This window comes from Nocardia jejuensis NBRC 103114, assembly GCF_001613145.1.
Lineage (GTDB): Bacteria > Actinomycetota > Actinomycetes > Mycobacteriales > Mycobacteriaceae > Nocardia > Nocardia jejuensis.
Genome location: NZ_BDBU01000045.1, coordinates 1 through 115,030, shown reverse-complemented (window position 1 = coordinate 115,030; position 115,030 = coordinate 1). Strand labels below are relative to the sequence as shown.

The following is a 115,030-nucleotide window of genomic DNA, read 5'->3' as shown; positions in this document are numbered from 1 at the left end:
TGATTCCTGCGCGGCCGATGCGCGGCCCGCCTTCCCCAACAGACTCAATGCCACCCTCGGAACCTATCGTGCACCGACCGGTACTTCCAGCAAGAGAACACCGGCGGGCCGGTTTTTCACACACAGTTTGCATGCGACTCACCAGTCCCTACCTGCCCCGCAGCGAGTCTATTCCCGACGCGCCCGTGAGGATTGTTACGCAAGCTAACGATTTGATCACCGTTCGCGGTGTCGTCGGTAGGATCGCCGCATCGTGGGCGAACACTCCGTATCCGACCCGCAGGGTTCGCCACGCTCGCGAATCCTGGCGTCCGGCCGTACCCGGATCAGCTCGGTCCTGAAGTCTCGGAGCGTGCTGGACCTGGTCCGGATCGGGCTGCTCGTGGCCGGGCTGCTGTGTGTGGCGACCGGATTGCTCCCACGGGAGCAGGCCGCGGACAACATGCGCCGCATCGCGCCGCTGTTGCTGTTCCTGGCCAGCGTGATCGTGCTGGCCGAATTGGCGCGACGGGCCAGGGTGTTCGACGTGATCGCGCATCGCATGGCGATCCTGGCCGGCGGTCGCTATCCGGCGCTGTTCGGGCTGTGTGTGCTTTTCGCGGCCACCACGACCACCGTGCTGAATCTCGACACCACCGCGGTGCTGCTCACACCGGTGCTGCTGGCCATGGCCGGGCCCGCCCGGATCCCGCCGCTGCCGCTGGCCATGACCACGCTGTGGCTGGCCAATACCGCGAGCCTGCTGCTGCCGGTCTCCAACCTCACCAACCTGCTCGCCGCGGATCGGGTGGGGCTGGACGCGAGCGGCTTCGCGGCGAGAATGTGGCTGCCGCAGCTGGTTTCGGTGCTCGCGACCATGGTGTTCCTGTGGTGGTGGTACTGGCGGCGCGCGCATCGCACGGCCGACCGCTATGTGGTGCCCGAACCCGTCCGCCCGGCCGACACCCGGGAACGGGTGCTGCTGTACACGACCGCGTTCGCGGTGCTGGCGTTCGTGGCCGCCATTCCGTTCGTGGGTGATTCCATCGGGATCGCCGCCGCAGGCGCCGCCGCGCTGGCGGTGATCGCGTTCGCCGCGCTGGACCGGCGGGCACTGCGCTGGTCGCTGTTCCCCTGGCAGCTGCTGGTTTTCGTGGCGGGACTCTTCCTGGTGGTGCCGACGCTGAGCCGATTCGGGCTCTCGGACCTGATGCACGCGCTGATCGGTGACGACGCCGGTGCGTGGGGCGCGATCCGGGCCGCGGGCGCGGGGGCGGGGCTGTCCAACGTGGTGAACAATCTGCCCGCCTACACCGCGGGTGAGGCGGTGATCCCGACCGGCGAGCGGAATCAGTTGCTGGCCTTGCTGATCGGCACCAATGTCGGGCCGATCGTGACGCCGTGGGGATCGCTGGCCACGCTGCTGTGCCTGGAATTCTGCCGCACCCACGCGGTCCGGGTGCCGATGCGCCGGTTCGTGCTGACCGGTCTGGCGCTCGCGGTGGTCGCGACCTCGGGCGCGGTCGCCGCGCTGCTGCTCATGGGTTAGCCGAGAACGCGGCCCTCGGGTCCGGGCCCCCGCTGGATCGATCGGGCGGGCGAATGCGGCGTAGCATGACCGGCGGCAACAGGGCAGAAAGCCGGGCAATCCGTGCAATGAGTAAGGAGCACATGGTGGGACAGGTCAGCGCCTCCAGTTCGATCGTCGTGACGGCAGATCCGAAGCGGACCCTCGACGCGATCGCGGACTACGACGCGGTGCGTCCTCGCATCCTTTCCTCGCACTACCGCGACTACAAGGTCGTGGAGGGCGGCAAGGGCGCGGGCACCGTGGCGGAGTGGACGCTGCAGGCCACCGAGAAGCGCTCGCGCAATGTGCGCGCCGCGATCTCGGTCTCGGATTCCATGGTGACGGAACGGGATTCGAATTCCTCCATGGTCACCACCTGGACGGTCACCCCGTCCGGCACCGGCTCGCTGGTCACCGTGCGCACCAGCTGGAAGGGCGCCGGCGGTATCGGCGGCATCTTCGAGGGCATCTTCGCACCGCTCGGCCTGAAGAAGATCCAGGCCGAGGTGCTCGAGAACCTGAAGCGCGAGCTCGCCTAACCCGCGATATCGAAGAGGTTGCCCTCGGGGTCGGCCAGCGTCGCCCACTTCAAGCCGTACTCGTCGAAGTCGCCGATGTGCTTGGCGCCGAGGGACACCGCGCGATCGATCTGAGCGGGCAGATCTGTCCCGTGCAGATCCAGGTGCACCACATTCTTGCCGGGCGTCTTGTCCTCGACCTCGATGAACATCAGGGTGGGCGAGACGCCCGTGGTCTGTCCGATGGTGGCGAAGTGCCGGTTGGCGTCCGGATCGACGGTGCGATCCAGCAGCCGTGCCCAGAAACCGGCCAGTTCGGCGGCGTCGGAGCAGTCGAAGGTGATGTTGGCGATCTGAAGTGCCATGACTGTGCTTCCTTTCAGAGCCGGCCGATGGGCCAGCAGATTTCGGTGACGTAGTCGGCCGGTTCGGCGGTGTCCGGCCCGGTCAGATACAGCTCGCGAATGGGTTCCGCGAGCGCGGAGTCGTGTTCGGCGACATGGCTGCCCAGGGCGCCGTAGGTGCGATCGAATTCGGTGAAGGGGCCGGTGTGCACGGCCACCGCGAACCGGCGGGCCGGCAGGTCCACCACCGAGCCGATCGCGGCGCAGCGCTCCCGATCGGCCGGGTCGATCGGGACGAACGCCAGTACCTCGCCCTTCTCGTCCTCGAAGAATTCGTTGGCGTAGGTGGCGCCGCCCGGTCCGGCGGGAACCGCGCCGATGCTCTCCAGCGCCGTGTACAGCGCCGGGAAACTCGCCTCGCACCAGACGTCGATCGCGTCCCGGGCCACCACCTCCGCGACGGCGAAGGCGGGAAAGCCGGGGACGGAACGATATTCGACCTCGAGCGCGATACCGCTCGGCGGCAGCAGCAGCGTGCGCAACGAGGCCACCACATCGCGGGTGCGCAGCAATTCCGCCTCCATGCGCTCCAGATGAGCGCGCAGCGCGGCATCGCGGGACTCGCGATCGGGGGCCGAGAGCATCTCCTTGATCTCGGGCACCGGCATGTTCAGCGCGCGCAGGCGGCGGATGAGATGGGCCCGTTCCACTTGATCGGTGGAGTAGAACCGGTAGCCGGTGCTCGCGTCCACCGACGCCGGTTCCAGCAGTTCGATCTCGTGGTAGTACCGCAGGGCCTTCACGCTGAGGTAGGTGAGGCGAGAGAACTCCCCGATCGGGACGGTCGCTGTCATGCCCTCAGCGAACACCCTCCAGCGAGGGGAGAGTCAAGAACCGCCGCATCGCGCGGCGGCTAGGCTGGTGCCCATCACTTCCCCGCAGAGAGGAAACACCGTGCAGCCCGGTGGAGAGTTCGATATCCAGCAGTTGATGTCCCAGGCCCAGCAGATGCAGGCGGCGGTCATGGCCGCACAGCAGGAGATCGCGGAGTCCGAGGTCACCGGCGAGGCGGGTGGCGGCCTGGTGCGCGCCAAGATCCGCGCGACCGGCGAGGTGCTCGAGCTGGCCATCGATCCGAAGATCGTGGATCCCGAGGACGTGGACACCCTCCAGGATCTGATCATCGGCGCGCTCAACAACGCCATGGACAATGCCCAGCAGGTGGCCGCGGATCGCCTCGGACCGCTCGCGGGCGGTCTCGGCGGCGGCGCGCTCCCCGGCTTCTGACGGGCCGGCGCAGGTGTACGAAGGTCCCGTTCAGGATCTCATCGACGAGCTGGGCAAGCTGCCCGGTGTCGGTCCGAAGAGCGCGCAACGCATCGCTTTTCACTTCCTCACGGTGGAACCGCCGGAGATCGACCGCCTGCAGGCGGCATTGCAGAAGGTGCGCGACGGCGTGCGGTTCTGCAGTGTCTGCGGCACGGTCTCCGACGGTGAACTCTGCCGCATCTGCGCCGATCCACGCCGCGACCGCACCATGATCTGCGTGGTCGAGGAACCCAAAGACGTCCAGGCCATCGAGCGCACCCGGGAGTTCCGCGGCCGCTACCACGTCCTGGGCGGCGCGCTCGATCCGCTGTCCGGGATCGGCCCCGATCAACTCCGCATTCGGGAACTGTTGACCCGCATCGGAAATCAGGACGACGGCGTCGATGTCAGCGAGGTCATCATCGCCACCGATCCCAACACCGAGGGCGAGGCCACAGCCACCTACCTCGTGCGCATGCTCCGCGACTTCCCCGGCCTCAGCGTCACCCGCCTGGCCTCCGGCCTGCCCATGGGCGGCGACCTGGAATTCGCCGACGAACTCACCCTCGGCCGAGCTTTGTCCGGCCGCCGCGCGTTGTAGAACGCTGCGGCGTCCGACGGGGACGCCGGGAGCCCGGCTCGGAGTTCGGGACAGCCGGGAGCTTGGTTCGGAGTTCGGGACAGCCGGGAGCTTTGGTCCGGGGTCCGGGGCGGAGCCCCGAAAGCTCCGGGGGTTTCAGGGGCGAAGCCCCTGAGAGCCCATGAGAGTTATCTAAGTCCAGGTCGGCGGCGCGGGGAGCGCTGCCGGCTGGGGGCAGGGAATGTGGTCGTTGTTCCGAGGTACATCGGCACCCGCACCGGTGGCGTGCAGTGCGATCGCGACGGCGAAGGTCGCGGCGAGCCCCGCTACAACCGCCAAACCTTTGCGCAGTTTGGGAGAGCTTTTCTGACGCACCTTCATGTACCGCTCCTCGCCTCGGGAGTGATTCCGCGAACAAGCCTGGACACACGATCTGGAATTAGCGAAATGCTAGCGTTCCTGCATCGGTGCAGTGTGCATTGCGGACTCGGTGCCCGAATTGAAACACGCCCGATCACATATTGAGACCGACCAGTCGGCTCTCAGGGGCTATAACCACCCCGATTCCGCAGCTCAGAGCGTCAATTGCCGCCATTCCAGCGCGTCGAAGCGCGACCGATCACCCACGGTCCAGTCCCAGATCAGGTCTGCGACCTGCGCGGAATCCGCCGGTGCGGCGGTGAAGTGGCGGTCCGCCGACCCGTCCCGGTACTCGAGGTCGTAGTGCCCGTCCTCGTGCCGATAGGTCTGGATGTAGACCTGCTCTCCGCGATCCACGATCAGATACGGACCCGGGGCCGCCAGCGCCGGAACCCACAGATGGGCGAGTTCACGCGTGAGATAGGGGAAATCGCCCGCCCCGCCGTGCGTGACCGCGACCGGGATCTGCCCGGCCGGATCGATCAGCCAGGACAGCTGGGGGTCGAAAACGGCATAGCCGCGCGGCGTGGCCAGCTCGAACAGCAGGGCCCGCACGTGCCCGATGGCGTCGTACGGGCTCGGCACGTGCAGCACCGAGCCGGGGCCGGGGTCCAGCGGGTCGACGCTCAGAAAGCTGTCGGACTCGGGCAGTTCCGCGTTGCGGCGATTCAGTTCGGCGGCGATCTCGGCCACGGCCTCGGGGACCGGCTGCCCGTCCTGTGCGGTCAGGTACGCGTCCACCTCGAGCGGTGTCGCCGCGGCTCCGGAGGGCAGTAGAACGTGGTCGTAGCTCACCCGGCCAGGCTAGTGCCTAGCCGGTCAGGCGCTGCCGCCCGGTCCGAGCGGTCTCGGAGCGCGCGCACTCGCAGCCGCCCGCCAGACTGCCGCAGTCGATGACGAAGGCGTGCCGGACGTGATCGAAATCGGGGCAGTCGGAGTCGGTGCACGCGGTGCCGCCGTCGGCATGCTCGATCAGCGTGCCGTGACAGTGATCCAGGGCAGCATCGCACGGCGCGCAGGGTGTCCGTTCGTGGTGGGAGCGCATCGGTTTCCCGGAGTTCTGGCTCATGCAACCTCCTTCGACGGTCACTACGGTCCTATCACTCGAGTGCGACATACGCGGGAGATCACCGCGTGTCGCGATGACTGTCGGGATACGGCCGACCTTCCGGGCTCCGGCGTGGTGCACTTGTGCGATGGGAATCAAGGTTTCCCTCGAACATCGCACGACATACTCCTTCGATCGCCCGGTGCGGATCCACCCACACGTGGTCCGGCTGCGGCCCGCGCCGCATACGCGGACCGCCATCGAGGCTTATTCCATGCGGGTGGAGCCCGCTGAGCACTTCGTGAACTGGCAGCAGGACGCCTTCGGCAATTTCCTTGCGCGCCTTGTCTTTCCGGAGCCCGCTCAGGAGTTGTCGGTGGTCGTGGGGCTGGTCGCAGACCTGGACGTGGTCAATCCGTTCGACTTCTTCGTCGAGGAGCTCGCGGAGTACTTTCCGTTCGCCTACTCGCCGCAGCTGACGGCCGATCTGGAGCCGTATCTGCGGCCGGTCGGCGAATCCGGTTCCGGGCCGGGTGAACTGGTGCGCGACTGGGTGCGCGCGCATCCGCCGCAGGGTGATCCGCGCACGATCGACTTCCTGGTCACCCTCAATTCGGCGCTGCGCCGAGACGTCGGATACACCGTGCGCCTGGAGCCCGGCGTGCAGACGCCGGACCACACCTTGCGGACCGGGCTCGGGTCGTGCCGCGATTCGGCCTGGCTGCTGGTGTCCATCCTGCGCGAATTCGGTATGGCCGCACGGTTCGTCTCCGGGTACCTGATCCAGCTGTCGCAGGACGTGCCGTCATTGGACGGCCCCTCCGGTCCGCCCGCCGACTTCACCGACCTGCACGCCTGGACCGAGGTCTACCTGCCCGGCGCGGGCTGGATCGGTCTGGATCCCACCTCCGGACTCTTCGCGGGCGAGGGGCACATCCCGCTCGCGGCCACCCCGCATCCGGTGTCCTCGGCCCCGATCACCGGCGCGACCGACCCGGTGCGGGCCACTCTCGACTTCTCCAACGCGGTGCGCCGCATCCACGAGGATCCGCGAATCACGCTGCCCTATACCGATACCCAGTGGACGCGCATCACCGCCGTCGGCGCGCTCGTTGACGATCGCACGCGCGCGGCCGACATCGGCCTCACGGTCGGCGGCGAACCCACCTTCGTCTCCATCGACGATCAGACCGCCCCGGAGTGGACGACCGCCGCCGACGGCGCACACAAGCGCGAACGTGCCGCCGACCTGGCCCGGCGCCTCCGCCGCATCTACGCTCCGCAGGGCCTGGTCCAGTACCGCCAGGGCAAGTGGTATCCCGGAGAACCCCTGCCCCGCTGGGAAATCGCCCTCCTGTGGCGCGAGGACGGCGAGCCCCTCTGGACACGCCCCGATCTCCTCACGGACCCTTGGCTCCCGGCGGACCACCATCCTGTCGCCGCACCGGCGGCCGACATCCGCGCCCTCGCCTCACGCGACGGCCGGGACCCCGCCGGAGCCGGACCGGACCGATCCGCGCGCGCCGAACGCCGCGCGAACTCCGGCGACGCGAACTCCGCGGGCCCGGCCTCCGGCGATGGGGGTTCGGCGGGCGCGCGTTTCACCGGTGTGGACTCGATGGGCGCGACCTCCGAAGACGCGGCCACCGGTGCTGCCGAATCTACGAAAACACCTGCCGGGAAACCGGTTCCGCGATCAGATGGTCCGGGCATCGACATGGCGCGCGCGATCGTGGAGCACGTCTCGGACGGTCTCGGCCTGCCCCGGACGCAAGTTCGGGCCGCTTACGAGGACGCTCTGCTGCGCACGGCCGCCAAAGCTCGCTCCCCACAGGGGGATCCGCCGGGGCACACGGACGACCTCGGGCCGGGAGCGGATTCGGCGCAGGCGCGCGCGGACCTTCTGGCCCGGCTGGACGCCACCGTCGATCAGCCCACCGCCTTCGTCCTGCCCCTGCACCGCCGCGACGACGAAGCGGGATGGGCCAGCGCGGACTGGCAACTGCGCCGCGGCCGCATCGTCCTCACCGAAGGCGATTCGCCTGCGGGCCTGCGCCTCCCGCTGGGAGCCATCTCGTGGAGCGCACCCCGCAGCCGCCCGGAGTCCGATCCGTTCACCGCGCACCAGCTCCCCGGACCACGCAGTTCACCGCGCGGTTCGAATTCGCCTGTGGACGAGTCGATATCGAGCTCGCGACCGACAGGCGGGCGGGCGCGTTCCGGAACGGACCACGCTACGGCCGGTGCCGGAGGGCAGCACAGCGTCGACTCGGAGCAGACCGCGACAGCGGCCGGAAACCGCACTCCGGCGACGAACACCGCGCCGAGTCGGCCGGAGGCGGATGTCGGTGGATCGCAGTCGGAACCGGTCGAGAGTTCTCGTCCGTCAGTCGAGGTTTCCGGGCGAAACGGCGCTGAACAGCCCGGCGGTTCCGGCGGGGATCGGGCATCGGCGGCAGGTCGAATCCCTGATGCCGAATGGCCGGATTCGGCGGATCGAGACGACCCGGCAGCGGCTGCGAGCGGACCGATAGACCTGAAAGATATTGCTGCGCCGTTGTTCTCGGCGTCCGATGAGCCGCTTGCCGTGGTGGAACCCGCTGCCGGAGCGCCGACCACCGCGCTGGTCGCCGAGGTGCGCCACGGGCGGCTGTACCTGTTCCTGCCGCCGGTGGAACGGATCGAAGCCTTCTACGACCTGATCTGGCGGGTGGAGGCGGCCGTGGCGGCGGTCGGGCAGCCGGTGGTGCTGGAAGGGTATGGGCCGCCGGTGGATACGCGATTGTCGAGTCTGTCGGTGACCCCGGATCCGGGCGTGATCGAGGTGAACGTGCAGCCGAGCGTGAGCTTCGCCGATCAGGCTCGGCTGCTGGACACCCTGTACGAGCAGGCGCGGCTGGCCCGGTTGAGCACCGAATCCTTCGATATCGACGGGACGCACAGCGGGACCGGGGGCGGGAATCACATCACGCTGGGCGGGCGCACTCCCGCGCGGTCACCGATGCTGCGACGGCCGGATGTGCTGGTCTCCATGCTCACCTGCTGGCAGCGCCATCCGGCACTGTCGTATCTGTTCTCGGGCCGGTTCGTCGGGCCGACTTCGCAGGCCCCGCGAGTGGACGAGGGGCGCTCGGACACGCTGTACGAGTTGGAGATCGCGTTCGCCGAGATCGCGCGGCTGGCGGGCGGACGCGGCGAGAAGGGGTCCGCGCCGTGGGAGGTGGATCGGGCGCTGCGGCATCTGCTCACCGATCTGACCGGAAACACCCATCGCGCCGAGTTCTGCATCGACAAGCTGTACTCCCCGGATTCCGCGCGTGGGCGGCTCGGACTGGTGGAGTTGCGCGGGTTCGAGATGCCGCCGCACTTCCGCATGGCAATGGTGCAGTCGCTGCTGGTGCGGGCGCTGGTGCTGCGATTCTGGGAGCAGCCGTACACCGCGCCGCTGATCAGGCACGGTGCGAATCTGCACGGCCGGTACCTGCTGCCGCACTTCCTGCTGGCCGATATCGCCGATGTCGCGGCCGATCTGCGTGCGCACGGAATCGATTTCGACATCAGCTGGCTCGAACCGTTCGCCGAATTCCGTTTTCCCCGCATCGGCACGGTGGTACTCGGAGGTATGGAGGTCGAACTGCGCGGCGCGATCGAACCGTGGAACACCCTGGGCGAGCAGACCGCGGCCACCGGCACCGCGCGCTACGTGGACTCCTCGGTGGAGCGGTTGCAGGTGCGGGTGGTCGGCGCGGATCGCGGCCGGTTCGCGCTGACCTGCAACGGTTTCCCGGTGCCGCTGCTGGCCACCGAGAAGGAGGACGTTCAGGTCGCGGGCGTGCGCTATCGCGCCTGGCAGCCGCCCAATTCGCTGCATCCGTCGCTGTCTCCGGACGCCCCGCTGGTTTTCGATCTGATCGATCTGGACGCGGGCATCTCGCGCGGCGGGTGCACGTATCACGTGTCCCATCCGGGCGGAATGTACTTCGCCGAACCACCGGTGAATGCCGTTGTCGCGCAATCGCGGCGCAATCGGCGCTTCGAACCGCTCGGGCACACCTCCGGACCCGTCGACATCGCGGATCTGCGTGCCACAATGGCAAGACAGGCCACCGACGTCGGTGCACCCGGAATACTCGATCTGCGCCGGGCGCGGACCGTGTGGGCGCCGACCGGCGGCCGGTAGGCAAACCCGGGGAAGTGGTAGCGGTGACCGCCTTCGACACGACGCCACCCGAGGACATCGGCCCTGCTCGCTGGGCCACGCTCGCCGCCCGGCGCGAGGTGATCGCGGAATTCGCGAAATACCGTGCCGCGGCGGCTGATACGGGAGCGATCGACGCGTGCGGCCTGCCCACCGGTGGCTTCTACGACGAACTCGTGGACGGGCGCGGGCGGCTCCGCGGCATGTGGGCGGATCTGTCCGCGGACTTCCTGGACCAGGGACGGGACGGTCTGCGCCGGATCGACGAACGGGTGCGGCGGCTCATCGAGGACGACGCCATCACCTACACCGAGCTGACCACCGGCGAGGAACCCGCCAGCGCGGCTCCGTGGCGGCTCGATCCGATTCCGCTGCTCGTCTCCGACGCGGACTGGTCCGCTCTCGAAGCCGGGGTGGTGCAGCGATCCCGGCTGCTGGACGCCGTCCTCGCCGATGTGTACGGGGAGCGTCGCACCCTCACCTCGGGGGTGCTCCCGCCGCAGGTGGTCTTCGCGCACAGTGGGTATGTGCGTGCGGCGCACGGGATCTCGCTGCCGGGAAAGCATCAGCTGTTCCTGCACGCCTGCGATATCAGCCGGTGGAGCGACGGGGAGTTCCGGGTGCTCGCGGATTGGGCGCAGGCCCCGTCCGGGGCCGGCTACGCGCTGGCGGATCGGCGGGTGGTGTCCGCGGCGATCCCGGAGCTGTTCGAACTGGCCAGCCCGATGCCGTTGACGCCGTTCGTGCGCGCCATGCGGCTGATGCTGATCGAGGCCGCGCCGCGCGCCGCCGACGAGGAACCCGTGGTGGTGGTGCTGAGCCCGGGCGTGCATTCCGAAACCGCTTTCGATCAGGCATATCTCGCATCGGTGCTGGGCTTCCCGCTGGTGGAGAGCGCCGATCTGGTGGTGCGCGACGGGCGACTGTGGATGCGCTCGCTCGGCACGCTGAAACCGGTGGACGTGGTGTTGCGCCGCGTCGACGCCGAATTCTCCGATCCGCTGGATCTGCGGCCGGATTCCCGCCTGGGCGTGGTCGGCCTGGTGGAGGTGCTGCGGCGTGGGGCGGTCACCGTGGTGAATACGCTCGGCAGCGGGTTGCTGGAGAGCCCCGCGCTGGACGCCTTCCTGCCGCGCCTGTCCCGGCTGCTGCTCGATGAGGACCTGAAACTGCCCGGAGTCCAGTCCTATTGGGGCGGTGACGATTCCGAGCGGACTTATCTGTGCGCCAATCTGCACCGGCTGATCCTGCGCTCCGCGGTGGACGATACGACCGTCTTCGGCCCGGTGCTCTCACCGGCGCAGCGGGCCGAATGGCGCGCGCGGATCGAGGCCGAGGGCTGGAAATGGGTGGGCCGCGAACCCGACCGGTTCTCCGTCGCGCCCGCCGTCGCGGGCTCGGGCGGGCTGGCCGCCGCGCCGGTCGCCTTCCGGCTGTTCTCCCTGGCCGGGCGCGTCGGATATCGCGTGATGGCAGGCGGTCTCGGGCAACTGCACCAGCGCACCGGTCCCGACGGGATGGTCGGCGAGGCCGCCGCCAAGGACGTCTGGGTGCGCGCCGCTCCCGCCACCGTGCCCGCCGTGGATGTGCAGGAGGAGCGCGAACGCCCGGCTCCCGCACTGGCCACGCTCGAGGTCGTCAGTTCGCCCCGCGTCCTGAACGACCTGTTCTGGATGGGCCGCTACGTCGAGCGCGCCGAGAACACCGTGCGCCTGCTCGACGCCATCCACGACCGCCACCAGGATTACCGCTACCGCCCCTGGATGGAAGGCGCGGACGCCATGCCCATCCTGATGGCCACCCTCGGCACCATGACCGGCACCGTCCCGCCGGTCGCCAAACACGCTGCCACCCAACCTGATACGGCAGGTACCGGGAGCGCAGTTCACGACCCCGATCGCGGGACCGGCGAGCCGTCGGCACGTGATCAGGCGCGAGCGAGCGCACCGCCCTCGCCGAGTGACGCCGATTCACCCCCGGACGGCACCGACCGGCACCGAAGCGGTGCACCCCGATCACCGGACGCGGGCTCTGAATTCCCTGAGGCGCCAGGGCACCAGCCCGGGCCGGGAGCGTCATCGGCGGGCGGCTCGACCCGAAGCGGCGGGAGCGTATACCCGGGAACGATGTCGCAGAGCGGGGGCTCGCAGTCGCAGTGGCAGGACGGACAGTCGCAGGGGCAGGGCGGGCAGTCCCAGTCGCAAGGTCAGGGCGGGCAGTCCCAGTCGCAAGGGCAGGGTGGACAGTCGCAGTCGCAGGGACAGGGTGGGCAGGCTCGGTCGCAGGGGCAGAGCGGTCAGTCCCAGTCTCACGGGCGCAGCGGGCAATCGCAGTCGCAGTCGCAGAGCGGACAGTCCCAGTCGCAGGGACGAAGCGGGCAATCGCAGTCTCGCGGGACGGGGGGACAGTTCCACACCACCGGTGGGGCAACGCAATCGCAGGGCTCGGGGCGACGGCGGGAGTTCTCGGACGAGCCGACGGTGCCCATTGCGCTTCCCGGGGCTTCGCGGCGGGACCACGACTATCTCGTCACGCTGACCGTGAATCGGGAGGTGCTTGGGTCGCTGGCGTACGCGGTGGAGCGGTACGGGGAGGCGGCGCGGGCGGTGCGCGATCAGTTGTCGCCCGATACCTGGATGGTGCTCGGGTCGATCGACCGGGCGCTGTCGGAATATCTCGGGGCGCGCGGGGACCGGGTCGCGGCGCTGTCCGCGGTCCATTCGCGGACGCTGGCGGCGCTGCTGTCGCTGACCGGGATCGACTCGGAATCGACTGTGCGCGACACCGGTTGGCGGGTGATGGACATCGGCCGGCGGATCGAGCGCGGGCTGGCGCTGACCTCGCTGCTGCGAGCCGCACTCACCGACAGCTACCCGCCGCAGATCGGCCGGGTGGTGACGGACGCCGTGTTGCAGGCCACCGTCTCGGCGGTGAGTTACCGTCGCCGCCATCGGGATTCGGTGCGGATCGCCGCCGTCGCGGGTCTGCTGCTGTTCGACGCGAGTAACCCGCGTTCGCTGATCTATCAGCTGGAACGGTTGCAGGACAGCTTCCAGGCACTGCCCGCGGCGTCGGGATCCTCACGCCCGCAACGCCTGCTGGCCGACACCCAGCGCATGCTGCGCCGCCTGGACCCGGCCGACCTGGAGGCCGTTGACGCCGAAAGGCGCCGAACGGACCTGGCGGAACTGCTCGACGGAGTGCACCTGCGGCTGCGCAAGATCGCCGAATCCTTCGAGGCCACCCGGCTTTCGGTGCCGCGCGAGACGCAACCGCTGTGGGGCTCCACCCGGGTGGTGGGGTAATCGCATGGGAGCGTGCAGGTATCGGGTGCTGCACAGCACCCTCTACGTCTATTCCGACACGGTGTCCAGCTCGTACGGCCGCGCCTACCTGACGCCCCGGGAATTCCCCGGTCAGCGGCTGCTCGACCACGAGGTGCACATCGATCCGGTGCCGTCGGACCGCTCGGTGGGCATGGACGTGTACGGAAACACCACCCTGTATTTCCACGTCACGGCCGAACACCTGCGGCTCGAGGTGACCGGCGAGTCCGTGGTCGAGGTGGAGCCGGCGCCCCTGCCGGACACCTCACCCCCGTGGGAGAAGGCAAGACCCGCAATGGCTTTCGATAAGAACGGCCCGCTCGCGGTGGAGTTCGCCCTGGACCTGAACCCACCCGAGATCATCCCGGAGGTCGCCGCCTATGCCGCCGAATCCTTCCCGCCGGGTCGCCCGGTGCTCGAGGCGGTGGCCGAATTGACCACGCGCATCTACACCGACTTCACCTACAAATCCGGTTCCACCACCGTCAGCACCCGGGTGGCCGACGTGTTCAAGGCCCGCACCGGCGTCTGTCAGGATTTCGCCCGGCTCGGCCTGGCCTGCCTGCGCTCGCAGGGCTTGGCGGCCCGCTACGTCTCCGGCTATCTCGCGACCACCCCGCCCCCGGGGAAGAAACGGCTGGTCGGTGCGGATGCCACCCATGCCTGGGCCGCCGTGTGGCTGCCCGGCGGATCCGGCGGCGATCGCTGGATCGACTTCGACCCCACCAACAACAAGTTCGCCGACGAGCGGTACGTCACCCTGGCGTGGGGCCGGGATTACGCCGACGTGCCGCCGCTGCGCGGAATCATCTACACCGACGCGAAAAAGAGCACCATCACGGTGTCCGTCGATGTCGCACCCCTCGAGGATGATCCGAATGCGTGATTTCACCTGTTCCGAATGCGGCCAGCGACTGGTCTTCGAGAACACGCTGTGCCTGAGTTGTGGCAGCTCACTGGGATTCAGCCTCAGTGACCGCAACCTGCTGGTACTGCCCAAGGATCCCGAATCCGGGCAGCGCCTGCGCAAATGCGCCAACCAGTTCGTGGCGCAATGCAACTGGATGATTCCGGAGGACGGCCCCGCCCTGTGCGAATCCTGTCGCCTGACCCGCACCCGCCCGGCCGACAACGACGACAAGTGGCTCGCCGCGTTCGGTGAGGCGGAGTCCGCCAAGCGCCGCCTCATCCTCGAGCTCACCGAACTCGGCCTGCCGCTGGTCGGCCGGGACGCGGATCCCGAGTTCGGCCTCGCGTTCGACCTGCTCTCCAGTGCCGCGGAACACGTCGTCACCGGGCACGAGAACGGCGTCATCACCCTCGACCTCGCCGAGGGTGACGTGGTGCACCGCGAACAGGTCCGCGTCGAACTCGACGAGGCGTATCGCACCCTGCTCGGCCACTTCCGGCACGAGATCGGGCACTACTACTTCCCGGTCCTGGTCACCGCCGAGGACGACCTGGCCCGCTTCCGCGACCTCTTCGGCGATCCCTACGAGGACTATCAGGAGGCCTTGAACCGGCACTATTCCGAGGGCAAGCCGCCGGGCTGGGAATCGGCGCACGTCTCGGCCTACGCCACCATGCACCCGGCCGAGGACTGGGCCGAGACCTTCGCGCACTATCTGCACATTCGCGACACCCTCGACACCGCCGCGGCTTTCGGATTCGCCCCGGCCGGGGCCACGCTGGACCGCCCGCAACCGGGCAACGCGGGTTTCGACCGCATCATCGAACTGTGGCTGCCACTGGCCTGGGCGCTCAATATGATGAACCGCTCGATGGGTCATCGGGAGCTCTACCCCTTCGTCCTGGCCGACCGGGTGCTCGAGAAGATGCGGTTCATTCACGAGTTGTGCGCGACAGCGCAGGGGTGAGTGTGCGGCGGTGAGATCGCCTCCCCGGCTTCCAGTGAGCTATCGCGGGCCTGTAAACTCGTGATCATCATGCAGCGGGAACTACTTCTCCTCGGCCGCCGCGACGGGTTCTGATACGGACCGGCTCCCGTCGCGGGTGTTCGTCGTGCCGGTCTACCCCACCACTGGGATCCAGTCACACTCTCGGAGATAATCGCCATGTCACCTGCTGATGCGTTCGTATCCGGCTCGCGCACCATCACCGTGCCGTCCAAACCCGCTCCGGCCGACCAGCCCGCCTGGAATACGCAGAAGAACTCCTCGATGCCGACCTTCCGGTATCGCCCGTTCGCCGAGGAGGTCGAGGCCGTCGAGCTGCCCGACCGCACCTGGCCGGGAAAGACCATCGACCGCGCGCCCGGCTGGTGCGCCGTGGATCTGCGCGACGGCAATCAGGCCCTCATCGATCCGATGAGCCCGGCCCGCAAGCGCCGCATGTTCGATCTGCTGGTTCGGATGGGCTACAAGGAGATCGAGGTCGGCTTCCCGTCCGCCTCGCAGACCGACTTCGACTTCGTCCGAGAGATCATCGAGGACAACGCGATTCCGGACGGGGTCACCATTCAGGTGCTGACCCAGGCCCGCGCGGAACTGATCGAGCGCACCTTCGAGGCGTGCAACGGCGCCTCGAACGTGATCGTGCACTTCTACAACTCGACCTCGATCCTGCAGCGCCGCGTGGTTTTCCGCGCCGATCGCGACGCCGTCAAGAAGATCGCCACCGACGCCGCGTCGCTGTGCCTGGAGATCGAGAAGAAGTACCCGGACACCGCGTGGCGCTACGAGTACAGCCCGGAGTCCTACACCGGCACCGAACTGGGCTACGCCAAGGAGGTGTGCGACGCGGTCTCGGAGATCATCGCGCCCACCCCCGAGAAGCCGCTGATCATCAACCTGCCGGCGACCGTCGAGATGGCGACCCCGAACGTCTACGCCGACTCGATCGAGTGGATGAGCCGCAATCTGGCTCGCCGCGAGTCCATCGTGCTGTCGCTGCACCCGCACAACGACCGCGGCACCGCCGTGGCCGCCGCCGAGCTGGGCTACCTGGCCGGTGCGGATCGCATCGAGGGCTGCCTGTTCGGCAATGGTGAGCGCACCGGCAACGTCTGCCTGGTCACGCTGGGGATGAACATGTTCTCCCGCGGCGTGGATCCGCAGATCGACTTCTCCAATATCGACGAGATCCGCCGCACGGTCGAATACTGCAACCAGCTGCCCGTCGCCGAGCGGCACCCGTACGGCGGCGATCTGGTCTACACCGCGTTCTCCGGTTCGCATCAGGACGCCATCAACAAGGGCCTGGACGCGATGAAGTCCGCCGCCGACGCCGCGGGCGCGGATGTCGACGACATCACCTGGGAGGTCCCGTACCTGCCCATCGACCCGAAGGATGTCGGCCGCACCTACGAGGCCGTGATCCGGGTGAACTCGCAGTCCGGCAAGGGCGGCGTGGCCTACATCATGAAGACCGACCACGGGCTGGTGCTGCCGCGCCGCCTGCAGATCGAGTTCTCGCAGGCCATCCAGAAGATCACCGACGGTGAGGGCGGCGAGGTGAGCCCCAAGGTGATGTGGGACGTCTTCGCCGAGGAGTACCTGAACCCGATCCTGCCGCTGGAGCGCATCCGCCAGAAGGTCTCCGCCTCGGAGATCGACGGCGGCGTTGACCACATCGAAGCCGTCGTGAAGGTGGACGGTGTCGAACAGGAGATCTCGGGCGAGGGCAACGGCCCGCTCGCGGCCTTCGTGGACGCGCTGTCCACCATCGGCTACGAGGTGCGCATCCTGGACTACAGCGAGCACGCCATGTCCGCCGGTGACGACGCACAGGCCGCCTCCTATGTCGAGGTGGCCGTGGGCGACAAGGTGACCTGGGGCGTCGGCATCGCGACCTCCATCACCACCGCCTCGCTGCGCGCCGTGGTGTCGGCCGTCAACCGCGCGGCACGGAACAGCTGAGAAATCGTTTGCCGGTGAGCCCGCTTCCACTACCCGGAGCGGGCTCGCGGGCTTTCACGAGCAGGCGACCCGAAAGGGTTGGGCGCGATGAACTCTCGATTGCGGCCGGGTTGCCAGGGGGTACGAAGCGCCACCGGACCCGGGTGAGCGCGGTTCAGTAATGCTAGCGTTGGAGCGCATTAGCGCCGAGCTCTCTGTTCGAGCTGTCGAGCAGATGGGGGACACGTGACCACGAAAGATCAGAATTCGACTTCGCAGCCCGCCACGGGCGAGCAGGGAGACGCCGACGACGCCGCGCAGGCGAAACGGGTCTCCGAGGCGGCCGACCGGGCCGCGGCTCCGGAGGATCTCGCCGAGGTCGATGACGCTGCCGCAGACGCCGAGGAGCAGCCTGCCGGGTTCTTCCCGCCGGTGCCGGATTCGATCGAGCAGACCGTGTTCGCGCCGGATGGCACGCCGTTCGGCGCCGGTCCCGGCCCGCACGGCGCCGGTCCGGGGCAACCCGACGGCCTTCCGCCTGCCGGCCCGTTCGGTGGTCCGGGCGGTGAGGCTCCGTTCGCGGCCGGTCCCTACGGTGCGCCCGACGGGCAGCACCCTTTCGCTCCCGGGCAGGGTGGACAGCCCAATCCCTTTGCGCCGCAGGGCCCGAACGGTCCCGGTCCATACGGGGGCGGTACGCCGTATCCCGGTGGTCCGTTCCAGAACGGTCCGCAATCGAACTTCCCGCCGTCCGGCGGTTACCCCATGCCCGATGCCGGGCAGTTCGCGCCGCCGCCGAATCCCGGTGCGCCGGGCGGTTTTCCGCCCGCTCAGTACGGTGAGGTGCGCGAGGAGACGCCGTACGGCGAGATCCGGCAGGAGATCGGCAGCGACGGCATGGTCCGCCGCGTGTTCTCCGACCAGCCCGGTCAGGGTGAGCATCCGGAGCAGGGTGGTCCGCAGGGGCAGTTCGGCGGGCCTCCCGGGCAGTTCGCTCCGGCCGGGGATCAGCCGGGCGCGCCCATCTACAGCTGGTCGCCGCCGCCCGTGCAACAGCAGCCGATGCAGCAGCCCGGCTACCAGCAGGGCTGGAACGGTCAACCGCAGCAGGGCTTTCCGCAGCAGGGCTATCAGCAGCAGCCGATGCCGCAGCCGGGACATTCGGTCAACGATCTGAACCTGCTCAAGCGGGCCCGCCGTGCGCCGCGCGGCGGGTGGCGGCGCACCGTGCACAAGGCGTCCGGCGGCATGATCAACCCGGGTGAGTCGCCCGCGGACATCGTGTACGGCCAGCTGGTCGACCGGGTGAACCAGCCGGTGCGCGGCGACTACCGGATCGCGATCCTGTCGCTCAAGGGCGGCGTCGGAAAGACCACCACCACAGTGGGTCTCGGCTCCACCTTCGCCTCCCAGCGCGGTGACCGCGTCATCGCCATCGATGCCAATCCCGACCTCGGCACGCTCGCGCACCGGGTGCCCCGGCAGACTCGCTCCACGGTGCGAAACCTGCTCGAGGATCAGCACATCTCCCGGTACTCCGACGTGCGAGCACACACTTCGCAGGCTCCCAGTCGTCTGGAAGTGCTTGCGAGCGAACAGGATCCGGCGGTATCGGAGGCCTTCAGCGAGGCCGACTACCGCAAGGCGATCGGCATCCTGCAGCAGTTCTACAACATCATCCTGACCGACTGCGGTACCGGTCTGATGCACTCGGCCATGGCCGGCGTCCTGGATATGGCCAGCTCCCTGGTGCTGGTCACCTCCCCGGCGATCGACGGCGCGCGCAGCGCCTCGGCCACCCTGGACTGGCTCGACCACCACGGCTATCACAAGCTGGTGGAGCGGACCGTGGTGGTGGTCAACGCCTCTCGCAAGGGTTCCTCCACGGTGGACCTGGATCAGTTGCGCAAACTGTTCCTGGACCGCACGCGTGCCGTGCAGGTCGTACCCTTCGACGACCACCTCGCCGAGGGCGCGGAGATCGACCTCGAACTGGTCGGCAAACCCACCCGCCGCGCCCTGCTCGAATTGGCGGCCATGGTCGCCGACGACTTCGGTTACCACGCCGCCCAGCAGGGCATGCACCCGCAACAGGGTCGCTAGAACTGTTCGAACACCAAGCCCCGCAGCACCTGTGCTGCGGGGCTTGGTGTGTGTCGAGCATGGTCGCCGTTCGCCCGATGGTGGGCAGAGCGGGGTGTGTCAGGTGTGGACCAGCGGGGCGAGGGCGCGACCCGCGAGTTCGACCTGGCCGGGCTCGTGGCCGTTGGTGACCAGGTTGACGATGAGGCCGTCGATGCCGTGGTCCAGGACGCGGGCCTGGAGCTGTTCGGCGACCTCGTCGGGGGTGCCGACGAACTGGCGGTCGGCCGGGGTCTGGGCGAGTTCCGCGGGGGAGAGGGCCGACGGGTCGTCGATTCCCATGCCGCGCAACATGTCCGCCTGCACCTTGCGGGCATGATCGCCGTCCTCGTCGACGATGACGAAGGCCAGGAAACTGGTTTCCAGGCTCGTGCGGTCGCGTCCGGCCTCGTCCAGGCGGGCGTGCAGGGCATCGAGCTTGCGCGGGAGCTCCGAGGCATTGCAGATGATGTTCAGGTGGTCGGCGAAGCGGGCCGCCAGCGCGAAGGTCTTCTTCTCTCCGCCGCCGCCGAGCATGATCGGCAGGTCGTCGCGCACGCGCGGCTCGTTCATGGCGTCCTGCGTGCGGTACCACTTGCCGTCGAAGGTGGAGTGTGCGCCGCGCAGCATCGGCGTGATGATCTCCAGCGCTTCCTCGAGCCGTTCGAAACGTTCGGTGAAGGTGCCGAATTCGAAGCCGTACGCCTGGTGCTCGAGTTCGAACCAGCCCGCGCCGATGCCGAGCACGGCGCGCCCGCTGCTCACCACGTCCAGGGTGGTGACCGTCTTCGCGGTCAGCGCCGGATTGCGGTAGGTATTGCCGGTCACCAAGGCGGACAACTGGATTCGCTCGGTGACGGCCGCCAGCCCGGACAGCGTGCTGTAGGCCTCCAGCATCGGCTCGCTCGGCGCGCCCAGCAGCGGCAACTGATAGAAGTGATCCATGACGAACGCGGCGTCGAACCCCGCCGCCTCCGCTTCACGCGCCTGCGCGGCGACCGCCGCGAACAGATCCTTCGGCGCAACCCCGTAGCTGAAGTTCGGCATCTGGTACCCGAGACGAATGCTCATGCCGCAACGCTAAGACTTGGAGCGCACTCCAAGTCAAGGTCCCCGAAGGATCGCCGGTCGCGCTGGCGGTTCGCGCGGCGGCGAGACGCCCGCCGGCGCGGAACCCGGCGGAGCCGCTCGCGCGAACCCGCCGGGCGCCGCGGCTGTGCGCGCCGACCGTGCGGACGCGTCGGCCGATCGGGATCCGGCCCGGCGGGCGCGCTACTTCTCCTGCGGGGCAGGAGGATTGGTGCTCAGACGGGCAGCGGCCTGGAAGGCCGCGAGCACCGCCGCCACGGCCGGTCGCTTCTCCGCGTGCGGGCGGGTGGCCAGGTCGTAGAGGCGGGCGGCGCGGACTCCGGCGAGGCGGAGCATGACCAGGTCGGGGTGGCGCACGGCGTAGCGGGGCATCAGCGCGATGCCGTAGCCGGAGGCGACCAGGGCCTCGATGACGGTGAAATCGTTGAGCCGCTGCGCGATCCGGGGTTGCACGCCGGTGACGGTGGCGATCGAGCGCAGCACGTCGTCGACGGGGAAGCCGCCGCGCACGCTGAGCCAGGTCTCGTCGGTCAGTTCGGCGGGCACCACCGCGCCGTGCCGGGCCAGCCGGTGCCCGGGACCGACCACCACGTCGATGGGTTCGCGCATGAGCACTCGCGAGGACACCCGGGCACCGCTCATCGCCGACCCGCGCTCGTCTCGATGCGTCAGCACCACGTCGTAGTCGGCAAGCAGTCGCGGCACCTCGATCGGCGGCACGTCCTCATCGCGCGCCACCATGTCCACTCCGCTGTCCTTCAGCGTCGAAAGCACATGCGGCAGCAGCAATGCCGCTCCGGACGGAAACAGCGCCACTCGCACCTGCCCGCGTGGCGACCCCCGGTACGAGGCCATCTCGTGCACGGCCCGGTCCATCGCCGCCAGCACCTCGTCGGCCCGCACCACCAGCGCCCGCCCCGCGTCGGTCAATCGCACCCGCCGCCCGTCGGGCTCGAGCAGCGCCACCCCGGCCTCCCTGGCCAGCACCTTCAACTGCTGCGACACCGCCGACGGCGTCATCGACAATGCCTCCGCCACGGCCGCGACCGTTCCCCGATCGGCCAACTCCCGCAACACCCGCAACCGGTCGATCGACATCACCGGCCCGGTTGCCCGTGCGGCACCGGTGGGTTCCGCGTCGCTCCCGGGAACACGAACTCCGCCTGGAGGATTCGCATCGCGATCGCCCGTGGCGTCGTGCCCGCTCGCGCCGCCGGGCGGCACCATTCCCGTGTCGTCCCGGCGTGGGCCGTCGACGTCCTGGCCGCGACCGTGCGTGCGGTTCAACCCGATGTTCGTCATCGGCTGGACGCGGCGTGGTCCCGGCGACCGGGCCGGATCGGCCGAATGCGTCTCCGCTGTCGCGTCATCGGCGCCCGGGTGCGCAGACCGGGTGCCGAAATCGCCTGCGGTGGGAGTCATGGTGCCCCGCAGTGGTTTCGGAGTGTCGTGCCTCGTCGGTCCGGTGCCGGTGCCGGTTCCGGTAGGAGCGGGATTCGGGCCCGAGGCCGGTGACTTCACGCGGCGGGGCTGAGGTGCCCGGGGGCCGATGGGGAGTTCGGCGGTGTGCCGGGCGTGCTCGAACGGGAGGGTTCCGGGTGGTGTAGCCGAGGTGTCCGGACGGGGAACCGCTGTCGCACGGGGAGCGGGATCACGGTCGCCGGGCGAGACTGATTCCCGATCGGAGTGAGCGGTGCGAGCCTCGTCGGTGGGTTCGGGGTGATCGGCTGCGGAACTGCCGCCGGGCGCGCCGATGCGCCGGTCCGGTCGGGAAGCTCCGGCGAGGGGCTCACGCCCGGCATGGCTGACTCCGGTGGCATCGGCCGCACTGCCCCCGGAGTGGGTCGCGCCGCCTCCTGCAGCGGCCGCTCCGCCCCCGGCGTCGCTGGGCGGAGTGCCGCCGCGCGCTCCCGACGGGGGCAGCGATCCGGTGGGATCCACGGCCGCGCTCGCACGGGTGGCGGTGCCGGGGATGCGCCGCGGTGGGCGGGCGGTGCGGGGTGGGACCGGGTGGTCGTCCGCGGCGGGGGTGGGGTCTGGCGGCTGCGGCATAGGTAAGTTGTACTACATCGTCCGTGCAGAATTATTCGATTGTTCTTACCTATCGGTGAACGCAAGATTTCTGGCATGACGAATCGGGATCGGGCGCTCGGGCTCACGGTGGTGGTGCTGTGGGGGCTGAACTTTCTGGCCATCCGGGTCGGGCTCGACCACTTCCCGCCGTTCTTCTTCGCGGCCCTGCGGTTCGCGGTGATCGCGGTGCCGGTGCTGATCTTCGTGCCGCGCCCCCGGGTGCCGTGGCGGTGGCTGCTGCTCTACGGGGTGGGATTCGGGATCCTGCAGTTCGCGTTCCTGTTCACCGCGATGCGCACGGGTATGCCGACCGGGCTGTCCTCGCTGGTGCTGCAGTCCTCCGCGCCGTTCACGGTGCTGCTGGGCGCGGTGCTGCTGCGCGAGAGACTGCGGGCTGTGCAGCTGGGCGGGATCGCGATCGCCATGGCCGGCATGGCGGTGATCGGCTGGGATCGGATGCAGCACGCCGCGCTGCTCCCGGTGCTGCTCACCCTGGCGGGCGGGCTGGGCTGGGCGTTCGGCAATATCGGATCCCGCATGGCCGCAGCCGAATCCGGCGCCGAGAAGATCAACCCGCTGCACCTGACCCTGTGGATGACGGTCATCCCGCCGCTGCCGCTCTTCGCGCTCTCAGCGCTCACCGAGGGCCCGGGGGCCGGCTGGCACGATCTGACCGCGTCCTTCACCGCCGACGGATGGCCCGCGTTCGTGGCTCTGGCCTACATCGTCCTGCTCGGCACCATCGCGGGCTCGGGTCTGTGGACCTACCTGATGAGCCGCTACCCGGCCGGCACGGTCGCCCCGCTGTCCCTGCTGGTTCCCGTGGTCGGCATCGCCGCCTCCTGGGCGTTCCTGAGCGAGCGGCCCTCGGGCATCTCGCTGCTGGGAGCGGTCATCGTCATCGCGGGCGCGTTCACGGCCACGTCGGCGGGCCGCAAGTCTCCCGCGATCGCGGAGACCGCCGTCCTCGCCGAGACCGTCCCACCCGCGGAGACCATCCCCGCTCCCCGGCTCGTCGGAGCGTGATGCTCCGGATCATGCGCGACTCGGGGCCGGCATTCGGCGAACCTGTCCGATTCCTGGTCCTCGGTTCTGGCAAATGCACCCCAACCGACCACGCGGTTGCGAGAGATCCCTAGGATTCCTCTCAGGCGTGGGAGGTTGGGAATGTCGGGACAGCGTGTGTCCGTCACGAGACGGACGGTGCTGCGCGGTGCGGTCGCCGCAGGGGCGTTGACATCGGGCGCGCTGGCGTCCGGAACCATTCGGGCAACTCCCGCGCACGCGGAGCCCGGTCGGCGGGTGGCGGTGCTCGGTGGCGGGCCGGCGGGTCTGACCGCCGCGCACGAACTGGCCGAGCGCGGTTTCGACGTCACCGTGTACGAGCGGCGGGCCCTGGGCGGCAAGGCCCGCAGCATCCCGGTGCCGGGCAGCGGGCGGGACGGCCGCCCGGAACTACCCGGGGAGCACGGCTTTCGCTTCTTCCCGGGCTTCTACCGCCACATTCCCGACACCATGCGCCGAATTCCGTTCGCGGGCAACAGCAATGGCGTGTGGGACAACCTGGTCGCCGCTCCCGAGGCGCGCTTCTCCCGCCGTGACGCCGACGACACCCTCATTCCGATGGGCAAGGCGGGCGGGATCTGGGCCACCCCCGACGACTTCCGGGAAACCGTCGGCTCGGCCATCGCGACCACCACCAAGATGCCGCAGAACGACGCCCTGTTCTTCGCCAATCGCCTGCTGGTCTTCAATTCCAGCTGCGATGCCCGCCGCTACGGTCAGTGGGACAAGATCTCCTGGAAGGAATACGTGGGTGCGGGCCGCCGCTCCAACGAGTTCCGCATGCTGCTCTCGCGCACGCTGACCACCCTGCTGGTCGCGGCGAAGGACGATCTGGCCAGCACCCGCACCATCGGCAATATGGGTGAGCAGTTCCTCGGCAATCCCCTCGAGGTCGGCAACGACGGTGCGCTGGATCGGCTGCTGAACGGCTCCACCAACGAGGCGTGGATCACCCCGTGGACCGATCGGCTGCGCGAGCTCGGCGTCAAGTTCGTCAGCGCGGAGGTGCGCGGCCTCGAACTGTCCGATCGGCGCATCTCCGGGGCTCGCATCGTCGAGGCGTCCGGCGCGGCGCGGACCGTCGAGGCCGACTACTTCGTGTCCGCGGTGCCGGTGGAGGTCGCGCGCACCCTGTGGACGCCCGAAATCCTCGGTCTGCGACCGGAATTGGCGGGCATGAACCAGTTGCACGTGGACTGGATGAGCGGCATCCAGTTCTATCTGCGGAGCCCGTCCGCCATCGCGCGCGGTCACGCCGCCTATGTGGATTCCCCGTGGTCGCTGACCTCCATCTCGCAGAACCAGTTCTGGAATCGCACCCCGCTGTCCGGCTTCGGCGACGGCACCGTGCAGGACTGCCTCTCGGTGGACATCTCCGATTGGCACACCCCCGGAATCCTCTACGGCAAACCGGCCGTCGAATGCACCCACGACGAGATCGCCCGTGAGGTGTGGGCGCAGCTCAAGGCGCACCTCAACGACAAGCACGATCTGCTCGAGGATCAGGATCTGCACTCCTGGTTCCTGGACACCGGTATCGCCTGGGACGCGGCGACCAAGCGCAACACCAATGCCGATCCGCTGCTGATCAATACTGCGGGCTCCTGGGCCTTGCGCCCGGACTCGCACAGCGCCGAGCTGGAAAACCTTTTCCTGGCAGGCGATTACGTGCGCACCGGCGTGGACCTCGCGACCATGGAGGGCGCGTCCGAGGCCGCGCGGACCGCGGTCAACAAGATTCTCGATGTATCGGGTTCGACCGCGCCGCACTGCAAGGTGTATCCGCTCTATCGCGCCGTGGAGCTGGAACCGTTCCGGCAGATGGACATCGCGCGGTACGCGGCCGGTCAGCCGAATCTGTTCGACGCTCCGCTGTAGTCGGTGCGCGTCGACGGGGATGAGTGCGGCGCAACTCACCTCGCGGCTCCCCGATGCCGCCTGCGCGCCGCACGCGTCATCCCCATAAGCTTCGTGGCGTGGCAGACATCTCGATTCGAGGACAGCTGGCGCTGCGGGCGGCAAGGGCCGCGTCCTGGGCCTCCCAGAAGGCCGGGCGTGGCAAGGGATCGATGATCGGCGGTCTGATCGCGCTCAAGATCGATCCGACGCTGATGACCCAGCTGGGCCGTGGCCGGCGCACGGTGCTGGTGACCGGCACCAACGGCAAGTCCACCACCACGCGCATGACCACCGCCGCACTACAGACCCTCGGTGAGGTCGCCACCCAGGCCGACGGCGCGAACATGGACGCCGGCATCGTGGCCGCGCTGGCCGCCGATCGCACCGCGACGCTGGCCGCCATCGAGGTCGACGAGCTGCACCTGCCGCACGTGGCCGACGCGCTGAATCCGGCCGCGGTGGTGCTGCTCAACCTGTCCCGGGACCAGCTGGACCGGGTCGGTGAGATCAATATGATCGAGCGCCGCCTGCGCGCCGGAATGGCCCGGCACCCCGACGCCGTGCTGATCGCCAATTGCGACGACGTGCTGGTGACCTCCATCGCGTACGACCACCCGAACGTGGTGTGGGTCTCGGCCGGCAGCGGCTGGTCGGCGGACGCCACCAGTTGCCCGCGCAGCGGCGAGCCGATCCTGTGGGAGGGCGAGCACTGGTACAGCACCGGTGCGGACTTCAAGCGCCCCGAGCCGCAGTGGCGGGTCGACGAGCACAACGTGTACGGCCCCGACGGCCTGGAAATTCCGCTGGCCCTTGCGCTTCCGGGTCGCGCCAACCGCGGCAACGCGGCACAGGCGGTGGCCGCGGCCGTTGCCATGGGCGCGGACGCCCTCGACGCCGCGGCCGCGGCCGCGACCGTGAACGAGATCGCGGGCCGCTACCGCACCGTCGAGGTCGGCGATCACAGCGCCCGGCTGCTGCTGGCCAAGAATCCGGCCGGCTGGCAGGAGGCGCTGTCCATGATCGACCCGGAGGCAACGGGTCTGGTGATCGCGGTCAACGGCCAGGTGCCCGACGGCGAGGATCTGTCCTGGCTGTGGGACGTGCGCTTCGAGCACTTCGAGGGCACCCAGGTGGTGGCCGCCGGTGAGCGCGCCACCGACCTCGCCGTGCGCCTCACCTACGCGGGGGTCGAGCACATCACTGTCGCGGATCCCTTGCACGCCATCGCATCGTGCCCGCCCGGCCGGGTAGAGGTGCTCGCCAACTACACCGCGTTCCGCGACCTGAATCGCGATCTGGAGCACAAGCAAGGGGTGCGAGCATGAGCGACTCGACAGTGCGCATCGGCCTGGTGCTGCCCGACGTCATGGGCACCTACGGCGACGGCGGCAACGCGCTGGTGCTGCGCCAGCGCCTGCGCATGCGCGGCCACGACGCCGAGATCGTCAATATCTCACTGGCGGAACCGGTTCCGAACTCGCTGGACCTGTACACGCTGGGCGGCGCGGAGGACTCCGCGCAGCGACTGGCCACTCGTCATCTGCAGCGGTACCCGGGGCTGCAGGAGGCCGCCGAGCGCGGCGCTCCCGTTCTGGCCATCTGCGCCGCCATCCAGGTGCTCGGCCACTGGTACGAGACCTCCTCGGGGGAGCGGGTGGACGGCGTCGGGCTCTTCGACGTGACCACTTCGCCGCAGGACAAGCGCGCCATCGGCGAGGTCTCCACCATTCCGCTGATCCCGGGCCTGTCCCAGCCGCTCACCGGTTTCGAGAATCACCGCGGCGGAACGAAACTCGGCGGCGACGCCACCGCCCTGGCCCGGGTCACCCGCGGTGTGGGCAACGGTGTGGGTGATCAGCTCGAGGGCGTGGTGCAGGGGTCGGTGTTCGGCACCTATATGCACGGCCCCGCCCTGGCCCGCAATCCCGAGTTCGCCGACTACCTGCTCGCGCGTGCGCTCGGCGTGGATTCCCTTCCGCCACTGGATCTTCCGGAGGTCACCCAGCTGCGCCGTGAGCGCCTTCGCGCCTGAGCGGCGCGGTAGGAGCCTTCCCGAGACCCCCTGATGCCTTGCGGCTCAGGGGGTTTCGTGCGTCCGCCTCACTTTCGCGATATCGCCGGAATGCCGGAGGACGGTCTCCCGGTGTCGAATCGTCGGTTCGCACGGACTGCTCCCGTCGGCGATTCCACCCGGAATTCCCCCGCGTGACCGGGTGATCCATAGCCGACACGCATGGATGTAAGGGATGCCTCACCGAAGGTGTTGAGGGCTCGGCGAGGTACCGGTACTCTCGCGCGCGGCCATACGTGTGATGAGTGGAGGTGGCCGGTTGCGCAGGCGTGCCGTATTGAAGGCTGCCGTTTCGGCGGCCCTGCTGGCGGGCATGGGCTCGGGGGCGGCCGTGCGCGGGTCCGGGACGGCCTCGGCCAATCCGCTGTGGAACGCGATATTCGAGAAGTGGGTGCCGGAGATCTTCGCACCGCTTCCGGACCCGCCGGAGCACACCGAGGCGATCGTCATCGGATCCGGTTTCGGCGCGGCGGTCACCGCCCTGCGCCTGGCCCAGGCGGGCGTGCGCAATACGGTGCTCGAGCGCGGTTCGCGCTGGCCCAACGATCCCTGGCGGGAGATCTTCACCGGCGACGACCTGCCCGACGGCCGTGGGTTCTGGCATCGGACCAGCTTCACCGGCGTCACCAAGGTGCCCATGCCGTTCGCGGATTTCGGCGGCGTCCTGGACGTCACCGAGTACTCCGGTATCGACGTGTGGCGGGCCGCGGCAGTCGGCGGCGGCTCGATCGTCTTCTCCGGCGCCATGGTCGCGCCGCCCCGGCACCTGTTCGACGCGCTGTACGGCGGGATCGCCGACTTCGACGAGCTCGATCGGGTCTACTACCCCCGCGTGCGGGACATGCTGCGACTGAGCACGATGCCGCCGGACGTGTACGCCTCGCAGCCGTTCGCGCACTCGCGGATGTGGGATCAGCAGGTCCGGGCCGCGGGATACACGCCGCTGCCCAATGATTCGATCTTCAACTGGGACGTCGTTCGCGCCGAACTGGCCGGCAACTCCCGCCCGTCGGCGACCGCGTCGCGCAGCAATCTCGGCAATTCCAACGGGGCCAAGTTCGATCTGAACCAGAACTACCTGCGCTACGCCGAGGACACCGGCCGCACCGGCATCTACCCCGGGCATCGGGTCGACACCATCGGCCAGGACGGCAGCGGTAGGTACGTCGTCACGGTGACCAAGCTCAGCCCGGCCGGTCAGGTGCTCTCGACCCGCACCCTGACCTGCGATCGACTGTTCCTCGGCGCGGGCTCGATCGGCACCTCGGAGCTGCTGGTGCGCGCCCAGGCCACCGGCACCCTGCCCCGGCTGAACGAGCACATCGGCGACGGCTTCGGCACCAATGGTGATGTGGTGCTTGCGCGTTCGGTCAGCGAGCTGGCCGGCACCGGCGGCGGCGTGCCGAGCGCCAGCCGGATCTTCGACGACACCGGTCTGCCGCTGACTCTCGAAAACTGGTATGTCCCAGGCATTCCCGTGGAGACCGGGGCGATCGCCTCGCTCGGCATGGTGATGGATCCGACCCGCGCCCGGTTCGGCTTCGACCGCGCCGGGAATTCGGTCGGCCTGTCCTGGCCGAAGTCGGCGCAGGACCGGGTGCTGGCGGCGTGCAAGGCGGTCGACAGCCGGATCGCATCCAAAGGTGGTTCCAGCGTGGACTATTCGCCGATCGGCTACGACGCGAACGCGGTCTTCACCGCGCATCCGCTCGGCGGTGCGGTGCTCGGCCGGGCCGCGGATGCCAACGGGCGGGTGCACGGGCATCCCGGCCTGTACGTCATGGACGGCGCGGGACTGCCCGGCAGCACGGCGACGGTGAACCCGTCGCTCACCATCACCGCGCTGGCCGAACGCAATATCGAGGCGATCCTGCGCGCGGGTAGTTAGGCACGCCGGATAGGTTTCGGCGGCCTCGGGATGCCGGAGGATCGTTCATCCACAGGGTTGTCCACTCTCCACAGTTGTCGACACGACTGTGGACAACCTCGCCGACATGACTGTGGAGAAATTCTCCGACACGGCTGTGGACAACTCCACGGTGTACAACTTCGCGGCGGATTTCGCGTACGACTCGGCAAGTCCGACTCGGCTCGGCAAGTCCAACTACTCTGGCGGGACCGTTCGATGAGGAAGGGGATGTGGTGAACCAGGCCGGAGCATCGGAGGCATACCGAGCGGTCGAGAGCGCCGAGGATCCGGAGTTTCCGCGCAAGCCACCCGCCCTGTGGACGGATTTCCTCATGCTCGGGCTGGCCGTCGTCTCGGTGGTCCTGGTCGCGTGGGTGAGTTTCTTCTCGGTCTCGGACGGCACGTATCGGGCGATCCGCTACGCGGACTACGCGATCTGCGCGGTGTTCGCGGCCGAGTTCCTGTGGCGCTGGCGGCGCGAGGGCTGGAGCTGGACCTTCCCGTTCATCTATTGGTACGAGGTGCTGGGCATGATCCCGGTGACCAGTCCCTTCTTCCGCGGTTTCCGGCTGCTGCGGATCGTGGTGATCGTGGTCCGGCTGGGCCGGGTGGCGGACCGCGCGTTCGGCGACCGCGTCACCGCGGCGATCGTGAACCGGGCGGTCGGCACCATCGTGGACGCGGTCAAGCGTCCGGTAACCATGGCGGTGCTGGACGAGGTCGCCGACGTGCTGCGGACGGGCCACTTCACACAGAACATCGCGGCGGCACTGCGGGAGAACCAGGGTGAGATGGATCAGATGATTCTCGAACTCATCCGCGAGGATCCCCAGTTGGGTCGGGTGCGCTATCTTCCGTTCCACGAGGACATCATTCGCGGTATCGCGGATGCCAGCTTTCGGATCGTATTCCAGGTGCTGGCCGATCCGCGCACCGACGAGCTGGTAGCCGATGTGTTGCGAGAGAACGTGAATCAGATGCGGGACGCGGTTCGAGAGGGCGTGCGCGTACCCGAATCCGTGAACCACACCCTCCTGGAGTGAGTGCTTGTGCCGCGCGCGGTGATCGGCGCGGAGATCGGCCGGGTCCGATCAGCCCGGCTCGGTCACGCGGACTGCCCGTGCCGGATCTCGTCGCGTGGCTGCGCGTGCATGAGGGTCTCCCAGGCGATGAGCACCGCGCACACCGCGCACACCAGGCCGAGCGCGGCCAGCGCGGGCAGGTTGGTGGCGAGCGGGATGAGCGCGACCAGCACCACCGCGGCGGCCACCCGCTGAGTACTGACGGTTCGGGTCGCGTAGTGCTTGAAGCCGACGAGGGCGATCAGGTAGATGGCCACGCCACCCATCAGCGCGAAGAGGGGAATCCCGTGCAGTTCGTCGCGCAGTGAATGACCGTCGGCCCCGCCGACATAGTTGAGCACCTTCTTCATGCCCAGCGACACCCCGATGATGCCGACGATCATCGGGAAGTGCCAGTAGGTGTAGCAGTTGCGCGCGATCTGAATGCGCCGCTCGCCCTTGGCATGTGCCATTTCGTGTTCCACCACGATGGCGGCGATGTCGAAGTACGCCCACCACAGCAGGCCCGAGATCGCCAGTCCGAGCATCGATCCCACCGCGATCGGCCAGGAGATCGGCAGTCCGGCCACGCCGACGCCGATCGAGACGATGGATTCGCCCAGCGCGATGATGATGATCAGCCCGTACCGCTCGGCGAAGTGCTTGGCGGAGTTGAGCCGCCAGTCGTTGCCGGAGAAGAACGTCCAGCCCATATCCCAGACCAGCGCCGCGAACCACAGGGCGATCTGCCAGTTGGAATCGGTGACCGCGCCGGCCAGCAGCAGTACGCCGCCGACGGTGAGCGATCCGGCCGCCCACCGCACCACCTGTCCGCGCAGTTGCGGATCCTGGGCGCTGGCGAGCCAGAACATGCTCAGATGCAGGAGTCGTGCGGTGAGATAGGCGATCACGAAGACCAGGGGGCCGTACCAGCCGCCGGGAAGATCGTGGAAGGCCTCGGGAATGGTGAGGGCGATCATGAACGCCGCGCCCATGGCCACGAACATGACCACCCGGGTGATGCCCTCGTCGGCCTTGACCACATTGGCCAGCCAGGAGTAGCCGATCCACATCCACCACAGCATGGCGATGATGACGACCGCGCGCAGCAGCCCGATCGCGGTGGGATCGTGGGCCGCGAAGTCGGTGACCATCGTGAAGGCGAAGACGATCACGAGATCGAAGAACAGTTCCAGCTGGGTGACGGAGGAGCTCTCGTCGACCGTCATGACGCGTTTGCGTTGCGCACCGGGCATAGAGGACATCTTGCAGGGCGCGGAGCGTAAAGGCAGTGTAAAAAGCGCGGGTTTCGCCTAGAGCGTCAGGCGGTGCCCAGTCTGGGTTCGAAGTTGCCGTTGTAGCGCAGCGGGGGATAGGGGAGCGGTTCGTAGGCGGCGGGAGCCTCCGGCGCGGCCGGTTCGGCATAGGTCACCTCGTCGACCTCGGCCAATCCTCCGATGCCCGTGACCGACTCGACGAAGGCGATGAAGTTCTCGACCAGCGCGTCGCCCTCGCGTCGCGCGGTCCGCTTGAGCAGCATGCCGGGCGCGGGAATCGGCAGGTAGAGCTCGGTGTGGTACCAGATCTCGGTGGCGCCGTCCTCGAGTTCGGTGAGCTCGAACCAGCCCTGGCCGCCGGCTCCGGCGCTGCTCTCGGCGACCTTCCAGGACACCCGGTCCTCGGTGCAGGTGTACTCGACGACCTGCCGATCGGGCCGGCCCATCAGGTTGGCCGAGACGTAGACCCGCTTGGGGCGTCCGAAGTTGTCGCGGCTCGCGACCCGAACGTCCTGGTGCGAGGGTGACCAATCCGGTAGCTGCTCGACCATGAGCAACGCTTCCATCACCTGTTCGGGATCGATGTCGATGACGAATCGGTGATCAGTTTTCGTTCGCATGCAAAGCCTCCAGTCCGGGCACCGATTGTGACCAGCGTCGCTCGACGAGTCAACTACGTGGATCCGGTGCTCAGGTTGCTGGATCTGGCGGTTACATGAATATCGCTGCCCGCCAATGGAATCGGAACAATCGACAGGATTGCGGCGAATCCCGCAGTTCGGCCGCCGCGAAGCCTCGAATCGTCCCGCTCGATCCGATCATGATCATCCCCGCCGCGCCGGGCATTCGAAGCCGCACGGGACGTCCGAATGTTTGCCGGGCACCGCGTCCCGGCGATGTTCGAGGCTCGTCAAATCCACTCTTGAAACCACTTTGTATGTAGTACTACGTCATAATCACTACAAGTAGAGTGAAACGCATGGGGCGGTAAAAAATGTGAAAGCTTGCTTACTGCGTGGCGACCTCCCTCGACGGCATCATCGCAGGTCCGGGCGTCGAGTACGACTTCTGTCCGGTGCCCGGGAAGTTGTTCGGTGGCGAATTCGACCCGACTCCCTTCACGGTCACCGACCGTCGCACCTTCGACAGCGGCACCGAGGTCACCTTGGCCACCCGCTCCTGATTCGACCGGTCATGCGGCGTAGGCGCGGTGGTGAAGCGCGGCCGCCGCCGCGGCCGTTTCAACACGAAGGTGAATGTGTACGTCGCGGTCCGGCGGGGCGGCGAGTGGAGCTTCGCCGCCTTCCACAACACGAAGTTCAGCTGGCTGTTCAATACCCTTACCGGCAGCGAGGATTCGCCCGGTGAGGCGTCTGTCGCGGAGGTCCCCGGGAGGTAGGACGCAAATCGATGGACCTGAGCCGGTAGCCTTGGGGGCTGGTAGCAGCAGTTTGTCGATCTTGGAGGATTTCCGACGTGGCTCTCGTCGTCCAGAAGTACGGAGGATCCTCGGTCGCCACCGCCGAGCGGATCCGCAGGGTCGCCGAGCGAATCGTCGAGACGAAGAAGCAGGGACACGACGTCGTCGTGGTCTGCTCGGCCATGGGTGACACCACCGATGAGCTCCTCGATCTCGCTCAGCAGGTCGCCCCCGCCCCACCCGCGCGCGAAATGGACATGCTCCTCACCTCCGGTGAGCGCATCTCCAACGCACTGGTGGCCATGGCAATTCATTCCCTCGGCGCCGAGGCTCGGTCCTTCACCGGCTCACAAGCCGGTGTCATCACGACCGGAACGCACGGCAACGCGAAGATCATCGATGTGGCTCCCGGCCGGGTGCAGAACGCTCTGGCCGAGGGAACCATCGTGCTGGTCGCGGGCTTCCAGGGCGTGTCCCAGGACAGCAAGGACGTGACCACGCTGGGACGTGGCGGTTCCGACACCACCGCGGTGGCCCTGGCCGCCGCGCTCAATGCCGACGTGTGCGAGATCTACACCGACGTGGACGGCGTTTTCTCCGCCGACCCGCGCATCGTCACCGACGCCCAGAAGCTGGACACCGTCTCCTACGAGGAAATGCTGGAGATGGCCGCCTGCGGCTCGAAAGTTCTGATGCTGCGCTGCGTCGAGTACGCGCGCCGCTACAACGTGCCGGTCCATGTGCGCTCGTCGTACACGGACAAGACCGGCACACTGATTTCCGGATCGATGGAGGACATCCCGTTGGAGCAAGCAATCCTCACGGGCGTCGCGCACGACCGCAGCGAGGCCAAGGTGACAGTCGTCGGTATCCCCGACAAGCCGGGCTACGCCGCCAAGGTGTTCCGCTCGGTCGCCGATGCCGAGATCAATATCGACATGGTGCTGCAGAACGTCTCGAAGGTGGAGACGGGCAAGACCGACATCACCTTCACCCTGCCCAAGCTCGATGGCCCCCGTGCGGTGGAGATGCTCACCAAGCAGCAGGGCGAGATCGGCTTCTCCCAGGTCGTGTACGACGATCACGTCGGCAAGGTCTCCCTGGTCGGCGCGGGCATGAAGTCGCATCCGGGCGTGACCGCCACCTTCTGTGAGTCGCTGGCGGACGCGGGGATCAACATCGATCTGATCTCCACCTCCGAGATCCGCATCTCGGTGCTGGTCCGGGACAACGATCTGGACGAGGCCGTGAAGGTGCTGCACACGGCCTTCGAGCTGGGTGGCGACGAGGTAGCCGTGGTGCACGGCGGGACGGGGCGCTGACATGTTCGGGTCAGGCGCGGAGATGGCAGCGCAGCGTAACCGCGTAGCGCTCCCGAACATGTTGAAAGGACACTGATTCATGGGTGTGCGTGTAGGTGTGGTGGGCGCGACCGGTCAGGTCGGCGCTGTCATGCGAAAGCTGTTGGAGGAGCGCAACTTCCCGGCGGACGAGGTGCGGTTCTTCGCGTCCGCGCGCTCGGCCGGTAAGAAGCTGTCCTTCCGCGGCCAGGAGATCGAGGTCGAGGACACCGAGACCGCCGATCCCAGTGGCCTCGATATCGCGCTGTTCTCCGCCGGGGCCACCATGTCCCGGGTGCAGGCTCCGCGCTTCGCGGCGGCAGGCGTCACCGTCATCGACAATTCGTCGGCCTGGCGCAAGGATCCCGAGGTTCCGCTGGTCGTCTCCGAGGTGAACCCGGAGGCCACGCGCAACCTGGTCAAGGGCATCATCGCGAACCCGAACTGCACCACCATGGCCGCCATGCCGGTGCTCAAGGTGCTGCACGACGAGGCCGGCCTGCAGCGGCTGATCATCTCCAGCTACCAGGCGGTGTCCGGCAGCGGCCTGGCCGGCGTCGAGGAACTGGTCTCGCAGGTGCGCGCGGTTATCGGCGATGCCGAGAAGCTCGTGCACAGCGGTTCGGCGGTCGAGTTCCCCGCGCCGAACAAGTACGTCGCGCCGATTGCCTTCGACGTGATCCCGCTCGCCGGTGCGCTGGTGGACGACGGCTCCTTCGAGACCGACGAGGATCAGAAGCTGCGCAACGAGTCCCGCAAGATCCTGGGTCTGCCGGGTCTGTTGGTCAGCGGCACCTGTGTGCGCGTTCCGGTGCTGACCGGACACTCGCTGTCGATCAATGCCGAATTCGCCGAACCGCTTTCGGTCGCTCGCGCCACCGAACTGCTGTCCAAGGCCCCCGGCGTCAAGCTGACCGATGTCCCGACACCACTGGCCGCCGCCGGTATCGACGAGTCCCTCGTGGGCCGAATTCGCCAGGATCCGGGCGTCCCGGACGGACGCGGACTCGCGTTGTTCGTCTCCGGCGACAATCTGCGCAAGGGCGCGGCACTGAACACGATTCAGATCGCCGAGGTTCTGCTCGCGGACCGCTGATCGAAGAATGAAGAAGCGGGCTGTTTCGATCCTTCGGGATCGAAACAGCCCGTTTTCTTATTTCGGGGGAGAAGGGCGCTCGGCTGTCCATTGATGGTCACTTCGATACTGTGCGGTCTCAAATGCGCCGCCGGTCGTTCCGCAATTGCGTGACCGGTTCGGTAATCGAGCGGCATGCCGCTCGGAAAGCGCAGGCACACATGAACTTCGCCGGTTTTCGGGGTGGTCGTCCGCTGCCGGTTCGGTGGGTGTGGGCTGGGCTTTTCTGTGCCGATGAGTCACGGAATCCTTGGTGCGCGGGACGGATGTCGATGCTGCGGGTGGTGTGTTCACAACCGGTGCTGGAATACTCACCGGCGGAGGCCTGTTTGCCGCGAACCACATTGCCGCACCGCCGATTCCGACATCGGGTCGGAAGAAGTAAAGTGCGCCGGGCATGATTACCTCTTGTTGCCCGATTGGTTCGGCGGGTCCTCTTCGCACGGTGAACACAGAAAAATTGCGGTGCAATAAGAAAAATACATGTTCCATACTGTGCGCCGTAAGCTCCCCGGGTCTGGAATCCTTGTCCGAAGATCCAATCGGAAGGAGAAGGGCATGTCGGACATCGACGAAACAAGCGGGCGGTGACGGCCGGGAAAGCCGATCAGGCAGAAGGAGTTTGACCCGGTGGCCGAAAGTACCCTTGGGGCACGGGTAGCGGAGTTACGCCGGCGGCGGGGACTATCGCAGAAAGAGTTGGGCGCGGCGATCAGGCGCTCGGAAAGCTGGGTTTCCCAGGTCGAACGGGACGTACTGCCGGTCGAAAGACTGTCGGTCCTGCAACGGCTTGCGGATGTACTCGGTGTGGCAGTGCGGGATCTGCGGCCGGAAGCGGCCGAACCGTTGGCCGCGGACCGCGGCGACGGGCACAGACCCGGCTCGGCTGTATTCGAGCAATTGCGTCTGCTGCTCACCGGACATCCGGCGCTGGAGCAACTGTTCGGTGACGAGGACGATCGCACTCTCGCGAGGAGTGCGGACGACGAGTTATCGGAACTGCGACAGCGAGTGGAACTGGCATGGCAGCTGGCTCACGAGTCGAGACTCGTGGAGGTCGGCGGCATTCTGCTGGAACTGATTCCGGATCTCGAGCATGCGGCTCGATCCCCGTCGGCGAAGCGGCCGGAGGTGCTGGCACTACTGTCACGCGCCTACCAGGTGGCCGCGACCGCCTTCACCCGTCAAGAAGAAGTGGATGCGGCCTGGGTGGCCGCGGACAGAGCGTTGTCCGCTGCCGAGGAATCCGGGGACGCGCTCAGCGTCGTCGCCGGGACCTACCGAATGGCGCAGGCATTCCTACGATTGCAAAGGCTCGAGCAGGCCGAACGAGCGGCTCGGGTATCGGTGGCGGCTCTGACGGCGCAGGTGGCCGACGAGTCCCGCTCACGTCCGGAAGTGTTGTCGCTCTACGGATCTCTCCAGCTGATGCTGGCCGTGATCGCGGCGACCGACGGAAATCGGGTCGCGGCCCGCGCGGGCTTGACCGCCGCGCGCACCGTCGCCGAGCGACTCGGCGAGGGCCGCAACGATTTCGACACCGAATTCGGCCCGACCAGTGTCGCGGTGCACGCGGTGGCGGTGGCCGTCGAATTGGGCGATGCCGGAGAAGCGCTCGACACCGCGCGCACGGTGAACGCCTCGGTGCTCTCACCGGAGCGCCAAGCCCGATTCCTGGTCGACGTCGCCCGCGCACACGCCCAGCGGCGGCAGGCACAGGAGGCTCTGGACGCGTTGCTCAATGCCGAGCGGCTGACACCGGAGCTGGTTCACAACGATCATCGCGCGCGTGAAGTGGTGCGGGATCTCTTACAGTTCGCGGGCCGCCGTCCCGCGGACGAACTGCGCGAGCTGGCCGGGCGCGCGGCCGTCACACCCTGAGAGCCCGCACTCGCTGCGGCCAGCCCGCGACGAGTGCGGGTCGGTCAGCGAATGCCCGGGGTGCGTGGGTCGGTGCCCACGCATGCCAGTAGCACGCATCCCGGCGGCGCGTCGGTGAACGGCGACGCCAGCGGAATGTTCAAGCAGGACAGCACATTGCAGCCCGGAAAGGCAGCCGGGCCGGCGCCGAACACCGCGAGCGCGATATCGGTGTCGAAGTAGGCGCTCGCGTCGAAAGTCTGTGGAACCTCCACGTAGGGGCCCGGTTCGGGGACCGGGCTGTCGTGGAACGCGGCGAAAAGGCGGCGGAAGAACTCGTGCGCGGGTTCCCGTCCGTACTGCAGGATTCCGGTGGGGCCCCGGCCGGTGTGCACGCCGAACAGCCCGGTCCACACCACCATGAGATCCAGGCTCGGCACGATGTACACGTGCTGAAGGCCGAAGCCGGACATGGAATACGCGTCGGCCGGCAGGAAGTCGGGGTTCTCCGCGCAGCCGGGCCCGAGCCAGAAGAGGTATCCGTAGCAGTCGCTGGTCGCGGAGTGCGCCCTCGCGCGCCGCAGATAGTCCGCCGAGACGATCCGCTGCCCGTTCCACTCGCCGTCGTTCGCGGTCACCATGCCGAGCCGGGCGAGGTCCAGCGGCGGAATCGTCAGGTGCGCGTAACCGTAGGTGTGCCCCGAGCGGTCCCTGGCCCAGTAGTAGTCACCGCGTTCGATTCCGATGGGGCCGAACAGTTCTCGCTGCGCGAAGTCCTGCAGCGACTCGCCGACGGCCAGTTCGATGACGTAGGAGAGCAGGTCGACATTGCGCTGGCTGTAGGAGAACGCGCTGCCCGGGGGAGTGGCGAACGGGACGGCCAGCGCCTGCACCGCGCTGAACGGGTCGACCGGCACCACGCCGGTGACGCCCTCGGTGACCACGCCGATGCGCAGCCCGGAGGTCTCCGTCAGCAGGTTCTCGACCGTGATCGCCCGGTGTGCGGCATCGCCCAGTCCGGGCGGGAGGTAGCGGTCGATGGGCGCCGCGATATCGAGTTCACCACGGTCCCAGGCGATTCCGGCCAGCAGTGAGACGACGCTCTTGGTGACGCTCCAGACGTTCCAGGGAACGCGGCCGGTCTCGGCATTGGTGGGGCCCTCGCCGATCAGGCAGTTGTGCCGGAAGATCTGCACGTTCAAGCGATTCCGGTCCGCCGCGAACGTCAGCGCCTCGGCCAGCCGCTGTGTGTCCAGGCCCTGCTGCTCGGGGGTGGCCCGCTCGAACTCGCGTCCGATGGGTGCGGCGCACCGCGATTCATCGGGTGCCGCTCGTGCGCTCGGGTGGCCGATGCCGCCCCCGAGAAGCACGATGCTCGCCGTCAACACCACCGCGACCGCGCGGGCCGACCCCAGGCGCATCATGTGTTTCAGGCTAACGGCCCGGTGGTGCGTATCGCGGGAGCTCCGCGCAATGTTCGCCCGATCGCGATCCGGTGTTCGTCCCGCAGGCCGCGGTGTTCGCGTGATGGTGTGCGCTCGCCCACCTGACGGCCGCGGACGGTGCGATCGCCGACCCGCGAACGCGCGGTGTCGTCGAACGCACAGGGTCGTCGAACGGGCGGATTCGCCGAACGCACAGGGTCGTCGAACGGGCGGTGCCGCCGAACGCACGATGCCGCCAGGCGGGGGGAGTCCTGGCGGCATATGCCCGCAGCGAAAGCTGCGAAGTGAGCGCCGACGCCCAACAAGCGCCTCTCGGCGAGTGGTCGCTCGTAGCGACGAAGGGTGAGGCCCGGGGCTGTTCCGACGCCGGCAATGGTGATCAACCGGGAGCCTCGCGAATCTATTCCGGGTCCGGGGCTGTGACCTGCGCAACCCGAATCACGTGGTGCGTTGTCGCCCCGACCGTTTAGCATTCGGCGCAAGAGGTTGGATTTCCATGGGGGAGCGCGTGACCGAAGATCCGGTGATCACCGAACTGTTGACCGTGCTCGAGAGCAACCCGGACCTGCTCCCGCTTCGCGTTCGGGTGATCGAACTGCTTGCGGACCGCGGCCGCTACGCCGAGGCGCTCACCCACTGCGCCACCGCCCTGGCGCAGGATCGCACGCACGGCCCGGCGATGGCGCTGCTGCAGCGCTGCACCGCCGCGCTGGCCGGTGGGCCGCCGCCGGTCCCGGCCACCGCACCGCCGGAGGACATCGAGAAGCGGCCCGCCGACTCGCGCGGTCCCGCGGAGCCCGCCGCGGCTCCCGGATTCGACTGGCACGCCGCCGAACAGGAGGTCGGTGACATCATCGCGCCCGCCTTCGTGACCGGTGATCCCGCGCTGTACGCCGAGGGCGATGTCGGCATGTTCGATCGCCCGGCCCTCACGCTCGCCGACGTCGGCGGCATGGATCACGTCAAGGATCAGCTGGAGCTGTCCCTGCTCGGCCCCATGCGAAATCCGGAATTCGCCAGGGCCTTCCGCACCAGTGCGCGCGGGGGTCTGCTGCTGTACGGCCCGCCCGGCTGCGGCAAGACCTTCATCGCCTCGGCGGTGGCGGGCGAGCTCGGCGCCGATTTCGTCTCGATCGAGATCGCCGACGTGCTGGACATGTACATCGGCCAGAGCGAGCGCAATCTGCATCAGATCTTCGAGACGGCTCGTCGCAAGGCCCCGTGCGTCCTGTTCTTCGACGAGATCGATGCGCTGGGGCACAAGCGAAGTCAGCTCTCGCATTCGGCGAACATGCGCGCGGTGATCAACCAGCTCCTCAACGAGATGGACTCGATGGCGGGCAACAACGAGGGCGTCTACGTGATCGGCGCGACCAACCACCCGTGGGATGTGGACGTGGCGCTGCGCCGCCCCGGCCGTTTCGATCGGATGATCCTGGTGGCGCTGCCCGATGCCGCGGCCCGCGTCTCGATCCTGCGGCACCACCTGAAGGACCGTCCCGTCACGGGCATCGATCTGGAAGCACTGGCGGCCCGCACCGAGAACTTCTCGGGTGCGGACCTCGCCCATATCTGTAATTCCGCCACCCAGTTCGCCATGGCCGACTCGATTCGGAGCGGCACCGTGCGCCCGGTCGGCATGGCCGATCTCGACCGCGCCCTCGCCCAGGTCCGGCCCAGCACCACGGCCTGGTTCGAATCCGCCCGCAACGTAGTCGAATTCGCCAATAACGACGGCACCTACGACGACCTGGCGACCTACATGAAGGACAAGAAGTTCCTCCGGTGAACGACCGGATCGCCAAGGCGTGGGTTCTGGCGGATCTGGGCAGGCTCGAGCGCGCGCGGGAACTGCTGGCCGAGGTGCTGGCCGGCGATCCGGACAATCCGTTGGCCCTGGTGCACCTGGCGGATGTGGCGTTGCGACTGGGCGAGAACGATCGCGCGCTCGAGCACACCTCGGCGGCACTGCGGGTGTCACCGGAATTCACCGCCGCGTGGCGGGTCCGGGCGGTGGCGCTGGTGCGTTCCTCCCGTGCGCCGCACCATGATCGGCCGGATCGGCACCGGCGGATGGCCGACGCCGAGTCGGCCGCGCGCCGCGCGCTGGAGCTCGACACCGAGGACACCGACAGTCTGCGGGTGCTGGCCACGGTGCTGCAGTACTCCGATCCCGAAGCCGCCGTGCGCTATCTGGACCACGCCCTCGAGGTCGCGCCGGACGGGGTCCGGCTGCACGTCCTGCGGGGTGCGGTGCTGCGGCGGATGAAGAATCACGATCCGCGGTACACGGAGCTGGCCGAGGCCGCCTTCCGCGAGGCGCTGCGCCTGGACCCGTCGAACGCAGAGGCCGTGTATCGACTGGCCCGAATCGAGCGGGGTCGCGGAAATTTCGACACGGCCGCCGAATTGTTCAGGCGCACCGCGCTTCTGGATCCCGAGTACGCCGACGAGGCGCGCCGCAACCTGGCCGCCCTCACTCACCTGCGGGTTCCGAACCAGCCTGCGGAATAAGCGAATTCGCCGTATATCGGCGCCATCCCGACCCCGCGCCACTCGCGGGACGAATATCCGGCAGCCCCGGACGAGAGAAAGGGCGATCGCGCCGAGCGGTCGTCACCGGAGAGGTACACGCGTGAACAACCCCATCGATTCGACCGGCGTTCTGGATCGGTTGCGGCGGTTCGACCCCGAGCGGTGGCGTCAGGGCGGCCCGGCGGAGATCGAACGCGGTGAGGCGGCGGTGCGCGAGGTGCTGCGCGCCGATCCCGAAAACGTCGACGCCGTACACGAGTTGGCCATGGTGGACTGGCTGGCCGGCCGCCGGCGTGCCGCCATCGTGCGATTGCGCAAGGTGGCCAAGCTCGACCCGGCCCGCGCCCGCGAAGTGGACGAGCAGATCGCGAGCATCGAGGCCGAGGAGAGCCGGATCCTCTCGGCCAAGTACACCCGTGAGCTGGAACAGGAGGAGGCCGAGGCAGCCCGGGCGGCCGAGGTCGCCGAGCGGCGCGCGGCGGTGCGCGCCGAGGCGGGCGAGCGATCGCTGCGGCGCGCGGAGCGGTCCGTGGCGAAGCAGCGCCCGGATCTGGATCAGGCGGTGCGCTTCTGGAAGCCGACGGCCGGAGTCGGTGTCGCGGTGGCCTTCTTCGTCTTCAAGCTGGTGGTGGGTTGCTCCGCCGAGGCCGACGACGATTCGCAACCGGTACGGCCGGACGCCCCGATCACCCAGACCACCCAGACGGCCCTGGACCGGCAGCGGCAACAACAGCAGCTGCTGCGTGACATCGAGCAGTATGCGTCGCGAACGCCGATCCCACCGGTCCCGGCGCCACGCTGAACCCGCTGTACGGCAACGGTTCCGGCTGACGAGCCGACCTCTGTCGCGGCACAGGGCGCAACCGGACGCGCGATGCCGACGAGCCGTCCCGGGAGGTAGGTGACGATGGACAGCAAGATCGACAAGGCGTGGGTCCTGATGGACCTGGGCCGGCTCGAGGGCGCTCGGGAGATGCTGGGCGAGGTCCTGGCAGGCGACCCCGAGAATGCCCTCGCGCTGGCCGTCATGGCCGAGGTGGCCCTGCGCATGCGCGAGCCCGAGCGTGCCCTCGAGTACAGCGCCACCGCGCTGCGGCTGATGCCCGACAGTACGTTCGTGTGGCGGATCCGGGCGCTGGCCGAGGGGCAAGTGGCCTCGGGCACCGAAGATCCGGTGCTCGTGCGGGAATGCCGAGGCCGGGCGCTGGACGCGGCGCAGCGGGCCGTGGACCTGGATCCCGATGATGTCGACAATCTGCGAATTCTTGCTGCCACACAGCGGCATTCGGATCCCGATGCCGCGCTGCGCACACTCGCGCGGGCGCTCGAGATCGATCCGGACAACGTGCGATTGCACGTGCTGCGCGGTGCCGTTCTGCGCCTGAATCTCCCGCGCAATCTGCGTGACCCGAGCTCGCTCGCCAACGCGGAGAAGGCGTTTCACCGGGCGCTGGAACTGGAACCCGAGAATATCGAGGCCCTTTTCGAACTGGGTCGCATCGATCTGATGCGCGGGGACAACGAGGCGGCGAAGGACAGGTTCCGCCTGGTCGCCAGGCTCGACACCAGCGCCGCGGGCGCGGTCCGCGAGATGCTCGAATGGATCGCCGAGGAGGAGCAGCGGCTCGCCCAGGCCGAATTCGAGGCTGTCGCCGAGGCAGAGGCGTGGTCGCACCTGCGGGCCGCGGCCCAGCCGCCGCCGGGCCCGTTCGCCGCGTACGAGCCGGCGAATCGTCCGCGCAGCTGGTGGGTCAAGCTCGTCGCGGGGCTGATCGGCCTGGTGATCCTGAATGTGGTGATCGCCGGTACCTCCGATACCGCACCGCGCCGCACCCCCACGCGGACGGCGGTTCCGACCTATCTGCCCGCCCCTAGCTTTCGCCGGTTTCCGGCCACTCTGGAACCTCCGTTCCGTGACTGGCCGTCGAATTTCCCGCGCCCCACCTACCGGACCCCGCCCCCGTCCGCGCGGACGCCACCTCCGACCACCCCTGGTCCGGCGGTGCCGCCCGGGTGAATCCCTTCCGAAGAGCGTCGGACACCCCGGCTCGGATAGGCGAAAGGGGCAGGTCTCGCCGGTAGGGTTCGATCTCGATGGGCACCGACGAGGCGGTTCAGGGGTACCTGTCCCGGGTGCTGTCCGATGACACCTCGGACCTGGCGGCCATGCTCTTCGAGCGATTCCGGCGAGAAGTGCCCTCCTACGACGCACTCGATGCCGACGCGGTCACGCCCTCCATCGCCGACGCCTTCCAGCGATTGACCACGGCGTTGCGCGAGGCCCGCGAATTCACCCCGGCCGAGCTGGCCGAGTACCGGGCATACGGCGGTCTGCGCGCCGAGCAGGGAATTCCGCTGGAGGCGATGCTGCGCACCTGGCAGATTGCGATTCACGAGATCTTCCAGCAGATCAGCGGCTCGCCGCTGTGGCGCGAGGTGACCAGCGCGACGGCCGGGCGGATCCTGGGAGCCCTGCTGTCGGTGAGCGATCAGGCCACCGTGGCGTTCAGCGCCGGGCATCGCGACGCCGAGGCCCGGATGAGCCGCAGGCTCGACAGCAGGCGCGACGATCTGGTGCGCGCTCTGTTCGGTGGCCGGTTGAGTGTGGACGAATTGCGAAGGCAGGTGCAGCACTTCGGGTTACGGCTCGACGAGCGCTATGCCGCGTTTCGAGTGATCGTGGTGGATGCCGCCGTGGTCGAGCAGACGGAGTGGGAGTTCCGGCAGCTGGCGGCCTGCCGTCCACCGCACGGGCTGGCCGCCATGCTGGACGGTGATGTGGTGGGTGTCTGCTCCGCGGAGCCGGGCTCGTTGAGCGTGGCCGGCGCGTACGTGGGGGTCGGTCCGCTCGCGGATATCGATCAGCTGTCCCGGTCCTTCGACATCGCCTCGCGGGTGGCCGAGGCGGCCCGGCTGTTCGATCGGCTCGGCGAGCACACGCTCACCGATATGGGAATCCTGACGGCGGTGGTCGGAAACAGCGACGTCGGGGCCGCCATGTGCGAACGATTCATCGTGCCCGTCGAGAACGCCGATCCCTCGATCCTGCAGACCGTGGACTGTTATCTCTCCACCGGACTGAACGCCTCCGAGGCGGCGCAGAAGCTGTATCTGCACCACAACACGGTCCGGAACCGGTTGGCCCGATTCGAGGAGCTGACCGGGGCGAGCTTCAAGGACGCGGGCGTGGCGGTGCAGGTCTGGTGGGCCCTGCGCTATCGCGAGATCGGGCATTAGTCGCATCGGCGACATTCGCTGATTGTTCGCAGGTGACAGCCCGAGCCGAGCAGCGCTGTGAAACTTCACCGCCCGATCGGACCTTTCATCTGGAACCATCGTTGTGGAGACCACTCCGGAAAGGATGGAACGCGCTGCCCATGGCCTTTGTGAAACCCAGTGTGGAAGTTTTCGAATCCGCCGTAGCGCTGGCGGTTCGTGCGCCTTCGGTGCACAACACCCAGCCCTGGCGATGGAGGCTCTCGGAAACGGCCATCCACCTGTACGCCGACGCATCGCGGCAGTTGAGTGTCACCGACCCGACCCAGCGTGAATTGCTGATGAGTTGCGGTGCTGCCCTGCATCACATGAGAGTGGCCCTGGCGATGCTCGGCTGGTCGGCTCGGGTCACGCATTGTCCGGATCCGGACGACCCCGATCATCTGGCTCGCATCCAGCTCACCGCCGCGCATCCGACCGCGGCCGATATCGAACTCGCCGCCGCCATCGCGCACCGGCGTTCCGATCGTCGCCGTTATGGTTCGCGCGAGGTGCAGAGTCGGCACGTGCGCACGGTGTCGGGCAGTGCGGCCGCGAGCGGCGCGGTGGCCCGGCAGGTACCCGCGAGCCTCCGTGCACCGCTGGCCCGCGCCGCGCACCTCGCGGCCGATCGGCACGCCGCCGACGACGACTATCTCGGCGAGCTGGCCAGTTGGACCGGTCGCACCGATTCCACCGACGGTGTCCCGGCCGGCAGCACTCCGCCGTTCCGGCCGCAGGACGAGGTCCCGCAGCGGGCGTTCACGCACGCGACCCTGACCGACACCGATGAGGAGACCGACGCCTCGGAATGGCTGGTGGTCTGCACCGCCTCCGACACCCGCGTCGACCAGCTGCGCGCGGGCGAGGCCGCCAGCGCGCTGCTGCTCACCGCGACCGGCCTCGGCCTGGCCAGCTGTATGCAGACCGAGCCGCTGGAGCTGCCCGATCTGCGCGCGGCCATTCGCACCGAGCTGCTCTACGACTGCGCGTTCCCGCACGCGATCATCCGGCTCGGCTGGCTGCCCGCCACGGCGGCTCCGCTGCGATCCATTCCGCGTCGTGACCCGGCGGAGGTGATCGACACTCCCGCATCCGCGCACTGATCAGCGAGATTCCGACATCAGGAGGAAAACCGATGCTGCACACAGACATTCCGACCCGCCGCGAGATCGAGACGTTGGCCGCGGCCACCGATCCGTGGTCCGTGTCGATCTACACGCCCACCGAGGCGGACGTGGCCGACCCGGACGCGCACCGGATCCGGTTCGGCAATCAGGTGCGTGAGGCGCTGGAGCGGGTCACCGATCCGGCCGCGAAATCCGAACTGCGGCAGGAGTTCGACGACCTGATCGACGACGAGGACTTCTGGCGCTTCCAGTCCCGGTCCCTGGTGGTGCTCGCGACGCCGACCCGATTGCGCACCTACCGGGTGCCCAATCGACTGGAGGCGGCGGTGTCGGTGAACGATCGGTTCCTGCTGACCTCGCTGCTGCGGGCGATCACCTTCCCGCAGACCGCGTTCGTGCTCGCGCTGTCCGAGGGCGCGGTACGGCTGGTCGAGATCACCGGCGACGCTCCCGCCGAAGAGGTCCGGGTATCCGGATTGCCCAGCAGCGCTTCGGATTACGCACGCAAGGCCTCGCTCAGCGGGCGTGCGCCCAAGGGGCGCATCCAGGGCACCGAGGGGCGCAAGCTGCGGGTGCGGCAGTTCGCCCGCGCTGTCGATCAGCAATTGCGAGATGTGCTGTCCGGGCGTGATGTTCCGCTGATCCTGGCCGCGACCGAGCCCATCGATTCGCTGTTCCGCGCCGAGAACAGCTACCACGCGCTGCTGGCCGAGAGCATCCCCGGCAATCCGGAGCACACCTCCGACGACGAGCTGTCCGCCCGGTCCCGTGAGGTGCTCGATCGCCACTATGCCGACGAGCTGGCAACTCTGGCAACGCTTTTCGAAGATCGTCGATCGCAGGGGCGCGGACTGGTCGACCTGTCGGACATCGCCCGCGCCGCCACCTTCGGCATGGTCGACACTCTGCTGGTGGACATCGATTCCAGCGTTCCGGGCACGCTCGCGCCGCAGGACGGGGCCGTCACCTTCGATTCCCCGGCCACCGCGGTCGAGGGCGCGGATGTGCTGGACGAGATCGCCCGGCGCGTGATCCTCACCGGTGGCCGCGTGCTGGCCGTGCGCTCCGACGATGTGCCCGACAAGGGCAAGGCCGCGGCGATCCTGCGGTACGCCCCCTAGCCGATCCGCAGGCCAAGCCCGGTCGAGCGGCACGTCGCCGAGACTCGGGCGCCACTCCGAGCGGGTTCCTTTTCTTGACTAATTCCAGAAAAGGAGGCAGGCTCGATGTCATGCACACCGGATACGACGCTCGGGAGCGATTGCGGGCCGTCGGCCTGCGGGTCACAGCCCCGCGGGTCGCGGTCCTGGACGCGGTGGCCGCCGCCCCGCATTCGGATGCCGATCGACTGGCTGTGAAGGTGCGGGAGACGCTCGGAACGGTATCGACCCAGGCGGTGTACGACGTACTGCGCGCCTGTGTCGGGGCCGGACTGCTGCGGCGGATCGAACCGGCCGGTAAATCGGCCCTGTACGAGGCCCGCACCGGCGACAACCACCACCATCTGGTGTGCAGGAACTGCGGCACCGTCGTCGACGTCGACTGTGTCGTGGGCGCCGCACCCTGTCTGGAACCGGGCGATGCCCAGGGCTTCGTGGTCGACGAAGCCGAAGTCGTGTTCTGGGGCCTGTGCCCCGGGTGTGTGACCGAACAACGCGCACCGAGTGTGTGACCGAACAAGTCGCGCGGATTCGCCCCAGCCCGGGCGCAGATCCGCGGGACATCGCTGACTCCCATAAGGAGGCTTCGCATGACCAAGCCGACAACCACCAATACCGGTACTCCGGTCGTGAGTGACGACGAGTCGCTCACCGCGGGTACCCAGGGCCCGATCCTGCTGCACGACCACTACCTGATCGAGAAGCTCGCCCAGTTCAACCGGGAGCGGGTGCCCGAGCGCATCGTGCACGCCAAGGGTTCGGGCGCGTTCGGCGAGCTGGTGGTGACCGGCGACGTCAGCCGCTTCACCAAGGCCGCGCTGTTCCAGCCGGGCGCGCGCACCGAATCGCTGGTGCGTTTCTCCACCGTCGCCGGTGAACAGGGCAGTCCCGACACCTGGCGCGATCCGCGTGGTTTCGCGATCAAGTTCTATACGCCCGAGGGCAACTACGACCTCGTCGGCAACAACACCCCGGTCTTCTTCATCAAGGATCCGATCAAGTTCCCGGACTTCATCCGATCGCAGAAACGCCTGCCGGGCAACGGACTTCGCGATCACAACATGCAGTGGGACTTCTGGTCACTGCGTCCGGAGACCGCGCACCAGGTGACCTGGCTGATGGGTGATCGCGGTATCCCCAAGACCTACCGCCACATGGACGGCTTCGGTTCGCACACCTACCAGTGGATCAACGCCGCGGGCGAACGCTTCTGGGTGAAGTACCACTTCAAGACCGATCAGGGCATCGAGTTCCTGACCCAGGCCGAGGCCGACGAGCTGGCCGGATCCGACGGTGACGTGCACCGCCGTGATCTGTACGAGGCGATCGAGGCCGGGAACTTCCCGAGCTGGACGGTGAAGGTCCAGGTCATGCCCGTCGCGGAGGCCGAGGGCTACCGCTTCAACCCGTTCGATCTGACGAAGGTGTGGTCCCAGCAGGACTACCCGCTCATCGAGGTCGGCAAGTGGACGCTGAACCGGAACCCGGGCAACTTCTTCGTCGAGATCGAGCAGGCCGCCTTCGAGCCCTCGAATGTGGTTCCGGGCATCGGCTTCTCGCCGGACAAGATGCTGCTCGGCCGCGTCTTCGCCTACGCGGACTCGCACCGCTACCGCATCGGCACCAACTACGCGCAGCTGCCGCCCAACCGCGCCAAGGCCGCGGAGGTGAACTCCTATTCCAAGGAGGGAGCGATGCGCTACGACTACAACGACGCGAATGTGCCCGTGTACGCGCCGAATTCGTTCGGCGGCCCGCACGCGGATCCGGACCGGGCGCCCGACGGCGGCATCTGGGATTTCGAGCCGACCATGGTGCATGCCGGATACATCCAGCACGCACAGGACGGCGACTTCACCCAGGCGGGCACGCTCGTGCGCGAGGTGCTCGACGACGCGGCCCGGGATCGCCTGGTGGGCAACGTCGTCGGCCATGTGCTCGGCGGTGTGCGGGAGCCGGTGCTGAGCCGTGTCTTCGAATACTGGAAGAACGTCGATTCCGAACTCGGTAAGCGCATCGAGGAAGGCGTACGCGCGGGTCTGAACGGCTAGGGCAGCATCCCGCTCGACGCCACCGCGACAGCCCGTTCCGCGACCAGCGGGGCGGGCTGTCGCGCTGTGTGGAGCGGGTGTGCCGGGCCGTGTGAGTTCCGGCCCGGCGTCGCAGTGGGCTCGATATGCCCGGGGTCCGGACGTTGTCGCAGGCGAGGTGCCGAATCGACAGGTCCTCCGCGCGCCCGAATCGTTGCCCGCGCCACGGAGTGTCGCGCGCGACTCGCCGTATGTCCGGCGGTCATGATGAGCGATCAGGGATGCCGTCGACGCGGGAGGTGGCGAAAATGACGCTGAATCGACGGATGCTGCTGGCCTCGTTGGCGGCGGGACTGCCGGTGCTCGCACTGCGTGCGCCCGGTGTGTCGGCCGTTCCGCCCACCTCGCCCGCGCCGCCCGTGCCGGGCGCCCAGCCCGCTCCGGCCACCAGGTCCGCGACGCCGCCGGTTCGGTACACGATGACCGCCTTCACCAATGACAGCGAGGCGGATCTCTACGTCTACGAGTCCTCCGACGCGCTGCACTTCGAGGTGCTGAAGGAACGCGCCTATCATCCGCCGACCGGTCTGATGCGCGATCCCTGCATGTTCCGACATACCGACGGCGGCTACTACCTCACCTATACGACCGGGTGGGAGGGCCGCACCATCGGTTTCGCCCACAGCACGGACCGGATCAACTGGTCCCACATGTACGACTACGAGGTCGGGCTTCCCGCGATCACCTCGACCTGGGCCCCGGAGTGGCTGATCGCGTCCGACGGCAGCGTCAATGTGATGGTCTCGCTGTCGAACGGCTACCGCTTCACGCCGCACATCATGACCGCGGCGGATCGGTTTCTGCGGTCCTGGTCGGATCCGACCCCGATGCTCGGCCTCACCCCGGAACCCGGCGACGACCAGTCCTACGGCTACATCGATACCACCGTGGTCCCGGTCGGCAATCGCTACTACGCGTTCACCAAGAACGAGACCACCAAGCTCGTCGAACTGGCGGTGGGAGACGCGCCGGCCGGGCCGTACTCCTTTGTGGCCAAGGATGATTGGGCCGGTTGGGGCACTCCGCGCGAGGGTCAGTCCCTCACCCTGCTTCCCGACGGCGGCCGCCGCATCTTCTTCGACGCCTACGAGGACGAGAAGTACTACTACAGCGACAGTTACGACGGTTTCACGACCTGGACCCCGCCGCGGGAGCTGCCCGACCTGTCCGGAACCGTCCGGCACGTCACGGTCTACGCCGAGCCGAATCCACGACCCCGGGGCGCGTGAGGCCGAAACCCGTTGGGGTCGAGTGAATCCGGTCAGCCTCGACCCAGGATCGAGTCGGTGAGCCGGTCGGCGGTCTGCCGATCGAGCGGCGCGTGCCCGAGCAGGAAGCGATACCAGAACACCCCGAATATCTGATCCACCATCAGATCCGGATCGGCGTCGGCCGCCAGCTCGCCCCGATCCCGTCCGCGCTCGAGAATTTCGCGTACCGCCGCGCGCCGCCGGGAGACGAATTCCCGCATGAGCTCGGCGAGATGTTCGTCCCGGGCCGCCTCGCGGGCGAGTGTGCGCAGTGCGGGCGCGGTCGGCGAGCGCTGTGCCCCGAGGAAGGTTCCCGCGATCACCGCGCGCAAATCCTCGCGCAGCGTGCCGGTATCCGGCGTCGGCACCTCCTGCTGGGACCGGTCCAGCAGCGCGTCCAGCAGCACCGCTCCCTTGGACGGCCACCATCGATACACCGTCTGCTTCCCGACCCCGGCCGCCCGCGCGATGGAATCGATGGTGATCGGTGCTCCGGCGGACTTGGCCAGCAGTTTCACCGCGGCGTCGAGGATGGCCTGGTGGGTGGCTTCGTTGCGCCGCCGCCCGGTGTGCGGGCGCTCGGGATTGCCTTGTGCGCCAGTGCTGTTGCCCTGGGCGCCGGAGTCTTTGCCCTGTGTCCCGGACTTTTCCATGCCGCACGCTCCTGTGGCCCAGCTCACCGCTTTGTCGAGACTAAAAGTCTCGACTAACGCGTTGTCGAGACTGTCGGTTCCGTAAGGATAGACGGATCGACAGAAAGGCACTCGGACAATGACCACATCACAGCCGATCAGCACATCCGCGCGCGTCGTAGTCGTCGGTGGCAGCTCGGGCATCGGCGAGGCCACCGCCGCCCTGTTCGCTGCCGAGGGCGCCGAGGTCGTCATCACCGGTCGCGATCCTGCGAAGCTGGATGCGGCGGCGGCCAGAATCGGCGGCCGGACAAGCACTTTCAGCATGGATGCCGGACACCAGGTCGATATCGACGCCTTCTTCGCGACCGCGGGCGTGATCGATCACCTCGTCGTCGCGGTCAGTGGTTCCTCGGGCAGCGGCCCGTTCGCGGAATTGAGCCTCGACGAACTGGCCGCGGGATTCGACGGCAAGTTCTGGCCGCACGTGCGGATCCTCAAAGCGGCGCTACCGCACCTGGATTCGCACGGGTCGGTGACCCTGGTGACCGCGGCGTCGGCCCGCGCGGCCTTCGCGGGCACCGCCGGACTGGCGGCGATCAACGGCGCGCTCGAATCCATGGTGCCGCCGCTCGCGGTGGAGCTGGCGCCGCTGCGGATCAATGCCGTCTCGCCCGGCGTCGTCGACACCCCGTGGTGGGATCGGGTCCCGGAGGCGCAGCGAGAGTCGCTGTTCGACGGGCTCGCCGCGACAACTCCGGTCGGCCGGGTCGGACGGGCCGAGGACATCGCGCGCGCCATCCACATGCTGGCCCACAACACCTTCATCACCGGTGTCGTGCTGGACGCCACCGGAGGGGCGAATCTGCCCACCGGCCGCTGAACGGCGCGGACCGGAGCTGGAAATCGTTGTCCGGCGGCCTCGTTCAGCGCGCCTTGCGCAGTGCCGGGTCGAGGCCGTCGAGCAGCCGGTCCATCTGGGTGTCGAAGGAGTCGCGGCGGAAGCGCTCCATATCGAGGCCGGGTTCGGCCAGTTGCGGTCCGATATCGAGGTAGCGCTTGTGCATTCGCGGGTAGGGGCGAGTGGCGACCTCGGCCGCGGGCCAGAACTTGCGATACCACTCGGCTTCGGTGAGCCCGCTGCGCCGGATGGTCTGCAGGGAAGCGGCCTCGGTGATGGCCAGGCCGATCACGAAGGCGAAGGTCATGGTCACGGCGGTGTCGGCGTCGACGGGCTCGAATCCGGCCTCCTCGAGCAGGGTGACGAACCCTTCGTTGAGGCGCATGACGCTGGGTCCGAGATAGAGCAGTCCGATCTCGCCGAGTACGGACGACAGCCACGGATGGCGCAGGATCATCGACCGCACCTCGTACGCGACGTCTCGGACGGCCGGGCGCCAGTCGCCGTCGGCGACGGGAACCGGGGGTGAGATCTCGCCGAAGGCCGCGTCGGTGGTCAGCTCCAGTAGTTCTTCCTTGTTGGTGACGTAGGTGTAGAGCGAGGTCGCACCCGCGCCGAGCCGGGCGCCGAGTTTGCGCATGCTCAGCGCCTCGGTGCCCTCGGCGTCGAGCAGGGCCATGGCCTCGGCCACGATGTGGTCCCGGCTCAGGGCGGGCTGTCCGCGTCGGCGACGCTCGGCCCGAGTCCATACGGACTGGATTTCCTTGTCCTGGGCGGCCATGGCTCGTCCTCTCGTCGTGTGTGGGTGAGCATAACGCCTGGTTGAACGGTGTTCGAAAGTCGGTACACCGTTCCCGGTTGCGCACAGTGTTCGTTCAACCGTACAGTGTTCGACAACGCCGCACGGTGTTCGGCGAAGGGTTCGGAAGGGGATTGACATGCGAAAGACCGATACCGCCGCGGCGGTGACTTCACCTGTGGCGCAGCGTGATCCGAAGCGCTGGCTGATTCTGGTCGTGCTCTGCCTGAGCTCGCTGGTGCTGGTGATCGACAATATGGTGCTCACCGTGGCGATCCCGCAGATCTCCACCGATATCGGCGCCACCAGCGCCGACCTGCAGTGGATCATCGACTCCTACATCCTGGTGTTCGCCGGCCTGCTGCTCACCACCGGAAGCCTCTCGGACCGCTTCGGTCGCCGGTTGGTGATGGTGATCGGCCTGGCGCTCTTCGGCGCGGCCTCGGTGCTGGCCGCCTACGCGAGCACCCCGGACATGCTGATCGCGGGCCGTGTCGTGATGGGGATCGGCGGCGCGCTGATCATGCCCAGCACGCTGTCCATCCTGATCACCGTGTTCGACGAGCAGGAGCGCCCGAAAGCCATCGCGGCCTGGAGTGCGGTGGCCATGATCGGCATGGTCGGCGGCCCGGTGATGGGCGGGGTGCTGCTGAACCACTTCTGGTGGGGTTCGGTGTTCGTGCTGAACGTGCCGATCGCGATCGTCGCGATTCTCGCCGCGCTGGCGCTCATGCCCGAGTCCAAGGGGCCGTGGACCGCACCGGATCTGCCGGGCATGGCGCTGTCCATCATCGGCACCACGGCCGCGGTGTGGACGATCATCGACTTCCCGCACTCCGGAATCGCCGGAACCTGGCCGGGTCTGGTGATCGCGGTGCTGGGCATGACCGCCTTCGTGATCCGGGAGCTGAAGGCCGAACATCCGATGGTGCCGATACATCTGTTCGGCAACAAGGTGTTCACCGGTTCCAGCTTCTCCCTGGTCCTGGTCGTTTTCGCCAATGCCGGTCTGATGCTGGTGCTGACCCAGTACCTGCAGTTCGTGCTCGGCTACTCGCCCGTCAAGACCGCGGTGGCCTTCACTCCGATGGCTCTGGCCGCGCTCGTATGTCAGGGCGTGGGAGCGGGTCTGGTCCAGAAGGCGGGCGTGCGCCCGATCGCAGTGGCCGGACTGCTGGTGCTGGCCGCCGGTACTGCGGTGCTGGCCGTCATGGCGGTGGATTCCGAATTCTGGCTGCCCGCAACGGGTATGGCGCTGGTCGGTGCGGGCGCCGGGCTGGCGATGCCGGCCGCGATCGGTGCGCTCATGGGTGCGGTGCCGCCGGAGCAGGCCGGTGTCGGCTCGGCGCTCAACGACACCATTCAGCAGACCGGCGGTGCGCTCGGTGTCGCGATTCTGGGCGCGATTCTGGCGAGCACCTATACCGAGGCGATGCCCGAGTCGGCTCCGGATGTCATCCGCGAGAACGTCACCGCCGCCATCGCGAGCGGTAACGAGGTCTTCGTGGCGGCCGGGCGCGAGGCGTTCACCAGTGCCATGCAGACCACCTTCTGGGCGGGCGGGGCGTGCGTCCTGGTCGCGGCGGTGGTCGCCTTCTTCCTGATGCGGGGCGTGCGATCCGCTGCGGCAGAAGGGATTCCGGCGGAGCAGTCCGAGGTCGACCTGATCGAGTCCCGCTAGCGGCGGCCCGCGCCACCACGAAGCAACTCAGCCCCCGGCAGTGTGCCGGGGGCTGAGTGCTGTCTATCGCGCCGCGCGCTACTCATGTGCGGTCGCCGCGCTACTCACGCGTCGTTCCTCTGGCCCGTCTGCACGCCCGCCCCGATCAGTGCGACGACGACTCCGGCCAGACCCAGCGCGATACCGAAGACCGGCTGCATATCGTCGGCCCAGGACAGGATGATGAAGTGCATGTTCGCCTTCTGCAACAGCAGCGAGCCGAACCCGAGCACGACCATCCAGACGCCGATACGAATCATTGTGAATCCCCCATGTGATGCCGATTGTGCCGCGTCAGCATATAGACCGGCACGGCTGCGCGCGCGGCGATATTCAGCGGCCGTGCGAGCGGCGGCGGTAGGGCCCGGCAAGGCTGTTCGTCAGGTCGCAATTGGAATAGGACGCGCAGCGTATTTCAAATATCGCCGCCGCGATACGCTGAATCGAGAATTTCCCCGAGCCGATGGATGGAGAGCCCCCGTGACCGCACCCGCAGGCGCGCGCACCGGTCCCGGCCGGCCGCGTGATCCGCAGCTGGACGCCCAGGTGTTGGCGGCCACGGTGGATCTGCTGGTCAGCGAGGGCTATCAGGCCACCACTATCGCCGCGGTGGCCCGGCGTGCGGGCGTGGTGACCACCTCGATCTACCGGCGCTGGCCGGGCAAGCGGGCCCTGGTGGAGGATGCGGTGCTCGCGCTGGACACCGGCAACCATCCGGTCCCCAGCGGCGATCTATCCGCGGATCTGCTGGCGTGGACGCGGTTGTTCCTGACGGTCGCGGCACATCCGGCGGCGCGTTCGGCCATTCCGGGTCTGCTCTCGGAGTACCACGACGATCACGAGGCGTATCGGCGCCTGCTCGACCGGGGAGAGCAGCCGACCCGGGAGGCGCTGCGTGAGCTCCTTTCGGGCGCTGCCGAGGCCGGACAGGCCGATCCGGAATGTGACGCCGACGCGGTGTTCGAGCTGCTGCGCGGGGCCACCCTGATGCGCGCGCTCACCCATGGCGACGAGGATGCGGACGGTTTCTGCCGTCAGATCGCCGCCGCTCTGCTCGCGGTCGCGGCCGCGCCGGCCGCGTCAGCTCAGTAGGCCGAACCAGTAGACCAGGCAAGCCAATATGAAGACGACCGGTAGTTCCATCGTCTCTCCCAATCTCGTTGGCGCTCTTGTCTTCCATGATGCGCGCTCGCGGGGCTCCGGCGCTACGGATCGGGCGAACAAGATCGCTGCCGGGTAGCTTGCCGGAACACGACCCGGCACCCCTCGTGGACGGGTCGTGTCCCAGCGTTTCCCACCCCGGTGGTGGCTTCGGTGAACACCACAGTGCTCGGCGGCCCTTGGCGCTGCCTTAACAAGAACTTGCAGCGGTGAAAAGCGCTGACATGACCTTGTTTTCGAGATATGGCACGGCAATTGCGGGCCGCTCGAACGGCTTTCACGGAGCAGCCTAAAGATAGCCAACAGATAGCTACAACGCCGGTTGCCATGCCGAGTGAACATCGCCGAAGTTCCTGCGGGGTGCACGTTTTGGAGCATTGGTCCGTTTTGTCGCGTGGAAACGCCGATGTAAATGACTAAATTCGGCCAGGGCGGCGTGTCTGGCGGGCGTTCGGCGAGCGGCATTCACTATGTCTGCTGTCGAGTAGCAAATCTCCAGGAGGAGCTTGTGAAGTTATGGCGATCGCCCTTGTGCCGCGTAGCCCTGCTACCGGCGCTCGTGGGTGCGATAGCGGTCGTCGGGCCCGTGCCGGCGTCGGCGGGTCCCACGACCGATTTCCCATTGATCATCGATGTCAGTACCCCGGCCGACAACGGCTGCAACGGACCGCTGCGCGGAACCACCGCCGTGTACTTCCCACCGGGCGTCCCGGCCCGAGCCGACGTGGAGTGGCGAATACTGGCGGGGGAGCAGCCGATTCGCACCGGCATCGCCCCGGTCAACTCCGATGTGGTGACCATCGGGTTCGATCTGCGCAATGACGAGTTACCCCCGGACGGTCTACTACGCGTGGACGCCCGGGCCCGCAGTTCCGGCGGCACGGTGGGTGAGTACGGCAAGCCGTGGAATTTCCGGGTCAGCCGCGATTGCCGTCCGCTGCACGTGGTTTCGGTCGGCGACTCGGTGATGTGGGGCCAGGGCCTGGACGGGGATCGCAAGTTCGCTCATCTGACCGCCGACGCCCTGACCAGACAGACGGGCCGCACCGCGCAAGTGCACGACTACTCGGCCTCGGGTGCGGCCCTGGATGCCCCCGAGATGCATCCGACCGGCGACGACTCGCTCTGTGCCGAGGGTGAGGGCACCACCCCGGATGTGTTCTGTCAGTTGGCCCGGGCCGGCTCGGAGGCCGCGAGTGGTGGATACGACGTCGATCTGGTGCTGCTGGACGGCTGCATCAACGATCTGGACCCGCTCTTCGGGATCCCGGTCGGCGTCACCCCGGGCACCCAGGATCTGACGGCGGCGGTGCGCCGCGAATGCGCCGGACTGGGGGCCGAGCCGGTCAACCCGGCCGCGAATCTGCCCTACTTCAGCGGCGCGAAGCTCGGCTACGGCGGGCGCGGTATGCAGGCCGCCATCGGCAAGGCCCACGCGCTGCCGGGCGGCCCGAAGGTCATGGTGGCCAACTACTTCTACGGCTTCGAGACCGACAATATGCCCGAGACCCTCCTGCAACGCTGGTCGGAATTCGTCCGCTCCTCCGCCGAGGTCTTCCGGCAGGCGGCGATGGCCGCCAATTCCGTTGCCGGAGAACAGTTCGCCGTCGCGGCGGACGGCCTGTTCGCGCAGGGCGGCAAGCCCGGTGACGCGGAGCTGTGGATGAATCCGCTCGGCAACGAGGCGGCCTCGCTGCGCCTGCTGGCCTGTCCGCAGCTGAGCGAACTTCCGCCGCAGTGCCGCACCGTGGCGGCCGGGGATCCGGATGTGGAGGGTGCGCGGCGCTATGCCGACGCGTTCCTGATGAACCCGAAGGTGCGCGAATGGTTCGGTGACGGCGGACCGGCCGACGGCGGATTCAGCGTCTCGAGCAGCACCGCGGCCGTCGGCAAGGACGTGAGTTTCGACGCGGCCCAGGCGGGCGGCGCGATTCGGCACTACGAGTGGTACTTCGGTGACGGTGAGCGTGAGATCACCACCGAACCCGTTGTGTCGCATGCCTACAGCGGGCGCGGGCCGAATCTGCCGCGCCTGGTGGTCACCGATATGACCGGACGCCGCAGCCTGTACGAACTCGATCACCCGATCACCGTCGGCTGAGAAAAGCGAACTGCCCCGGGCCGAATCGATTCGGCCCGAGGCGGTTTCGCGTAGCAGGGGACTACACGTCGATGAACTCCACGCACTTCTCGCCGATCATGTAGCTCGGCGCGTTGGTGTTGCCGCCGGTGATGCTCGGCATGATCGAGGCGTCCGCCACGCGCAGGCCCTCGATGCCGTTCACCCGCAGCGTCGGGTCGACGACGGCGCGCTCGTCCACGCCCATGCGGCAGGTGCCGACCGGGTGGTAGATCGAGTGCACGCGGTTGGGCAGTTCGGCCCGCAGCGCGGCCTCGTCCTGCAGCGCGGGCCCGGGGGCGAGCTCCTCGGTCCAGTCACCGGCAATGCTGCTGTGCGCCATGATCTCCCGGATCATCCGGATGCCCTCGACGAGGAATTCGGTATCCCGCGGATCGCTCAGGTAACCCGGGTCGATGAGGGGCGAGGCGAACGGATCGTTCGAGGCCAGTCGCAGTTCGCCGCGGCTCTTGGGGTAGATGAGGCTCGGGAAGATGGTGAACCCGGGCCGCCGGTCGACCAGGTGCAGCTTGTCCTCGTCCTGGTTCGGGATCGGGTAGCTCCACGGCAGGGTGTGGATCTGCATGTCCGGGTACTCGCCCTCGGCGAACTTCGTCTTGACGAAGCCGCACGCCTCGAACACGGTGCGGCCCATCCAGGAGCTGCCCGGGCGGGCCAGCTCCTGCATGATGCCGCTGGCGAAGTGGGTCGGAATGCCGCGGTGGACAGCCTTTTTGGAGATGTAGGTCATCGGGACGAACAGGTGGTCGTGCAGGTTCTGCCCGACGGGCAGGTCCGAGTGCACCTCGATGCCGAGTTCACGCAGCTGCGCGGCCGGGCCGACGCCCGAGAGCATGAGCAGCTGCGGCGAGCCGACGACGCCACCGGAGACGATGACCTCCTTGGCCGCGCGCACCACCCGGCGGCTGCCGTTCTTCTCCACGATCTCCACGCCGGTGGCGCGGCCCTTCTCGATGACGACCCGGGTGGCGTGCGCGTGGGTCACCACCGTCAGGTTCTTGTTCGGCCGATCGGTGATGTAGCCGCGAGAAGAGCTGTAGCGCAGACCGTTCTTGACGCTCTGCTGGAAGATCGAGATGCCTTCCTGCGACGCGCCGTTGTAGTCCTCGATGATCGGGGCGCCGAGGGTCTCCGACGCCGCGACCATGAATTCCTGGGCGATCGGCGTCAGGTCCTGCTGCCGGGTGACCTCGATCGGGCCGCCGGCGCCGCGCAGCTCGCTCGCGCCGTCCTGCCAGTTCTCCAGGCGCTTGTAGGCGGGCAGCACGTCCTCGTAGCTCCAGCCGGTGTTGCCCTCGGCGGCCCAGGAGTCGTAGTTGGCGCGGTTGCCGCGCACGTAGAGCATGCCGTTGACGGAGCTGGATCCACCGAGCACCTTGCCGCGCGTCATCGGGATGAGGCGGTCGTTGGCGTGCTTCTGCGGGGTGGAGAACTGCTTCCAGGTCACGCGCTTCTTCAGCTGCGGGACGGTGTGCACCATGCTGATCGCACCCGGCATGGTGACCAGGCGGGTGTTGTCCTTGCGTCCGGCCTCCAGCAGGATCACGCTGGCGCCGCGCTCGGCGAGTCGACCAGCCACGATCGCGCCGGCGCTACCCGCGCCAACAACGACGTAATCGGCTTCGGTGGCGGCGTCCGCGGAGCGCGGAGAAGTCATGTCAGTACCTCATCCTCGAGTGTGCCTGGAATCACTGTAGAACAAGTTCTAGTCTTCGCAAATAGTGGACGTCATGTCCAGCGAGAAGATTGACTTCAGGGCTGTTTTCCAATGACGGAGCGCTGACCTGCGTTCCATGAACGAGTTCTAGTGATGGTGGGGCCGGGTGGTGGGCGTCCGGAGTGGGGTGGGCCGGTGCGTCCGAAGGCCGGAAAACGCCGCCCGACCGGGCGTCCTCATGGTTCAATCGATGTGAAACACGTTCCAATTCCGAGATCATAGCGGCGTAAGCCCCTAGGAGGAACAGTGTCTGTTCCGTCATTGCCCGCCGGATTCGATTTCACCGATCCCGCACTCTGGGCCGATCGCAGTCCGGCCGCGGAATTCGCCGCGCTGCGCCGCACCAGCCCGGTCTGGTGGAACGCTCAGACCCCCGAACGGGCCGCCCCGTTCACCGACGGCGGCTACTGGGCGATCACCCGGCACGAGGACGTCAAGGAGATCTCCCGCCGGTCGGATCTGTGGTCCTCGCATCGCAACGGCTCGATCATCGGAATGCGGGGCGACCAGACGCGAGAGCAGCTGGAACTGGCCTTCGACGCGCTCCTGGTGAATATGGATCCGCCCAAGCACACCAAGATCCGGCGGATCATCTCCCAGGGTTTCACCCCGCGCGCGGTGGAGGGATTGCGCAACGCGCTCACCGAGCGCGCCGCTGCCATCGTGCACGAGGCGAAGGCAAGCGGCGGTGGCGATTTCGTGCAGCAGATCGCGTGCGAACTTCCGCTGCAGGCCATCGCGGAACTGCTCGGTGTTCCGCAGGACGATCGGCACAAGCTCTTCGCCTGGTCCAATCAGCTGCTCAACTACGACGATCCGGAATACGGCGACGACTCCATGGCGGCCAACGCCGAGCTGCTCGGGTACGCCTACAACATGGCCGAGCAGCGCCGGGCCCGGCCGGTGGACGACATCGTCAGCCAGTTGGTGACGGCCGATATCGACGGTGAGGCACTGGGTTCGGACGAATTCGGATTCTTCGTCATCCTGTTGTCGGTGGCGGGCAACGAAACCACCCGCAACGCCATCACGCACGGCATGAAAGCCTTTGTGGACCATCCCGATCAGTGGAAGCTGTATCGCGATCAGCGACCGCGCACAGCGCCGGACGAGATCGTGCGGTGGGGGACGCCGGTGACGGTATTCCAGCGCACGGCGGTCGAGGATGTCGAACTCGGCGGGCAGTCGATCCGCGCGGGCGACCGCGTCGGGTTGTTCTACAGTTCCGCCAACTTCGACGAGGAGGTGTTCCGGAATCCGTTCGACTTCGACGTGCTGCGCGATCCCAATCCGCACGTCGGTTTCGGCGGCACCGGCGCGCACTTCTGCGTCGGGGCGAATCTGGCTCGACTGGAAATCGACCTGATGTTCAATGCGATAGCCGACGCGATGCCCGAGATCACCGAGGTCGCGCCGCCCGAGCGGCTGCGCCACGGCTGGATCAACGGCCTCAAGCATTGGCAGGTCAGCTACGGCTGACCGGTGGTGTTCACGAACTCGTTCTAGTATTCGTGCTTGTGACCAACCTTCGTGAGATTCCGCTGCGCACTCTGTCCGACAAGCCCACGACGCTGGCCGAGCTGGCCGGCGACAAGGTCGTGCTGCTGGTCAACGTCGCCTCCAAGTGCGGGCTGACCCCGCAGTACTCCGGCCTGGTCGAACTGCAGCAGACCTACGGGCCGCAGGGCTTCACCGTGGTCGGCGTGCCGTGCAACCAGTTCATGGGCCAGGAACCCGGCACCGCCGAGGAGATCGCCGAGTTCTGCTCCACCACCTACGGCGTCGACTTCCCGCTGTTGGAGAAGGTCGAGGTGAACGGTGAGGGGCGCAGCCCGCTCTACCAGGAGCTGACCCAGGTGGCCGACGGCGCGGGCGAGGCCGGGGACATCCAGTGGAACTTCGAGAAGTTCGTGATCGGCCGTGACGGCGCGGTCATCGCGCGCGTTCGCCCGCGCACCGACCCCAAGGACGCGAGCGTGATCGCGGCCATCGAGGGCGCGCTCTAAGTTCCCGCGGGACTGCCGGGGGCGCGTGTGCGCCGCCGGTAGCGGACCGTGCACGGCTGCCGGAGCCCGACCAGGATTCTGGAGTGGTCGGCACGGTAGCTGGTCGATGGCTGGGACAGCTCGAATTCCCAGTCTCGCAACAGGGTCGAGACGATGGTCTTCAGGTGCACGAGCGTGAAGGCCGGATCTGCGCTGTGCGGTCCCGTGGACGAGAGCCGGGTCCAGCGGGTGAGTGGATCCGGGGTCGGGTAGCGGCTCGGGTCGAACCGGGTGGGATCCGGGAGGTTCCGCGGAATTCGCTGGGCGACATCGGATGTGGTGGCGATGAGGTCACCGGGGGTGATTCGGTGCCCGCACACCTCCGACTCCGCCCGGGCGACTCGCATCAGGAGGACGAGCGGGGGATGCAGGCGCAGCACGTCCGCCAGCGCCGCCTCCAGTAGTGGATTGTGCGGCAGGGCAAGAAGACTCGTGTCCGTGCCGTCCGTGCCGTCCGTGCCGTCCGTGCCGAGCCCGTCGAGTTCGGCGACCAGGTCTTGCATGATCGCGGGGTGCCGCAGCAGTTCGACGATCGTCCAGGTGGCGGTCGTCGAGATGGCGTGGTGCCCGCTGAACATCATCGAGATGACGGCTCCGGCGATCTCGCTGGGGGAGAAGCGCCGGTGATCGTGCTCGTCCCGGACCGCCATCGCCACATCCAGCAGGTCCGGTTCGTCCGCTGCGGCGAGCGGATCCGCGAGCCGGCAGGCCATGACATGCCGTACCCGCTTCACCAGTTGCCAGCGGGCGTCGTCCCGGCGGCGGAAGTTATCGATATCGGCGCGTGGGTCCACGTAGCAGTAGGCATCGCTGCCGCGCTCCAGCTCACGAAGAAGACGCGCGAAACGCCCATCGAGTTCGTCCCGGAACCGCGTCCCGATCAGGCAGGCCGACAGACTGTAAACGATGAGCTCCGAGCAGAATTCGAGAAGATCCACCTCGCCGCGTTCACCCCATTCCGCGACCATGCGATCCACCTCGCGGGCGACAATGGCAGCGTGCCGGCACAGCTGCTCGGCCCGCGAGGTCGACTCGCGGGGGTCGAAGCCGTGCGGGTCGGAGCCGTCGAGACCTGAGCGGTCGGGATCGGAGGGTTGAGGCCGTGGGCTGTCGGGATCGGAGCTGTCCGGGCCTGAGCTGTTGGGACCGTAGGGATATGGGCCTGAGCTGTCAGGACCGGAGGAGTGCGGGCCTGAACCATCGGAACCGGACGGTTGCCGATCTGAGCTGTCGGGGCATCGGGCGTGCAGGGTCGGCCTGTTCGGCACGTCCCTGAAGTGTTCCGCCAATACGTCGAACACCACGTCCGTACCGAAGATGGGCTCGATGTACGGATACGCGGCGGCGTGCTCCAACTCGCAGTGGTCGGCGCGGAAGACGAGCTCGGCTGCCTTCGCATCGGACAGCAGGATGACGTCCCGCTCGCCGAGCCGAAAAGCCCCCACCGCACCACATTCGGCGCACACCCGCCGCAGGAGCGCGAGAGGGTCGGTGCGGAATTCCTCCAGATGGCCCTGCGGGGGTACGCCGCCGGAGACCTGACGGGGCCGGGCCAGAGTCATCGCGAGCCTCCCGCGCCGGAGCGGACACCTGCTCGGAAGGTACTACCGGAGTCATTGCCCGGCATCGGATTACGCGAAATCGAGGAACACGAGGCGACGACGCCCCGCGGCATACGTGCGGTGCTCAGTCCTGCAGCACCCGCAGGGCCGCACCCTCGAGCCGGTCCGCGATCTCGGTGTAGGAGGCGTAGCCCATGCCCGCGCGCACCAGCGCACCCGCGTAGAGCAATTCGAGCGTCTCCACGGTTTCCGGATCGGCGTTCGCGCCGAGCGCGTCGACGAGCCGGGTGCGGATCTCGGTGCCGATGCGCAGCCGCAGGTGCGCCACATCCGGGTCGGTGCCCAGCAGTGCGCTCGTCACCGCGCCCGCGAGTTCGGGTTCGTCGGCCACCAGCAGCGCGATCTGCCGCAGGACGGCGACCGCCCGCGCGGTGGTGTCGGTGACGGTCTCGTCGGAGGGCGCCGGGGTGGCCGCAAGTCGACGCCAGAACATCTCCGCCACCAGGTGTTCCTTGGAGGAGAAGTAGGTGTACGCGGTGGCGGTGCCGACACCGGCGGACGCGGCCACCATCCGGACGGTGAGCCCCGCGAAACCCTCTCGGGACAGCACTTCCATCGCCGCCCGAGTGAGCTTGTCGACCGTGTCGGCCTGCTTCTCGGTAAGGCGTCGCCGCGTTGCTTCGCGGTTGACGACCACGGGCTCCATATTCACCACCAACCGGGAAGACTGCTTATCAGACACGTGTCCGGATGCTACTATCAATCGGCTCTCCGGGCAACTCGCCGTATGCGTGAAGCATATGAATGCGTGCGCCCCAGAAAGGTTTTCGTATGACGCACGCCGAGGTTTCCGGCAAGGTTCCCGCCGACTCCACCGAATTGTTCGCCTTCGCCGAACAGGTCACCGGATTCATGCCGCCGGAGGAAGGTCGCGCCCTCTTCGAGGCCGCTCGCACCTACGCCGGTGACGGCGTCATCCTGGAAATCGGCACCTACTGCGGCAAGTCGGCGGTCTACCTCGGCGCCGCCGCTCGCGAAACCGGCGCGACCGTCTTCACCGTCGACCACCACTCCGGTTCCGAAGAGCACCAGCCCGGCTGGGAGTACCACGACACCTCCCTCGTGGACCCCGAAACCGGCGTCTTCGACACCGTCGCCACCTTCCGCCGCACGATCGTCCGCGCCGGTCTCACGGACACCGTCGTCGGCGTAATCGGCCCCTCCGCCACCGTCGCCCGCTCCTGGCGCACCCCCCTGCGCATGCTCTTCATCGACGGCGGCCACACCGAGGAAGCGGCCCAGCGCGACTACGACAACTGGGTCCACTGGATAGCCGGCGGCGGCCTCCTCGCCATCCACGACGTCTTCCCCGACCCCGCCGACGGCGGCCAGGCCCCCCACAACATCTACCGCCGAGCCCTCGCCACCGAGAAGTTCACCGAACTCCCCGCCCCCGGCTCCCTCCGCCTCCTGCAACGCACCGCCGCCTGCAACTGACCCCGAGCCGCAGGACCCCCGAGAGGGTTCGGCAGGCAATCGCAACAGACGCCACGGCGGCGGGGATCGCGCCGCCGAGTCACCGCTTGCGGATGACCTCGATGTCGCGGGCGCGACCTGCGCTGTCGGCCAGGCGCAGGATGTGCTGACCCACGGCGGTGGGGACGAAGAACAGTACGTAGCTGTCGCCTCGGGCGATGTTCAGCAGGCTGAAGCCGAGAGTGTGGCTGCGCTCGCCGATTTCGGAGATCAGGCTCTGCGCGACATCGCCCGGGTGGTCTCCCTTCATTGCGGAGACCCGCGCCGGGAACCACTCCCAATCCAATTCTTCCGGGCAGGAACCCAGGTAGAACAGGCCCGAGTGGATGGTGTCGGCGTCGTCCTTCCAGTCGAAGATCGCGAGCAGGGTGTCGCCGTCGTCACTCGGCTCGCTCAACTGGTCGTACAGTGCCTCCCAGACGAACTCGTCGGCAGGCTCCAGATCGATCCAGTGGCGTTCGCGCACATAGGATTCCGGATCTCTCGCGGCCAGTTCCACGGCCTCGGTCAGGGCCGCTCGATCCGGCGCCGCCAATGCCATGATCTCGACCAGCGGATGCTTCGATTCTGTTGTCACGATTGCCCTTTCGCAGCACATCGGATCACCGATGGCGAAAGTCTACGAACGATCTCCGACAGAGTTGCCCGCCCGGAGGTGGGCAACTCGGGACCTACTTCGGGAGGCGCTCGGCGGGCATGGCGACCCGTATCGAGTGGCAGCGTGATTGCGCGGGCCGAGATCGGTTCACGGATGCGGTCTCGGGGAAATAGGTCGTGAGTTGACGTCCGGTCAGCGGGAGCGGGCGTCGAGGGGGGTGGGGCAGTCGCAGCGGTGGTCGACGGGGATGTCGGGGACCAGGTCTCGGAAGATGTTGTTGGCGGGGGTGGTTCGGGACAGGGCGTCGGCGGCGAGGATCACGGCGGCGGCGGTCCAGGTGGTGCGTTCTTCGGGCCAGCGGGTGTTGTCGGTGTAGACGAGGCCGGTCCAGTAGGAACCGTCGGGGTCTCGCAGGTGCTGCATGTCGGTGAACAGGCGCAGGGCTCGGGTGGTGTCGCCCACCGCGTCCAGGGTCAGGACGAGTTCGCAGGTTTCGGCGCCGGTGGCCCAGGGGGCGTCGGAGACGCAGCGGATGCCGAGGTCGGGCAGGACGAAGGTGTCCCAGTGGGTTGCTATGTGGGCGTGGGCTTTCGGGCCGCGCAGGGCTCCGGTGAGGATGGGGTAGTACCAGTCCATGGAGTAGCGGGACTTGTCGAGGAAAGCTTCGGGGTGCGCGCGCAGGGCATGGCCGAGGCGGAGGGCGGCCAGTTCCCATTGGGGTTGGGGGTCGCTGAGTTCGTCGGCCAGGGACAGGGCACAGCGCAGGCTGTGGAAGATGCTGGCGGAGCCGGTGAGCAGGGCTTCGCCGGAAGTGCCCTGAGCGCTTCGGGACCAGTGGATTTCGCCGTGCGGGCCTAGTTGCAGGGTCAGCACGAAATCGACGGCGGCGCGGACAGCGGGCCACAGCTGCGCGGCGAACTCCGAATCGCCTGTGCTGGTGAGGTAGTGGCGCAGGCCGGTGGCGAGGTACGCGCAGAAGTTGGCGTCGGCATCGTGGTTCTCGATGACGCCGTCACGAAACTGCGTGGGCCAGGAACCATCGGCGCGCTGCGTCTTCGCCGACCAGGTGTAGGCGTCGCGGGCCTCATCCAGCAGGCCGGCGGCGGTGAGCGCCATGGCCGATTCGACGTGATCCCAGGGGTCGGTGTGGCCGCCGGTGAACCAGGGGATCGCTCCGTCCGATTCCTGTGCGGCGGCGATGGATTCGGCGCTGAGCCGGATATCGCGAGCCGACAGCACACCGGGGACGGCCGGAACCGCGGACAGGTCAGCGCCCGGCACGGCGTACCTCCGGTGTGGTGGAGCGCACCGACGGTTTGGCGAAGTAGAGCGCCACGCTCTTGCCGATCAGCGGATCCAGCAGACGCTCGGTCACCCGGGTCAGGGCGGGAGCGGACATCATGTCCCACACCAGCATCCGGTGATATTGCGCGACCAGCGGATGATCGTTGTTCTCCACCCCGACCGCGCACTTGAGCCACCAGTAGGGCGAGTGCAGCGCGTGCGCGTGAGTGCTGCGGATGAACCGCACTCCGCGCGCGGTGATCTTGTCGCGGAGCTCGTCGGCACGGTAGATGCGCACGTGTCCGCCCTCGTTGGCGTGATACTGATCCGACAGCGCCCAGCAGATGCGCTCGGGCAGCCAGCGCGGAACCGTGACAGCCAGCGCCCCACCGGGTTTGAGCACCCGCACCAACTCGGCGATGGCCTGGGTGTCGGCCGGAACGTGCTCGAGGATCTCCGAGGCGATCACCACGTCGAATTCGCCGTCGCCGTACGGCAGATCCAGAGCGTCACCGCACACGGTCTCGGCCTTGGCGTACGCGGGCGCCTCGCCGACCTCCGCCATGGCCTTGAACATGGTGTCCACGTCGGCCAGATCGGAGGCGCTCTGGTCGAACGCCACGATGTCCGCCCCGCGCCGATACGCCTCGAACGAATGCCGACCGGCCCCGCACCCCACGTCGATGACGCGTTTCCCGGGCCGGACACCCAGACGATCGAAGTCGACGGTCAGCATGCGTTCTCCTGAGTGAGCTGGCGGTGCGCGAATGAGACGGGATGCGCGAATGAGACGGGATGACGGGCAACGATCCGATGCCGAGGCCCGAGCGGACGAGCGGCTCGGGCGCGGCGCCCGGACGCGATCGGACGACCGGGCTCGACGGGCCGATGTGCCGAGACAGGACAGCGGTGTGCGGAGGGCCGATTCATCGGGCGGCTCCGACCGGCGCGATTACCGCCCGGCTCCCGTGCCGGGCGATGGCCTGCTCGTACACCGAGACGGTGCGCGCGCCGACGGCTGCCCAGCTGAAGACCTCGAGCGCCCGGCGGCGTCCGTCGATACCCATGCGGTGCAGTCGATCCGGTGAGTGGAGCAGTTCGCCGAGCACGCGGGTGAGCTCGTCGACATTGCCCGGCTCGACCAGTTCCGCGCAGTCGCCCACCACCTCCGGCAGCGCACCCGCCCGGCTGGCGACCAGCGGCGTACCGCTGGCCATGGCCTCGACGGCAGGCAGCGAAAAGCCTTCGTACATGGACGGAATGCAGGCGATCTCGGCGGAGGCGAGCACTTGCGCCAGCGCCTCGTCGCTCAGCCCGCCCTCGGCCGTGACGATATCGGAGATGCCCAGTTCGGCGATCAGCTTCTCGGTCGGCCCGTTCGCCTCGAGCTTCGCGATCAGCCGGAGTTCCAGATCGTGGGTATGCCGAAGCCGGGCAACGGCTTTGAGCAGATGCGCGATGCCCTTGAGCGGCTTGTCGGCGCTGGCGACGGCCACGATCCGTCCCGGTACCCGCCGCTGCTCGCGCGGCCGGAACAACTCGGTGTCCACTCCCAGCGGCACCGTGTGCAACTGCCGGGGCGATACTCCGAAATCCTCGATGATGTCGGTGGCCGAGGACGAGGACACGGTGATCAGTTCCGGAATCTGCCGGGCCACCTTCTGCTGCATGCCCAGGAATCCGTACCAGCGCCGCAGGAACGGTTTTCGCCGCCAGGTCGCGTCGGCCAGATCCACCGCGCGATCCCGGGTGATCGGATGGTGGATGGTCGCCACCAAGGGGAGATGCCGGGCGATGTCGAGCAGCCCGTATCCGAGGCACTGATTGTCGTGCACGATATCGAATTCCGCTGCGCGCGAGCGCAACAGCTTGGCGGCCCGCAGGCTGAAGGTGCGCGGTTCCGGGAATCCGGCCGTCCACATGGTTCCGAGTTCGAGCAGATCGATGCCGTCCCGTATCTCGCCGGGCCGGGGCGTGCGGAACGGATCCTCGTCCCGGTACAGGTCCAGGCTGGGCACTTCGGTCAGCCGCACCCGCGGGTCGAGCTGCTCCGGATACGGCTGCCCGGAGAACACCTCGACCTCGTGCCCGAGATCCGCGAGCCCCTGGCTCAGATATCGCACGTAGACGCCCTGCCCGCCACAGTGGGTCTTGCTGCGGTAGGACAGCAGAGCAATGCGCACGGCGCGGCCTTTCTCGGGCATTCGGAAGCTGTTGGTGCTGAGTGTGATTCGGTCGTCGGCACAGTGGACGGCCGGAAGGTTTCGCAGTGATGTCGTTCACCGGCACCCGGCGTTACATCATCGGCGGGCGGAGTCTCTTCGCGCGGAGTCTCTTCAGGCGGAGTCTCGGCAGGCGGAGAGTCCCACGGTGGAACGGACCGGGACCGCGCGGTTGCCCCGGCCCGTCACCGAACGCGGACGAGACCCTCAGACGGTGAGCCCGAGCGGAGCGAGCTTGTCCGCCAGGCGATCCAGGTACGGCAGCACCTCGTCCTCGTCCTTGTCCGGCATCCCGTACACCACATCGGTGACCCCGGCCTCGGTCCACCGGGCCAGCTTCTCGGGATCGGGCTTGCCGTCCAGCGCCACCACCCGGGGCGCGCCCTCGCGTCCGGCCTCCTGCCAGGACTTCATCAGCAGGGCGGTGGACGCCGACACATCGGACTCGTACGGCGTGGTGATCCAGCCGTCGGCGTTCGCGGCGATCCACTTGAAGGTGCGCTCCGTGCCGCCCGCGCCGATGAGCAGCGGCACGTGCGACTGCACCGGCTTCGGGTACGCCCAGCTGGGTCCGAAGGAGACGAACTCGCCGTCGTAGCTGGCTTCCTCCTGCGTCCACAGCGCGCGCATGGCCTCCATGTACTCGCGCAGCACGGTGCGCCGTTTGTTGCCCGGCACCCCGTGATCGGTGAGTTCATCGGTGTTCCAGCCGAATCCGGCGCCGATGGTGACACGACCACCCGAGAGATGGTCGAGGGTGGCGATGGTCTTGGCGAGGGTGATCGGATCACTCTCGGTCGGCAGCGCCACCGCCGTGGACAGTTCGATCCGCGAGGTGACCGCGGCGATGGTGCCCAGCGTCACCCAGGGATCCAGGGTGCGCTTGTACCGGTCGTCGGGCAGCGAGGCGTCACCCGTACGCGGGTGTGCCGCTTCCCGTTTCACCGGAATGTGGGTGTGCTCGGGGACGTAGAACGAATCGAAGCCCCGGTCCTCCGCGGCCTTGGCGGCGACCGCCGGCGTGATGCCGCGGTCGCTGGTGAACAGGACGATGCCGAAACGCATGCGTAGCACTTCCTTTCAGGTCTGAGAGGCTCAGAGTTGTTTGGCGGCGGCGACTCCGGCGCGCCGCCCGTAGAAGCTGCCGTCGCCGAGCGAACAGCCGCTGGCGTATCCGCCCGCGCAGATGCCGGAGGTGACGCGGCCCGCCGCGTACAGCCCGGCGATCGCCGCTCCGTCGATGTGCAGCACCCGCGAATCCAGATCCGTCCGCAGTCCGCCGAGGGTGAATCCGCCGGTGTATCCGCGCAGGTCGTACGCCCCGAGCGGGGTCCCGATCGGCTTGACCCACTCCGGCTTCTTGTGCAGGAACGGGTCCTCGCCGTTCTCCGCGTGATGGTTGTAGAGGTCGATGGTGCTCTGCAGGGTGTTCGCGGGCAGCCCCATCTCACCCTCGAGCTCGGCGACCGTTTCGGCCACCCAGGTCGGCGCGACCCGCAGGAACGACATCGAGGACTTGGTCTCGAACGCCTGCTCCAGCGCGTTCTCGTCGATGACCAGATACGCCTGGTTGTCCTGATCCTGCAGCACCGCCTGGCCCATCCGGCCCGGGTAGGTGTCCTCGGTGACGAACCGCTGGCCGCGGCCGTTCACGAGAATGCCGCGCACCGCGACCTGCGGGTCCACGATCAGCGCCACCTCGGTGGCGTCCATGTGCGCCAGATCCGCGCCGAGCGCCTGCGCGACCCGGATGCCGATGCCGTCGTGCTCCTCCACGGTGGCGGCGGGCCGCCCGGAGATCTTGGGGGCGAAGCGCTCCACCATTTCGTGGTTGTAGGCGAAGCTGCCGGTGGCCAGCACGACGCCGCGCGCGGCGCGCACGTACACCGGCTTGCCGTACCGGGTCGCGGCCACACCGACCACCCGGCCGTCCTCGTCGACGATCAATCGACGCAGTCGCACGTCGTATTCGTGTCGCACGCCGAGCTTTTCGGCGGTCTGGGCGAGCGGCTCCATGAGCATGTAGCCACCGCCCTTCTCGCCCAGCTTCTTGTCCTTGGTCCAGGCCAGATGCCCGCGCGGAGCGGGATCGGCGATGGCGTTGAACGGTGCGGCGTTCTCGCCGCCGGAGAACATCAAGCCCTCGTCGGCGGGCGGCTCGTAACCCGGTTCGCCCCAGAACACCTCGTTGAAGGGCACGCCGTTGCCGACCAGCCAGTCGAAGTGCTCGACACTGCCCTGGCAGTAGTCGTGGATCTTGGCCTTGTCCACGCCGGGGCCCAGCGCCGCGGTCAGGAACTTCTCCATGTTCTCGGGGGTGTCGTCGAATCCGAGCTTGCGCTGCAGGGCCGTCCCGCCGCCCAGGTAGACGAATCCACCGGACATGGCGGCCGCGCCGCCCCACCCACCGGTGCGTTCGACCACCAGCACGTCGGCCCCCGCACGGGAGGCCTCGATGGCGGCGCACACACCGGCGATGCCGTATCCGACGACGACCACGTCGGCCTCGAAGTCCCAGGAGGTCACCTCCGCGGCCGGGAGCGGTCGTACGGTTGCGGTTTCGGCCATGTTCTCTTCGATTCCTCACGTGTGGAAAAAGGGCGGATCGGCGTGCGGGGTACTACTTCTCGCGGTTCTTGCGTTCCTGCGCGATCACCTTGCCGACGACGCCGTCGAGCTTGGTGCCCGCGGGCCAGCCCGCGTAATGGCACAGGAACAGCGCGATCTCCCGCAGTTGCTCCTCGTCGAGTTCCTCGTTGCGCAGGGCCGCGCCGATCTGGATCTCGGCGACGTCGAACAGACCCTGCGAGGTCAGCGCGCCGATCAGCAGCAGGCGCCGATCCCGGATGGAAAGTCCTGGGCGCGACCAGATATCGGCGAAGAGGTGATCGGCGGTGACCGCGAAATGCTCGCCGGGTCCGTCCTGGAATTCCCAGCCGTACACCTCGGACATCTTCTTCAGGCCGCGTTCCCGGCGGTCGTCACTCATGCGTGCTCCTTGGAGATCTCGCCGGGTCCCACGCCGAGCCCGTCGCCGAGCCCGTCCAGTGCGAGCCGGGCCAGTGGAAGGTCGATATCGAGTCGTTCGCCCAGCTCGAGAGCCAGGGACAGATCCTTTTCACCGAGGTCGCGGACGTGCCCCAGGATCGGGAACCAGAAGTCGCCTGTCGCCACCGGGGCCGTGGTGTCGCGCAGCATGATCGCCCCGGGTCCGCCGGTGTGCGAGTCGGAGTGCCGCACCACCTTGCCGAGCTCGGTGATGTTCAGTCCGGCGGCCTCGGCCAAGCGCTGCGCCTCCGATGCCGCGGTGAAGGCGATGAAGTGAAGTAGATTGCGCGCCAGCTTCATTCGAGTGCCCGCACCCACCTCGCCGGCGTGCACGAGCAGCGAGGCGAAGCTGGAGAAGGGTGCGCGCACCGCCGCGAAGGCGGCCTCGCTGCCGCCGATCATGACCGCCAGCCCGCCCCGTTGCGCGCCGGCCGCACCACCGCTGATGGGCGCGTCCACGAATTCCACTCCGCGCTCGGCGCATTCGGCCGCCAGGGCGACGGCGGTGTGATCGGAGATGGTGGAGTGCACCGCGATCACGGTGCCGGGTTTCGCGGTCGTCAGAATCCCGTCCGGACCGGTGATGACCGCGCGCACCTGTTCGTCGTTCAGCACCACGATCGAGACCACGCCGCAGCGCTCGGCGACCTCGGCCGCGGACGCCGCGGCGGTGGCGCCCTCATCGGTGAAGGGCCGCAGCGCATCCGGGCGCATGTCGCAGACCACCAGCCCGCCCGGCCAGTCCAGCAGTCGCTTGGCCATCGGCGCGCCCATATTGCCGAGGCCGATGAAACCTACCGGGGTTTCCCCTGTGTCCAACACGTGCTCCTTCACCAGCCGAACGCGATGAGTGTGGTCTCGTTTGCCTCGCCGGTTGCCCGATCGAGGGTGGTGAACACGCCGTCGCCGCCGGGGGTGAACTTGCCGCCGATCAGCGATCGCGAGACGCCGTCGGCACTGCGGTTGCTCGAGCTCATCGGTAGCTCCCATGCTGTCCGGACACGTGTACGGACTATAAGTACGGAGCCGGAGAACGCGCAAGAACATGTTTCAGTTCGATGGCTCGGATTCCATCGATAATTCGATTCCATTGCCAGCGTACCGGCCAGCCAGTACCGTACAGACACGTGTCCAGCCGCATGTCTCCAGTGGCCGGCGACGTTCATCGGAGCGGATGAACGCGTTATCGAATACGAGGTACCCACACGATGACCGCAGCCTCCCTCGAGCCGCTGCTCTTCGATCCGTACGACTATCGGATGCACGAGGATCCCTACGCCGTCTACCAGCGGCTGCGCACCGAGGCGCCGATCTATCACAATGCCGAACTGGACTTCTGGGCCCTGTCGCGCCATGTCGACGTGTCCGCCGGATTCCGGGACAACGTGCGGCTCTCGAGCGCCAACGGCGTATCCCTGGATCCGGCCGCCTGGGGTCCGCACGCACACCGGACCATGTCCTTCCTGGCCATGGACGATCCGGCGCATCTGCGCCTGCGGAAACTGGTCTACCAGGGCTTCACCCCGCGTCGCGTCACCGAGATGACCGACCGCATCCGGCAGATCACGCTGCAGTATCTCGAACCGGCCCTGGAGCGTGGCGGATTCGACTGGATCGACGACGTCGCGGGCCAGGTGCCCATGGACGTCATCTCCGAACTGCTCGGCGTCCCCGAGGCCGATCGCGATGAGCTGCGCCGCCTGGCGGATCTGCTGCTGCACCGCGAGGAGGGCGTGCTCGACGTGCCCGTCGCGGCCATGGAGGCGGCGCTGCATCTGCTCGGGTATTACGCCGACATGGTCGCGCAACGCCGCAAGCACCGCACCGAGGATCTGACCTCCGCGCTGCTGGACGCGGAAGCCGACGGTGATCACCTGACCGAGGACGAGATCCTCGGCTTCATGTTCCTGATGGTGGTCGCGGGCAACGAGACCACCACGAAACTGCTGGGCAACGCCCTGTACTGGGGTGGGCAGAACCCCGATCAGTACGCCCGGGTCGCCGAGCATCCGGAGTTGGTGCAGGACTGGGTCGAGGAGACGCTGCGCTACGACGCCTCCAGTCAGATCCTGGCCCGGACCGCCGCGGTCGACCTCGAGTACTACGGCCGGACCATCCCGCAGGGTTCGAAGGTGTTGCTGCTCATCGGATCCGCGAACCGGGACGACGCGGTGTTCCACGATCCGGATCGCTACGAGATCGAACGGACCGACAAGGCGGGGCTGATCAGCTTCGGCAAGGGCGTGCACTTCTGCCTCGGCGCGCATCTGGCGCGACTGGAAGCGGGAATCGTGCTGCGGGAGTTCGTGGATCGGGTCAAGGGCTACGAGATCTCGCACGCCGGGATCGAACGAGTGCATTCGGTGAACGTGCGCGGCTTCGCGAAACTGCCGGTGCGAGTGGAGGTTCGGTAATGCCACGATTCCCAGCCCATCCCGGGCGCCGGACCGTGCTGGTCGCGGGAGCCTCCTCGGGCATCGGGGCCGCGACCGCGGTGGCCCTGGCCGAACTCGGTCATCCGGTCGCACTCGGCGCGCGGCGCGTGGAGATCTGCGAGACGCTCGCGGAGAAGATCCGCGCCGACGGCGGTGAGGCGTTCGCGTACCGGCTGGATGTCGGTGACACCGCGTCGGTCGACGAATTCGTCGCCGCCGCCGAAGCGGCCCTGGGCTCGATCGAGATCGTGGTCTCCGGCGCGGGCGATCTGGAGTTCGGACGCGGCTGGGAAATGGATCCCGAGGTGTTCGAATCGCAGGTGCGCGTGCACCTGATCGGCGCGCAGCGGCTCGCGCACCGGGTGCTGCCCGGCATGATCGAGCGCCGCCGTGGGGATTTCGTGGTCATCGGCTCCGATTGCGCCGACCGCACCCGCCCCGGCGTCGGGGCCTACAACGCCGCCAAGACCGGCGTGGAAGCCTTCGCCACCCAATTGCGGATGGAACTCGAGGGCACCGGCGTGCGCTCGTCCATCGTGCGGCCGGGCCAGACCCAGACCGGGATGGGCATGCAGGCCGACCCCGAGGTGGTCGGGCCGATGCTCGAGGAATGGGTGCGCTGGGGTTTCGCCCGGCATCCGTACTTCCTGCGCGCCTCCGACATCGCCTCGGCCGTGGTCGCGGTCGTGACCGCCCCGCGCGGAGCGCATCTCGTGCTCGTGGAGGTGCAACCCGAAGCGCCCCTGCGCGATACGAAATAACAGCGCCCCTGCGCGATACGACATCACCCGGTTAGAGAACGAGGAGGTCCGATGCGACTGGTCGTGGATATCGACCTGTGTCAGGGGCATGCCGTCTGCCAGGACGAAGCCCCGGAGCTGTTCGAGGTGCCCAAACAGGGACAGGTGCGGATCCTGCGCACCGATCCCGGTGACGATCTGACGGCCGCCCGTGCCGCCGTCCGCTACTGCCCGACCCAGGCGCTGTCGCTCGTGGACGACGACACCGCCGTCGACTGAAGGAGACCCGTGGAGATGAGTCGGGACAGCGTGCTCTCACCCGGTGTGCGGAAGCGGATCGAGAGCTCGGTGCCGGGGACGCCGCTGCCGGGCCGGCGCCGGATCGGGGCGGGACCGGTACCCCTGTGGTGACCAGTCGCTTCGCCGCGCTCTCGCGGGCCGAACTGGCGGTGCTGGTGCCCGAGCTGCTGCTGTGCGGCCACCTGATCGACCGATCCGGCATGGCGCACGTGCTGGGCGCGCTCGGCCGCCCGGGCATGACCGGGGTCGCGATCGAGGAGTGGCAGCTGGCCAGCCCGGTCTACACCCGCCGGATGCGCGAGGCACTCGGAATCACCGGCGACGGAGTCGATTCCATCTTCAAGGGCTTCCAGCTCGATATCGGTGCGCCACCGCAGTTCATGGACTTCCGCTTCCGGGTGCACGACCACGATCACGGCGAATTCCACCTCGCGCACTGCGGTGCGCTGCTGGATGTGGAGCCGATGGGCCCGGAGTACGTCGTGGCGATGTGTCACGACATCGAGGACCCCACCTTCGACGCGACCGCGCTGGCGACGAATCCGCACGCGCGGGTGCGGCCGGTGCATCGGCCGCCGCGCACACCGGCGGATCGAACGCCCATGTGCGCGTGGGTGGTCGACATCGATCCGGCCCACGAGCCGCCGAAACCGCATCCGGACGCGGACGTCGTCGCGCACTCGTTCGCGGCCCGAACGGAACTCGATCCCATCGATCCAGAAGGCGATGGGCGGCACGACTATTCGGGACCGCTGCTGAACGATCTGCGGTTCTCCGACTTCTCGCACGCCGCGCTCGTGCGGCTCGCCGACGAGGTGTGCCTGCAGCAGCATCTGCTGACGCTCGGATTCCGCTTCGCGGTGCAGGTCCGGACCGATGCGGACACCGCGCTGGAGATCGCGCGCAAACAGTTCGCCGGGATCGCCGGGCTCACCTCCGAGCGGCTGCGCAAGGCCCTCGGCCTGGGCGACGACACGGCCGCGCTGGCCCGCGTGCTGCGGATCCATCCGGTCTTCAATCCGGCGGGGTACTCCGCGGTCGAGGCCTCGGTCGGGATGTCCGGCGGCGAGCCGGTGGTGGAGTTGCGGATCGGACGCGACTCCGGCGCGGTGGCCGACGGGGCGTGGGCGGCGCTGCTGGATCCCGACCACCTCGAACCACTGAACGCACTGGTGCGCGGGGTGAACCCGCGCTTCTTCGTGCGGGCCGCTGCCGCCGACACCCGCACCCTGATGATCGAGATCGCGCTCTCGGCAATGCCTTTCGTGGAGGCTTCCGAGGTCGCGATCACCCGATTCAGTACCGGTGCGACCTTCTCCTTCACAGATCGCGGCGTCCCGCTGCCGCTGACCGTCCTATAGGTCGCGTCCACCAATGATTCGAGCCATTCGACGACGAGGGCCGGGACCAGTCGACACCCTCGCTCTGCCGTAGAAAGTGATCAGCCCATGGCAACGAACTTCGCCGACCTCTACGAGCACGCGGCCGATGCCGTCCCCGATCGGACGGCCGTCATCGAGGGCGATCGGCGGCTCACCTTCGCCGAACTCGACGCCCGGGCCAACCGGCTCGCGCATCATCTGGCGGCAGCGGGCGCGGGGCCCGGCACCCATATCGGCTTCCATATGCACAACAGCATCGAGACCCTCGAAACACTGCTGGGCTGCTTCAAGATTCGCGCCGTGCCGATCAATATCAACTATCGGTACCGGGCCGAGGAACTGCACTACGTGTACGACAATGCCGACCTCGAGATGGTGATCCACCATCGCTGTTACGCGCCGTTCATCGAGGAGGTGCGCCCGCGCCTGCCGCGGCTGCGGCACACCCTGGTGGTCGAGGACGATCAGGGTGGCGCGGGACTGCCCACCGAATCGTCGTCGTACGAGAGAGCGCTCGAAAGCGGCTCCCCGGAAAGGGATTTCGGCCCGCGCAGTGCGGACGACCTGTTCATCATGTACACCGGCGGCACCACCGGACTGCCCAAGGGCGTCATGTGGCGGCAGGAGGACATGTGGCGGGTGCTCGGCGGCGGCATCGACTTCTACACCGGGGAACCGGTGACCGACGAATACCAGCAGTCCCGGGCCGCCGCCGCACAGGAGCAGCCCATGCGCTGGTTCGTGCTGCCGCCGCTGATCCACGCCGCGGCCATGATGCCGACCTTCACCGCGCTGTGGTCCGGGAACACGGTGCTCTTCGAACCGCGCTTCGACGCGGACCGGGTCTGGCAGGTGGTGGCGCGGGAGAAGCCGCACATTCTGGTCGTCACCGGGGACGCGCTGGCGCGACCGCTCGTCGACGCCTATCGGGCGGCGCCGGTGGACGCTTCCAGTCTGGTGTCCATCGGATCCGGGGCGGCGCAGTTGACCCAGCCGGTGAAGAACGAACTGCTGGAACTGTTTCCGAGCACGCTGGTCACCGAGTCGATCGGATCCTCCGAAACCGGTTTCGGCGGTATCGGTTTCGCGCAGAAGGACGACGACCCGGGGCGTGGGCCGCGCGTGAGCGTCGGTCGCGGCGCGCTGGTCGTGGACGAGGCCGGGCAGCCCGTCCCACCGGGCGGTGAGGGCTGGGTGGCCAAGACCGGCAATGTGCCGATCGGTTACTACAAGGATCAGGCCAAGACCGACAAGCTCTTTCGCGCCGTCGACGGGACCAGGATGGTCGTCACCGACGATCGGGCCCGCGTCGAGGCGGACGGTTCGGTCACCCTCATCGGCCGCGGCAACATGATGATCAACACCGGCGGCGAGAAGGTGTTCCCGGAAGAGGTCGAATCGGTGGTCAAGGCGTACGAGGGGATCTACGACGCCGTCGTCATCGGCATCGCGCACGAGCGCTGGGGTCAGCTGGTCGGGGCGGTGGTGTCGCGAACGGGGGAGCGGGAACTCGACTTCGCGGCGCTCGAAGCGCACGTGCGCGAGCATCTGGCCGGGTACAAACTGCCCCGCCGGATCTGGGTGGTCGACACGGTCGCGCGGACGCCGAGCGGCAAGCCCGACTACCGGTGGGCCAAGTCCTTCGCGGCCTCCTGCGAACCGGACCACGACGTGCGATAACCAGTTATCGAAGGCACTGCCATAGCGACTCCCGATCACTGGGACAACTGGGAGAATCAGTGACGAACGCCACGAGAACCTGTTCTAATTCGGATATGGCAGAGGCGCATACCGTACAGGGCGAGAAGGTCGGCATGCCGGTGCAGATCAGGCAGGCCGACGCCAGCTCGGCGATGTTCCTGGTCGATGCCGGTGCGGCTCGCGAACTCCTCGAGGGGACGGGGCTTGAGCCGCTGGTGGTCCTGCCCCGGCGGACCGTGCTGTCGCTCGCCTTCGTCCGCTACGTCGACGGCGACCTCGGGCCGTACCACGAGTTCGCGTTCTCGCTCATGACCCGCCAACCGGGCCGGCGCGACACCACCGGGGCCTACATCCACTGGCTGCCGGTCAATCAGAGCTTCACCTGTGAAGCGGGGCAATCGATCTGGGGCTTCCCCAAACTCATGGCCGACATCGACATCACGCCGGTGCGCGGCGGACATCGCTGCGAGGTCCGGGTGGACGGGCAGCTCGTGATCGCGCTGCGGGTCGCCGACGGCCTGCCGATGCCGGGCGGGGCCGGTGGCGCGTCCATCGACGCCTACACCTCGCGCAACGGGCTGCTGCGCCGCACGCCGTGGATCATGAATCCCGGCAATGTGCGCGGACGGCCCGGCGGAACCCGGGTGGAACTCGGCACGCATCCGGTCTCCGAGCAGCTGCGATCGCTCGGACTTCCCAAGGCCGCCCTCTTCTCCAGCCGAATCGGTTCGCTCCGAATGACTTTCGACGACGCCGCGACGGTGTTGCAGACCCGGGAGGTCCGATGACCCAGACTGCCCTCGTGACCGGAGCCGCCAGCGGCATGGGCAAGATCGTCGCCCAGCGCCTGGCCGCGGCCGGGTGGACGGTCGCCGCCCTCGACCTCGACGCCGCCGGATTGGCCGAGACCGCGCAGCGCTCGCCGAACATGCACACCTACACCTGCGATGTCGCGGACACCGATCAGGTGTTCGCGGTCGTGGAGAAGGTGCGAGCGGAACTGGGCGTCATCGACCGCCTGGTGCACGCGGCCGGGATGGCGCACGTGCACGGCACCGCACTGGATCATGATGTGCGGCAGATCAAGCAGATGATCGACGTGAACTACATCGGCACGGTCAATCTGTGCCAGGCCGTCATTCCGGCGATGAAGGCCGCCGGCACCGGCACCGCCGTGCTGTTCGCCTCGGTCGCGGGCTGGCTGCCCTCGCCCGGCATGGCCGGATACACCGCCTCCAAGCACGCCGTCATCGGCTTCGCCGACAGCCTCTCCTACGAGCTCGACGACAGCGGCGTGCGCCTGCTCGTGCTGTGCCCGCCGATGGTCGAGACCGCCTTCCTCGACAAGGTCCGGGAAGAGAACGAATCGGTGCTCGGCGGCACCAGCGGCATGCAGCCGGAGGCCGTCATCGACGCGCTGGAGAAGGCGCTGGCCAAACCCAAGGGCCCGATGTTCATCTTCCCCGGTCAGGCCTACCCGGGCTACCTCATGCGGCGCTTCCTGCCGGGTGTGGCCCGCGCCATCGTCAAGCGTTCGATCCATGTGACGAACTGACGCCACGCGTGGATGCCGGCTCGTGCTCCGACCGGCATCCGCTCCAGGCGCTGGGCAACCGGGGCTCTGCGGTTGCCCAGCGCTGCACTCTTCGCACGCCCGCTCACCGGCTACCGGCGGGCGAATAATCGCTCGCGATAACGGCCCCGGCGAGGCACCATAGTCCCCTTGTACTGCTCGAACACCTGATTCGAGAGGGGACTGATGACCTCACGCGGATCCTCCGTGATGCTGGTTCTGCGCTTCTACCGCCGGGAACTGGCACGGCGGAAACTACTCGCCATCCCGGCGCTGCTGGCGCCCGCGCTGGGCAATATCTGTCAGCTGTACCTCGCACCGCTACTGGTCGCGGTCATGGCGGGCAAGGTCGCGACCACCGGCGACTCGTCGTTCGGGACCCTGTGGCCGTACGTGCTGGGCTTCGCTGGACTGCTACTGGGTTCGGAAGTGGTGTGGCGCATCGGAATCCACTGCCTGAACCGGGTCGACGCCTATGGCATCGAGAGCCTGTACGTGACCGCCATGGACGAACTGCTGGCCAAGGACGCGGCGTTCTTCCACAATAATTTCGCGGGCTCGCTGACCAAACGATCGCTGAGTTTCGCGGCGCGCTTCGAGGAGTTCGCCGACACCTTCGCGTTCGAGATCCTCGCCGCGCTGGTGCCGCTGCTCTTCGCGTCGGTGGTGCTGTGGCAGTACGACCCGATGCTGGTGGTGGTGCTGATCAGCTTGATCGCGCTGACCGCGGGCGTCATCGCGCCGCTGATCCGGCGGCGGCAGGCGCTGGTTCGCGATCGAGAGGCCGCCATCGCGCTGGTATCGGGGCATGTCGCCGACAGCCTGGCCAACATGCAGGTGGTGCGCGCCTTCGCGGCCGAACCGCAGGAGCGGGAGGAACATCGCAGGCGGGTGGCCGAGCAGCGGCGAAAGTCGTTGCGCTCCTGGGACTATGCCAACCTGCGGATCGACACCGTGGTGATGCCGATCGTGGTCGTGACCAATGTGCTCGGATTGCTGATCGCGCTGAACATCGGCGGCGGGCACGCGAGCGTCGAGGTCATCATCGTGGCGTTCACGTACTACTGGAACGCGACCGGGATCATGTTCCGCTTCAACCAGATCTACCGGCGGCTCGAGAGCACCCTCACCGAGGCGGCGCAGTTCACCGAGCTGCTGGTCGACGAGCCGAAGGTGGTGGATCTCGTCGAGCCGGAACCGTTGCGATCCAAGGGATTCGACATCCGATTCGATCGGGTCGACTTTTCGCACGCCGGCGCCGCGCCGCTGTTCCAGGGCTTGGACCTGACCGTGCCGAGTGGTTCCAAGATCGGTCTGGTCGGGCGGTCCGGCGGCGGCAAGAGCACGCTCACGCAGTTGCTGCTGCGCATGATGGACGTGAACGGCGGCAGCATTCGCATCGGCGGTCAGGACATCTCGCGACTGAAGCAGTCGGATCTGCGCAGCCTGCTCGCGTACGTGCCGCAGGATCCGGCCATGTTCCACCGGACGCTGCGCGACAACATCCGTTTCGCGCGGCCGGACGCCACCGACGCGGAGATCACGCGCGCGGCGAAAGCGGCGCACGTGAGCGAGTTCTGCGACGCGTTGCCCCAGGGCATGGACACGCTGCTGGGTGAGCGCGGGGTGAAACTGTCCGGCGGGCAGCGTCAGCGCGTCGCACTGGCCCGGGCCATCCTGCGGGACTCGCCGATCCTGCTGCTGGACGAGGCCACCAGCGCCCTCGATTCCGAGAGCGAACTGCTTGTGCAGCAAGCACTCTGGGAGCTGATGGAGGGGCGTACGGCGCTGGTGGTCGCGCACCGGCTGAGCACGGTCGCCGGAATGGACCAGCTGATCGTGCTCGATCGTGGGCGGATCGCCGAACAGGGCACCCACGAGGAATTGCTGCGCGCGGAGGGAACGTACGCGCAATTGTGGCGGCATCAGTCGGGCGGATTCCTCGGTGAGGAAGTCGCGGCTCGCTGAGGGCGCTGCGGGGGTGTCGGGGACCTGGTCCTCGACACCCCTTCTCGCACAGCGGGTTACTTGCCCTGGAAGTTCGGCTTGCGCTTCTCGGCGAAGGCGCGCGGGCCCTCCTTGGCGTCCGCGCTGCGGAAGACCGGCAGGCCGACCTCGGCGTCGATCTTGAAGGCCTCCTCCTCGTGCAGGCCCTCGGTGTCGCGGATGACCTTCAGGATCGCCTGCACGGCCAGCGGGCCGTTGTTGTTGATCAGCTCGGCGATCTCCAGGGCCTTGTCCAGCGCGGTGCCGTCGGGCACGACATGGCCGATGAGGCCGAAGTTCAGCGCCTCGGTGGCGGTGATGTGCCGTCCGGTCAGCAGCAGCTCCGCGGCGATGGTGTACGGGATCTGCCGGGGCAGACGCACCGCGGAGCCGCCCATCGGGAACAGGCTCCACTTCGCCTCGGAGATGCCGAATTTGGCGCTCTCGCCCGCGACGCGGATGTCGGTGCCCTGCAGGATCTCGGTGCCGCCCGCGATGGCCGCGCCCTCGACGGCCGCGATCAGCGGCTTGGTGAGGCGGCGGCCCTTGAGCAGACCCGGCATCCGGGTCGGGTCGAACGCGCCGCCCTTGGCCATGCCCGCGCTCGGATCGGAGCCGGCCATGTTCTTGAGATCCGCACCCGCGCAGAACGCGTTGCCGGCGCCGGTGAGGATGCAGCTGCGGATCTCCGGGTCGTTGTCGACCGTGTCCCAGGCGTCGGCCAGGATCCCCAGCATCTCGGCGGTCAGGGCGTTCTTGCGGGCCGGGCGGTTCATGGTGACGATCAGCGTCGCGCCACGCTTCTCGACGAGCGCGTGCGGCTCGGTGTTGCTCGGTGTTTCAGCAGTCGCGGTGGTCATCGCCGACCTTTCTTCGCTGGGCACTGTGCCGTTGATTCGGCACGAAAGTACCCCGCGCCGTTGTCCTGAACAATAACGTGTTCTAGTTTGGATCATGGTGACCGTCGTCACGGGCGGCAAGTAATGGAGAGAGCACCATGAGCAACACGAGTACGCAGAGCGGCTCGCGGGCAGAGTCCTCGAGCAAGCCTTCCACGTCGCTGCCGCCCAGGGTCACTGAATCCCTGATCAACCGGCTCACCGGCATGGTGACCGCGGGTAAGGCCGGCGAAGCGCGCGAGCCCTTCGAGATGATCGAGGTCTACACCGGCGACGTCGTGGGGTATCTGCCGCAGTCCTCGCCGCAGGACGTGGAATCCGCCGTCGCCGTCGCTCGTGCCGCTCAGCGGGAGTGGGCGCAGCGCTCGGTCAAGCAGCGGCTCGAGGTCTTCGAGCGCTGGCACGAGCTCATCCTCTCCGAGATCGAGACCATCGCCGATCTGATCCAGATCGGCTCCGGCAAGGCTCGCCGCATGGCCATCGAGGAGGCGTGCGACCCCCCGATGGTGATCGCGCACTATCTCAAGACGGCCGAGAAGACCCTGCGCAGCAAGAAGCGCAGCGGACCGATGCCGGTCATCACCTCCTCCACCGAGGAGCACCGGCCCAAGGGCGTCGTCGCGGTCATCGCGCCGTGGAACTTCCCCTTCGCCATCGCCATGTCCGACTCCACCCCCGCGCTGATGGCCGGCAACGGGCTGGTGCTCAAGCCGGACAACAAGACCGCGCTGTGCACGCTGTTCGGGCTCGAACTGCTGCACAAGGCCGGGCTGCCGCGCGGACTCGTGCAGGTCGTCTGCGGTGGCGGCCCCGATGTCGGCCCGACCCTCATCGACAATGTCGACTTCGTCATGTTCACCGGATCCACCGCGACCGGCCGCACCATCGGTGAGCAGGCAGGACGCAATCTCATCGGTTGCAGCCTCGAACTCGGCGGCAAGAACCCGCTCATCGTGCTGGAGGACGCCAACCTCGACGAGGCCATTCCCAGCGCCACCTTCGCGGTCTTCGGCAACACCGGCCAGGCGTGCATGCACATCGAGCGGATCTACGTGCAGGAGAAGATCTACGACGAGTTCGTGCGTCGATTCGTCTCCGCCGCAGAGGAGTTGGGCTCCAAGATCGGAGCCACCTACGACTTCGATCCCGAGTTCGGCTCGCTGGTGTCGGTCGATCACATGAAGCGCGTCGCGGCGCATGTCGACGAGGCCCGCGAGAAGGGCGCGACCGTGCTCACCGGCGGCAGCCCCCGCCCCGACATCGGCCCCGCGTTCTTCGAGCCCACCGTGCTCACCGGGGTCACCCCCGATATGGCCCACGCGCGGATGGAGACCTTCGGTCCCGTCGTGTCCATCTACAAGTACGGCACCGACGAGGAAGCCATCCGCCTCGCCAACGACACCGACTACGGCCTCAACGCGGCGGTCTGGACCAGCGACTTCGACCGTGCCGGGCGGATGGCCGAGAAGATCGAATCCGGCGCCATCAACATCAACGACGGCTTCGTCACCACCTACGCCGCCAAGGGCACCCCGTCCGGCGGGGTCAAGCAGTCCGGCGTCGGCACCCGCCACGGCGCCGCGGGCATTCTCAAGTACACCGACACCATCAATATCGGCGTGCAGAAGAAGCAGATCCTCGCCGCCCGCTCCGGCATGCCGTACGAGAAGCAACTCAAGTCCACCCTGCTCACCCTGCGCCTGATGCGCCGCCTGCATCTGGGCTGAGCTTCCTGCTCGCAGTGGACGGCCCGACCGGAATCCGGTCGGGCCGCTCTGCTTTGCGCCGCGCGTGGATTCCGCTGCAGCTCAGCTGGTTTGCGGTTCACCGCGGCTGTCGATGTGATCTTTCAGCAAGCCCGCTCCCCGGTCGACTGTGTGAGGATCGACGGGAACCCGCGAGTTGAAGGAGCATCGGCGTGAAGACCCTTATCGTGTGCACCTCCGTGTCCCACGGCAACACCAGGCGGGTGGCCGATGCGATCGCCCCGATTCTGGGGGCACACATCGTCGCACCGGACGAGGCCGACCACACCGGACTCTCCAGCTACGACCTGGTCGGATTCGGATCCGGCATCTTCCTCGGGGCGTTCCACGCCGACCTGCGCGGGTTCATCGAGTCGCTTCCCGAGACGGCGGGGACCAAGGCCTTCGTGTTCGCCACCAGCGGCTTCGCCGACGCGGGTTTCCAGAAGTTCTCGCGGCCGCTGGTCCGGCAGCTCGAAGGTAAGGGCTTCGAGGTGGTCGATACCTTCTCCTGCCGGGCGCTGGACACCTACTTCCCCTTCAAACCCCTCGGCGGGATCCGAAAAGGCCATCCGGACTCCGCCGATTTCGAGTCCGCCCGCAACTTCGCCGACTCGCTTCGCACCCGCCTGTCAGCGCCCTGACGTCTGGGCCGGATCCGCTGGGCCGGATCGGCTAGGCCAGGTCGGCGGGGTCGGGGAGTGGTGCGATCGCCGCCGCGGCCATCCGTTTGATCTCCGCCACGATCCCGGGCCGCTCCTCGCTGATGCTCGACTCCCACCGCTCCAGCGCCTCGAATATCTCGATCTCCAGCCCACGCAGCGGGCGGTTCGCCGCTATGGGCCAGATCGCCGCGTTGAAATCGCGATAGAACTCCACCAGCGTCGACCTGCCGTCCAACAACCCCCGCGTGGCCTCTTCGACCCCCTTGTCGAGTTCATCCATAACCTGATCATGGCAGCGATCGACCCTGGTACCCGGCAACCGCACACCGCCCCCACCGGTCCGGGGCCGCGCCCGCCGAACGCCCGTCTCCGCCACCCACTCCGGCATGGATTTCTCTCCTCGGAGTGACACGCGCTGGCACACAGGACTTCTCGGGAGTGCTCGGGCCGCTGTCGCCGAATTGCCGCCGTGGATCTCACGAGCCCGCGATCGCATCTCACGTGGCTGCGATCGGTAGGGCCGGATCGCGGGTGCGGCGGGCTAGGGAGTCGGGGTGGTCGGCTGGTCCGTGGCGAGGTGGGTTTCGAAGAAGGCGAAGATCCGCTGCCAGGCGTCGGAGGTGGCGTCGGCGTCGTGGCCGAGACCGGCTACGCGCAGGAGGGCTTGACCCGAGTGATCGTTGGCGAACGAATGGCCCACGCCCGGATAGGTTTTCACATCGTGAGGGACGCCGAGCTCGGTGAGGGTGCGCTCCAGCTTGGGGCCGCGCCCGATATTGGCCGGATCGTGCTGACCGTAACTGGCCACGATCGGGCAGGAGCCGCGCAGCATCTCGTCGTAGTTGCCGCGGCCCGAAGGATAGAACGGCGCGGAGACGTCGAATCCCTCTGTGGCCGTCAGCAATGCGAACGCGCCACCCAGGCAGAATCCCGCCACCGCGACCTTGCCGCTGTTGCGCGAATCCTTCAGCAGGTATTCCCGAGCCGCGAGGATGTCGCGCACCGTGGCCCCGTCCCGCCGCGATCCGAGCAGCTCACGGAACATCCCCGGCACGCACCGAACCTTGCCGCGCGAGAACAGATCCGGAGCGATGGTCATATATCCGTGCGCGGCCAGCATCTGCGCGGTATCCCGCATGACAGTGCTCACCCCGAGCATGTCGTGCAGAATCACCACCCCGGGCCAGGGCCCGTCCCCCTCGGGAACAGCCAGATAGGCCCCGACAGTCCCGTCAGGCGCGTCCAACTCCACTGAGCTCATCGTCGAGCCCCCCTCCGCGGTCCACGAACACGAATTACGACTGCGAAGATCCTAGCCACTCCGAGTGGTCGACTCGCCGGATAGCTCACGATTGGGGAGGTGGTTCGGGTGGCTCGCCACCTGTCCCCTTCGCACGCTGGGCATCCGCCTGCTCCGCCGGTTCATACCGGCCGCGCCGCCGTTCCTGGGCTGCTCGGATCAGAGCGCGCGCAGCGTCCGCGGTCACCGACTGATCGGCCAGCATGTCGAACGCCCTGCTGTACGAGGCGATTTCGCGGGGCTGAGTGACGGTTGTGGCCGCCGTGATTCCCTCCACCATCACCACTCGACTGTCGTAGATCACGAAGTTCGCGGCGGATACGAGGTACTCGGACATCAGCGGGACGATTCCCAGGCGAACCCGGGGTAGGGACATCGCGGATAGGAGGCGATCGAGCTGGCCGAACATGATTCCGTCGTCGCCGACTGTCGTATACAAGGCTTGCTCACCGATGAGGTAGTGAACTCGCCGGTCTCCGTGATAGAGGTACCGCTGTTGCCGATTCATGCGTGCGGCCACCGCGTCTTCGGCATCGTTCGGGGTGTGATTGAACTCCGCGACCCGCTGGAAGATCGCTTCCGCGTACTCGGGCGTGTGCAGGAGACCGGGAATCAGCGCGGGATCGTATCCCCGGATCAGTGTCGTCTCGGCTTCGATCGCGTGGATCTTCGTCTGCTGTCGGCGGATTCCTGCCGCGAGAGTTCGCCGCCAGTCCAGGTACGCGGAATCCAGGTTGCGCAATGCCGCGATGAGGTCTGCCGTGTGGCCCGTAGCGCTGGTATGAGCGCACCATGCCCGAATGTCGTCCTCGGTCGGCGTCTGCTTGCCGTACTCGATCTTTGAAATCTTCGACGGATTCCAGCCCGCAAGGTCGGCGAGCTGGCGTCCGGTCAGGCCCGAATCGTTGCGAAGGTCCCGAAGCTGTTGCCCGAGAGCCTGACGCGCTTTGTGGACTGCGGTCACGTCGTGACGATAGTCCGGTTGTATTCGGCATATGGATTGGCTCGTGACCACATCGCATCGCGTATCGCGACGCACCGATGAACGAGTGCTGGATCAGTCGTTGTGGCTGCGCCCGCCGCTGCGCCGTCGGGCCGGAAGAGGGTGTAGGCAACCGTATCGTCATCGAACAGCCAGTAGTCATCCGCCGGTATCGCATCGGGACCGACCGTGTGCCGCGCCAGGTACCGGATGTCTTCTCCCGCTTGGATGTTCAAAGGTGAGACCGCAAGACTCCACCGTGTGTAATCGACGTGTGGCACGGTGACGATTCGAAGACGCGTGACGGAGACTCCGCGATCGGTCGATTCGCGAACCAGGTCCAGCCAGCCTTGCAGCCAGGCGAAATCGTCCGCCTGACCGTGAAGGAACTTCCGGAAGGGCTCGGATTCGTCCGGGGTGCTGTAGCTGTCCTGTACCTCGATGTGGAATGCCGATCGCCGGCACGCGTGGAACAAGTCGGTGAATTCTCTACCGATCAAGTGGCGCATCGCGGCGCACCTCCTTGCCCATTGGAACCTCTATGCACGCCTCGTGGTCCGGTACATCCAACTGTTCCCAGGCTTCTGGATCGATGAAAGGGGGACCCGTAAGAGTGAAAGTGCCGTGACCCGTGTCCTGTAGGAGCGTGCCGAGACACGTTCCAGGCTCGAGGAATCCGAGGAGCGGGTGCGGAATCTCGATCAGTTCGGGGCGTCCTGGCACCCGCCAGCCCTGGACGACGTAGGACCCTTGCTCTGCGGCGTACAGGGCAGGGGAGTGGTCTCCCTGAGTGTTCTTTCCGAGGAATCGCAAGCGCATGGCGTTGCCTCCAATAAGAGTGTCGGAATCCTCAGTATGGCTCGAAATCTGGCGCATATCAGCCAAAATATTGAGCAATCTCGAGCAATATTATTGGCTGTGGGTAGGCCGAACTCCTAGCGTCGAGGTCAGGCGTTCGGGGTCGGCGTTCCACCCTCGAACTGCCTCGTGAGCTAGCCGTCTGCCGGGGAGGGGCCATGAATCATCAACTGCTGCAGCAGGAGCCGCGAGCATTCCGCGTCATGGCCCGTCCGGTTCCTACGCCGTCGACCGCGCTGACAGTGGGATTCGCGGACGTTCAGGATCGTTGGGCCGCTGCGTCTTTCGAGTACGAGGCAAGGAGTTGAGATGGCAGTCGCACGGAGGATCTACGAATTTCCCGGCGGTTTCCTGGAAGCCAACGCCTACGGCGACGACCCGGAGGACGACTCCGGGGTTCACCTGGAGCTGTTCACTCCCAGCGGTCAAGACGACGAATCGCAGACGGCCGTGATGCGGTGGAAGCCGACCTGTATCGGATACTTACGGACCGACGTATCAGGCATGGCTCAGCTATGGGATCAAACTCAGATCCGAAGGCTCGCAACTCGTCTCGGGTACGACTTTTCCGACATGGTCGTCTATGACCCCAAGTTCGGACGCCCACCGCTGGCCCGCCTGAAGGCACAGGCGACCCGGCTGGACGCTGAAGCGGTCATAGTCCCAAGCCCTGCCCACTTTGAGAATCACGAGATACCAAGGGCGCTGGTCCGTCAGGTGGACGTAATCACCGTCAGCCCCGAAGAGACTTACGCGAGACGGGGTACGCCGCCGCAGCGGGACCGGCCTCCGGCGAACGCCGAGAAACCCTGATCCCTAGAGCCGCTCCTTCTGCTCGGCGGAAGGGAAGGTGGTCCAGGGGCCGAATTCAGAACAACCGATTGCGTTTGCTCCACACGGCGAACCCCACGGGCAGCCGCATGAGGGAGCACCCCACCGGGCACCTGGATCAAATCCTGGCCGGGATCTGATCCTGACACCAGTCTCCAACTAGCCGATTACCGCTCGATCGGCAGGCATGGATGTCAGAGGTGAATGCGATGATCGCGCCATGCACGTTCACCTCGTGGAAGAGTCGTGGCGGCGGATTGACTCCTGGCTCGCCGCGCACGCGCCGCGCACCTTCGAATCCCTGCGCCCGCCCGCCTCGCAGGCTGCCATCAGCACCGCAGCCGCCGAGCTGGGGGTGGAGTTCCCGACGGAGCTGATCGCGTATCTGCGGCACCACGACGGAGTTTCCCCCGGGAAGCGGGGTTACGTCGCTCCGGAGGAAGGTGGTTTCAGCTTCCCCGGCTTCGAGCCCTACACCCTCGCCGAGATCCTCTCCGCGGGCTTAAGCAAGCGGGAGTCGTGGGCCAGCTACGCCGAGGACGAGCTACTCGAGGGACCCGGGGGCTATTGGCACCGGGATTTCCTGGCCTTCGCCCGTGACATCAGTGCGGACGCGCTGGTCGTGGATTGCCGTCCAGGCGAGTCGTTCGGCGCGGTGGGCCAGGATGCGGAGGCCGAGGGCACGCGGTTCGGGGAATGGGCAAGCTTGGCAGCCTTCCTGGAACAGGTCGCCGACTCCCTGGAGGGCGGAACTGTCATGACGGTGGGGCTACCGTATGTGCCTGTCGTCGACGACGGGATGCTGCTGTGGGAGCTGGTTCCCGAACGGCCACACGAGCCTCGGTCTCTGTTCGACTCAGCGCTCGTTGACCCGGTCATCGCAGGGCCGCGCCGGACGACTTCCCACGCCACACCGGACATGGCGTGGCCCCGCGGGTACGACAATTTCTGTTTGACCTTCGCGCAGGCACTAGACGAGGACGAAATCCTGCGCCGGTTCGGTGCGTTGCCCCAGACCCGGCGTCCGCGGTGGCGGGAGGAGGCGGAAAGTCCAGACCAGCACGTGTCTGATCCTCGCGTGCTGCTGCCGGTGGTGCGGGTAGGAACCCATGCCGGTTGGGCTTTCGGCGTTGAGGAAGGTCCTCAGATTTTCGAGGGGACCCGCGACGAGGTGCTGCGCCGTGTGTCCCGTGGTACCCGTGCGGTGTCGGTCAGCTATCGGGGTGACCGCGGATTTATCTCGGTGTCCGTTGTCGACAACGGCGAACTGGTGACGAAATACGACACGCAGGGGGCCGCGCTACTATGGGCGGTCCCGCCTGACTGTGGGCGCGACCCGTTCGAGGTCTTCCCCGGTCTGCCACCGTACGGCGGCCAGGAATCCACACCCGAGCAGTGGCGGGAACGGCTGCTAACAGTATGTGATTCGGTCGCTAGCCGCTGCGGCATCGCGCTGCCGCCGCCCGGCCTGGACGGGGAACTCGACAGCGCGCGGATCCTTCCCTTGCTCCCGGACAACAACTTTGGGTACCCGGAGCATAACTTCAAGACCCCTGTGCCCGACCGGTTCACCCCTCTTGTCGACGCCGCGACCCCCGAGCGCCTGCGCCGCGTACTTGCCGCGCAGATGTCGTCACTGGCCGCTGAGACCGGACTCGACACCTATACCGAGGTCACTGCCGCACTGTCCCTGCTGAGCGCGGAGGATCACCCCGGGGTTACCGACGACTCTGCCCTTGACCTGCGGCTGCGCCGCGTGCACGCCGAGGCTCAGGTGACGTACGCCGACTGGAAGGACCGCTCGGTCTGGCAGGACCGTGCCATGGCCGCCCGCGCCCTGGCCGAGGCGCTCAACCTGCCGGCCCGGGAATCTCTGGGCTTGGTCGTGGGCTGCCGTCAGGACCCCCGTTGGCGGCAGGAGTTCCGCAAACAGTTGGCCGAAGACTGATCCCTGCGTGATCCTCGGTTCAGTCCGGCAGGGACTCGATTGTTTTTCGCCGGGCGATCGCACTCTCATGCCGCATATCGTGCTGACCGAATCGGCCAGACACCCTTCCCAGCGCAACGACCGAGCCCCAGCCGGATGACCGGATGGGGCTCGCTCAGTTCACGGAAATGCCTGGTCGATCCAAGTCTGACCAGGGCAAACAGCGTCAGGAGCTTTGCTTACCGCCAGAGGTTATTCCAAATCGGAATTCGACCTCTCCCGCATGCAACATCAGGCTGCCCTGCGACCCGACCGATCAAGACAGCCAAGCAAGCTGACCGACACCCAAACTCCCTGTCGTGCAACCAATCACACCCGGAGTAGACGCAAACACGGGTAAGCGGGGCATTGTCCTGCGAAGGTTGAACCGCAACGCGAGAACTCCAAGGGTGGTGCGCCACACCAGCGCCGGCCGAACGCCCTGTAATGCCGATGAGCGCGAAGCCCAGGTCGGCAGGCGACCAGGTTGTCCAGGACGTGATCCACAGCGACGATTGGATGGTGATCAGTTTGGATTGCTGCTTCTCATCACCGGAAATGCCCTTTGTGACAGTCGGTATCGCTATGGTTTAGTTGAACGACGGGTTCTTCTCCGATGGGGAGCTGAATCGCTGGCGTCTCATTCTTCGGGGAACTTACGACGCACAGCTCGGATGGGTGGATGATCCCGGAGATCCGGAGATTGGTTCGACGCTTCGATTGATCATCGACGACACCGTCAGCTGCCTGTGGGACGTGTGGGCGGGTCATGTCGTAGATCTGCAGTGGGAGCTCGACGCCAGTGTCCGCGCGGCGGTCGAACAGCTGAACCTCAGCCTGCCGTCCCACGTGCACCTCACCAACGAATTCGCCTACGACTGTATTCGTGAAACGGAACGGTGAACAGGAAGTATTGCGCTGGAATGTCTCTCGATGAATGCCCGATTTCTGAGGCTTCCGGGACGTGAATTTCTGCTCACGGCAACGGGATACGACCGGCGGTCTCTCGGATCGTCACAGATCAGGGTATGAAAAGCGGCTCGAGCCGGTGCCAGCGGATGCTGGCACCGGCCCGAAAGCGATGGTGAGGTGGGGTTTACGGCTCTCAGCGGTCAGTAGCAGTGCGCCAGGTTGGTGTTCGGGATGACGTAGCACGGCCGGGTGCTGCTCGGCGCGCCGGAGCCGCTGAGGCCGCCGATCATCGCACCGCCCAGGATCCCGGCGGGTATCGCCATGAACCCGAAACCGAGGCTGATGACGGTGACCACGAGACCGAGGATGCCCCCGATGAGCGCGCCGGCCGCCGCGTTGGCGCTGCCGGTTTGGGCGGTGCCCCCCGCGACGGCGGTGGCGGTCGGGTGTGCGACCAGTGCGGCACCGTCGTCAGCGATGCTGGGGTTCAACGAGAGCACCTGATCGGTGCCGTCGATGGTCACCGAGAGCGGCATCGTGGAAGTGACGATGCCGTTTCCGTCGAGGATGTTCACCGCGGCGTCGGTGAGCTGGAACGTGCCCCCGGTCAGGGTGGTGGTGACGGTCTGGTCCGTATCGGAGCGAACCACGTCGTAGTGGATGCCGCCCTGCTCTCCGGACAGCTGCGAAACAGCCTTCACATCCTGTGCGTTCGATTCCGGCGCCGCATACGATGTGCCCCCCGTGATAGCCATGGCGCCGATGGTGAGCGCAGCTGTGGCGACGATCTTTCTCATTTTCACAGGGCCATCTTAGGTCGCGCGGGGGATCACGATGCTTGACAACGAATTCACTTTCGGCGCTGGTGGTTTCGCTCGTGCGATCACCAATCACCCCCATGCCGATTTCGACTTCCACCCCCCCACACCGTCACGGTCGTGCACTTCGATGGCGTGGATCTGTCGGTGCCGCCGGAGGAGGGCGGGCAGGTGCGTTACGACGAGATCAAGGTCGGTTACGGGCCGTGCAGTGTCTCGATCTTCGATACCTCGCAGATCAGCTATGACGCGGGCAAGTTGAACGAGGCCGCCGCCCGCCTGGCCGAGGACGCCAAAACCGTTGTCTAACTGGGTAATTGGTTTTGCACGTGCCGCAAGATCGCCGGGCCCAATCATCTTTGGTCTCCACCTGCCGCAATAGGTGCTCCGACGAACGCACGGTCATGCCGCATACCGCGCTGGCCGAACCGGACTTGCTGCACGCTCGAAGATCAACGTGCAGAGATTGTTTCGGAGGGCCGAACGCATTGAAATGAGGGTTCTGTGTCTGGAACCGTGGTGAGCTTGTGGGCTGTGACTGGTACTCGTCGCGGTACATTCTCGGCGACAAGGCGTTGGTGAGCTCGGATCGTCCGGGAAGGGTCGATGTCGGAGAATGCGGAGAAGATCGCGATCTGGGAGCACGGTCGGCGAGAAGATCTCCACTTCCTGCAAGAGGTGTTGGGCGCGGAAGAACTTGACCTGGAACAGGATCCGCTGGCTCTCCTGGCAACTCTGGACCACTTCGTCTCGTCACAGGACTACGACACGTTGGATGAGGACGGTTGGCTCTGGCTGCATACAGTCCTGGCCGCCTATATCGCTCACGTGATTCTGGTTCTCTACGAAGCTCATTGGGACGTGATCACCGACAGCCGTGGCCCAAACTACGTCTTGGTCGTCAAGGGAATCGACGGCAGTGACCATCTCGTCTCGCCCATGGATGTGGTGCATGACGACTTCGGCCGTTCCGGACCGCCGGACGTCGCGAGAATGCTGGGCACTGCCGAGTTGTCGGCAGGTGTTGCCCTCGAGTCCTGGAATCGGGCGTAGCAATCGGATCCGTATCGGTGGTGAGACCTCGCCGACCATGGTCGGCGATTTCCGATGTCCGGCTATGCAGCGTGCTGGATGTGGAGTTCTCCACTGCCGATGGCGACGGACATCAGAAAGGCCCCTGACCAGTAGAACTGGTCAGGGGCCTTTCATGTGTCTCAACCAACACGTCGGGGTGACAGGATTTGAACCTGCGACCTCTTCGTCCCGAACGAAGCGCGCTACCAAGCTGCGCCACACCCCGTGATGCGAACGTGGAGTAGCTTAGCGCACGGGTCGGGTGGGTGTTAAATCGGCTGGTCAGGTGGTTTAAATGAGGCGGAAGGTGGCTAGGAGGCGGCGGGCGAAAGCGTTGTCGACGGCGCGGTCGACATTGGTGTCGGCGGCGATGGTCAGGACCAGGGCTCCGGAGTCGGCGCCGGCGGGGATGGCGAAGGTGTAGATGGAGTAGGTGGAGGCGCACGTGGGATCGGGTGGCGTGAAGGCGCCCTTGGTTTCCACGAAGACGCCGGTGACGGCCTTGTCGGAACTGGTGAACGGTTCGGCGGGGCTCGCGGTCATGGAGGTGGCGGTGTCCCAGCCGATCCTCGCCATGCGCGCGCCGACGTCGATGGCCGCCTCGGTGGGATCGGATTTCTGGGCAACGCTCAGGAACATGTTGGTGCGCACGTAGTTCGGGCAGTAGTCCGAGCCCTCTTGCGACAGCCCGGCGATGGGGAGCTGGTCCGCGCCGGTGCCGAAGGTCTTGGTGTCCTGGTCGATATTCCAATCAGCGGGGATGTCCCAGGCGGCGCCCACATTCTCCGGGACCACGACCTGATAGCCGGCAATCTGCGGAGCGGGGGTCTTCGGTCCGGTCGACGGGCGCGGCGTCGTCGTGCGGGTGGTGGAGGTCGGCGAGGCCGAGGTGGAGGTCGGGGGCAGGGCGTCGGGGGTGCCGGAGTCCCGGGTCACCAGGACGATGGCCACGACCGCGACCAGAGCGACCACGAGCGTGCCGATGCCGATGTAGAGCCACAGCGTGTTCCGGCCGCCACCCGGTGGACCCGAAGAACCACCCCGGGGCGGCCCGCTGGAGTACGGCGTGGGCTGGAACCGTGCCGGCCCGGAGGCATGCGGATTCGCCCCGGTGCCAAAGGAATTCGGTCCAACCTGCGACCCTGGGCCGGATTTGACGATGTTCGGCCCAGCCTGTGGATTCGTGCCCGAACCGTAGGAGTTCGGACCGCCCGGTGGATTGGACCCCGGTTGATACGGATTCGAACCAGCCTGCGGATGGCCGCCGGATTGCGGAGGGGCCGAGTTCGGCCGACTTCCCGCCGACTGCTGGGGATTCGGCCCCGAGGGACCTGGATTCCATTGCGGTTGAGCGGGATTGGACCCCAAGGGTGTGGGTCCACCGGGGAGCGGTGGTGGGGTGAAGGGCTGGTGACGCGTCGGATCGTGTGCTGTCGCGTCGGTACCGGACGGCGGATGCTGTTGCGGCAGTTCCGGATACGACTGCCAGGGCGAACCCGGAGCGGGCGGGCCCTGCCACCAGTTGGCGGTGGGCTCGTCGTCCGGGTCGTTGTCTTCGTTGCCAGCGTTCTTGTGGCCGGATTCTTTTGTCATCGTCGGACCCCTGTCGGACCGGTGGTGCAGTCGGGCGAGCGACGTCAGATCGGGCGGATGGAGGCGAGGATCTTCTTCGCCAGAGCGGTGTCCACGGCCTTGTCCACACCCGTGTCGGCGGCGATCGTGAGAACGAAAGCGCCGTTGTCGCCGGGGAATGCGAACGTGTAGATGGAGTAGGTGGAGGCGCACCCGGCCGACGGGGGCGGGGCGTTGCCCTTGGTCTCCATGAAGATGCCCGTCAGTTGCCCGTCGGAGCTCGAGAACTTCTCCGCCGCACCGGCGGTCGAGCCGGTGGAGGTGGACCAGCCCACCCGACCCATCTTCGCGCCGATGTCGGCGGCCGCCTTGGTGGGATCCGCGTCGTCGGACTGACTCAGGAAGATGTTGGTGCGCACATAGTTCGGGCAGTAGGCCAGCCCGTCCTGGGCCAGGCCGGCGATCGGAATCTCGTCCGCCCCGCTGCCGAAGTGCGTCTGGCCGGCGCGATCCACCTTCCAGTCCTTCGGGACGTCGAACGCCGCACCGTTCTCCGGAATCGTGATGGTCTGGTAGCCCGGAATCACCGGCGCGGCGCCGGTGGTCTTGGTGGTGCTCGGCTTCGAGGTCGACGGCTTGCTCGCGCCGGGTGTGGTGGTGAGCGCGCTGACCAGTGACGGCGTCGTATTCGACTGTGCCGAAGGCTGGTTCGAGCCCTTGTTCATCAGCACCACGGTCACGATCGCGCCGATGATCGCCACCACGAGCACACCGGCGCCCGCGAAGAGCCAGCCCTTGTTCCTGCCGCCGTTTCCCGGCGGCTGTGCGTACGGCTGCGCGCCGTAACCGGGCTGCGGCTGACCGAACCCCTGCTGACCCCCGTACGGCGGCTGAGCGGGCGGATAGGCGGCCGGACCGGACTGATACGGCTGCTGACCCGGCAACTGCTGCGTCGGTTGCGGCTGACCCGGGTACGGCTGACCCGGCAACTGCTGCGTGGGCTGCGGCTGACCCGGGTACGACTGCCCCTGATGCGGATCCTGCCCGTACGGCCCGGCCGCCGTGAACTGCGTCGTGGGATCCGGCTGCGAGTACCCCTGCTGCCATCCCTGATCAGGCTGCTGCGCACCGTAGTTCGGCGGTTGCGCCCCGAAACCGGGAGCGCCGTGACCGCCCTGCGGATACGGCGGCGCGGCAGGCGGATACGGCTGCGCGCCCGGATGCTGTGCCGCGCCCGGATGCTGCTGCGCGCCCGGCTCCGGCATCGGATTCACCGGACTCGACTGCCACGGGGACTCCGGAGCGGGCGCGCCCTGCCACCAGTTCGGCTCCGGACCCCGCGAGGCCGGATCGTTCTGGTCATTTCCACTGGTCACGGTTCTGTCCCCTGACTGACGACTACTTACCGCGTTGTATATCGCAGTAGACGCTCAGTTGCGTATCGAAGACGCGCGGCGAATGCGTATCGATGACGCTCAGCGCGCCACGGCCTCCGACGCGGTGCGCCCGCGACCCGGCTCCGGCACCGGCTTCTTCGGCGCGGCGACCAGCGTCACCAGCGTCGCCTCCGGGCGGCAGCAGAACCGGTACGGCGCCCACGGCGACGTCCCCAGCCCGGCCGAAACATGAAGGCGCGTATGCGCACCCCAGCGCGAGGCGCCCTTCACCCGGGACCGGTCGATCCCGCAATTGGTGACCAGCGCGCCGTACCCCGGAATGCACAGCTGACCGCCGTGCGTGTGCCCGGCCATGACCAGGTCGTAGCCGTCGGCCGCGAACCGATCCAGTACGCGCGGCTCGGGGGAGTGGGTCAGGCCGATGCTCAAGTCCGCCAGCGGATTCGGAGCGCCCGCGACGGTGTCGTAGCGATCCCGCTTCAGGTGCGGGTCATCGACGCCCGCGGTGGCGATGCGCACCCCGGCGACCTCGATATCGCGGCGCACGTGGGTCAGATCCAGCCAGCCCCGCTCGCTGAACGCGGCCCGCAGGTCCTGCCACGGCAGCGGATCACCGTGCACGCGTTTGTGATCGGTCTTGAAGTACTTCAGCGGATTCTTCGGCACCGGCGCGAAGTAGTCGTTCGAGCCGAACACGAAGATGCCCGGGCGCGCCAGCAGACCGCCGAGCGACTGCACGACGGACGGCACCGCCTTCTGATGCGACAGGTTGTCCCCGGTGTTCACCACCAGATCCGGCTCGAGGCGATCGAGCTCCCGCAACCAGGCCTGCTTCAGCTGCTGGCCCGGCATCATGTGCAGGTCGGAGATGTGTAGGACCCGTAGTGAGGGTTTGCCCGGTTCCAGCACCGGCAGCGTCGCCTCGCGCAGCGTGAACGCGTTGCGCTCGATCAACGAGGCGTATCCGATTCCGGCGACCGCGGCCCCGGCGGCTCCCAGTGCGACGCGGCCAAGGGTGGAGGTCGAGATAACGGGCATTCGCCCAGAATAGGCGACGAGGACGGGAAACATCGACCTTAATGACCCGGGCCACCCTCACCTGTCGCGGGAATCCGGGCAAGCCGGACGGTCGACACCTCGGAAAAAGACGTGCGAGCGGCACCGGGTTCAGCGGTAGCGTGTGGCGCATGTCGGAACTCAAATCGAAGCTGCGGGCCGATCTCACCACCGCGATGAAGGCCAAGGACACACTGCGCCTCAACACGGTGCGCATGCTGCTCGCCGCCGTCCAGACCGCCGAGGTCGCGGGCACCGAGGCGCGCGAACTCAGCGACACCGAGGTCCTGGCCGTGCTGTCGAAGGAGTCCAAGAAGCGCAACGAGGCCGCGGTCGTCTACGAGCAGGCCGGGCGCGGCGAGCTCGCGGCCACCGAGCGCGCCGAAGAGGCCATCATCGACGAGTACCTGCCCACGCCGCTGACCGAGGCCGAGGTCGCCGACATCGCCGACACCGCCATCGCGAACGTCGCGGAGGCGATCGGGGAGCGGCCGGGCATGCGCCAGATGGGTCAGGTGATGAAGATCGCCACCGGGCTCGCGGCCGGGCGTGCCGACGGGACGCGGATCTCCGCGGCGGTCAAAGCCAGGCTCTGAGCCCGAGCCGGTCCCGGATCGGTCCCGCTACGGAACGAGAACGGCCCCCGCACCGGATCGGTGCGGGGGCCGTTTCGTGTGGAATCAGACCCGGGTGTCGGTCACCCCGGAGCCCGCCTAGCGCGGGATGGGGATCGGGATGGGGATCGGTGGCAATCGGGGCACCTGGATCCCCGGCAATCCCGGGACCGTCGGCCCCGGCGTCTCCGGCGCGGGCGCGGGCCGCTGACTGCCGTCGCTCACGTAGATCGTGATCACCGACCCCGGGATCGCCGAGCCGTCCGGCGAGATGCTCATCACCGTGCCCTTGTTGGGCCCGGCCGCCGTGGCCACCGAGACCTGGAAGCCCGCGGCGATCAGATTCCCGGTCGCCTCACCCTGGGACTGGCCGATGACGTCCGGGATCTGGGAGTTGTTGGATCCGCGCACGTACTTGTCGTCCAGCGGCGGCAGATTCGTCGGCGGGAAATTGCCGAGCACGTTCTTCACCGCGCCGAGCCAGGTCCGGGCCGGTTCGTTACCGCCGTACAGGTTTCCGCTGCCGCAGTTGCGCAGCGGGAACGAGCAGATCTCGCCGGGCGTCGGGCTGTCGCCGTAGATGTAGGCGGCGCCCGCGAGCGAGTTCGTGAACGCGAGGAACGCCGAGGACCGGTGGGTCTCGGTGGTTCCGGTCTTGGCGGACAGCGGAACCGGCCAGCCCACCGACTGTGCGGCCGCGGCCGCGGTGCCGCTCACGTCGTCCTTGCTGAGCGCGTTGGCGAGCGTATTGGCCAGACCGGGTTCGACGACCTGCTCGCACGCCTGCTGGGTGAGGGGCACGGTCTTGCCGCTACGGTCCACCACCTCCCTGATCGGGGTGGGCGGGCACCAGCGGCCGCCCGAGGCGATCGTCGCGGCGACGTTCGAGAGTTCCAGCGCGTTCACGCCCACCGGACCCAGCGTGAACGAGCCGAGGTTCTGCTCCTTCACCATGTCCGCCAGGCTCTGATTGCCGTGGCCGGAGGTGCCGGGCTGGGCGTAGGAACGCATGCCCAGGCGCACCGCCATATCGACGGTCGGCGAGACGCCCACGGCCTGGATCAGCTTGACGAAGGCCGTGTTCGGCGAGGTCGCGAGCGCCTCGGTCACCGACATGGGCGACTTGTAGTTACCGGCGTTCTTCACGCAGTAGGTCTCGGCCGGACAGCCGGGCGTGCCGGAATTACCCATGCCCTTGGCGGAGAAGTTCGCCGGAACGTCCAGCTGTGCGCTGATGCCCAAACCCTTCTCCATGGCCGCGGCCGTGGTGAAGATCTTGAAAATCGAGCCCGCGCCGTCGCCCACCAGCGAATACGGCTGCGGCTGCACGGTTTGATGCGCGTTGCCGTCCAGGCCGTAGGCGCGGCTGGACGCCATCGCCAGCACCGGGTGCGAATCCTGGCCGGGGCCGATGATGTTCATCACCTGGGCGATGTCGTCCAGATTCGGATCGCTGTTCGCGGCCAGCGAGTTGCGGCTCGCATCCTGCACCGCGGGATCGAGGGTGGTGCGAATCAGGTAGCCGCCCTTGTCGATCTGATCGCGGCTGATACCGGCATTGGTCAGGTACTGCATCGCGTAATCGCAGAAGAAGCCGCGATCGTTGGCCGCGATGCACCCGCGGGGCAGGCCCTTGGGCTCGGTGAGCACGCCCAGCGGATCGGTCTTGGCCTTGCGGAATTCGTCCGCGCGACTGGGGATGTTCGCGATCAGCGTGTCCAGCACGGTGTTGCGGCGCTCGAGCACACCCTGCGGATTGGTGTACGGGTTCAGCTTCGAGCTGGACTGCACCATGCCCGCGAGCATCGCGGACTGCACGATGGTCAGATCCTTGGCGTCGATGCCGAAGTAGGTCTGCGCGGCGTCCTGGATGCCGTAGGACGAATTACCGAACGGCACCAGGTTCAGGTAGCGGGTGAGGATCTCGTCCTTGGTGAGCTGCTTGTCCAGCGTCAGCGCCATCCGGATCTCACGGATCTTGCGGGCGGGGGTCGTCTCGGTGGCGGCGCGGCGTTCGGCATCGGTCTTGGCCACGACCAGCAGCAGGTAGTTCTTCACGTACTGCTGATCGATGGTCGAGCCACCCTGCTGCACCTCGCCGCCGGAGGTGTTGGTCAGGAAGGCACGGAAGGTGCCCTGCCAGTCCACACCACCGTGTTCGGCGAAGCGTTTGTCCTCCACGGACACGAGCGCGAGCTTCATGTCGTTGGAGATCTTGTCGCTGGGCACTTCGAACCGGCGTTGCTCGTACAGCCAGGCGAACGGCGTCCCGTTCACATCGACCATGGTCGACACCGCCGGGACCGCACCCTCCACAAGCTCGGCGGAAACGTTGTCCACGGCATCGGCGGCACGGTTCGAGATGAACCCGAAACCGCCGGCGAGAGGGAACAGCAACCCGGCGAGCAGGACGGCGGCCAGGACGCAGCTGCCGGCGAGTCTCCAGAGCGTTCGTGTGATCGGCACGAGCGACAGCCTAATTGCCCGGCCGGACAGTCGGTGTCCCTGTGTCGGGGTGTCCATAAGTCCGGTTCGACTGTCTCAATGATCCCGACTGCCCGGTATCAGGTAACGAATGCGTGGACGGACGTACCAGAAAATCTCGGCACGGTCTTGCGCAGGCCGCACACCACTATCTAGATTGAGAACCCAGTGTGATAGAGCTAACACTCAAAGTGGAATGTGGTGCAGTTCGCAGTGGGGTTGGGTATCTGCGCGCTGTACACGCGATTCTGGAGCGCCGTGACCCGGTGTTCGGACTGCAAAGGGGCACACCAAATGCACATGACTACCCCGATCGCTCGACTGGACGTAGAGCAGGCCGAAGCGCGAATTGCCTGGGTTTCCCAGGCCCGATGCAAGGAAGTGGATCCCGACCAGCTGTTCGTGCGCGGTGCAGCGCAGCGCAAGGCTGCGACCATCTGCCGGCACTGCCCGGTGCTGATGGAGTGCGGGGCTGACGCTCTGGACAACCGAGTGGAGTTCGGTGTGTGGGGCGGCATGACCGAACGGCAGCGGCGTGCGCTGCTGAAGCAGCATCCGGAGGTGACGTCCTGGTCCGATTTCTTCCGGGTCCAGCGGTCGCAGAAAGTAGCTATGTAACCCAGTATCCCCATAAGCAGAACGGACCGAGCCCGCTTTGGCGGGCTCGGTCCGTTTCCGGAGGAAAATCGGGCATCTCACGCAGACCGGGTAGTTCCTTCCGGAAGGATTGGGAACTTTGCCGTCCAGGGCGCGACTCCGATCGTCAGGCCGACTTGGCAGTTCCCGCCGCGGCGAGCTGATCGGCGACGGCCCGCAGCGCGTCCAGATCCGCGACCTCGAACGGGAGCGCGGTGACCGCCGCGATCGGCACGCTCGGATGCGCGCCCCGGAACCGCTGCAGTAGATGCTGTTCCCGCTTCGCGGTGGTCGCCCGATGTGCGTGGATTCGCAGCACGGCCGCGGCGAGCGCCTCGGGTGTCTCCGATTCGCCGGTCACGGTCGTCGCGGGGGCTAGACGGTCTGCGGCGACCTGAGCCTGCTCGGCGGAGAGCGAACTCAGCACCGGATGCGTGCGATTGAGCACCAGGCCGGCGAGCGGCATCTTGTCGGTCGAGAGCCGATCGACGAAGAACGACGCCTCCCGCAACGCGTCCGGTTCGGCCGCGGCCACCACCACGAAGTGGGTGCCGGGCCGGGACAGCATGGCGTAGGTGCGATCCGCGCGATCCTGGAATCCGCCGAACATGGATTCGAGCGACTGCAGGAACACCGACGCGTCCTTGAGCAACTGACCGCCCACGATCGTGGACACTCCGCGCAGCGCCAGGCTCATCGCGCCCGCGACGAGTTTGCCGACGCCGCGGCCCGGCGCCATGATCACGCGGATCATCTTGCCGTTCAGGAAATTGCCGAGGCGCTTGGGCGCGTCGAGGAAGTCCAGGGCGTTGCGAGACGGCGGCGTGTCGACCACGATCAGGTCCCACTCGCGCTTGCCGGCCAGCTGGCCCAGCTTCTCCATCGCCATGTACTCCTGGGTGCCACCGAAGGAGGACGCGACGGTCTGATAGATCGGATTGGCGAAGATCTGCTCCGCCTTCTCCGGGCTGGTGTGCTCGAGCACCATCTCGTCGAAGGTGCGGCGCATGTTCAGCATCATGGCGAACAGCTCGCCCTTGGCGGGACTGCCGTCCCGCTCACCCAGGTCCACCCGCTGCGGGGTGTTTCCGAGGTCCGAGACACCCAGGGACTGCGCCAGACGGCGTGCGGGGTCGATGGTGAGCACGACGACCTTGCGGCCCGCCTCGGCCGCGTGCACGGCGATGGCGGCGGCGGTGGTGGTCTTGCCGACCCCGCCGGAGCCGCAGCACACCACGATGCGCGCGGACTTGTCGGAGATGATCTTCGTAATGTCCAGGGGGACGGTGCCGGCCGGAACGATCATGATCAGCGAACTCCCTGCGCGCTCAAGTGTTCGGCCAGCTCGTAGAGCCCGCCCAGGTCCATCCCGTCGGCCAGCGACGGCAGGTAGAGCCGTGAGATGTCGACCTGCGCCAGGTCCTCGGCGCTCTCGTCCTGCGCCTGCAAACGGGCCGAATGCTCGACGGTCTCGGCGATCAGGCCCTGGAAGTCCTGTTCGGACAGGGTGATTCCGGCCTCGGCGAGTCCGGCCCGCACGGCGTCGGTGTCGACCTCACCGGTGGCGGCCTTCGCGCGCACGGCCCGGGGCAGATAGCCCTCGCTCGCGCGGTTCACGATGACCGTGCCGATGTTCAGATCGTTGGCGGTGAGTTCGCCGATGGCGTCGGCGGTCTCCTGCACCGGCAGCGCCTCGAGCAGGGTCACCAGGTGGATCATGGTCTGCGGCGAATGCAGCAGCTTGGACACGCCCTCGGCCTGCGAGGCGATCGGGCCGCCGCCGGCGATCTCGGCCATGGCCTGGGTGACGTCCAGGAAGCTGGCGATCCGGCCGGTCGGGGGCGCGTCGATGACGATCTCGTCGTAGGCCGGTTTACCCGACTTGTCGACGCGCACCGCGCATTCCTTGATCTTGCCGGTCAGGATGACGTCCCGCAGACCGGGCGCGATGGTCGTCACGAACTCGATGGCCCCGACCCGGCGCATGGCGCGACCGGCGAAGCCCAGGTTGTAGAACATGTCCAGGTATTCCAGGAACGCATGCTCGACATCCAGGGCCAGGGCCAGCACCTCGCCTCCGCCCTCGGCGGCGGCGATCCGAGTCTCGGTGGGCGGCAACGGCGGCAGGTCGAACAACTGGGCAATGGACTGCCTGCCCTCGACCTCGACCAGCAGCACGCGGCGGCCCCCCGCCGCGAGCGCCAGCGCGAGTGCTGCCGCGACCGTCGACTTCCCGGTCCCGCCCTTTCCGGATACGTAGTGCAGGCGGGCCTTGTCCGCCCGCTCCGGCCAACCTGATTCGACCCCCGGCTCAACCGAAACGGGCACTGCTATCGGTACTCCCACGCTCGCGAGCCTATAACTCGTTACTGCTTCCTGCCCACAAGGGAACGTAACTGTCTGATACACCACTCGCTGTGTTCTTTTCGTCCACGCTTCGCTACGGCGGTTCGCGGCCCTTTCAGGTCTCGATTCTTCCTCCCGCCGCGCCGCTCGCCCCCGGTTTCGAGGCGAGGCGGCGAACTGTCGGATTCGGCGACCGGGTGTCCGGTGGGGGAGTGGCCGGTCTCGGGTAACGGGCCCCCACTCGGCGGGTTGTACGCTCTCGGCATGAGTGATGTGACCGTGTGGGAGTACGCGACGGTGCCGCTGTTGACGCATGCCACCAAGGCAATTCTGGACCAGTGGGGTTCCGACGGCTGGGAACTCGTCACCGTGCTGCCCGGGCCGACCGGCGAGCAGCATGTCGCCTACCTGAAGCGACCCAAGAACTGATGGCGGCCGCCACCGCCTGGGCGGAGAATCTGGCCAAGCTGGGGCTCGATCTACCCGGCGTCGCGGCACCCGTCGCGGCGTACATTCCGGCCGTGCGGACCGGCAACCTCGTCTACACCTCCGGCCAGTTGCCGGTCGTGGACGGTCAGCTGACGGTGACCGGCAAGGTCGGCGCCGAGGTTTCCACCGAGCAGGCCGCCGAAGCCGCCCGGCTGTGCGCGCTCAACGCGCTGGCCGCGGTGCACGATCTGGTCGGCCTCGACAATGTCGTGCGGATCGTGAAGGTCGTCGGATTCGTCGCCTCCGCACCGGGTTACAGCGATCAGCCGCTGGTCATCAACGGCTCGTCGGAATTCCTCGGTGAGGTCTTCGGTGACGCGGGCGTGCACGCGCGCTCGGCCGTCGGTGTCTCGGAACTGCCGAAGAACACCCCCGTCGAGGTCGAGCTGATCGCGGAAGTGCGATAGTCCCTTACACAGCAAGCGCGCGAGCCGATATCCCAAAAGGTTTGGCGCACAGTGAAAGCGGGGTGAGTCGAAACATGGACTCGCCCCGCGTTCTGCGTTAGGACAAGAGCATGACCCTCACCCACCCCGCATACGAGCAGTTGCGACAGGTGACACCGTCGGCGGCCGTAGTGCTGGCCGACAATCCCAGCGGAATGACGTTGCAGGGCACCAACACCTGGGTCCTGCGCGCACCCGGAAGTCCGGACTGCGTGGTCGTGGACCCGGGGCCCAAGGACCGCAAGCACACCGAGGCCCTGGTGCGGGAGACGGGCGGGAACATCGCGCTCACCCTCATCACGCACCACCACGCCGATCACACCGGCGGCATCGATCGACTGGTCAAGGAGACCGGGACGCCGGTGCGCGCCGCGAGCCGGGAGTTCCTGCGCGACTCCGACACCCCGCTCGGCGACGGCGAGGTCATCGAGGCGGCCGGACTGCGGATCACCGTGGTGGCTACTCCCGGGCACACCACCGATTCGCTCAGTTTTCTCGTCGACGGCCCGGACGGCGAGCAGGTGCTGCTGACCGGCGACACCGTGCTCGGCAGCGGAACCACCGTGCTGGAATCGCGGGACGAGGCGCTCGCGGATTACCTCGGATCACTCGAGCGGCTACTCGAGGTCGGCGCGGGGCGGGTGCTGCTGCCCGCGCACGGGCCCGATCACCCCGATGCCGAACCGGTGCTGCGCTTCTATCTCTCACATCGCCAGGAGCGCCTGAACCAGGTGCGCGACGCGTTGACCAAGCTCGGCCCGAACGCGAAGGCCCTGCAGATCGTCGCGGTCGTCTACGCCGACGTCGACAAGCGCCTGTGGCCGGCGGCGCACAGTTCGGTCAAGGCGCAGCTCGCGTATCTGCGCACTCACGGCTGATCTGACTCCGCGACATCGGTTCTCGCCCCCGGTGGGGCCCGAGTCGGGGCCGGGCCGGGGCGGCCCGGCCGAGCAGCACCCTCGAACACGTCGAGACCGGGTCGCCACACCCCGTGGCGACCCGGTCTCGATTCGTTCGTGTGCGCCCGAAGGCGGGTGCCGCGGCGAACTAGCGCGCGCGGCGGGCCAGACGCTCCGAGTCGGAGATGAGCACGCTCTTGCCCTCGAGTCGCAGCCAGCCGCGATGCGCGAAGTCGGCCAGGGCCTTGTTCACGGTTTCGCGAGAGGCGCCGACCAGCTGGGCGATCTCTTCCTGGGTCAGGTCGTGGGTCACGCGCAGCGCGCCCGCTTCCTGGGTGCCGAACCGCTGAGCCAGCTGCAGCAGCGCCTTGGCAACACGTCCGGGCACGTCCGTGAAGATCAGGTCGGCCAGGTTGTTGTTGGTGCGGCGCAGACGGCGGGCCAGGACCCGCAGCAGCTGTTCGGCGATCTCGGGGCGCTGATCGATCCACGCCTTGAGGGCGTCCCGATCCATGGTCACCGCGCGGACCTCGGTGACGGTGGTGGCCGTCGAGGTGCGCGGCCCCGGATCGAAGATCGACAGCTCACCGAACATGTCCGACGGGCCCATGATCGTCAGCAGGTTTTCGCGACCGTCCGGAGAACGCCGGCCGATCTTCACCTTGCCCGAGGTGATGATGAACAGCCGATCACCGGGCTCACCCTCGTTGAAGATCACGTGCCCGCGCGGAAAGTCCACAGGCTGAAGTTGTTTGGCGAGAGCGGCCACCGCGGTGGGCTCGACGCCTTGGAAGATGCCTGCTCTGGCGAGGGCCTCGTCCACGAATGTGCTCCTTATGGGAAATGGCTCTGTTCTGGACCGAAGCGAGCTCGGCCGACAGTGCAGTCTACTTTGCAATACCGCCGGGTAGTGATAGACACCACGCAACGTGCTCATTCTCCGACACGCGGAGGTGAATTACGCGACACGCAGACAAGAAAGTGGCGACACGCAAAAGCCTAGTGCGACGACACGCCGCAGGGACATTCGGGAACCATTTCATCGCCCTGACCGGGCCATAACGCAGCGGGTCGGATTCGGTGCGGCGGCGGCCGCGACCGGAAAGCCGATGCTCGGGCGGGCTCAGCTCGCCTGAGCGACATCCAGCCCCTTGGCCGGGCGAGTCCGGCGCGGACGCGCCGCCGCGGCGGGAAGTCCCAGTTTGGTCAGGTCGCTGACCTCGGCATTCGTGGCACGGTCGAGATACTGCTGAACCTCCGGATCGGGTTCGAGCAGCTTGCGCAGCCGATTCTCGACCCGTTCCATCACCAATGCGAACAGCATCAGCGCTATCGGAAACAGCACAACAGCGAGTCCTTGCATAGCGAGGAGTAAACACGGCCAAGGTCTCAGATGGAACACGGCCTCTGCTCGACCCGGTTGTCGCGTCACACCGGTTCCGTAAGGTGGACGCGTGCGTGTCTCCGAATCCAGCGCGGTCAGCGCCCTGCCTACCTCGGCCGAGTCGGTGGCCGCGCCCCCCGAGCCCCGCGCGGCGGTGAAGAAGAACGCGCGAGCCAAGGAGACGCCCACCGGGCTGGTGCGGCGGGCCCGCCGGATGAATCGAACACTGGCCCTTGCCTTCCCCGATGCGCACTGTGAGCTGGACTTTACGACCCCACTCGAATTGGCGGTCGCGACAATCCTTTCCGCGCAATGCACCGATGTGCGTGTGAATCAGACCACACCGGCGCTTTTCGCCAAGTATCGGAGCGCACAGGACTACGCCGGAGCCGACCGGGCCGAGATGGAGGAATACATCCGCCCGACCGGATTCTTCCGGAACAAGACCAACTCGCTGATCGGTCTCGGGCAGGCGCTCGTCGAGCGGTACGACGGTGAACTGCCGAACACCCTCGAGGATCTGGTCACCCTGCCCGGGATCGGGCGCAAGACCGCCAATGTGGTTCTGGGCAATGCCTTCGGCGTCCCCGGCATCACCGTCGACACCCACTTCGGGCGGCTGGTCAGGCGCTGGAACTGGACGCAAGAGGAGGATCCGGTCAAGGTCGAGCACATCGTCGGCGCGCTCATCGAGCGCAAGGAGTGGACGATGCTCTCGCACCGGGTGATCTTCCACGGCCGCCGGGTCTGCCATGCCCGCAAACCCGCGTGCGGCGCCTGCGTCCTGGCCAAGGACTGCCCGTCCTACGGCGCCGGACCGACCGATCCCGCCACCGCCGCCGCCCTGATCAAGGGACCCGAGACCGAGCATCTGCTCGAGCTGGTGGGGTTGTGACCGGCACACCGAACGGCAACCGGTGGCGCTGGGTGCTCGCGGGGCTGGTCGCTGTCCTCGCGCTCGCGGTGGCGGTGTGGCCGCGCGGCGGTGACGACGCGCAATCCGGCGGCGGCGTCACCACTCCGGCCGAGAGCCCGATCGCGCCGGGTGAGCGTGCGCGGGCCGCGCTCGCGGACTGCCCGGCTCCCTCCGGGGCGTCGGTGGGGGACGGTCCGCTGCGCGGCATCACGCTGAACTGCCTGGCCGACGGCCGCCCGGTCGATCTGACCGGCGCGCTGGCCGGGAAACCCGCCCTGCTCAATCTGTGGGCCTACTGGTGTGGGCCGTGCGCGGAGGAACTGCCGCTGCTGCAACAGTTCTCCGAGCAGGCGGCCGGCGCGATCACGGTCCTGACCGTGCACAGCGATCCCGGCAGCGCCAAGGGGTTGTCCCGGCTCGAGGGCCTCGGCATCCACCTGCCGGGCGTCGAGGATCCGAACATCAAGGTGCGCAAGGCTCTCGGCGCGCCCGCGGTGCTGCCGATCTCGGTGCTGCTGCGCCCGGACGGCACCGTCGCGAAGGTCGTGGTGCGCGCTTTCACCAGCGTGCAGGACATTTCCGATACCGTCGCCGCCGAGTTGGGCGTTCGGGCGTGAGGTCCGCCGAGGCGGGCATCGACGGGTTCGGCGTGCGGTTCGGGGGTCTCGCAGCGCGCCACGACGCCGGGAAATCCGGCTCCGCTGGCCGATCGGCGGCCACCTCGAGTAATGTGCGCGACAGTGCGGGGGGCAGCTCGTTCATTCACCTACCCGGAACAGAGAGCCCGAACATCCAGGTGCACAAGCTCATTGCGACCGCCGACCAGCGCCCGATCACCGTTTCCGTCCGGACCTCGAACGGTCCGCTCATCAGCGTGCCCGCGAACCCCGCGATCGTGACCCATCGATCACCGGACGGGGTGGTGGCGAGTGTCACGGTCCGTGCCGTCGTGAGTACGTCCGCAGTGGTGAAGGCAGTGTCGGTATGAGGCTCGAGGCCAACGGGATTCCGGAGTGGTTGCGCGGTGTGGCCGAGCACGACCCCGCGGATCCGACCGGAGTCAATCCGGTGCTGCGGCGAACCACCATGCGCCGCTTCGCCGCTGCCGCGGCTCGGCCCCGGCAGGCCTCGGTGCTGGTGCTTTTCGGTGGATCGCAGGAGTCGGACGAGCAGGCGCCGGGCGGACTGCCCGAGGACGCCGACGTACTCCTGACCCAGCGCGCCGCGACCCTGCGGCAGCACGGCGGTCAGGTCGCCTTCCCCGGCGGCGGCGTCGAACCCGGGGACGACGGGCCGATCGGCACCGCGCTGCGCGAAGCGCAGGAGGAGACCGGGCTCGATCCGGCCGGGGTGGAACCGATCGCGGTGCTGCCCAAGATCTTCGTGCCGCCCTCGCGATTCGATGTGACGCCCATCGTCGCGTACTGGCGCACGCCGGGCGCGGTCGGAGTGGTGAGCGAGACCGAGGCTGCCCGTGTCGCGCGGGTGCCGATCACCGAACTCATCGATCCGGCCAACCGGTTCGTGGTAAGACATCCGCTCGGGTACATGGGTCCGGCATTCGAGGTCGACGGAATGCTGGTGTGGGGCTTCACCGGTGGCGTGCTCGCCGGGTTGCTCGCGGTATCCGGGTGGGAACTGGAATGGGATCATCACGACGTACGTGATCTGCAGGCGTCGTTGGCCGCGGTAGGGATGACGTTATGAGCGCCTCGGGCTGGCTCGATATCGGGATCGTGATACTCGCACTGCTGGCAGCCACCTCCGGGTGGCGTCAGGGTGCGGTGGCGTCGGCGCTCGCCTTCCTGGGCGTGGTGCTCGGCGCGGTCGCGGGCATCCTGATCGCGCCGCACATACTGATCCATCTGAGCGAGGGCCGCAGTCGCGTGCTGGTGGGCGTGCTGCTCATCGTGGCGCTGGTGATCGTCGGCGAGGTCGCGGGCATGGTGCTCGGGCGCGCCGCGCGCAGCGGTATGCGCGATCCGTTCATGCGCAGCGTGGACAGCGTAGTGGGCGCGGGTCTGCAGGCGGTCGCGGTGCTGGCCACCGCGTGGCTGCTGGCACTGCCGCTGACCAACTCCTCGCAACCGGGAATCGCGGCCGCGGTCAAGAACTCTCAGGTTCTGATCAATGTGGACCATGTCGCGCCGGACTGGCTGCGCAAGGTCCCCAACGAATTCTCCAACCTGCTCAACACCTCCGGGCTGCCGGACGTGATCGGGCCGTTCGGCCGGGTGCCGATCGCGGCGGTCGAGCCGCCCGACGGCTCGGTGCTGCAGCTGCCGGTCGCGCAGTCGCTGCAGTCCAAGGTGCTGCGCATTCGCGGTATCGCGCCCAGTTGCCAACGGCAGCTGGAGGGTTCGGGCTTCGTCGTCGCGCCCGAGCGCATCATGACCAACGCGCACGTGGTCGCGGGCACCGCCAGCGTCAGCGTGGACAGTGCGCGCGGGCCGCTCACCGCGACCGTGGTGCTGTTCGACCCGTCCAAGGACATCGCGATCCTCGCGGTGCCCGGACTCGCGGAGCAGCCGATCCCGCTGGCCCCCAGCGCCGCCAAGTCGGGCGAGAGCGCCATCGTGCTCGGCTATCCGGGCGGCGGGCGCTATACGGCCAGCGCTGCCCGGGTCCGCGAGACGCTGGACCTCAAGGGCCCCAACATCTACCGCGACAACAACGTGCAGCGCGAGGTGTACACGATTCGCGGTCAGGTGCGGGCGGGCAACTCCGGCGGTCCGCTGGTCGACACCGACGGCAACATCATGGGCGTGGTATTCGGCGCGGCCGTCACCGACGACGACACCGGCTACGTGCTGACCCTCGACGAGGTGCGTCCGGAAGTGACTGCGGCGCCCGGAGTGTCGGAGGCCGTGGGCACCGGCAGCTGCGTGCTGAGCTGACCGAGCGCTGAACCGGCTTCGGCCCGGTGTGACTGCGTGCAGTCGCACCGGGCCGAATCTCGTTGTGTGCCGTGATCTGTCGCGCCTCGCGCGGTGATTGCCCTGCTGGTGAGTCGAACCGGCCGCTGCTTCGCGGTGGCCGAAGCCCGCGCCGATCCCATCCTGATCGCCCGGTTCCGCCCCGGAGAGGCCGACCGCCGCCCGGCAGCGATCGGTCGTTTCCGTCGCCGTCGGAGTGAGGTCGGCGCGGGCACCGCGCCGGGCGAATCGTCCGGCGGGCAGCCGAATCCGGTCTCAGGCGAGGAGTTTCGCGATCTCGGCGGTGACGATGTCGGGGTTCTCCTGGTGGGCGTAGTGACCCGAATCCGGGATGGGGACCACATGGCGCGCGGGGGACAATCGCAGACCCCGTCGGATGGTGCTCGCGAAGATGTAGCGGTCGCGGTCGCCGTACATCGACAGCACCGGGATGCGCACCGGCTCGCGCATCGTCGCCATGAAACGCGCACCGTCGGGCCGCCATTGGCTGCGGAAGGCCCAGCGCTGGTACTCCAGCGCACAGTGCGCGACGCCCGGAATCTGGATGGCCGTGCGCAGGCGCGCGACCGTGTCCGCGAATTCCGGAGTGGTGGACCAGTGTTCGCCCGCCCGCTGACGCATCAGGCGCTCGATCTCCGCGCCGTCGGCGGTGGTGAGCAGGCGCTCGCCGTAGCGCGGGAGCTGATAGCGCAGGAAGTTCGGCAGCCACGCGGCGCGCTGTGCCTTGTCCCGCAGGATGGTTCGCTTCAGCGACGCCGGATGCGGTGAGGACACCAGCGCGATGGAGCGCACCACGCGCGGATGCAGCACCGCCGTCGCCCAGCAGACCAGTCCGCCCTCGGCGTGGCCGACCAGGGTCGCCTCGGTGTACCCGAGTGCGCGGATCAGCCCGGCGATGTCACCGGCGAGCGTCCAGCCGTCGTAGCCGCGCGGCGGTTTGTCGCTGTCGCCGTACCCGCGCAGGTCCACCGCGACGGTCCGGAAGCCGCGCTCGGCGAGTCCGGTCAGCTGATGCCGCCACGACCACCAGAAGTCACCGAAGCCGTGCAGCAGCACGACCAGGGGAGCTTCCGGGTCCGCGAAGGCCGGCCCGCCGGCGGTAGGCATTGCCGGCCCGCCGGCGGCAGGATCGGCCTCCACCACATGGAAGCGAATGCCGTTGGCATGCACATCCCGATGGATCCACGGTCCGTCGTAGCGGACTGCGGACGGATCCGGGGGAGTAATCGACGACACGCCGAGGAAGCGTAATCGAAGATCTAGGCCCGGTGCTTACCGAAGTCGGCCGTGGCATCGACGGTCCGGTCCGCACCGGCACCACGGTGTCGATCGAAAGAAACACTGGGCAGCACCGTCTTCGCCTCTTTCAGCGATTCGATGGTCTTCTCCGGCGCGCGCAGTTTGCGAACCTTCAGATAGCCCAGCAGGCCCAGCGCGACCGTCGTGACGATCATCAGCAGGAACACGATGAGGAACGCCAGCCAGCGATACACCCACACGTCCAGCAGTTCCGCCAGGAAGAAGAAAAAGAAGAACGAGCTGAACAGCAGGACGGTCAGTGCGCCGATGAAGAAGACGCTGCCCTGCAGCCCCTTCTTGATCTCGCCGGTCACCTCGGCCTTGGCCAGCTCCACCTCGGCGCGTACCAGCGTCGACATCTGCTCGGTCGCGTCACGGACCAGGTGCCCGATGGTCGCGGACTCGTGAGTGTCGACATCGGACAGCGGAATCGAGGAGATAGTGCGGGTACGGCGCCCGTCCTGCCCGCTACCGCCCTGTGTGAAGCTCAATTGCTCGACCCTTCCATGTCCCGGGACTGCCCCGCGAAGTCACTCTTGATTGTGCAGCGCTCGCTCGTCACGGCGCGCCTGATGGGCGCGTCCACGCCGCAACAGTAGCGCCGAACCGGCCAGTGAAGCCGTCAATGACGTCAGCAACACCGCCGCTTTCGCGAGCTCGACCGAGGAGCCGTCGCCGACGTCCTCGAGTGCGAGTTCTGCCACCAAGAGGCTAACGGTGAAGCCGATCGCACCGAGTACCGACAGGGCGAACATGTCCCGGTAACCGAGATCGCCGGGCTTTTTCGCGATCCCCAACCGGATGGCGAGGCAGCTGAATCCGAAGATTCCGACCGTCTTGCCGACCAGCAGGCCGACGATGATCGCCAGGGAGAGCCGGTGCGTGAACAGCTCCGAGAACACATCCGAATTGAGCGACACGCCCGAGGCGAACAGCGCGAAGAGCGGTACGCACAGGGCGGCGGAGATCGGCTGGAACAGGTGCTCGAGCCGAGCCGCCGGGGCGCAGTGCTCGTCCTCGCCCGGATCGGGCCGCACCCGGGTCAGCAGGCCGAGTCCGACGCCCGCCAGGGTCGGATGGATGCCCGCCTCGTGCAGCGCGTACCAGGCCACCAGCGCCAGCGGCACATACAGGAACGGGGTGCCGATCCGCTTGTGCTGCCCGAACGCCCACGCCGCGAAGCAGGCCGCCGCGATCAGCAGCCACAGCACGGCGAGGGTGGTGGTGAACAGGATCGCGATCAGGATGATGGCGACGAGATCGTCCACCACAGCCAGACTGAGCAGGAACACCCGGGCGCTCGGCGGAATACGGGATCCGGTCAGGGCCAGCACCGCCAGCGCGAAGGCGATGTCGGTCGCGACCGGGATGGCCCACCCGCGATCCATTCCCTCCACGCCCCAGCCGATTCCGATCGCGATCAGCGCGGGCATCAGCACGCCGCCGAACGCGGCGATGATCGGCAGGGCGGCGCTCTTGCGGTCCGCGAGTTCGCCGATCACCAGCTCGCGTTTGAGTTCGAGCCCCGCGACGAAGAAGAAGATGGCGAGCAGACCGTCCTTGGTCCAGTCGGCCAGCGTGAGATCCAGATGCAGTGCGGGGATGGCCAGTTCGGTGTCGACCATGGTGTCGTAGCTCGCGCCCCACGGGGAGTTGACCCAGATCAGCGCGCCGGCCGCGGCGATGAGAAGCAGTGCGCCACCGAATGTTTCGGTCCGTAGATAGCGAGTCAACTCGGAACGGACCTGAGCAATCACCTGGTGCACCCTTCAGCCGGACGTTCGACGAAACCAGCGGCACGCGACACCACACCAGAAACGGCCGGGCACTTACCGCACGCCGACCAGACTTCCCGGCACACCTTACGCAATTCTAACGGCTTATCTCGTCATCGGCGCGACCGCCGTCGCCCGACCCGGACCCGCCCCGGTCGGAGTCGGGTTCGACGGATCGAGAACGAAAACGCCGACCCTCGGCCGGACTTCACGGCGATATGACGAACCGAGGCCCCCGTGACGACTCACGGGGACCTCGGCTCGATCGGTCGCGCGCCGTGTACAGGTGCGGCGCTTCGGGTTACGCCTTGCCGGCCCGAATGGCCTCGAAGACGTTGGGGTCCACCAGGGTCGAGGTGTCGCCCAGCTCGCGGCCCTCGGCCACATCGCGCAGCAGGCGGCGCATGATCTTGCCCGAGCGAGTCTTCGGCAACTCCGGGACCACGTGGATCTCCCGCGGCCGGGCGATCGGGCTGATCTCCTTGGAGACCTCGGCCTCGAGCTCGCTGACCAGGTCCTCTCCGGTGTCCTTCGCCTCCGCGGTGAGGATGACGAAGGCGACGATGCCCTGACCGGTGGTCTCGTCACTCGCCCCGACGACGGCGGCCTCGGCGACCCCGGAATGACCCACGAGCGCGGATTCCACCTCGGCGGTGGAAATACGGTGCCCCGACACGTTCATGACGTCGTCCACGCGGCCCAGGACCCACAGGTCGCCGTCCTTGTCGAGCTTCGCGCCGTCACCGGCGAAGTACCAGCCCTGGGCGCCGTAGCGCGCCCAGTAGGTCTCCCGGTACCGCTCGTTGTCGCCCCAGATGCCGCGCAGCATGGACGGCCAGGGCTGGTCCAGGACCAGGTAACCGTTGGCCTCGGTCTCGCCGAGCTCGACGGGATTGCCCTCCTCGTCCACCACGGT

The 115,030-nt window shown here is 67.6% G+C and carries 106 protein-coding genes and 1 tRNA gene (1 of these 107 cut by a window edge); 62 read left to right on the top strand and 45 right to left on the bottom strand.

Features of this window, described 5'->3' with window-relative positions:
* Window positions 1-48, bottom strand: the start of a protein-coding gene (locus NJ1_RS30715; RefSeq protein WP_067701194.1) for an FAD-binding oxidoreductase. Its footprint begins 1,383 nt before the window's first position; only the first 48 of its 1,431 coding nucleotides appear in the window; its start codon is at window positions 46-48; the stop codon falls past the left edge of the window.
* A 205-nt stretch (window positions 49-253) separates the two neighbouring features.
* On the opposite strand from NJ1_RS30715, the gene NJ1_RS30710 reads away from it, so the two are divergent.
* Together NJ1_RS30710 and NJ1_RS30705 are read left to right on the top strand one after the other, a co-directional pair.
* Window positions 254-1,528 (top strand): ArsB/NhaD family transporter, encoded by a 1,275-nt coding sequence (locus tag NJ1_RS30710; protein ID WP_245717659.1) that lies wholly within the window; start codon window positions 254-256, stop codon window positions 1,526-1,528.
* Between the two features lie 125 nt (window positions 1,529-1,653).
* Window positions 1,654-2,088 (top strand): SRPBCC family protein, encoded by a 435-nt coding sequence (locus NJ1_RS30705; RefSeq protein ID WP_067701274.1) that lies wholly within the window; start codon window positions 1,654-1,656, stop codon window positions 2,086-2,088.
* Here the strand turns inward: NJ1_RS30705 and NJ1_RS30700 are convergent.
* Together NJ1_RS30700 and NJ1_RS30695 are read right to left on the bottom strand one after the other, a co-directional pair.
* Window positions 2,085-2,432, bottom strand: coding sequence for a VOC family protein (locus NJ1_RS30700; RefSeq protein ID WP_067701191.1), 348 nt, complete (start codon window positions 2,430-2,432; stop codon window positions 2,085-2,087). The genes NJ1_RS30705 and NJ1_RS30700 overlap by 4 nt on opposite strands.
* A 14-nt stretch (window positions 2,433-2,446) precedes the next feature.
* Entirely contained in the window at window positions 2,447-3,265 is an 819-nt protein-coding gene (locus tag NJ1_RS30695; RefSeq protein ID WP_067701188.1) for a MerR family transcriptional regulator, read from the bottom strand.
* A gap of 100 nt (window positions 3,266-3,365) precedes the next feature.
* Between NJ1_RS30695 and NJ1_RS30690 the strand changes: the two genes are divergently transcribed.
* Entirely contained in the window at window positions 3,366-3,698 is a 333-nt protein-coding gene (locus tag NJ1_RS30690; protein ID WP_067701271.1) for a YbaB/EbfC family nucleoid-associated protein, read from the top strand.
* Between the two features lie 13 nt (window positions 3,699-3,711).
* On the top strand, window positions 3,712-4,320 hold the full coding sequence (gene recR, locus NJ1_RS30685; protein ID WP_067701185.1) for a recombination mediator RecR: 609 nt from the start codon (window positions 3,712-3,714) through the stop codon (window positions 4,318-4,320).
* 171 nt (window positions 4,321-4,491) lie between these two features.
* On the opposite strand, the gene NJ1_RS39440 is transcribed toward recR, so the two are convergent.
* From NJ1_RS39440 to NJ1_RS30675, 3 genes are all read right to left on the bottom strand, one after another.
* On the bottom strand, window positions 4,492-4,680 hold the full coding sequence (locus NJ1_RS39440) for a hypothetical protein (protein ID WP_157574361.1): 189 nt from the start codon (window positions 4,678-4,680) through the stop codon (window positions 4,492-4,494).
* Between the two features lie 192 nt (window positions 4,681-4,872).
* On the bottom strand, window positions 4,873-5,514 hold the full coding sequence (locus NJ1_RS30680; RefSeq protein WP_067701182.1) for a hypothetical protein: 642 nt from the start codon (window positions 5,512-5,514) through the stop codon (window positions 4,873-4,875).
* Between the two features lie 16 nt (window positions 5,515-5,530).
* On the bottom strand, window positions 5,531-5,788 hold the full coding sequence (locus NJ1_RS30675; protein WP_245717658.1) for a hypothetical protein: 258 nt from the start codon (window positions 5,786-5,788) through the stop codon (window positions 5,531-5,533).
* 127 nt (window positions 5,789-5,915) lie between these two features.
* Here NJ1_RS30675 and NJ1_RS41200 point away from each other — a divergent pair, with 127 nt between their 5' ends.
* The 6 genes from NJ1_RS41200 (at window position 5,916) to NJ1_RS38465 (ending at window position 19,251) form a co-directional block, all read left to right on the top strand.
* The gene (locus NJ1_RS41200; RefSeq protein ID WP_084479028.1) at window positions 5,916-9,947 is read left to right on the top strand and encodes a transglutaminase family protein; all 4,032 of its coding nucleotides are present in this window, start codon (window positions 5,916-5,918) and stop codon (window positions 9,945-9,947) included.
* 221 nt (window positions 9,948-10,168) lie between these two features.
* Window positions 10,169-13,270 (top strand): circularly permuted type 2 ATP-grasp protein, encoded by a 3,102-nt coding sequence (locus tag NJ1_RS30660; RefSeq protein WP_169813225.1) that lies wholly within the window; start codon window positions 10,169-10,171, stop codon window positions 13,268-13,270.
* 4 nt (window positions 13,271-13,274) lie between these two features.
* Window positions 13,275-14,177, top strand: a complete 903-nt coding sequence (locus tag NJ1_RS30655) for a transglutaminase family protein (RefSeq protein WP_067701179.1) — start codon at window positions 13,275-13,277, stop codon at window positions 14,175-14,177.
* Window positions 14,170-15,168 (top strand): zinc-binding metallopeptidase family protein, encoded by a 999-nt coding sequence (locus NJ1_RS30650; RefSeq protein WP_067701176.1) that lies wholly within the window; start codon window positions 14,170-14,172, stop codon window positions 15,166-15,168. The genes NJ1_RS30655 and NJ1_RS30650 overlap by 8 nt, the downstream gene beginning before the upstream one ends.
* Window positions 15,169-15,366: 198 nt before the next feature.
* The gene (gene leuA / locus NJ1_RS30645; protein WP_067701174.1) at window positions 15,367-17,169 is read left to right on the top strand and encodes a 2-isopropylmalate synthase; all 1,803 of its coding nucleotides are present in this window, start codon (window positions 15,367-15,369) and stop codon (window positions 17,167-17,169) included.
* Between the two features lie 225 nt (window positions 17,170-17,394).
* On the top strand, window positions 17,395-19,251 hold the full coding sequence (locus NJ1_RS38465; RefSeq protein WP_084479027.1) for a nucleotide-binding protein: 1,857 nt from the start codon (window positions 17,395-17,397) through the stop codon (window positions 19,249-19,251).
* Window positions 19,252-19,350: 99 nt separating this feature from the next.
* Here NJ1_RS38465 and NJ1_RS30635 read toward each other — a convergent pair whose 3' ends face one another.
* A complete protein-coding gene (locus tag NJ1_RS30635) occupies window positions 19,351-20,340 on the bottom strand; it encodes an LLM class F420-dependent oxidoreductase (protein WP_067701171.1) in 990 nt (329 codons plus the stop codon).
* 201 nt (window positions 20,341-20,541) lie between these two features.
* A complete protein-coding gene (locus tag NJ1_RS30630; RefSeq protein ID WP_067701260.1) occupies window positions 20,542-21,456 on the bottom strand; it encodes a LysR family transcriptional regulator in 915 nt (304 codons plus the stop codon).
* A 1,029-nt stretch (window positions 21,457-22,485) separates the two neighbouring features.
* On the opposite strand from NJ1_RS30630, the gene NJ1_RS30625 reads away from it, so the two are divergent.
* The 7 genes from NJ1_RS30625 (at window position 22,486) to NJ1_RS30600 (ending at window position 30,418) form a co-directional block, all read left to right on the top strand.
* Complete coding sequence (locus NJ1_RS30625; protein WP_067701167.1) at window positions 22,486-23,457, top strand: EamA family transporter; 972 nt, start codon at window positions 22,486-22,488, stop codon at window positions 23,455-23,457.
* 156 nt (window positions 23,458-23,613) lie between these two features.
* Window positions 23,614-25,374 (top strand): hydroxysqualene dehydroxylase, encoded by a 1,761-nt coding sequence (locus NJ1_RS30620; protein ID WP_422615798.1) that lies wholly within the window; start codon window positions 23,614-23,616, stop codon window positions 25,372-25,374.
* A 53-nt stretch (window positions 25,375-25,427) separates the two neighbouring features.
* A complete protein-coding gene (locus NJ1_RS30615; protein ID WP_067701160.1) occupies window positions 25,428-26,720 on the top strand; it encodes a Mur ligase family protein in 1,293 nt (430 codons plus the stop codon).
* Window positions 26,717-27,427, top strand: coding sequence for a type 1 glutamine amidotransferase (locus NJ1_RS30610; RefSeq protein WP_067701158.1), 711 nt, complete (start codon window positions 26,717-26,719; stop codon window positions 27,425-27,427). The genes NJ1_RS30615 and NJ1_RS30610 overlap by 4 nt, the downstream gene beginning before the upstream one ends.
* 280 nt (window positions 27,428-27,707) lie before the next feature.
* The gene (locus NJ1_RS30605; RefSeq protein ID WP_174557140.1) at window positions 27,708-29,354 is read left to right on the top strand and encodes a GMC oxidoreductase; all 1,647 of its coding nucleotides are present in this window, start codon (window positions 27,708-27,710) and stop codon (window positions 29,352-29,354) included.
* Window positions 29,355-29,460: 106 nt separating this feature from the next.
* The gene (locus tag NJ1_RS40895) at window positions 29,461-29,595 is read left to right on the top strand and encodes a hypothetical protein (protein WP_281202182.1); all 135 of its coding nucleotides are present in this window, start codon (window positions 29,461-29,463) and stop codon (window positions 29,593-29,595) included.
* A gap of 10 nt (window positions 29,596-29,605) precedes the next feature.
* Window positions 29,606-30,418 carry an ion transporter gene (locus NJ1_RS30600; protein ID WP_339381176.1) on the top strand — a complete coding sequence of 271 codons (813 nt, stop codon included), beginning with the start codon at window positions 29,606-29,608 and terminating at the stop codon, window positions 30,416-30,418.
* Between the two features lie 62 nt (window positions 30,419-30,480).
* On the opposite strand, the gene NJ1_RS30595 is transcribed toward NJ1_RS30600, so the two are convergent.
* Window positions 30,481-31,692 carry a low temperature requirement protein A gene (locus NJ1_RS30595; RefSeq protein WP_067701155.1) on the bottom strand — a complete coding sequence of 404 codons (1,212 nt, stop codon included), beginning with the start codon at window positions 31,690-31,692 and terminating at the stop codon, window positions 30,481-30,483.
* Window positions 31,693-31,757: 65 nt separating this feature from the next.
* Window positions 31,758-32,333: an SRPBCC family protein gene (locus NJ1_RS30590; protein ID WP_067701152.1), complete on the bottom strand. Its 576-nt coding sequence runs from the start codon at window positions 32,331-32,333 to the stop codon at window positions 31,758-31,760.
* A gap of 395 nt (window positions 32,334-32,728) precedes the next feature.
* On the opposite strand from NJ1_RS30590, the gene NJ1_RS39435 reads away from it, so the two are divergent.
* The 4 genes from NJ1_RS39435 (at window position 32,729) to NJ1_RS30570 (ending at window position 37,489) form a co-directional block, all read left to right on the top strand.
* Window positions 32,729-32,896 carry a hypothetical protein gene (locus NJ1_RS39435; RefSeq protein ID WP_157574359.1) on the top strand — a complete coding sequence of 56 codons (168 nt, stop codon included), beginning with the start codon at window positions 32,729-32,731 and terminating at the stop codon, window positions 32,894-32,896.
* A gap of 293 nt (window positions 32,897-33,189) precedes the next feature.
* Window positions 33,190-34,455: an aspartate kinase gene (locus NJ1_RS30580; protein ID WP_067701146.1), complete on the top strand. Its 1,266-nt coding sequence runs from the start codon at window positions 33,190-33,192 to the stop codon at window positions 34,453-34,455.
* A gap of 79 nt (window positions 34,456-34,534) precedes the next feature.
* Window positions 34,535-35,569 (top strand): aspartate-semialdehyde dehydrogenase, encoded by a 1,035-nt coding sequence (locus tag NJ1_RS30575; protein ID WP_067701143.1) that lies wholly within the window; start codon window positions 34,535-34,537, stop codon window positions 35,567-35,569.
* Window positions 35,570-36,238: 669 nt separating this feature from the next.
* Entirely contained in the window at window positions 36,239-37,489 is a 1,251-nt protein-coding gene (locus tag NJ1_RS30570; RefSeq protein WP_067701140.1) for a helix-turn-helix domain-containing protein, read from the top strand.
* A 44-nt stretch (window positions 37,490-37,533) separates the two neighbouring features.
* Here the strand turns inward: NJ1_RS30570 and NJ1_RS30565 are convergent, their stop codons facing one another.
* Entirely contained in the window at window positions 37,534-38,892 is a 1,359-nt protein-coding gene (locus NJ1_RS30565; RefSeq protein ID WP_067701138.1) for a serine hydrolase domain-containing protein, read from the bottom strand.
* Between the two features lie 529 nt (window positions 38,893-39,421).
* Here NJ1_RS30565 and NJ1_RS30555 point away from each other — a divergent pair.
* From NJ1_RS30555 to NJ1_RS30510, 10 genes are all read left to right on the top strand, one after another.
* Window positions 39,422-40,702: an ATP-binding protein gene (locus NJ1_RS30555; RefSeq protein ID WP_067701251.1), complete on the top strand. Its 1,281-nt coding sequence runs from the start codon at window positions 39,422-39,424 to the stop codon at window positions 40,700-40,702.
* Entirely contained in the window at window positions 40,699-41,427 is a 729-nt protein-coding gene (locus NJ1_RS30550; protein WP_067701132.1) for a tetratricopeptide repeat protein, read from the top strand. The genes NJ1_RS30555 and NJ1_RS30550 overlap by 4 nt, the downstream gene beginning before the upstream one ends.
* A gap of 121 nt (window positions 41,428-41,548) precedes the next feature.
* On the top strand, window positions 41,549-42,250 hold the full coding sequence (locus NJ1_RS30545) for a tetratricopeptide repeat protein (protein WP_067701129.1): 702 nt from the start codon (window positions 41,549-41,551) through the stop codon (window positions 42,248-42,250).
* Window positions 42,251-42,355: 105 nt separating this feature from the next.
* Entirely contained in the window at window positions 42,356-43,465 is a 1,110-nt protein-coding gene (locus tag NJ1_RS30540; protein ID WP_157574357.1) for a tetratricopeptide repeat protein, read from the top strand.
* Between the two features lie 77 nt (window positions 43,466-43,542).
* Window positions 43,543-44,685: a PucR family transcriptional regulator gene (locus tag NJ1_RS30535; protein WP_067701123.1), complete on the top strand. Its 1,143-nt coding sequence runs from the start codon at window positions 43,543-43,545 to the stop codon at window positions 44,683-44,685.
* 140 nt (window positions 44,686-44,825) lie between these two features.
* The gene (locus NJ1_RS30530) at window positions 44,826-45,809 is read left to right on the top strand and encodes an Acg family FMN-binding oxidoreductase (protein WP_067701120.1); all 984 of its coding nucleotides are present in this window, start codon (window positions 44,826-44,828) and stop codon (window positions 45,807-45,809) included.
* A gap of 32 nt (window positions 45,810-45,841) precedes the next feature.
* Window positions 45,842-46,954, top strand: a complete 1,113-nt coding sequence (locus NJ1_RS30525) for a baeRF11 domain-containing protein (RefSeq protein WP_067701117.1) — start codon at window positions 45,842-45,844, stop codon at window positions 46,952-46,954.
* A gap of 110 nt (window positions 46,955-47,064) precedes the next feature.
* Window positions 47,065-47,505, top strand: coding sequence for a Fur family transcriptional regulator (locus NJ1_RS30520; RefSeq protein ID WP_067701114.1), 441 nt, complete (start codon window positions 47,065-47,067; stop codon window positions 47,503-47,505).
* A gap of 78 nt (window positions 47,506-47,583) precedes the next feature.
* A complete protein-coding gene (locus NJ1_RS30515; protein WP_067701111.1) occupies window positions 47,584-49,044 on the top strand; it encodes a catalase in 1,461 nt (486 codons plus the stop codon).
* A 287-nt stretch (window positions 49,045-49,331) separates the two neighbouring features.
* Entirely contained in the window at window positions 49,332-50,312 is a 981-nt protein-coding gene (locus NJ1_RS30510; RefSeq protein ID WP_067701107.1) for a glycoside hydrolase family protein, read from the top strand.
* Between the two features lie 32 nt (window positions 50,313-50,344).
* Here the strand turns inward: NJ1_RS30510 and NJ1_RS30505 are convergent, their stop codons facing one another.
* The gene (locus tag NJ1_RS30505; protein WP_084479025.1) at window positions 50,345-50,986 is read right to left on the bottom strand and encodes a TetR/AcrR family transcriptional regulator; all 642 of its coding nucleotides are present in this window, start codon (window positions 50,984-50,986) and stop codon (window positions 50,345-50,347) included.
* A gap of 118 nt (window positions 50,987-51,104) precedes the next feature.
* Between NJ1_RS30505 and NJ1_RS30500 the strand changes: the two genes are divergently transcribed.
* A complete protein-coding gene (locus tag NJ1_RS30500; RefSeq protein WP_067701104.1) occupies window positions 51,105-51,848 on the top strand; it encodes an SDR family oxidoreductase in 744 nt (247 codons plus the stop codon).
* A gap of 43 nt (window positions 51,849-51,891) precedes the next feature.
* Here NJ1_RS30500 and NJ1_RS30495 read toward each other — a convergent pair whose 3' ends face one another.
* Window positions 51,892-52,647 (bottom strand): TetR/AcrR family transcriptional regulator, encoded by a 756-nt coding sequence (locus tag NJ1_RS30495; protein WP_067701101.1) that lies wholly within the window; start codon window positions 52,645-52,647, stop codon window positions 51,892-51,894.
* Window positions 52,648-52,804: 157 nt separating this feature from the next.
* Between NJ1_RS30495 and NJ1_RS30490 the strand changes: the two genes are divergently transcribed.
* Entirely contained in the window at window positions 52,805-54,346 is a 1,542-nt protein-coding gene (locus NJ1_RS30490; RefSeq protein ID WP_067701098.1) for an MFS transporter, read from the top strand.
* Window positions 54,347-54,450: 104 nt separating this feature from the next.
* Here NJ1_RS30490 and NJ1_RS39845 read toward each other — a convergent pair whose 3' ends face one another.
* The gene (locus NJ1_RS39845; RefSeq protein WP_067701095.1) at window positions 54,451-54,645 is read right to left on the bottom strand and encodes a hypothetical protein; all 195 of its coding nucleotides are present in this window, start codon (window positions 54,643-54,645) and stop codon (window positions 54,451-54,453) included.
* A gap of 220 nt (window positions 54,646-54,865) precedes the next feature.
* Between NJ1_RS39845 and NJ1_RS30480 the strand changes: the two genes are divergently transcribed.
* Together NJ1_RS30480 and NJ1_RS30475 are read left to right on the top strand one after the other, a co-directional pair.
* Window positions 54,866-55,477, top strand: a complete 612-nt coding sequence (locus NJ1_RS30480; protein ID WP_067701092.1) for a TetR/AcrR family transcriptional regulator — start codon at window positions 54,866-54,868, stop codon at window positions 55,475-55,477.
* 691 nt (window positions 55,478-56,168) lie between these two features.
* Window positions 56,169-57,647: a PKD domain-containing protein gene (locus tag NJ1_RS30475; protein WP_157574355.1), complete on the top strand. Its 1,479-nt coding sequence runs from the start codon at window positions 56,169-56,171 to the stop codon at window positions 57,645-57,647.
* A 61-nt stretch (window positions 57,648-57,708) separates the two neighbouring features.
* On the opposite strand, the gene NJ1_RS30470 is transcribed toward NJ1_RS30475, so the two are convergent.
* Window positions 57,709-59,343 (bottom strand): GMC family oxidoreductase, encoded by a 1,635-nt coding sequence (locus tag NJ1_RS30470; protein WP_067701089.1) that lies wholly within the window; start codon window positions 59,341-59,343, stop codon window positions 57,709-57,711.
* Window positions 59,344-59,649: 306 nt separating this feature from the next.
* Between NJ1_RS30470 and NJ1_RS30465 the strand changes: the two genes are divergently transcribed.
* Both NJ1_RS30465 and NJ1_RS30460 read left to right on the top strand, forming a co-directional pair.
* On the top strand, window positions 59,650-60,882 hold the full coding sequence (locus tag NJ1_RS30465; RefSeq protein WP_067701086.1) for a cytochrome P450: 1,233 nt from the start codon (window positions 59,650-59,652) through the stop codon (window positions 60,880-60,882).
* A gap of 62 nt (window positions 60,883-60,944) precedes the next feature.
* The gene (locus NJ1_RS30460) at window positions 60,945-61,409 is read left to right on the top strand and encodes a glutathione peroxidase (RefSeq protein WP_084479032.1); all 465 of its coding nucleotides are present in this window, start codon (window positions 60,945-60,947) and stop codon (window positions 61,407-61,409) included.
* Here NJ1_RS30460 and NJ1_RS30455 read toward each other — a convergent pair.
* Both NJ1_RS30455 and NJ1_RS30450 read right to left on the bottom strand, forming a co-directional pair.
* The gene (locus NJ1_RS30455) at window positions 61,406-63,010 is read right to left on the bottom strand and encodes a cytochrome P450 (RefSeq protein WP_067701080.1); all 1,605 of its coding nucleotides are present in this window, start codon (window positions 63,008-63,010) and stop codon (window positions 61,406-61,408) included. The two genes, NJ1_RS30460 and NJ1_RS30455, sit on opposite strands and share 4 nt — an antisense overlap.
* A 124-nt stretch (window positions 63,011-63,134) precedes the next feature.
* Window positions 63,135-63,716 carry a TetR/AcrR family transcriptional regulator gene (locus NJ1_RS30450; RefSeq protein ID WP_067701241.1) on the bottom strand — a complete coding sequence of 194 codons (582 nt, stop codon included), beginning with the start codon at window positions 63,714-63,716 and terminating at the stop codon, window positions 63,135-63,137.
* Between the two features lie 125 nt (window positions 63,717-63,841).
* Between NJ1_RS30450 and NJ1_RS30445 the strand changes: the two genes are divergently transcribed.
* Window positions 63,842-64,507, top strand: a complete 666-nt coding sequence (locus NJ1_RS30445) for a class I SAM-dependent methyltransferase (protein WP_067701077.1) — start codon at window positions 63,842-63,844, stop codon at window positions 64,505-64,507.
* A gap of 79 nt (window positions 64,508-64,586) precedes the next feature.
* Here the strand turns inward: NJ1_RS30445 and NJ1_RS30440 are convergent, their stop codons facing one another.
* From NJ1_RS30440 to NJ1_RS40710, 9 genes are all read right to left on the bottom strand, one after another.
* On the bottom strand, window positions 64,587-65,123 hold the full coding sequence (locus NJ1_RS30440; protein WP_067701074.1) for a DUF6630 family protein: 537 nt from the start codon (window positions 65,121-65,123) through the stop codon (window positions 64,587-64,589).
* A gap of 213 nt (window positions 65,124-65,336) precedes the next feature.
* Window positions 65,337-66,425: a glucosidase family protein gene (locus NJ1_RS30435; RefSeq protein WP_067701071.1), complete on the bottom strand. Its 1,089-nt coding sequence runs from the start codon at window positions 66,423-66,425 to the stop codon at window positions 65,337-65,339.
* Entirely contained in the window at window positions 66,412-67,164 is a 753-nt protein-coding gene (locus NJ1_RS30430; RefSeq protein WP_067701068.1) for a class I SAM-dependent methyltransferase, read from the bottom strand. The genes NJ1_RS30435 and NJ1_RS30430 overlap by 14 nt, the downstream gene beginning before the upstream one ends.
* A 190-nt stretch (window positions 67,165-67,354) precedes the next feature.
* Window positions 67,355-68,611, bottom strand: a complete 1,257-nt coding sequence (locus NJ1_RS30425) for a glycosyltransferase family 4 protein (RefSeq protein ID WP_067701238.1) — start codon at window positions 68,609-68,611, stop codon at window positions 67,355-67,357.
* 246 nt (window positions 68,612-68,857) lie between these two features.
* Window positions 68,858-69,715 (bottom strand): LLM class F420-dependent oxidoreductase, encoded by an 858-nt coding sequence (locus NJ1_RS30420; protein ID WP_067701065.1) that lies wholly within the window; start codon window positions 69,713-69,715, stop codon window positions 68,858-68,860.
* Between the two features lie 30 nt (window positions 69,716-69,745).
* A complete protein-coding gene (locus tag NJ1_RS30415; RefSeq protein WP_067701062.1) occupies window positions 69,746-71,218 on the bottom strand; it encodes an FAD-dependent oxidoreductase in 1,473 nt (490 codons plus the stop codon).
* A 52-nt stretch (window positions 71,219-71,270) separates the two neighbouring features.
* Complete coding sequence (locus NJ1_RS30410) at window positions 71,271-71,639, bottom strand: carboxymuconolactone decarboxylase family protein (RefSeq protein ID WP_067701059.1); 369 nt, start codon at window positions 71,637-71,639, stop codon at window positions 71,271-71,273.
* Window positions 71,636-72,517 carry an NAD(P)-dependent oxidoreductase gene (locus NJ1_RS30405; RefSeq protein ID WP_281202179.1) on the bottom strand — a complete coding sequence of 294 codons (882 nt, stop codon included), beginning with the start codon at window positions 72,515-72,517 and terminating at the stop codon, window positions 71,636-71,638. Before NJ1_RS30405 ends, NJ1_RS30410 begins: the two co-directional genes overlap by 4 nt.
* An 11-nt stretch (window positions 72,518-72,528) precedes the next feature.
* Entirely contained in the window at window positions 72,529-72,675 is a 147-nt protein-coding gene (locus tag NJ1_RS40710; RefSeq protein WP_245717655.1) for a hypothetical protein, read from the bottom strand.
* Window positions 72,676-72,906: 231 nt separating this feature from the next.
* On the opposite strand from NJ1_RS40710, the gene NJ1_RS30400 reads away from it, so the two are divergent.
* From NJ1_RS30400 to NJ1_RS30365, 8 genes are all read left to right on the top strand, one after another.
* The gene (locus NJ1_RS30400; RefSeq protein WP_067701056.1) at window positions 72,907-74,112 is read left to right on the top strand and encodes a cytochrome P450; all 1,206 of its coding nucleotides are present in this window, start codon (window positions 72,907-72,909) and stop codon (window positions 74,110-74,112) included.
* Complete coding sequence (locus NJ1_RS30395) at window positions 74,112-74,894, top strand: SDR family oxidoreductase (RefSeq protein WP_067701053.1); 783 nt, start codon at window positions 74,112-74,114, stop codon at window positions 74,892-74,894. Before NJ1_RS30400 ends, NJ1_RS30395 begins: the two co-directional genes overlap by 1 nt.
* Window positions 74,895-74,945: 51 nt before the next feature.
* Window positions 74,946-75,152 carry a ferredoxin gene (locus NJ1_RS30390; RefSeq protein WP_067701050.1) on the top strand — a complete coding sequence of 69 codons (207 nt, stop codon included), beginning with the start codon at window positions 74,946-74,948 and terminating at the stop codon, window positions 75,150-75,152.
* 128 nt (window positions 75,153-75,280) lie between these two features.
* Window positions 75,281-76,534 (top strand): hypothetical protein, encoded by a 1,254-nt coding sequence (locus tag NJ1_RS30385; protein ID WP_439957702.1) that lies wholly within the window; start codon window positions 75,281-75,283, stop codon window positions 76,532-76,534.
* Between the two features lie 87 nt (window positions 76,535-76,621).
* Window positions 76,622-78,235 (top strand): acyl-CoA synthetase, encoded by a 1,614-nt coding sequence (locus tag NJ1_RS30380; protein WP_067701044.1) that lies wholly within the window; start codon window positions 76,622-76,624, stop codon window positions 78,233-78,235.
* Window positions 78,236-78,330: 95 nt separating this feature from the next.
* Window positions 78,331-79,044, top strand: coding sequence for an acetoacetate decarboxylase family protein (locus tag NJ1_RS30375; RefSeq protein ID WP_067701041.1), 714 nt, complete (start codon window positions 78,331-78,333; stop codon window positions 79,042-79,044).
* Window positions 79,041-79,811 carry an SDR family NAD(P)-dependent oxidoreductase gene (locus NJ1_RS30370; protein ID WP_067701038.1) on the top strand — a complete coding sequence of 257 codons (771 nt, stop codon included), beginning with the start codon at window positions 79,041-79,043 and terminating at the stop codon, window positions 79,809-79,811. The genes NJ1_RS30375 and NJ1_RS30370 overlap by 4 nt, the downstream gene beginning before the upstream one ends.
* Window positions 79,812-80,015: 204 nt before the next feature.
* A complete protein-coding gene (locus tag NJ1_RS30365; protein WP_245717654.1) occupies window positions 80,016-81,797 on the top strand; it encodes an ABC transporter ATP-binding protein in 1,782 nt (593 codons plus the stop codon).
* A gap of 56 nt (window positions 81,798-81,853) precedes the next feature.
* Here NJ1_RS30365 and NJ1_RS30360 read toward each other — a convergent pair whose 3' ends face one another.
* Window positions 81,854-82,675, bottom strand: a complete 822-nt coding sequence (locus NJ1_RS30360) for a crotonase/enoyl-CoA hydratase family protein (RefSeq protein WP_067701035.1) — start codon at window positions 82,673-82,675, stop codon at window positions 81,854-81,856.
* Window positions 82,676-82,812: 137 nt separating this feature from the next.
* Here NJ1_RS30360 and NJ1_RS30355 point away from each other — a divergent pair, with 137 nt between their 5' ends.
* A complete protein-coding gene (locus NJ1_RS30355; protein WP_067701032.1) occupies window positions 82,813-84,441 on the top strand; it encodes a succinic semialdehyde dehydrogenase in 1,629 nt (542 codons plus the stop codon).
* 191 nt (window positions 84,442-84,632) lie between these two features.
* Window positions 84,633-85,103 carry a flavodoxin family protein gene (locus tag NJ1_RS30350; protein WP_067701029.1) on the top strand — a complete coding sequence of 157 codons (471 nt, stop codon included), beginning with the start codon at window positions 84,633-84,635 and terminating at the stop codon, window positions 85,101-85,103.
* A 31-nt stretch (window positions 85,104-85,134) separates the two neighbouring features.
* Here NJ1_RS30350 and NJ1_RS30345 read toward each other — a convergent pair whose 3' ends face one another.
* The 4 genes from NJ1_RS30345 to NJ1_RS30330 form a co-directional block, all read right to left on the bottom strand.
* Entirely contained in the window at window positions 85,135-85,404 is a 270-nt protein-coding gene (locus tag NJ1_RS30345) for a hypothetical protein (RefSeq protein WP_067701026.1), read from the bottom strand.
* A gap of 261 nt (window positions 85,405-85,665) precedes the next feature.
* Window positions 85,666-86,385, bottom strand: coding sequence for a dienelactone hydrolase family protein (locus NJ1_RS30340; RefSeq protein ID WP_067701023.1), 720 nt, complete (start codon window positions 86,383-86,385; stop codon window positions 85,666-85,668).
* Window positions 86,386-86,470: 85 nt separating this feature from the next.
* Window positions 86,471-87,388: a helix-turn-helix domain-containing protein gene (locus NJ1_RS30335; RefSeq protein ID WP_067701020.1), complete on the bottom strand. Its 918-nt coding sequence runs from the start codon at window positions 87,386-87,388 to the stop codon at window positions 86,471-86,473.
* Window positions 87,385-87,915 carry a DUF6879 family protein gene (locus NJ1_RS30330; RefSeq protein ID WP_067701017.1) on the bottom strand — a complete coding sequence of 177 codons (531 nt, stop codon included), beginning with the start codon at window positions 87,913-87,915 and terminating at the stop codon, window positions 87,385-87,387. The genes NJ1_RS30335 and NJ1_RS30330 overlap by 4 nt, the downstream gene beginning before the upstream one ends.
* 658 nt (window positions 87,916-88,573) lie before the next feature.
* Between NJ1_RS30330 and NJ1_RS30320 the strand changes: the two genes are divergently transcribed.
* From NJ1_RS30320 to NJ1_RS30310, 3 genes are all read left to right on the top strand, one after another.
* A complete protein-coding gene (locus NJ1_RS30320) occupies window positions 88,574-89,077 on the top strand; it encodes a hypothetical protein (protein ID WP_245717653.1) in 504 nt (167 codons plus the stop codon).
* Window positions 89,078-89,330: 253 nt separating this feature from the next.
* Window positions 89,331-91,043 (top strand): SMI1/KNR4 family protein, encoded by a 1,713-nt coding sequence (locus tag NJ1_RS30315; protein WP_169813224.1) that lies wholly within the window; start codon window positions 89,331-89,333, stop codon window positions 91,041-91,043.
* Window positions 91,044-91,655: 612 nt separating this feature from the next.
* Window positions 91,656-91,964 carry a hypothetical protein gene (locus NJ1_RS30310; protein WP_067701011.1) on the top strand — a complete coding sequence of 103 codons (309 nt, stop codon included), beginning with the start codon at window positions 91,656-91,658 and terminating at the stop codon, window positions 91,962-91,964.
* Between the two features lie 209 nt (window positions 91,965-92,173).
* On the opposite strand, the gene NJ1_RS30305 is transcribed toward NJ1_RS30310, so the two are convergent.
* Window positions 92,174-92,728: a DUF8020 domain-containing protein gene (locus NJ1_RS30305; protein ID WP_157574353.1), complete on the bottom strand. Its 555-nt coding sequence runs from the start codon at window positions 92,726-92,728 to the stop codon at window positions 92,174-92,176.
* 183 nt (window positions 92,729-92,911) lie between these two features.
* On the opposite strand from NJ1_RS30305, the gene NJ1_RS30300 reads away from it, so the two are divergent.
* Both NJ1_RS30300 and NJ1_RS30295 read left to right on the top strand, forming a co-directional pair.
* Window positions 92,912-93,100, top strand: coding sequence for a hypothetical protein (locus NJ1_RS30300; RefSeq protein ID WP_067701005.1), 189 nt, complete (start codon window positions 92,912-92,914; stop codon window positions 93,098-93,100).
* Between the two features lie 297 nt (window positions 93,101-93,397).
* Complete coding sequence (locus tag NJ1_RS30295; protein ID WP_067701002.1) at window positions 93,398-93,844, top strand: DUF3806 domain-containing protein; 447 nt, start codon at window positions 93,398-93,400, stop codon at window positions 93,842-93,844.
* Between the two features lie 173 nt (window positions 93,845-94,017).
* On the opposite strand, the gene NJ1_RS30290 is transcribed toward NJ1_RS30295, so the two are convergent.
* From NJ1_RS30290 to NJ1_RS30275, 4 genes are all read right to left on the bottom strand, one after another.
* Window positions 94,018-94,091, bottom strand: a tRNA-Pro gene (locus tag NJ1_RS30290).
* 65 nt (window positions 94,092-94,156) lie between these two features.
* Window positions 94,157-95,458: a DUF8017 domain-containing protein gene (locus NJ1_RS39430; protein WP_157574351.1), complete on the bottom strand. Its 1,302-nt coding sequence runs from the start codon at window positions 95,456-95,458 to the stop codon at window positions 94,157-94,159.
* 44 nt (window positions 95,459-95,502) lie between these two features.
* Entirely contained in the window at window positions 95,503-96,813 is a 1,311-nt protein-coding gene (locus tag NJ1_RS39425; protein WP_067700996.1) for a DUF8017 domain-containing protein, read from the bottom strand.
* 99 nt (window positions 96,814-96,912) lie between these two features.
* Window positions 96,913-97,872 (bottom strand): metallophosphoesterase, encoded by a 960-nt coding sequence (locus NJ1_RS30275; protein ID WP_067700993.1) that lies wholly within the window; start codon window positions 97,870-97,872, stop codon window positions 96,913-96,915.
* 149 nt (window positions 97,873-98,021) lie between these two features.
* Between NJ1_RS30275 and NJ1_RS30270 the strand changes: the two genes are divergently transcribed.
* On the top strand, window positions 98,022-98,486 hold the full coding sequence (locus tag NJ1_RS30270; RefSeq protein WP_067701222.1) for a GatB/YqeY domain-containing protein: 465 nt from the start codon (window positions 98,022-98,024) through the stop codon (window positions 98,484-98,486).
* A gap of 117 nt (window positions 98,487-98,603) precedes the next feature.
* On the opposite strand, the gene NJ1_RS30265 is transcribed toward NJ1_RS30270, so the two are convergent.
* Window positions 98,604-100,970, bottom strand: coding sequence for a penicillin-binding protein (locus NJ1_RS30265; protein WP_067700990.1), 2,367 nt, complete (start codon window positions 100,968-100,970; stop codon window positions 98,604-98,606).
* A 312-nt stretch (window positions 100,971-101,282) separates the two neighbouring features.
* On the opposite strand from NJ1_RS30265, the gene NJ1_RS30260 reads away from it, so the two are divergent.
* Complete coding sequence (locus tag NJ1_RS30260; RefSeq protein WP_067700987.1) at window positions 101,283-101,606, top strand: WhiB family transcriptional regulator; 324 nt, start codon at window positions 101,283-101,285, stop codon at window positions 101,604-101,606.
* Between the two features lie 145 nt (window positions 101,607-101,751).
* On the opposite strand, the gene bagB is transcribed toward NJ1_RS30260, so the two are convergent.
* A complete protein-coding gene (gene bagB, locus NJ1_RS30255) occupies window positions 101,752-102,930 on the bottom strand; it encodes an ATPase BagB (RefSeq protein ID WP_067700984.1) in 1,179 nt (392 codons plus the stop codon).
* Between the two features lie 2 nt (window positions 102,931-102,932).
* Window positions 102,933-103,952, bottom strand: a complete 1,020-nt coding sequence (gene bagA, locus NJ1_RS30250; protein WP_067700982.1) for an ATPase BagA — start codon at window positions 103,950-103,952, stop codon at window positions 102,933-102,935.
* A 282-nt stretch (window positions 103,953-104,234) separates the two neighbouring features.
* Between bagA and sp36 the strand changes: the two genes are divergently transcribed.
* The 3 genes from sp36 to NJ1_RS30240 all read left to right on the top strand — a co-directional run bounded on the left by sp36 (window position 104,235) and on the right by NJ1_RS30240 (window position 105,783).
* Window positions 104,235-104,399 (top strand): Sp36 family protein, encoded by a 165-nt coding sequence (sp36, locus tag NJ1_RS39420; RefSeq protein ID WP_157574349.1) that lies wholly within the window; start codon window positions 104,235-104,237, stop codon window positions 104,397-104,399.
* Window positions 104,399-104,866 carry a RidA family protein gene (locus tag NJ1_RS30245; protein WP_067700979.1) on the top strand — a complete coding sequence of 156 codons (468 nt, stop codon included), beginning with the start codon at window positions 104,399-104,401 and terminating at the stop codon, window positions 104,864-104,866. Before sp36 ends, NJ1_RS30245 begins: the two co-directional genes overlap by 1 nt.
* A gap of 110 nt (window positions 104,867-104,976) precedes the next feature.
* On the top strand, window positions 104,977-105,783 hold the full coding sequence (locus tag NJ1_RS30240) for an MBL fold metallo-hydrolase (protein WP_067700976.1): 807 nt from the start codon (window positions 104,977-104,979) through the stop codon (window positions 105,781-105,783).
* Between the two features lie 169 nt (window positions 105,784-105,952).
* Here the strand turns inward: NJ1_RS30240 and NJ1_RS30235 are convergent, their stop codons facing one another.
* Window positions 105,953-106,627 carry a Crp/Fnr family transcriptional regulator gene (locus tag NJ1_RS30235; RefSeq protein WP_028478129.1) on the bottom strand — a complete coding sequence of 225 codons (675 nt, stop codon included), beginning with the start codon at window positions 106,625-106,627 and terminating at the stop codon, window positions 105,953-105,955.
* A gap of 300 nt (window positions 106,628-106,927) precedes the next feature.
* Window positions 106,928-107,167, bottom strand: coding sequence for a hypothetical protein (locus NJ1_RS30230; RefSeq protein ID WP_067700973.1), 240 nt, complete (start codon window positions 107,165-107,167; stop codon window positions 106,928-106,930).
* A 235-nt stretch (window positions 107,168-107,402) separates the two neighbouring features.
* Between NJ1_RS30230 and nth the strand changes: the two genes are divergently transcribed.
* From nth to NJ1_RS30205, 4 genes are all read left to right on the top strand, one after another.
* A complete protein-coding gene (gene nth / locus NJ1_RS30225; protein WP_174557141.1) occupies window positions 107,403-108,083 on the top strand; it encodes an endonuclease III in 681 nt (226 codons plus the stop codon).
* Window positions 108,080-108,721 (top strand): TlpA family protein disulfide reductase, encoded by a 642-nt coding sequence (locus NJ1_RS30220; protein WP_067700970.1) that lies wholly within the window; start codon window positions 108,080-108,082, stop codon window positions 108,719-108,721. Before nth ends, NJ1_RS30220 begins: the two co-directional genes overlap by 4 nt.
* Window positions 108,722-109,088: 367 nt before the next feature.
* Complete coding sequence (locus NJ1_RS30210) at window positions 109,089-109,811, top strand: NUDIX hydrolase (protein ID WP_067700964.1); 723 nt, start codon at window positions 109,089-109,091, stop codon at window positions 109,809-109,811.
* Window positions 109,808-111,001 (top strand): MarP family serine protease, encoded by a 1,194-nt coding sequence (locus NJ1_RS30205; protein WP_067700961.1) that lies wholly within the window; start codon window positions 109,808-109,810, stop codon window positions 110,999-111,001. Before NJ1_RS30210 ends, NJ1_RS30205 begins: the two co-directional genes overlap by 4 nt.
* A 294-nt stretch (window positions 111,002-111,295) precedes the next feature.
* Here the strand turns inward: NJ1_RS30205 and NJ1_RS30200 are convergent, their stop codons facing one another.
* The 4 genes from NJ1_RS30200 to NJ1_RS30185 all read right to left on the bottom strand — a co-directional run.
* Window positions 111,296-112,267 carry an alpha/beta fold hydrolase gene (locus NJ1_RS30200; RefSeq protein ID WP_067701215.1) on the bottom strand — a complete coding sequence of 324 codons (972 nt, stop codon included), beginning with the start codon at window positions 112,265-112,267 and terminating at the stop codon, window positions 111,296-111,298.
* A gap of 32 nt (window positions 112,268-112,299) precedes the next feature.
* Window positions 112,300-112,830: a phage holin family protein gene (locus tag NJ1_RS30195; RefSeq protein ID WP_084479018.1), complete on the bottom strand. Its 531-nt coding sequence runs from the start codon at window positions 112,828-112,830 to the stop codon at window positions 112,300-112,302.
* 39 nt (window positions 112,831-112,869) lie between these two features.
* Window positions 112,870-114,096 carry a Na+/H+ antiporter NhaA gene (gene nhaA, locus NJ1_RS30190; RefSeq protein WP_067701212.1) on the bottom strand — a complete coding sequence of 409 codons (1,227 nt, stop codon included), beginning with the start codon at window positions 114,094-114,096 and terminating at the stop codon, window positions 112,870-112,872.
* A gap of 319 nt (window positions 114,097-114,415) precedes the next feature.
* On the bottom strand, window positions 114,416-115,030 hold a 615-nt coding region (locus tag NJ1_RS30185; RefSeq protein ID WP_157574347.1), incomplete at its 5' end, for an AMP-binding enzyme.

What these genes read in the sequence shown, in the direction of transcription:
- NJ1_RS30700 (WP_067701191.1), bottom strand. Translation starts at nt 2,432, where the DNA reads ATGGCACTTCAGATCGCCAACATCACCTTCGACTGCTCCGACGCCGCC.
- NJ1_RS30695 (WP_067701188.1), bottom strand. Translation starts at nt 3,265, where the DNA reads ATGACAGCGACCGTCCCGATCGGGGAGTTCTCTCGCCTCACCTACCTC.
- NJ1_RS39440 (WP_157574361.1), bottom strand. Translation starts at nt 4,680, where the DNA reads ATGAAGGTGCGTCAGAAAAGCTCTCCCAAACTGCGCAAAGGTTTGGCG.
- NJ1_RS30675 (WP_245717658.1), bottom strand. Translation starts at nt 5,788, where the DNA reads ATGAGCCAGAACTCCGGGAAACCGATGCGCTCCCACCACGAACGGACA.
- NJ1_RS41200 (WP_084479028.1), top strand. Translation starts at nt 5,916, where the DNA reads ATGGGAATCAAGGTTTCCCTCGAACATCGCACGACATACTCCTTCGAT.
- NJ1_RS30660 (WP_169813225.1), top strand. Translation starts at nt 10,169, where the DNA reads ATGTGGGCGGATCTGTCCGCGGACTTCCTGGACCAGGGACGGGACGGT.
- NJ1_RS30655 (WP_067701179.1), top strand. Translation starts at nt 13,275, where the DNA reads ATGGGAGCGTGCAGGTATCGGGTGCTGCACAGCACCCTCTACGTCTAT.
- NJ1_RS30650 (WP_067701176.1), top strand. Translation starts at nt 14,170, where the DNA reads ATGCGTGATTTCACCTGTTCCGAATGCGGCCAGCGACTGGTCTTCGAG.
- leuA (WP_067701174.1), top strand. Translation starts at nt 15,367, where the DNA reads ATGTCACCTGCTGATGCGTTCGTATCCGGCTCGCGCACCATCACCGTG.
- NJ1_RS30635 (WP_067701171.1), bottom strand. Translation starts at nt 20,340, where the DNA reads ATGAGCATTCGTCTCGGGTACCAGATGCCGAACTTCAGCTACGGGGTT.
- NJ1_RS30630 (WP_067701260.1), bottom strand. Translation starts at nt 21,456, where the DNA reads ATGTCGATCGACCGGTTGCGGGTGTTGCGGGAGTTGGCCGATCGGGGA.
- NJ1_RS30625 (WP_067701167.1), top strand. Translation starts at nt 22,486, where the DNA reads ATGACGAATCGGGATCGGGCGCTCGGGCTCACGGTGGTGGTGCTGTGG.
- NJ1_RS30615 (WP_067701160.1), top strand. Translation starts at nt 25,428, where the DNA reads ATGCCGCCTGCGCGCCGCACGCGTCATCCCCATAAGCTTCGTGGCGTG.
- NJ1_RS30610 (WP_067701158.1), top strand. Translation starts at nt 26,717, where the DNA reads ATGAGCGACTCGACAGTGCGCATCGGCCTGGTGCTGCCCGACGTCATG.
- NJ1_RS30605 (WP_174557140.1), top strand. Translation starts at nt 27,708, where the DNA reads ATGAGTGGAGGTGGCCGGTTGCGCAGGCGTGCCGTATTGAAGGCTGCC.
- NJ1_RS40895 (WP_281202182.1), top strand. Translation starts at nt 29,461, where the DNA reads ATGACTGTGGAGAAATTCTCCGACACGGCTGTGGACAACTCCACGGTG.
- NJ1_RS30595 (WP_067701155.1), bottom strand. Translation starts at nt 31,692, where the DNA reads ATGCCCGGTGCGCAACGCAAACGCGTCATGACGGTCGACGAGAGCTCC.
- NJ1_RS30590 (WP_067701152.1), bottom strand. Translation starts at nt 32,333, where the DNA reads ATGCGAACGAAAACTGATCACCGATTCGTCATCGACATCGATCCCGAA.
- NJ1_RS30575 (WP_067701143.1), top strand. Translation starts at nt 34,535, where the DNA reads ATGGGTGTGCGTGTAGGTGTGGTGGGCGCGACCGGTCAGGTCGGCGCT.
- NJ1_RS30565 (WP_067701138.1), bottom strand. Translation starts at nt 38,892, where the DNA reads ATGATGCGCCTGGGGTCGGCCCGCGCGGTCGCGGTGGTGTTGACGGCG.
- NJ1_RS30540 (WP_157574357.1), top strand. Translation starts at nt 42,356, where the DNA reads ATGGACAGCAAGATCGACAAGGCGTGGGTCCTGATGGACCTGGGCCGG.
- NJ1_RS30535 (WP_067701123.1), top strand. Translation starts at nt 43,543, where the DNA reads ATGGGCACCGACGAGGCGGTTCAGGGGTACCTGTCCCGGGTGCTGTCC.
- NJ1_RS30530 (WP_067701120.1), top strand. Translation starts at nt 44,826, where the DNA reads ATGGCCTTTGTGAAACCCAGTGTGGAAGTTTTCGAATCCGCCGTAGCG.
- NJ1_RS30525 (WP_067701117.1), top strand. Translation starts at nt 45,842, where the DNA reads ATGCTGCACACAGACATTCCGACCCGCCGCGAGATCGAGACGTTGGCC.
- NJ1_RS30520 (WP_067701114.1), top strand. Translation starts at nt 47,065, where the DNA reads ATGCACACCGGATACGACGCTCGGGAGCGATTGCGGGCCGTCGGCCTG.
- NJ1_RS30515 (WP_067701111.1), top strand. Translation starts at nt 47,584, where the DNA reads ATGACCAAGCCGACAACCACCAATACCGGTACTCCGGTCGTGAGTGAC.
- NJ1_RS30510 (WP_067701107.1), top strand. Translation starts at nt 49,332, where the DNA reads ATGACGCTGAATCGACGGATGCTGCTGGCCTCGTTGGCGGCGGGACTG.
- NJ1_RS30505 (WP_084479025.1), bottom strand. Translation starts at nt 50,986, where the DNA reads ATGGAAAAGTCCGGGACACAGGGCAAAGACTCCGGCGCCCAGGGCAAC.
- NJ1_RS30500 (WP_067701104.1), top strand. Translation starts at nt 51,105, where the DNA reads ATGACCACATCACAGCCGATCAGCACATCCGCGCGCGTCGTAGTCGTC.
- NJ1_RS30495 (WP_067701101.1), bottom strand. Translation starts at nt 52,647, where the DNA reads ATGGCCGCCCAGGACAAGGAAATCCAGTCCGTATGGACTCGGGCCGAG.
- NJ1_RS30490 (WP_067701098.1), top strand. Translation starts at nt 52,805, where the DNA reads ATGCGAAAGACCGATACCGCCGCGGCGGTGACTTCACCTGTGGCGCAG.
- NJ1_RS39845 (WP_067701095.1), bottom strand. Translation starts at nt 54,645, where the DNA reads ATGATTCGTATCGGCGTCTGGATGGTCGTGCTCGGGTTCGGCTCGCTG.
- NJ1_RS30470 (WP_067701089.1), bottom strand. Translation starts at nt 59,343, where the DNA reads ATGACTTCTCCGCGCTCCGCGGACGCCGCCACCGAAGCCGATTACGTC.
- NJ1_RS30455 (WP_067701080.1), bottom strand. Translation starts at nt 63,010, where the DNA reads ATGACTCTGGCCCGGCCCCGTCAGGTCTCCGGCGGCGTACCCCCGCAG.
- NJ1_RS30450 (WP_067701241.1), bottom strand. Translation starts at nt 63,716, where the DNA reads ATGGAGCCCGTGGTCGTCAACCGCGAAGCAACGCGGCGACGCCTTACC.
- NJ1_RS30445 (WP_067701077.1), top strand. Translation starts at nt 63,842, where the DNA reads ATGACGCACGCCGAGGTTTCCGGCAAGGTTCCCGCCGACTCCACCGAA.
- NJ1_RS30430 (WP_067701068.1), bottom strand. Translation starts at nt 67,164, where the DNA reads ATGCTGACCGTCGACTTCGATCGTCTGGGTGTCCGGCCCGGGAAACGC.
- NJ1_RS30420 (WP_067701065.1), bottom strand. Translation starts at nt 69,715, where the DNA reads ATGCGTTTCGGCATCGTCCTGTTCACCAGCGACCGCGGCATCACGCCG.
- NJ1_RS30415 (WP_067701062.1), bottom strand. Translation starts at nt 71,218, where the DNA reads ATGGCCGAAACCGCAACCGTACGACCGCTCCCGGCCGCGGAGGTGACC.
- NJ1_RS30410 (WP_067701059.1), bottom strand. Translation starts at nt 71,639, where the DNA reads ATGAGTGACGACCGCCGGGAACGCGGCCTGAAGAAGATGTCCGAGGTG.
- NJ1_RS40710 (WP_245717655.1), bottom strand. Translation starts at nt 72,675, where the DNA reads ATGAGCTCGAGCAACCGCAGTGCCGACGGCGTCTCGCGATCGCTGATC.
- NJ1_RS30400 (WP_067701056.1), top strand. Translation starts at nt 72,907, where the DNA reads ATGACCGCAGCCTCCCTCGAGCCGCTGCTCTTCGATCCGTACGACTAT.
- NJ1_RS30395 (WP_067701053.1), top strand. Translation starts at nt 74,112, where the DNA reads ATGCCACGATTCCCAGCCCATCCCGGGCGCCGGACCGTGCTGGTCGCG.
- NJ1_RS30390 (WP_067701050.1), top strand. Translation starts at nt 74,946, where the DNA reads ATGCGACTGGTCGTGGATATCGACCTGTGTCAGGGGCATGCCGTCTGC.
- NJ1_RS30380 (WP_067701044.1), top strand. Translation starts at nt 76,622, where the DNA reads ATGGCAACGAACTTCGCCGACCTCTACGAGCACGCGGCCGATGCCGTC.
- NJ1_RS30375 (WP_067701041.1), top strand. Translation starts at nt 78,331, where the DNA reads ATGGCAGAGGCGCATACCGTACAGGGCGAGAAGGTCGGCATGCCGGTG.
- NJ1_RS30370 (WP_067701038.1), top strand. Translation starts at nt 79,041, where the DNA reads ATGACCCAGACTGCCCTCGTGACCGGAGCCGCCAGCGGCATGGGCAAG.
- NJ1_RS30365 (WP_245717654.1), top strand. Translation starts at nt 80,016, where the DNA reads ATGACCTCACGCGGATCCTCCGTGATGCTGGTTCTGCGCTTCTACCGC.
- NJ1_RS30360 (WP_067701035.1), bottom strand. Translation starts at nt 82,675, where the DNA reads ATGACCACCGCGACTGCTGAAACACCGAGCAACACCGAGCCGCACGCG.
- NJ1_RS30355 (WP_067701032.1), top strand. Translation starts at nt 82,813, where the DNA reads ATGAGCAACACGAGTACGCAGAGCGGCTCGCGGGCAGAGTCCTCGAGC.
- NJ1_RS30345 (WP_067701026.1), bottom strand. Translation starts at nt 85,404, where the DNA reads ATGGATGAACTCGACAAGGGGGTCGAAGAGGCCACGCGGGGGTTGTTG.
- NJ1_RS30340 (WP_067701023.1), bottom strand. Translation starts at nt 86,385, where the DNA reads ATGAGCTCAGTGGAGTTGGACGCGCCTGACGGGACTGTCGGGGCCTAT.
- NJ1_RS30330 (WP_067701017.1), bottom strand. Translation starts at nt 87,915, where the DNA reads ATGCGCCACTTGATCGGTAGAGAATTCACCGACTTGTTCCACGCGTGC.
- NJ1_RS30320 (WP_245717653.1), top strand. Translation starts at nt 88,574, where the DNA reads ATGGCAGTCGCACGGAGGATCTACGAATTTCCCGGCGGTTTCCTGGAA.
- NJ1_RS30305 (WP_157574353.1), bottom strand. Translation starts at nt 92,728, where the DNA reads ATGGCTATCACGGGGGGCACATCGTATGCGGCGCCGGAATCGAACGCA.
- NJ1_RS30295 (WP_067701002.1), top strand. Translation starts at nt 93,398, where the DNA reads ATGTCGGAGAATGCGGAGAAGATCGCGATCTGGGAGCACGGTCGGCGA.
- NJ1_RS39430 (WP_157574351.1), bottom strand. Translation starts at nt 95,458, where the DNA reads ATGACAAAAGAATCCGGCCACAAGAACGCTGGCAACGAAGACAACGAC.
- NJ1_RS30275 (WP_067700993.1), bottom strand. Translation starts at nt 97,872, where the DNA reads ATGCCCGTTATCTCGACCTCCACCCTTGGCCGCGTCGCACTGGGAGCC.
- NJ1_RS30270 (WP_067701222.1), top strand. Translation starts at nt 98,022, where the DNA reads ATGTCGGAACTCAAATCGAAGCTGCGGGCCGATCTCACCACCGCGATG.
- NJ1_RS30260 (WP_067700987.1), top strand. Translation starts at nt 101,283, where the DNA reads ATGCACATGACTACCCCGATCGCTCGACTGGACGTAGAGCAGGCCGAA.
- bagB (WP_067700984.1), bottom strand. Translation starts at nt 102,930, where the DNA reads ATGATCGTTCCGGCCGGCACCGTCCCCCTGGACATTACGAAGATCATC.
- sp36 (WP_157574349.1), top strand. Translation starts at nt 104,235, where the DNA reads ATGAGTGATGTGACCGTGTGGGAGTACGCGACGGTGCCGCTGTTGACG.
- NJ1_RS30245 (WP_067700979.1), top strand. Translation starts at nt 104,399, where the DNA reads ATGGCGGCCGCCACCGCCTGGGCGGAGAATCTGGCCAAGCTGGGGCTC.
- NJ1_RS30240 (WP_067700976.1), top strand. Translation starts at nt 104,977, where the DNA reads ATGACCCTCACCCACCCCGCATACGAGCAGTTGCGACAGGTGACACCG.
- NJ1_RS30230 (WP_067700973.1), bottom strand. Translation starts at nt 107,167, where the DNA reads ATGCAAGGACTCGCTGTTGTGCTGTTTCCGATAGCGCTGATGCTGTTC.
- nth (WP_174557141.1), top strand. Translation starts at nt 107,403, where the DNA reads ATGAATCGAACACTGGCCCTTGCCTTCCCCGATGCGCACTGTGAGCTG.
- NJ1_RS30210 (WP_067700964.1), top strand. Translation starts at nt 109,089, where the DNA reads ATGAGGCTCGAGGCCAACGGGATTCCGGAGTGGTTGCGCGGTGTGGCC.
- NJ1_RS30205 (WP_067700961.1), top strand. Translation starts at nt 109,808, where the DNA reads ATGAGCGCCTCGGGCTGGCTCGATATCGGGATCGTGATACTCGCACTG.